The sequence below is a fragment of the Ruegeria sp. AK11 genome (genome assembly GCF_056541095.1).
Window position 1 is genome coordinate 281,127 of record NZ_JBQFXU010000001.1, and the last position, 109,878, is coordinate 391,004.

At 55.9% G+C, this 109,878-nt stretch carries 120 protein-coding genes, 1 tRNA gene and 4 pseudogenes (2 of these 125 running past the window's edge); 65 read left to right on the forward strand and 60 right to left on the reverse strand.

The features are described from left to right. The 3 genes in view from ACR0D9_RS01430 to ACR0D9_RS01440 are tightly spaced (at most 11 nt apart) and all read left to right on the forward strand, a layout consistent with a single transcriptional unit that may run on beyond the window. Window positions 1-373, forward strand: the 3' portion of a protein-coding gene (locus ACR0D9_RS01430) for a biotin--[acetyl-CoA-carboxylase] ligase (RefSeq protein ID WP_480486199.1). Its footprint begins 377 nt before the window's first position; only the last 373 of its 750 coding nucleotides appear in the window; its start codon lies off the left edge, out of view; the stop codon is at window positions 371-373. 11 nt (window positions 374-384) lie between these two features. Next, the gene (locus ACR0D9_RS01435) at window positions 385-1,164 is read left to right on the forward strand and encodes a type III pantothenate kinase (RefSeq protein ID WP_209504438.1); all 780 of its coding nucleotides are present in this window, start codon (window positions 385-387) and stop codon (window positions 1,162-1,164) included. Continuing rightward, a complete protein-coding gene (locus tag ACR0D9_RS01440; protein WP_480537454.1) occupies window positions 1,161-2,828 on the forward strand; it encodes a ribonuclease J in 1,668 nt (555 codons plus the stop codon). The genes ACR0D9_RS01435 and ACR0D9_RS01440 overlap by 4 nt, the downstream gene beginning before the upstream one ends. Window positions 2,829-2,838: 10 nt before the next feature. Here the strand turns inward: ACR0D9_RS01440 and ACR0D9_RS01445 are convergent, their stop codons facing one another. After that, window positions 2,839-3,540 carry an NUDIX hydrolase gene (locus tag ACR0D9_RS01445; protein ID WP_480476934.1) on the reverse strand — a complete coding sequence of 234 codons (702 nt, stop codon included), beginning with the start codon at window positions 3,538-3,540 and terminating at the stop codon, window positions 2,839-2,841. 25 nt (window positions 3,541-3,565) lie between these two features. Continuing rightward, entirely contained in the window at window positions 3,566-3,964 is a 399-nt protein-coding gene (locus ACR0D9_RS01450) for a DUF983 domain-containing protein (RefSeq protein WP_480476112.1), read from the reverse strand. Between the two features lie 219 nt (window positions 3,965-4,183). On the opposite strand from ACR0D9_RS01450, the gene ACR0D9_RS01455 reads away from it, so the two are divergent. Genes ACR0D9_RS01455 through ACR0D9_RS01470 form a run of 4 tightly spaced genes read left to right on the forward strand, consistent with a single transcriptional unit; the run spans window position 4,184 to window position 6,091 of the window. After that, window positions 4,184-4,654, forward strand: coding sequence for an EF-hand domain-containing protein (locus tag ACR0D9_RS01455; RefSeq protein ID WP_480537455.1), 471 nt, complete (start codon window positions 4,184-4,186; stop codon window positions 4,652-4,654). A 6-nt stretch (window positions 4,655-4,660) separates the two neighbouring features. Next, window positions 4,661-5,278 carry an RNA polymerase sigma factor gene (locus ACR0D9_RS01460; protein ID WP_480537456.1) on the forward strand — a complete coding sequence of 206 codons (618 nt, stop codon included), beginning with the start codon at window positions 4,661-4,663 and terminating at the stop codon, window positions 5,276-5,278. Continuing rightward, window positions 5,268-5,621 (forward strand): hypothetical protein, encoded by a 354-nt coding sequence (locus tag ACR0D9_RS01465; protein WP_267362789.1) that lies wholly within the window; start codon window positions 5,268-5,270, stop codon window positions 5,619-5,621. The genes ACR0D9_RS01460 and ACR0D9_RS01465 overlap by 11 nt, the downstream gene beginning before the upstream one ends. Next, window positions 5,618-6,091, forward strand: a complete 474-nt coding sequence (locus tag ACR0D9_RS01470; protein WP_480537457.1) for a periplasmic heavy metal sensor — start codon at window positions 5,618-5,620, stop codon at window positions 6,089-6,091. Before ACR0D9_RS01465 ends, ACR0D9_RS01470 begins: the two co-directional genes overlap by 4 nt. Before the next feature lie 5 nt (window positions 6,092-6,096). Here ACR0D9_RS01470 and ACR0D9_RS01475 read toward each other — a convergent pair whose 3' ends face one another. Further along, entirely contained in the window at window positions 6,097-7,497 is a 1,401-nt protein-coding gene (locus ACR0D9_RS01475) for a diguanylate cyclase domain-containing protein (protein WP_480537458.1), read from the reverse strand. An 89-nt stretch (window positions 7,498-7,586) separates the two neighbouring features. Between ACR0D9_RS01475 and ACR0D9_RS01480 the strand changes: the two genes are divergently transcribed. From ACR0D9_RS01480 to ACR0D9_RS01500, 5 genes are all read left to right on the forward strand, one after another. Beyond that, entirely contained in the window at window positions 7,587-7,871 is a 285-nt protein-coding gene (locus ACR0D9_RS01480) for a DUF3572 domain-containing protein (RefSeq protein ID WP_267362783.1), read from the forward strand. Between the two features lie 24 nt (window positions 7,872-7,895). Further along, on the forward strand, window positions 7,896-8,588 hold the full coding sequence (locus ACR0D9_RS01485; protein WP_480486187.1) for an HAD family hydrolase: 693 nt from the start codon (window positions 7,896-7,898) through the stop codon (window positions 8,586-8,588). A gap of 118 nt (window positions 8,589-8,706) precedes the next feature. Further along, window positions 8,707-10,266 (forward strand): trimethylamine methyltransferase family protein, encoded by a 1,560-nt coding sequence (locus ACR0D9_RS01490; RefSeq protein WP_480481769.1) that lies wholly within the window; start codon window positions 8,707-8,709, stop codon window positions 10,264-10,266. Window positions 10,267-10,384: 118 nt separating this feature from the next. Continuing rightward, entirely contained in the window at window positions 10,385-10,972 is a 588-nt protein-coding gene (locus ACR0D9_RS01495; protein WP_480481768.1) for a heme NO-binding domain-containing protein, read from the forward strand. Then, window positions 10,969-11,961, forward strand: coding sequence for a diguanylate cyclase domain-containing protein (locus ACR0D9_RS01500; protein ID WP_480537459.1), 993 nt, complete (start codon window positions 10,969-10,971; stop codon window positions 11,959-11,961). The genes ACR0D9_RS01495 and ACR0D9_RS01500 overlap by 4 nt, the downstream gene beginning before the upstream one ends. A gap of 38 nt (window positions 11,962-11,999) precedes the next feature. On the opposite strand, the gene ACR0D9_RS01505 is transcribed toward ACR0D9_RS01500, so the two are convergent. From ACR0D9_RS01505 to ACR0D9_RS01540, 8 genes are all read right to left on the reverse strand, one after another. Continuing rightward, the gene (locus ACR0D9_RS01505; protein WP_480486183.1) at window positions 12,000-12,698 is read right to left on the reverse strand and encodes a CbiX/SirB N-terminal domain-containing protein; all 699 of its coding nucleotides are present in this window, start codon (window positions 12,696-12,698) and stop codon (window positions 12,000-12,002) included. Window positions 12,699-12,759: 61 nt separating this feature from the next. Continuing rightward, window positions 12,760-13,692 carry an AEC family transporter gene (locus tag ACR0D9_RS01510; protein WP_480537460.1) on the reverse strand — a complete coding sequence of 311 codons (933 nt, stop codon included), beginning with the start codon at window positions 13,690-13,692 and terminating at the stop codon, window positions 12,760-12,762. Window positions 13,693-13,725: 33 nt separating this feature from the next. Continuing rightward, a complete protein-coding gene (locus ACR0D9_RS01515; protein ID WP_209504422.1) occupies window positions 13,726-14,544 on the reverse strand; it encodes an MBL fold metallo-hydrolase in 819 nt (272 codons plus the stop codon). Continuing rightward, window positions 14,541-15,347, reverse strand: a complete 807-nt coding sequence (locus ACR0D9_RS01520) for a TatD family hydrolase (RefSeq protein WP_480537461.1) — start codon at window positions 15,345-15,347, stop codon at window positions 14,541-14,543. The genes ACR0D9_RS01515 and ACR0D9_RS01520 overlap by 4 nt, the downstream gene beginning before the upstream one ends. Beyond that, window positions 15,344-16,465: a DNA polymerase III subunit delta' gene (locus ACR0D9_RS01525; protein ID WP_480481763.1), complete on the reverse strand. Its 1,122-nt coding sequence runs from the start codon at window positions 16,463-16,465 to the stop codon at window positions 15,344-15,346. Before ACR0D9_RS01525 ends, ACR0D9_RS01520 begins: the two co-directional genes overlap by 4 nt. Window positions 16,466-16,468: 3 nt before the next feature. Further along, on the reverse strand, window positions 16,469-17,095 hold the full coding sequence (tmk, locus tag ACR0D9_RS01530; RefSeq protein ID WP_480486178.1) for a dTMP kinase: 627 nt from the start codon (window positions 17,093-17,095) through the stop codon (window positions 16,469-16,471). Continuing rightward, a complete protein-coding gene (locus ACR0D9_RS01535; RefSeq protein WP_480486176.1) occupies window positions 17,092-18,258 on the reverse strand; it encodes a D-alanyl-D-alanine carboxypeptidase family protein in 1,167 nt (388 codons plus the stop codon). The genes tmk and ACR0D9_RS01535 overlap by 4 nt, the downstream gene beginning before the upstream one ends. A 16-nt stretch (window positions 18,259-18,274) precedes the next feature. After that, on the reverse strand, window positions 18,275-19,555 hold the full coding sequence (locus ACR0D9_RS01540; protein WP_480537462.1) for an SPOR domain-containing protein: 1,281 nt from the start codon (window positions 19,553-19,555) through the stop codon (window positions 18,275-18,277). A 202-nt stretch (window positions 19,556-19,757) separates the two neighbouring features. On the opposite strand from ACR0D9_RS01540, the gene ACR0D9_RS01545 reads away from it, so the two are divergent. Further along, window positions 19,758-19,847, forward strand: a tRNA-Ser gene (locus tag ACR0D9_RS01545). A 372-nt stretch (window positions 19,848-20,219) separates the two neighbouring features. Here the strand turns inward: ACR0D9_RS01545 and ACR0D9_RS01550 are convergent. The 3 genes from ACR0D9_RS01550 to ACR0D9_RS01560 are packed head-to-tail and all read right to left on the reverse strand — an operon-like array spanning window position 20,220 to window position 22,542. After that, window positions 20,220-21,902: a recombinase family protein gene (locus tag ACR0D9_RS01550; protein WP_480537463.1), complete on the reverse strand. Its 1,683-nt coding sequence runs from the start codon at window positions 21,900-21,902 to the stop codon at window positions 20,220-20,222. After that, complete coding sequence (locus ACR0D9_RS01555) at window positions 21,899-22,315, reverse strand: DUF2924 domain-containing protein (protein WP_480537464.1); 417 nt, start codon at window positions 22,313-22,315, stop codon at window positions 21,899-21,901. Before ACR0D9_RS01555 ends, ACR0D9_RS01550 begins: the two co-directional genes overlap by 4 nt. After that, window positions 22,312-22,542: a DUF3489 domain-containing protein gene (locus tag ACR0D9_RS01560; protein ID WP_480537465.1), complete on the reverse strand. Its 231-nt coding sequence runs from the start codon at window positions 22,540-22,542 to the stop codon at window positions 22,312-22,314. Before ACR0D9_RS01560 ends, ACR0D9_RS01555 begins: the two co-directional genes overlap by 4 nt. A gap of 463 nt (window positions 22,543-23,005) precedes the next feature. Here ACR0D9_RS01560 and ACR0D9_RS01565 point away from each other — a divergent pair, with 463 nt between their 5' ends. From ACR0D9_RS01565 to ACR0D9_RS01580, 4 genes and pseudogenes are all read left to right on the forward strand, one after another. Next, complete coding sequence (locus ACR0D9_RS01565; RefSeq protein ID WP_480537466.1) at window positions 23,006-24,400, forward strand: site-specific DNA-methyltransferase; 1,395 nt, start codon at window positions 23,006-23,008, stop codon at window positions 24,398-24,400. Continuing rightward, complete coding sequence (locus ACR0D9_RS01570; protein WP_480506340.1) at window positions 24,393-24,827, forward strand: DUF5681 domain-containing protein; 435 nt, start codon at window positions 24,393-24,395, stop codon at window positions 24,825-24,827. Before ACR0D9_RS01565 ends, ACR0D9_RS01570 begins: the two co-directional genes overlap by 8 nt. Then, window positions 24,814-26,292 (forward strand): phage terminase large subunit, encoded by a 1,479-nt coding sequence (terL, locus tag ACR0D9_RS01575; protein ID WP_480537467.1) that lies wholly within the window; start codon window positions 24,814-24,816, stop codon window positions 26,290-26,292. Before ACR0D9_RS01570 ends, terL begins: the two co-directional genes overlap by 14 nt. A 153-nt stretch (window positions 26,293-26,445) precedes the next feature. Continuing rightward, a pseudogene (locus tag ACR0D9_RS01580) lies at window positions 26,446-27,831 on the forward strand (IS1182 family transposase). A 421-nt stretch (window positions 27,832-28,252) separates the two neighbouring features. Here the strand turns inward: ACR0D9_RS01580 and ACR0D9_RS01585 are convergent. Both ACR0D9_RS01585 and ACR0D9_RS01590 read right to left on the reverse strand, forming a co-directional pair. Next, window positions 28,253-29,692 carry an NCS1 family nucleobase:cation symporter-1 gene (locus tag ACR0D9_RS01585; RefSeq protein WP_480537468.1) on the reverse strand — a complete coding sequence of 480 codons (1,440 nt, stop codon included), beginning with the start codon at window positions 29,690-29,692 and terminating at the stop codon, window positions 28,253-28,255. A 216-nt stretch (window positions 29,693-29,908) separates the two neighbouring features. Continuing rightward, on the reverse strand, window positions 29,909-31,366 hold the full coding sequence (locus ACR0D9_RS01590) for an NCS1 family nucleobase:cation symporter-1 (RefSeq protein ID WP_480537469.1): 1,458 nt from the start codon (window positions 31,364-31,366) through the stop codon (window positions 29,909-29,911). A 110-nt stretch (window positions 31,367-31,476) separates the two neighbouring features. On the opposite strand from ACR0D9_RS01590, the gene ACR0D9_RS01595 reads away from it, so the two are divergent. The 3 genes and pseudogenes from ACR0D9_RS01595 to ACR0D9_RS01605 all read left to right on the forward strand — a co-directional run. Next, window positions 31,477-32,043, forward strand: a complete 567-nt coding sequence (locus ACR0D9_RS01595) for a recombinase family protein (RefSeq protein ID WP_480537470.1) — start codon at window positions 31,477-31,479, stop codon at window positions 32,041-32,043. 192 nt (window positions 32,044-32,235) lie between these two features. Next, entirely contained in the window at window positions 32,236-32,652 is a 417-nt protein-coding gene (gene tnpA / locus ACR0D9_RS01600) for an IS200/IS605 family transposase (RefSeq protein ID WP_480537471.1), read from the forward strand. A gap of 278 nt (window positions 32,653-32,930) precedes the next feature. Beyond that, a pseudogene (locus ACR0D9_RS01605) lies at window positions 32,931-33,065 on the forward strand (IS110 family transposase); the annotation flags it as partial. 399 nt (window positions 33,066-33,464) lie between these two features. Here ACR0D9_RS01605 and ACR0D9_RS01610 read toward each other — a convergent pair. Next, on the reverse strand, window positions 33,465-35,726 hold the full coding sequence (locus ACR0D9_RS01610) for a S8/S53 family peptidase (RefSeq protein ID WP_480537472.1): 2,262 nt from the start codon (window positions 35,724-35,726) through the stop codon (window positions 33,465-33,467). Beyond that, window positions 35,723-36,955, reverse strand: coding sequence for a phosphatase PAP2 family protein (locus ACR0D9_RS01615; RefSeq protein WP_480537473.1), 1,233 nt, complete (start codon window positions 36,953-36,955; stop codon window positions 35,723-35,725). The genes ACR0D9_RS01610 and ACR0D9_RS01615 overlap by 4 nt, the downstream gene beginning before the upstream one ends. A 157-nt stretch (window positions 36,956-37,112) precedes the next feature. Between ACR0D9_RS01615 and ACR0D9_RS01620 the strand changes: the two genes are divergently transcribed. The 9 genes and pseudogenes from ACR0D9_RS01620 (at window position 37,113) to ACR0D9_RS01660 (ending at window position 46,283) form a co-directional block, all read left to right on the forward strand. Further along, complete coding sequence (locus ACR0D9_RS01620; RefSeq protein WP_480537474.1) at window positions 37,113-38,678, forward strand: AfsR/SARP family transcriptional regulator; 1,566 nt, start codon at window positions 37,113-37,115, stop codon at window positions 38,676-38,678. A 40-nt stretch (window positions 38,679-38,718) separates the two neighbouring features. After that, the gene (locus ACR0D9_RS01625; protein ID WP_480537475.1) at window positions 38,719-39,510 is read left to right on the forward strand and encodes an extensin family protein; all 792 of its coding nucleotides are present in this window, start codon (window positions 38,719-38,721) and stop codon (window positions 39,508-39,510) included. After that, a complete protein-coding gene (locus ACR0D9_RS01630) occupies window positions 39,507-40,412 on the forward strand; it encodes a hypothetical protein (protein WP_480537476.1) in 906 nt (301 codons plus the stop codon). Before ACR0D9_RS01625 ends, ACR0D9_RS01630 begins: the two co-directional genes overlap by 4 nt. 1 nt (window position 40,413) lies before the next feature. Continuing rightward, window positions 40,414-40,779: a hypothetical protein gene (locus ACR0D9_RS01635; protein WP_480537477.1), complete on the forward strand. Its 366-nt coding sequence runs from the start codon at window positions 40,414-40,416 to the stop codon at window positions 40,777-40,779. A gap of 318 nt (window positions 40,780-41,097) precedes the next feature. Continuing rightward, window positions 41,098-43,323: a hypothetical protein gene (locus tag ACR0D9_RS01640; RefSeq protein WP_480537478.1), complete on the forward strand. Its 2,226-nt coding sequence runs from the start codon at window positions 41,098-41,100 to the stop codon at window positions 43,321-43,323. Window positions 43,324-43,604: 281 nt separating this feature from the next. After that, a complete protein-coding gene (locus ACR0D9_RS01645) occupies window positions 43,605-44,204 on the forward strand; it encodes a hypothetical protein (protein WP_480537479.1) in 600 nt (199 codons plus the stop codon). Beyond that, on the forward strand, window positions 44,201-44,644 hold the full coding sequence (locus ACR0D9_RS01650) for a hypothetical protein (RefSeq protein WP_480537480.1): 444 nt from the start codon (window positions 44,201-44,203) through the stop codon (window positions 44,642-44,644). The genes ACR0D9_RS01645 and ACR0D9_RS01650 overlap by 4 nt, the downstream gene beginning before the upstream one ends. Before the next feature lie 370 nt (window positions 44,645-45,014). Next, a pseudogene (locus ACR0D9_RS01655) lies at window positions 45,015-45,215 on the forward strand (transposase); the annotation flags it as partial. Window positions 45,216-45,917: 702 nt separating this feature from the next. Next, window positions 45,918-46,283: a VOC family protein gene (locus ACR0D9_RS01660; RefSeq protein WP_480537481.1), complete on the forward strand. Its 366-nt coding sequence runs from the start codon at window positions 45,918-45,920 to the stop codon at window positions 46,281-46,283. A gap of 88 nt (window positions 46,284-46,371) precedes the next feature. On the opposite strand, the gene ACR0D9_RS01665 is transcribed toward ACR0D9_RS01660, so the two are convergent. After that, window positions 46,372-46,968, reverse strand: coding sequence for an NUDIX domain-containing protein (locus tag ACR0D9_RS01665; RefSeq protein ID WP_480537482.1), 597 nt, complete (start codon window positions 46,966-46,968; stop codon window positions 46,372-46,374). Window positions 46,969-46,985: 17 nt separating this feature from the next. After that, the gene (locus tag ACR0D9_RS01670; RefSeq protein ID WP_480506361.1) at window positions 46,986-47,813 is read right to left on the reverse strand and encodes a GNAT family N-acetyltransferase; all 828 of its coding nucleotides are present in this window, start codon (window positions 47,811-47,813) and stop codon (window positions 46,986-46,988) included. Window positions 47,814-48,142: 329 nt separating this feature from the next. Here ACR0D9_RS01670 and ACR0D9_RS01675 point away from each other — a divergent pair, with 329 nt between their 5' ends. Further along, window positions 48,143-49,042, forward strand: a complete 900-nt coding sequence (locus tag ACR0D9_RS01675) for a LysR substrate-binding domain-containing protein (protein WP_480506362.1) — start codon at window positions 48,143-48,145, stop codon at window positions 49,040-49,042. Window positions 49,043-49,064: 22 nt separating this feature from the next. On the opposite strand, the gene ACR0D9_RS01680 is transcribed toward ACR0D9_RS01675, so the two are convergent. Continuing rightward, a complete protein-coding gene (locus tag ACR0D9_RS01680) occupies window positions 49,065-49,517 on the reverse strand; it encodes an Lrp/AsnC family transcriptional regulator (RefSeq protein WP_480506363.1) in 453 nt (150 codons plus the stop codon). Between the two features lie 123 nt (window positions 49,518-49,640). Here ACR0D9_RS01680 and ACR0D9_RS01685 point away from each other — a divergent pair, with 123 nt between their 5' ends. The 5 genes from ACR0D9_RS01685 (at window position 49,641) to ACR0D9_RS01705 (ending at window position 52,632) form a co-directional block, all read left to right on the forward strand. Continuing rightward, complete coding sequence (locus ACR0D9_RS01685) at window positions 49,641-50,480, forward strand: PhzF family phenazine biosynthesis protein (RefSeq protein ID WP_480506364.1); 840 nt, start codon at window positions 49,641-49,643, stop codon at window positions 50,478-50,480. Continuing rightward, on the forward strand, window positions 50,477-50,854 hold the full coding sequence (locus ACR0D9_RS01690; protein ID WP_480506365.1) for a nuclear transport factor 2 family protein: 378 nt from the start codon (window positions 50,477-50,479) through the stop codon (window positions 50,852-50,854). The genes ACR0D9_RS01685 and ACR0D9_RS01690 overlap by 4 nt, the downstream gene beginning before the upstream one ends. A 107-nt stretch (window positions 50,855-50,961) precedes the next feature. Beyond that, on the forward strand, window positions 50,962-51,360 hold the full coding sequence (locus ACR0D9_RS01695) for a RidA family protein (protein WP_480537483.1): 399 nt from the start codon (window positions 50,962-50,964) through the stop codon (window positions 51,358-51,360). Window positions 51,361-51,372: 12 nt separating this feature from the next. Further along, a complete protein-coding gene (locus tag ACR0D9_RS01700; RefSeq protein ID WP_480506367.1) occupies window positions 51,373-51,969 on the forward strand; it encodes a LysE family translocator in 597 nt (198 codons plus the stop codon). Between the two features lie 126 nt (window positions 51,970-52,095). Then, on the forward strand, window positions 52,096-52,632 hold the full coding sequence (locus ACR0D9_RS01705) for an AAA family ATPase (RefSeq protein WP_480506368.1): 537 nt from the start codon (window positions 52,096-52,098) through the stop codon (window positions 52,630-52,632). A 182-nt stretch (window positions 52,633-52,814) separates the two neighbouring features. Here ACR0D9_RS01705 and ACR0D9_RS01710 read toward each other — a convergent pair whose 3' ends face one another. Beyond that, a complete protein-coding gene (locus ACR0D9_RS01710; RefSeq protein WP_170733120.1) occupies window positions 52,815-53,408 on the reverse strand; it encodes a TetR/AcrR family transcriptional regulator in 594 nt (197 codons plus the stop codon). A gap of 103 nt (window positions 53,409-53,511) precedes the next feature. Between ACR0D9_RS01710 and ACR0D9_RS01715 the strand changes: the two genes are divergently transcribed. After that, complete coding sequence (locus ACR0D9_RS01715; RefSeq protein WP_170565567.1) at window positions 53,512-53,937, forward strand: VOC family protein; 426 nt, start codon at window positions 53,512-53,514, stop codon at window positions 53,935-53,937. Between the two features lie 383 nt (window positions 53,938-54,320). Further along, window positions 54,321-55,091 (forward strand): VOC family protein, encoded by a 771-nt coding sequence (locus tag ACR0D9_RS01720; RefSeq protein ID WP_480537484.1) that lies wholly within the window; start codon window positions 54,321-54,323, stop codon window positions 55,089-55,091. 249 nt (window positions 55,092-55,340) lie between these two features. On the opposite strand, the gene ACR0D9_RS01725 is transcribed toward ACR0D9_RS01720, so the two are convergent. Together ACR0D9_RS01725 and ACR0D9_RS01730 are read right to left on the reverse strand one after the other, a co-directional pair. Continuing rightward, on the reverse strand, window positions 55,341-55,571 hold the full coding sequence (locus ACR0D9_RS01725; RefSeq protein WP_480489035.1) for a hypothetical protein: 231 nt from the start codon (window positions 55,569-55,571) through the stop codon (window positions 55,341-55,343). 97 nt (window positions 55,572-55,668) lie between these two features. Next, the gene (locus ACR0D9_RS01730) at window positions 55,669-57,261 is read right to left on the reverse strand and encodes a tetratricopeptide repeat protein (RefSeq protein ID WP_170683955.1); all 1,593 of its coding nucleotides are present in this window, start codon (window positions 57,259-57,261) and stop codon (window positions 55,669-55,671) included. A gap of 163 nt (window positions 57,262-57,424) precedes the next feature. Here ACR0D9_RS01730 and ACR0D9_RS01735 point away from each other — a divergent pair, with 163 nt between their 5' ends. Both ACR0D9_RS01735 and ACR0D9_RS01740 read left to right on the forward strand, forming a co-directional pair. After that, window positions 57,425-57,736 carry a hypothetical protein gene (locus ACR0D9_RS01735; protein WP_170451072.1) on the forward strand — a complete coding sequence of 104 codons (312 nt, stop codon included), beginning with the start codon at window positions 57,425-57,427 and terminating at the stop codon, window positions 57,734-57,736. 20 nt (window positions 57,737-57,756) lie between these two features. After that, window positions 57,757-58,356, forward strand: coding sequence for an HdeD family acid-resistance protein (locus ACR0D9_RS01740; protein WP_480506369.1), 600 nt, complete (start codon window positions 57,757-57,759; stop codon window positions 58,354-58,356). Between the two features lie 67 nt (window positions 58,357-58,423). Here ACR0D9_RS01740 and ACR0D9_RS01745 read toward each other — a convergent pair whose 3' ends face one another. The 4 genes from ACR0D9_RS01745 to ACR0D9_RS01760 form a co-directional block, all read right to left on the reverse strand. Beyond that, window positions 58,424-58,921 (reverse strand): DUF6653 family protein, encoded by a 498-nt coding sequence (locus ACR0D9_RS01745; RefSeq protein ID WP_480537485.1) that lies wholly within the window; start codon window positions 58,919-58,921, stop codon window positions 58,424-58,426. Between the two features lie 93 nt (window positions 58,922-59,014). Further along, on the reverse strand, window positions 59,015-59,392 hold the full coding sequence (locus ACR0D9_RS01750; RefSeq protein WP_480506371.1) for a nuclear transport factor 2 family protein: 378 nt from the start codon (window positions 59,390-59,392) through the stop codon (window positions 59,015-59,017). Window positions 59,393-59,431: 39 nt separating this feature from the next. Continuing rightward, window positions 59,432-60,361 carry a DMT family transporter gene (locus ACR0D9_RS01755; protein WP_480506372.1) on the reverse strand — a complete coding sequence of 310 codons (930 nt, stop codon included), beginning with the start codon at window positions 60,359-60,361 and terminating at the stop codon, window positions 59,432-59,434. Continuing rightward, the gene (locus ACR0D9_RS01760) at window positions 60,361-61,311 is read right to left on the reverse strand and encodes a glutathione S-transferase family protein (RefSeq protein WP_480537486.1); all 951 of its coding nucleotides are present in this window, start codon (window positions 61,309-61,311) and stop codon (window positions 60,361-60,363) included. Before ACR0D9_RS01760 ends, ACR0D9_RS01755 begins: the two co-directional genes overlap by 1 nt. A 115-nt stretch (window positions 61,312-61,426) precedes the next feature. Between ACR0D9_RS01760 and ACR0D9_RS01765 the strand changes: the two genes are divergently transcribed. Continuing rightward, the gene (locus ACR0D9_RS01765) at window positions 61,427-62,347 is read left to right on the forward strand and encodes a LysR family transcriptional regulator (RefSeq protein ID WP_480489043.1); all 921 of its coding nucleotides are present in this window, start codon (window positions 61,427-61,429) and stop codon (window positions 62,345-62,347) included. Window positions 62,348-62,553: 206 nt separating this feature from the next. Here the strand turns inward: ACR0D9_RS01765 and ACR0D9_RS01770 are convergent, their stop codons facing one another. Continuing rightward, entirely contained in the window at window positions 62,554-63,885 is a 1,332-nt protein-coding gene (locus ACR0D9_RS01770; protein WP_480537487.1) for a GH1 family beta-glucosidase, read from the reverse strand. A 2-nt stretch (window positions 63,886-63,887) separates the two neighbouring features. Then, entirely contained in the window at window positions 63,888-64,919 is a 1,032-nt protein-coding gene (locus ACR0D9_RS01775; protein ID WP_480537488.1) for a LacI family DNA-binding transcriptional regulator, read from the reverse strand. Window positions 64,920-65,129: 210 nt separating this feature from the next. Between ACR0D9_RS01775 and ACR0D9_RS01780 the strand changes: the two genes are divergently transcribed. From ACR0D9_RS01780 to ACR0D9_RS01800, 5 genes are all read left to right on the forward strand, one after another. Beyond that, a complete protein-coding gene (locus ACR0D9_RS01780; protein WP_480537489.1) occupies window positions 65,130-66,398 on the forward strand; it encodes an ABC transporter substrate-binding protein in 1,269 nt (422 codons plus the stop codon). 66 nt (window positions 66,399-66,464) lie between these two features. After that, on the forward strand, window positions 66,465-67,472 hold the full coding sequence (locus ACR0D9_RS01785; RefSeq protein WP_480509106.1) for a carbohydrate ABC transporter permease: 1,008 nt from the start codon (window positions 66,465-66,467) through the stop codon (window positions 67,470-67,472). Window positions 67,473-67,475: 3 nt separating this feature from the next. Next, window positions 67,476-68,624: a carbohydrate ABC transporter permease gene (locus ACR0D9_RS01790; protein WP_480489052.1), complete on the forward strand. Its 1,149-nt coding sequence runs from the start codon at window positions 67,476-67,478 to the stop codon at window positions 68,622-68,624. A 9-nt stretch (window positions 68,625-68,633) separates the two neighbouring features. Next, window positions 68,634-70,289, forward strand: coding sequence for an alpha-amylase family glycosyl hydrolase (locus ACR0D9_RS01795; protein WP_480495820.1), 1,656 nt, complete (start codon window positions 68,634-68,636; stop codon window positions 70,287-70,289). Window positions 70,290-70,292: 3 nt separating this feature from the next. After that, window positions 70,293-71,375 carry an ABC transporter ATP-binding protein gene (locus ACR0D9_RS01800; RefSeq protein ID WP_480509102.1) on the forward strand — a complete coding sequence of 361 codons (1,083 nt, stop codon included), beginning with the start codon at window positions 70,293-70,295 and terminating at the stop codon, window positions 71,373-71,375. A 443-nt stretch (window positions 71,376-71,818) separates the two neighbouring features. On the opposite strand, the gene ACR0D9_RS01805 is transcribed toward ACR0D9_RS01800, so the two are convergent. From ACR0D9_RS01805 to ACR0D9_RS01815, 3 genes are all read right to left on the reverse strand, one after another. Further along, window positions 71,819-72,451 carry a tyrosine-type recombinase/integrase gene (locus tag ACR0D9_RS01805; protein ID WP_480537490.1) on the reverse strand — a complete coding sequence of 211 codons (633 nt, stop codon included), beginning with the start codon at window positions 72,449-72,451 and terminating at the stop codon, window positions 71,819-71,821. 150 nt (window positions 72,452-72,601) lie between these two features. Further along, window positions 72,602-72,853, reverse strand: coding sequence for a DUF6552 family protein (locus ACR0D9_RS01810; protein WP_480508603.1), 252 nt, complete (start codon window positions 72,851-72,853; stop codon window positions 72,602-72,604). Continuing rightward, a complete protein-coding gene (locus tag ACR0D9_RS01815; protein ID WP_480537491.1) occupies window positions 72,843-73,547 on the reverse strand; it encodes an SDR family oxidoreductase in 705 nt (234 codons plus the stop codon). The genes ACR0D9_RS01810 and ACR0D9_RS01815 overlap by 11 nt, the downstream gene beginning before the upstream one ends. 98 nt (window positions 73,548-73,645) lie before the next feature. Here ACR0D9_RS01815 and ACR0D9_RS01820 point away from each other — a divergent pair, with 98 nt between their 5' ends. Next, complete coding sequence (locus ACR0D9_RS01820) at window positions 73,646-74,524, forward strand: LysR substrate-binding domain-containing protein (RefSeq protein WP_480537492.1); 879 nt, start codon at window positions 73,646-73,648, stop codon at window positions 74,522-74,524. Window positions 74,525-74,720: 196 nt separating this feature from the next. On the opposite strand, the gene ACR0D9_RS01825 is transcribed toward ACR0D9_RS01820, so the two are convergent. After that, window positions 74,721-75,485, reverse strand: a complete 765-nt coding sequence (locus tag ACR0D9_RS01825; RefSeq protein ID WP_480473210.1) for an AraC family transcriptional regulator — start codon at window positions 75,483-75,485, stop codon at window positions 74,721-74,723. A 119-nt stretch (window positions 75,486-75,604) separates the two neighbouring features. Between ACR0D9_RS01825 and ACR0D9_RS01830 the strand changes: the two genes are divergently transcribed. From ACR0D9_RS01830 to ACR0D9_RS01850, 5 genes are all read left to right on the forward strand, one after another. Next, window positions 75,605-76,855 carry an MFS transporter gene (locus ACR0D9_RS01830; RefSeq protein WP_480537493.1) on the forward strand — a complete coding sequence of 417 codons (1,251 nt, stop codon included), beginning with the start codon at window positions 75,605-75,607 and terminating at the stop codon, window positions 76,853-76,855. Between the two features lie 71 nt (window positions 76,856-76,926). Next, a complete protein-coding gene (locus ACR0D9_RS01835; RefSeq protein WP_480508611.1) occupies window positions 76,927-77,343 on the forward strand; it encodes a VOC family protein in 417 nt (138 codons plus the stop codon). Window positions 77,344-77,571: 228 nt separating this feature from the next. After that, window positions 77,572-78,141 carry a DUF2087 domain-containing protein gene (locus tag ACR0D9_RS01840; RefSeq protein ID WP_480537494.1) on the forward strand — a complete coding sequence of 190 codons (570 nt, stop codon included), beginning with the start codon at window positions 77,572-77,574 and terminating at the stop codon, window positions 78,139-78,141. Beyond that, window positions 78,134-78,514 (forward strand): GFA family protein, encoded by a 381-nt coding sequence (locus ACR0D9_RS01845; RefSeq protein WP_480508607.1) that lies wholly within the window; start codon window positions 78,134-78,136, stop codon window positions 78,512-78,514. Before ACR0D9_RS01840 ends, ACR0D9_RS01845 begins: the two co-directional genes overlap by 8 nt. 31 nt (window positions 78,515-78,545) lie before the next feature. After that, window positions 78,546-79,082, forward strand: a complete 537-nt coding sequence (locus ACR0D9_RS01850) for an AAA family ATPase (RefSeq protein WP_480537495.1) — start codon at window positions 78,546-78,548, stop codon at window positions 79,080-79,082. Window positions 79,083-79,267: 185 nt separating this feature from the next. Here ACR0D9_RS01850 and ACR0D9_RS01855 read toward each other — a convergent pair whose 3' ends face one another. Continuing rightward, the gene (locus ACR0D9_RS01855) at window positions 79,268-80,197 is read right to left on the reverse strand and encodes a LysR family transcriptional regulator (protein WP_170367323.1); all 930 of its coding nucleotides are present in this window, start codon (window positions 80,195-80,197) and stop codon (window positions 79,268-79,270) included. A gap of 90 nt (window positions 80,198-80,287) precedes the next feature. On the opposite strand from ACR0D9_RS01855, the gene ACR0D9_RS01860 reads away from it, so the two are divergent. Continuing rightward, entirely contained in the window at window positions 80,288-81,016 is a 729-nt protein-coding gene (locus tag ACR0D9_RS01860) for a pirin family protein (RefSeq protein WP_480537496.1), read from the forward strand. 18 nt (window positions 81,017-81,034) lie between these two features. After that, window positions 81,035-81,625 (forward strand): isochorismatase family protein, encoded by a 591-nt coding sequence (locus ACR0D9_RS01865; protein WP_480537497.1) that lies wholly within the window; start codon window positions 81,035-81,037, stop codon window positions 81,623-81,625. A gap of 256 nt (window positions 81,626-81,881) precedes the next feature. On the opposite strand, the gene ACR0D9_RS01870 is transcribed toward ACR0D9_RS01865, so the two are convergent. The 4 genes from ACR0D9_RS01870 to ACR0D9_RS01885 form a co-directional block, all read right to left on the reverse strand. After that, complete coding sequence (locus ACR0D9_RS01870; RefSeq protein ID WP_480537498.1) at window positions 81,882-83,306, reverse strand: pyridoxal phosphate-dependent decarboxylase family protein; 1,425 nt, start codon at window positions 83,304-83,306, stop codon at window positions 81,882-81,884. Between the two features lie 392 nt (window positions 83,307-83,698). Then, a complete protein-coding gene (locus ACR0D9_RS01875) occupies window positions 83,699-84,574 on the reverse strand; it encodes a penicillin-binding transpeptidase domain-containing protein (RefSeq protein ID WP_480537499.1) in 876 nt (291 codons plus the stop codon). A 7-nt stretch (window positions 84,575-84,581) separates the two neighbouring features. Next, window positions 84,582-85,040, reverse strand: coding sequence for an SRPBCC family protein (locus ACR0D9_RS01880; protein WP_170797358.1), 459 nt, complete (start codon window positions 85,038-85,040; stop codon window positions 84,582-84,584). Window positions 85,041-85,051: 11 nt separating this feature from the next. Beyond that, on the reverse strand, window positions 85,052-85,720 hold the full coding sequence (locus tag ACR0D9_RS01885; protein ID WP_480537500.1) for a glutathione S-transferase family protein: 669 nt from the start codon (window positions 85,718-85,720) through the stop codon (window positions 85,052-85,054). 116 nt (window positions 85,721-85,836) lie between these two features. Here ACR0D9_RS01885 and ACR0D9_RS01890 point away from each other — a divergent pair, with 116 nt between their 5' ends. Then, window positions 85,837-86,190: a winged helix-turn-helix transcriptional regulator gene (locus ACR0D9_RS01890; protein WP_170797354.1), complete on the forward strand. Its 354-nt coding sequence runs from the start codon at window positions 85,837-85,839 to the stop codon at window positions 86,188-86,190. Here ACR0D9_RS01890 and ACR0D9_RS01895 read toward each other — a convergent pair. Further along, on the reverse strand, window positions 86,176-86,613 hold the full coding sequence (locus ACR0D9_RS01895; protein WP_170797352.1) for a winged helix-turn-helix transcriptional regulator: 438 nt from the start codon (window positions 86,611-86,613) through the stop codon (window positions 86,176-86,178). The genes ACR0D9_RS01890 and ACR0D9_RS01895 overlap by 15 nt on opposite strands. A gap of 87 nt (window positions 86,614-86,700) precedes the next feature. Here ACR0D9_RS01895 and ACR0D9_RS01900 point away from each other — a divergent pair, with 87 nt between their 5' ends. Then, window positions 86,701-87,051, forward strand: coding sequence for a VOC family protein (locus tag ACR0D9_RS01900; protein ID WP_480495805.1), 351 nt, complete (start codon window positions 86,701-86,703; stop codon window positions 87,049-87,051). Between the two features lie 8 nt (window positions 87,052-87,059). Beyond that, on the forward strand, window positions 87,060-87,482 hold the full coding sequence (locus ACR0D9_RS01905) for a hypothetical protein (RefSeq protein ID WP_480495806.1): 423 nt from the start codon (window positions 87,060-87,062) through the stop codon (window positions 87,480-87,482). Here the strand turns inward: ACR0D9_RS01905 and ACR0D9_RS01910 are convergent. The 5 genes from ACR0D9_RS01910 to ACR0D9_RS01930 all read right to left on the reverse strand — a co-directional run bounded on the left by ACR0D9_RS01910 (window position 87,469) and on the right by ACR0D9_RS01930 (window position 89,889). Then, complete coding sequence (locus ACR0D9_RS01910) at window positions 87,469-88,047, reverse strand: dihydrofolate reductase family protein (protein ID WP_480495808.1); 579 nt, start codon at window positions 88,045-88,047, stop codon at window positions 87,469-87,471. The two genes, ACR0D9_RS01905 and ACR0D9_RS01910, sit on opposite strands and share 14 nt — an antisense overlap. Before the next feature lies 1 nt (window position 88,048). Next, window positions 88,049-88,546 carry an SRPBCC family protein gene (locus ACR0D9_RS01915; protein WP_480495810.1) on the reverse strand — a complete coding sequence of 166 codons (498 nt, stop codon included), beginning with the start codon at window positions 88,544-88,546 and terminating at the stop codon, window positions 88,049-88,051. Next, entirely contained in the window at window positions 88,543-88,878 is a 336-nt protein-coding gene (locus tag ACR0D9_RS01920) for a metalloregulator ArsR/SmtB family transcription factor (RefSeq protein ID WP_170797342.1), read from the reverse strand. Before ACR0D9_RS01920 ends, ACR0D9_RS01915 begins: the two co-directional genes overlap by 4 nt. 464 nt (window positions 88,879-89,342) lie before the next feature. Beyond that, complete coding sequence (locus ACR0D9_RS01925; protein WP_237217120.1) at window positions 89,343-89,561, reverse strand: GDCCVxC domain-containing (seleno)protein; 219 nt, start codon at window positions 89,559-89,561, stop codon at window positions 89,343-89,345. 4 nt (window positions 89,562-89,565) lie between these two features. Beyond that, window positions 89,566-89,889, reverse strand: a complete 324-nt coding sequence (locus ACR0D9_RS01930; RefSeq protein ID WP_170499188.1) for a hypothetical protein — start codon at window positions 89,887-89,889, stop codon at window positions 89,566-89,568. A gap of 98 nt (window positions 89,890-89,987) precedes the next feature. Between ACR0D9_RS01930 and ACR0D9_RS01935 the strand changes: the two genes are divergently transcribed. The 3 genes from ACR0D9_RS01935 (at window position 89,988) to ACR0D9_RS01945 (ending at window position 92,174) form a co-directional block, all read left to right on the forward strand. Next, complete coding sequence (locus ACR0D9_RS01935) at window positions 89,988-90,377, forward strand: MerR family transcriptional regulator (RefSeq protein WP_480485574.1); 390 nt, start codon at window positions 89,988-89,990, stop codon at window positions 90,375-90,377. A gap of 504 nt (window positions 90,378-90,881) precedes the next feature. Then, a complete protein-coding gene (locus ACR0D9_RS01940) occupies window positions 90,882-91,088 on the forward strand; it encodes a cold-shock protein (RefSeq protein WP_170430361.1) in 207 nt (68 codons plus the stop codon). Window positions 91,089-91,160: 72 nt separating this feature from the next. Then, window positions 91,161-92,174 (forward strand): fatty acid desaturase, encoded by a 1,014-nt coding sequence (locus tag ACR0D9_RS01945; RefSeq protein ID WP_480485576.1) that lies wholly within the window; start codon window positions 91,161-91,163, stop codon window positions 92,172-92,174. On the opposite strand, the gene ACR0D9_RS01950 is transcribed toward ACR0D9_RS01945, so the two are convergent. The 6 genes from ACR0D9_RS01950 to ACR0D9_RS01975 all read right to left on the reverse strand — a co-directional run bounded on the left by ACR0D9_RS01950 (window position 92,166) and on the right by ACR0D9_RS01975 (window position 96,661). Beyond that, window positions 92,166-92,414 carry a ParB N-terminal domain-containing protein gene (locus ACR0D9_RS01950; RefSeq protein WP_480484944.1) on the reverse strand — a complete coding sequence of 83 codons (249 nt, stop codon included), beginning with the start codon at window positions 92,412-92,414 and terminating at the stop codon, window positions 92,166-92,168. The genes ACR0D9_RS01945 and ACR0D9_RS01950 overlap by 9 nt on opposite strands. Before the next feature lie 73 nt (window positions 92,415-92,487). Then, window positions 92,488-93,177 (reverse strand): hypothetical protein, encoded by a 690-nt coding sequence (locus tag ACR0D9_RS01955; RefSeq protein ID WP_480537501.1) that lies wholly within the window; start codon window positions 93,175-93,177, stop codon window positions 92,488-92,490. Window positions 93,178-93,360: 183 nt separating this feature from the next. Beyond that, window positions 93,361-94,149, reverse strand: a complete 789-nt coding sequence (locus ACR0D9_RS01960) for a hypothetical protein (protein WP_480537502.1) — start codon at window positions 94,147-94,149, stop codon at window positions 93,361-93,363. A 693-nt stretch (window positions 94,150-94,842) separates the two neighbouring features. Further along, window positions 94,843-95,151, reverse strand: a complete 309-nt coding sequence (locus tag ACR0D9_RS01965) for a hypothetical protein (RefSeq protein WP_480537503.1) — start codon at window positions 95,149-95,151, stop codon at window positions 94,843-94,845. A gap of 3 nt (window positions 95,152-95,154) precedes the next feature. After that, a complete protein-coding gene (locus ACR0D9_RS01970; RefSeq protein WP_170329073.1) occupies window positions 95,155-95,463 on the reverse strand; it encodes a hypothetical protein in 309 nt (102 codons plus the stop codon). A 445-nt stretch (window positions 95,464-95,908) separates the two neighbouring features. Continuing rightward, entirely contained in the window at window positions 95,909-96,661 is a 753-nt protein-coding gene (locus ACR0D9_RS01975; RefSeq protein WP_170403708.1) for a Crp/Fnr family transcriptional regulator, read from the reverse strand. Between the two features lie 135 nt (window positions 96,662-96,796). Between ACR0D9_RS01975 and ACR0D9_RS01980 the strand changes: the two genes are divergently transcribed. Further along, window positions 96,797-97,030: a hypothetical protein gene (locus tag ACR0D9_RS01980; protein WP_010442296.1), complete on the forward strand. Its 234-nt coding sequence runs from the start codon at window positions 96,797-96,799 to the stop codon at window positions 97,028-97,030. A 1,014-nt stretch (window positions 97,031-98,044) separates the two neighbouring features. Here the strand turns inward: ACR0D9_RS01980 and ureG are convergent. Genes ureG through ACR0D9_RS02020 form a run of 8 tightly spaced genes read right to left on the reverse strand, consistent with a single transcriptional unit; the run spans window position 98,045 to window position 103,216 of the window. Next, a complete protein-coding gene (ureG, locus tag ACR0D9_RS01985; RefSeq protein WP_480520392.1) occupies window positions 98,045-98,695 on the reverse strand; it encodes an urease accessory protein UreG in 651 nt (216 codons plus the stop codon). Beyond that, on the reverse strand, window positions 98,692-99,363 hold the full coding sequence (locus ACR0D9_RS01990; RefSeq protein ID WP_480537504.1) for an urease accessory protein UreF: 672 nt from the start codon (window positions 99,361-99,363) through the stop codon (window positions 98,692-98,694). The genes ureG and ACR0D9_RS01990 overlap by 4 nt, the downstream gene beginning before the upstream one ends. After that, window positions 99,329-99,781 (reverse strand): urease accessory protein UreE, encoded by a 453-nt coding sequence (gene ureE / locus ACR0D9_RS01995; RefSeq protein WP_209504410.1) that lies wholly within the window; start codon window positions 99,779-99,781, stop codon window positions 99,329-99,331. The genes ACR0D9_RS01990 and ureE overlap by 35 nt, the downstream gene beginning before the upstream one ends. An 18-nt stretch (window positions 99,782-99,799) precedes the next feature. Continuing rightward, entirely contained in the window at window positions 99,800-101,509 is a 1,710-nt protein-coding gene (gene ureC, locus ACR0D9_RS02000) for an urease subunit alpha (RefSeq protein ID WP_480537505.1), read from the reverse strand. Then, a complete protein-coding gene (locus ACR0D9_RS02005) occupies window positions 101,509-101,814 on the reverse strand; it encodes an urease subunit beta (RefSeq protein ID WP_209597619.1) in 306 nt (101 codons plus the stop codon). The genes ureC and ACR0D9_RS02005 overlap by 1 nt, the downstream gene beginning before the upstream one ends. Continuing rightward, window positions 101,811-101,972, reverse strand: a complete 162-nt coding sequence (locus ACR0D9_RS02010; RefSeq protein ID WP_209504407.1) for a peptidase M23 — start codon at window positions 101,970-101,972, stop codon at window positions 101,811-101,813. The genes ACR0D9_RS02005 and ACR0D9_RS02010 overlap by 4 nt, the downstream gene beginning before the upstream one ends. Before the next feature lie 16 nt (window positions 101,973-101,988). Further along, window positions 101,989-102,291, reverse strand: a complete 303-nt coding sequence (locus tag ACR0D9_RS02015) for an urease subunit gamma (RefSeq protein WP_209504406.1) — start codon at window positions 102,289-102,291, stop codon at window positions 101,989-101,991. Window position 102,292: 1 nt separating this feature from the next. Beyond that, the gene (locus ACR0D9_RS02020) at window positions 102,293-103,216 is read right to left on the reverse strand and encodes an urease accessory protein UreD (protein ID WP_245222547.1); all 924 of its coding nucleotides are present in this window, start codon (window positions 103,214-103,216) and stop codon (window positions 102,293-102,295) included. Window positions 103,217-103,509: 293 nt separating this feature from the next. Here ACR0D9_RS02020 and urtA point away from each other — a divergent pair, with 293 nt between their 5' ends. The 5 genes from urtA to urtE are packed head-to-tail and all read left to right on the forward strand — an operon-like array spanning window position 103,510 to window position 109,472. Beyond that, window positions 103,510-104,790, forward strand: coding sequence for an urea ABC transporter substrate-binding protein (gene urtA, locus ACR0D9_RS02025; RefSeq protein ID WP_209504405.1), 1,281 nt, complete (start codon window positions 103,510-103,512; stop codon window positions 104,788-104,790). A 60-nt stretch (window positions 104,791-104,850) separates the two neighbouring features. After that, window positions 104,851-106,803: an urea ABC transporter permease subunit UrtB gene (gene urtB / locus ACR0D9_RS02030; RefSeq protein WP_480537506.1), complete on the forward strand. Its 1,953-nt coding sequence runs from the start codon at window positions 104,851-104,853 to the stop codon at window positions 106,801-106,803. Window positions 106,804-106,806: 3 nt separating this feature from the next. After that, window positions 106,807-108,036, forward strand: coding sequence for an urea ABC transporter permease subunit UrtC (urtC, locus tag ACR0D9_RS02035; RefSeq protein WP_209504403.1), 1,230 nt, complete (start codon window positions 106,807-106,809; stop codon window positions 108,034-108,036). Next, entirely contained in the window at window positions 108,033-108,773 is a 741-nt protein-coding gene (urtD, locus tag ACR0D9_RS02040) for an urea ABC transporter ATP-binding protein UrtD (RefSeq protein WP_209504402.1), read from the forward strand. The genes urtC and urtD overlap by 4 nt, the downstream gene beginning before the upstream one ends. Window positions 108,774-108,776: 3 nt before the next feature. Next, a complete protein-coding gene (urtE, locus tag ACR0D9_RS02045; RefSeq protein WP_480481745.1) occupies window positions 108,777-109,472 on the forward strand; it encodes an urea ABC transporter ATP-binding subunit UrtE in 696 nt (231 codons plus the stop codon). Between the two features lie 129 nt (window positions 109,473-109,601). Here urtE and ACR0D9_RS02050 read toward each other — a convergent pair. Next, window positions 109,602-109,878 (reverse strand): annotated as a pseudogene (locus tag ACR0D9_RS02050) (IS5 family transposase); it runs 659 nt beyond the window's last position.

The following is a 109,878-nucleotide window of genomic DNA, read 5'->3' on the forward strand; positions in this document are numbered from 1 at the left end:
CGGTGTAGCGCATCTGTCGATCGGTATTGGCGTGAATTTGGCCAACGCCCCAGACGCCGACGTGGTAGAACCGGGCGCGATCCGTCCCGTCTCGCTGTTGTCGGAAACCGGTGCAAACGTCACGCCCGAGGATTTTCTGACCGAGCTTGCCTCGGCCTATGCCAAATATGAAACTCAGTTTGTTACCTACGGGTTCGAACCCATTCGCACTGCGTGGCTGTCCCGTGCTGCCCGGCTGGGCGAGGTTATCACGGCCCGTACCGGCACGTCTGAGACGGTTGGGACCTTCGAAACGGTGGACGCAGCCGGTAACCTTGTCTTAAACACCGCCAAAGGTCGCGTGAGCATTCCTGCGGCGGATGTCTATTTCTGAAAGGGGCACAGATGCTTCTGGCCATTGATTGCGGCAATACCAACACAGTCTTCTCGATCTGGGATGGTCAGGAATTTCTGTGCACCCTGCGCACCTCGACCCATCACGCACGCACGGCGGACGCCTATTTCACCTGGTATTCGACGCTGGTGAAACATTACGGGATCGAGGCGAATATCTCGGATGTCATCATTGCCTCGACCGTGCCGCGCGTCGTGTTCAACCTGCGCATCTTTGCTGATCGCTTTTTTGGGTGCAGGCCGCTGGTGGTGGGAAGGCCGGATTGCCTGCTGCCCGTGCCGCCGCGTGTGGATCAAGGAACTGTGCCGGGCCCGGATCGACTGGCCAACGCAGTTGGCGCATTTGACCGTCATGGCGGCAATGTCGTCGTGGTGGACTTTGGTACCGCAACAAATTTCGACGTTGTCGCCGCGGACGGTGCCTATGTGGGGGGCGTCATCGCTCCGGGTGTGAACCTCAGCCTTGAGGCTTTGCATCAGGGCGCAGCCGCACTGCCGCATATCGACATCACGCGTCCCGAGAAGGTGATCGGTACAAATACGGTTGGTTGTATCCAGTCGGGCGTGTATTGGGGATATTCCGGCCTGATCGAAGGGCTGATCGCGCGGATCAAGGCCGAATATGGAATGCCGATGAAAGTCGTGGGAACCGGAGGGTTGGCCCCCTTGTTCGATCAGGCCGACGTGGGGTTCGACGTAATCGAAGATGATTTGACGATGCACGGCTTGACCGTGATTCATCGCTACAACAAGGAAAATGGCTCGATATGAGCAGTGAAAGATTGATCTACCTGCCGCTGGGTGGCGCGGGCGAAATTGGCATGAATGCCTATGTGTACGGATATGGTCAGCCCGGGCAGGAACGCCTGATCCTGGTGGATCTGGGCGTCACCTTTCCCGATATGGACACAACTCCGGGCGTCGACCTGATCTATGCGGATATTTCATGGTTGAAAGAACGGGCCGACCGGCTGGATGGCGTTTTCATCACCCATGCGCATGAAGATCATGTCGGCGCGGTGGCTCATTGCTATGAGGCTCTGGGAGCTCCGATCTATGCCCGGGCTTTCACGGCCAATATCGCGCGTCGCAAGATGGAAGAATATGCGCACCCGACCGATGCGGTGACAACCGTGTCCGCTTGGCCTGAAACGGTTTCAGTCGGACCGTTTACGGTGGGTTTCCTTCCGGTTTCACACTCGATCCCGGAAAGTGCTGCGTTGGTCATCGACACGCCCGCAGGGCGCGTGGTGCATTCGGGTGATTTCAAGCTGGATGCAAACCCGGTCGTGGGCGAAGCCTTTGACCCCGATCTATGGGCCGAGATTTCCAAGCCGGGTGTCAAGGCGTTGGTTTGCGACAGCACGAATGTTTTCTCGGCGCATCCGGGCCGTTCGGAATCCGAGGTTGGGCCAGAGATTACAAAGCTAGTCGAAAACGCCGAGGGTATGGTTGTGGCTACCACCTTCGCGTCGAACGTGGCACGGGTTAAAACATTGGCCGAGGCGGGCGCACGCGCGGGGCGTTCAGTTGTGTTGCTGGGGCGCGCAATGCGGCGGATGATCGAGGCCGCGACTGAAACCGGTATCCTGTCGGACTTCCCCAAGGTGATCAGCGCGGAAGAGGCGCTGGACCTGCCGCGCCAGAACCTGATGCTGATCGTGACCGGCAGCCAGGGCGAGCGCCGTGCGGCAAGCGCGCAACTGGCCCGCGGCAAGTACCGTGGTCTGGAACTGTCCGAAGGCGACCTGTTCCTGTTCTCGTCAAAAACCATTCCCGGAAATGAACGTGGCGTGATTTTCATCATGAACCAGCTCAGTGAAAAGGGCGTGGATGTGGTGGATGACAGCTCGGGCCTCTATCATGTCTCTGGCCATGCGAACCGGCCCGATCTTGAGAAGGTGCACGCGCTGATCGATCCGCAAGTTGTGATCCCAATGCATGGAGAGCACCGGCACCTGCGCGAACATGTCAAACTGGCTGAGCAGGGTGGCAGAACGGGTGTGCTGGCCGTGAACGGCACCATGCTGGATCTCAGCGGCAATGCACCCGTGGTGATCGACTATGTCGAAACCGGGCGTACCTATCTGGACGGTACAGTGAAAATCGGTGCGATGGACGGTGTGGTACGGGACCGTATTCGCATGGCGCTGAACGGCCACGTAACTGTGACAGTCGTTCTGGACGAAGAAGACGAGCCGCTGGGCGAACCGTGGTGCGATACGATGGGTCTGCCCGAGGTTGGAACGTCCCGGGCCGGATTGGTCGAGGTGTTGGAAGAAGACCTGAACCAGTTCCTGATGCGGGCGGCAGCCAAGACCCTACGGGATGACGACAAGCTGGAAGACGAAATGCGCCGGATTGTGCGTCAGACGGCAAAAGCGGAAATCGGCAAAAAACCCGAAGTGACGGTGGTTGTCAGCCGGATGCGGTGAAACTGATCGGTCAGTCGTGCTCGGGCATCGGATAGCCTCTGAGCCGCAGGAACAGATTGGCTTCTTCGTTGTTCTGATAGAACGGAACCGATACTGGCGGCTCGGGTGAGGTCACCCGGGCCGCGACCTCGGCCAGAACAACCTCGGTGATAAACGGCAGATCCAGGTCGCGCGCCCGATCCAGTTCCACCCATTGCAGATGCGACAGCTCGTCCGAGGCATGGCTGAAATCATCCAGATCGCCCTGCAGCGCATCGGCATCGACCAGAAAAAACCGCGCATCGAACCGGCGGGGGCGACCGGGCGGTGTGACTGCGCGAAAAACAAATTGTAGCGCAGCTGCCGACGGCACGTAACCCATGGCGGAAAAGCTCTGCCAGTCGTCGGGAATGCTGCCCGGCCAGTGTCCTGTCTGGCCAAGGACAAGTCCTGTCTCTTCCCAAAGCTCGCGAATTGCTGCGGCGGCAAGGGCGTGTTGTTTTCCGGATTCCGCCTGTTCCGCCAACCGCTCAGAACACAGGTCAGGCAGTGCGGTCGCAAGCGGTACATCCGCATCCGCCGGATCGACCGCTCCACCGGGGAACACGAATTTGTTGGGCATGAACACAGCCTTGGACCCACGTTGACCCATCAGGATCGACGGATTGGTCCACCTGTTCCGCAAAACGATGACGGTTGCGGCGTCGCGGATGGCGGTCTTGTCGGTCATCATGCCCAGAACAATCGCTTCTTCCGGCTCATGAATCGTTGCCAAAACCGTGCATACGACGCGCCCACTGATAGGCGACCACAGCGCCTTTCAAACGGGGGAGCAAAAACAGCGACAATGCAATGCAAGCAATGGAAAACCCGATGGCCATTACCCATGGGTCCGGGCGCCAGTTCACATACGAGACGTGCAGGGCCGGGGCCAACAAATGCCCGACCAGCAGGATCGTCAGATAGGCGGGCCCATCATCGGCGCGATGATGAAACAGTTCCTGTCCACAGTTCGAGCAGGTGTCATTCACTTTCAGGTAGCTGTGCAACAGCTTGCCTTCGCCGCAACTAGGGCACTTGCACCGAAACCCTTTGACCAAAGCGGGCCAGGTTTCACGCTCGCTCTGGGTTGTGGTGTCGATCGTCTGATCCGTCATAATATAACTCGCGCAGTAATCTTTGGCGGATAATGCGCCTGAACGGGTGGTTTTTAAAGGGGGGTGCGTCGCTTTGCAACGCACCTAAGGTGAACCACGTCGTGAAATACCGAGATGGTTCAAAAAAAGTTGCCGGCATTGCGACGGAATTCCCTGCCTCGCGCGTTTGAATGGATATGAGCAGCGGCACTCAGGCCGCGTCAACAAGGGAAAACCGAAATGAAAAACGCAAAGTTCATCACGGCGATTGTCCTGTCGGGTGTTGCAATCACCGGCACGTCTGTTCTGGCGGCTGGCCCGGGTGGTCGTGAGCCAGTGTCCTTTCAGGAATTGGATGCCAATGGCGACGGTCAAGTGACTCAGCAGGAAATGGAAGCACATCGCACCGAGCGTTTCTCGGCCGCGGATACTGATGGGGACGGCCAGCTCAGCCTTGAGGAGATGCAGGCCGCCGCTCAGAAAAAAGCAAACGACCGCGTCACCAAAATGTTCGAAAACAACGATGCGAACAAAGACGGGTTCCTAAGCCAGGACGAGTTGTCGAAACCGCGCCGGGGTGACAAGATGTTTGACCGGATGGATACAGATAACAGTGGTGGAATATCGGAACAGGAATTTGCCGATGCCAAAGACCGGATGGGACGGCACCATAAGAAAAAGCACCACAAGTCGGGTGCAATCGACAACTGATGCAGGGTGGAGGACCTGACCTCCCACCTACACGATGTTCGCGGTGCGGGTTGCACCGCGAGCTCTCTCAGCGACGATGTGTTGCTGGGCCAATTTGCTGAGGGTGACGCACAGGCTGCGCGGGTTTTAACCGATCGTCTCGGGCCGCTTTGTTATTCCGTCGCGTTGCGTTTGTTGGGCAATCGGGCCGAGGCAGAAGACGTAACGCAGGAGGCGATGATGCGGTTGTGGCAGATGGCGCCGGATTGGGTGCCGGGTCAGGCCAAAGTGTCGACATGGCTGTATCGCGTGACGTTGAATCTGTGTGTGGACATTCGGCGCAGGAAGTCCCCCGGCAGGTTGTCGGATATTCCTGAGCCAGAAGATGGCAAAGCCAGCGTAGCCGACCGACTGCAGGATGAGGCCCGCGTGGATGCGTTGCAGCTTGCCCTGTCTCAGCTGCCCGAAAGGCAGAGGCAGGCAGTGATTCTGCGCCACATCGAAGAGTTGCCCAACCCTGAAATTGCCGGGATCATGGGAATTTCAGTAGAAGCGGTCGAAAGCTTGACCGCGCGGGGCAAACGAAGTCTGACCGCGATACTGGCCGGGCGACGTGAAGAACTGGGGTATGACGATGACGGATGAAAACCTGGAACTGGATCATTTGTTTGCGCAGGCTCGGCAAAACCGACCGGCGCTGCCCGACGATCTGGCCGTGCGCATTCAGACAGATGCTGAAAAACTCCGCCTCAGTCGCCTAAGGCCCGAACCGCGTCCTCAATCTTCGATCTGGCATCGAATGATGGACAACGTAGGTGGCTGGCAGGGGTTGGGCGGCTTGATCGCCGCAAGTGCGGCGGGGCTCTGGATCGGCTTTTCCGCGCCGGGGTTCCTGCCTGATCCCGCCAATCTGCTGGCATCGCAGGAGACGGTCCTTTTTGTGGCGGACCTTGGGTATGACACGAGTTTTCTGGAGAGCACTGAATGAATGCTGCCCCTAAACCGAAACGCCGGTGGATGACGGTTTTGCTGGTTTCGTCATTGGCACTGAACCTGTTAGTTGTCGGTGTTGCAGTCGGAACCGTGCTGCGCCTGAAGGATGGAGATCACACCGAGGCACCGCCGGGGTTCGGTCCTGCGCTGTATCGCGCTTTGCCGAAAGATGACCGCAAAGCGATGCGAGGGGAACTGTCTGCGCTACGCGAAAAAGACCTAAGAGGGCGCAGACAGGACTTTGAAGCCCTGAGCCTGGCACTGCGCACAGTGCCCTTCGATCCGGCCACCGTTGAAGTGTTGTTGCAGAAACAGTCGCAGGCAACGGCAGAACTGCAATTAGCCTTGCAGACACAATGGCTGGCTCGCGTCACCGCCATGAGCGACGCAGAGCGGCAGTCTTATGCGGACAGGTTGCAAAAGATCGTCGAACGTGGGCCGCATGGGCACAAGAAAAAGGACTGACAGGTTCAGGCTGCGCTTTGCCTGATACTCACCTGATTGCGCCCCGCTTTTTTTGCCGCGTAAAGGGCTTTGTCGGCGGCTTTCAGGATATCTTCAACAGGAACGGGTGTGCGTTCTTTTCCCGGCGTACCCGATTGCGGCATCTCCAGCCCAATGCTGATCGTGACGTTAACCCGCAAACCTTGGTCCGATAGTCGAAACGGGGCGCGACAAATGCTGTCGCAGATGGTCTCAGCCAGTTTTCTGGCTTGCTTTTGTGACACATCAGGCACCGCAAACATGAACTCTTCACCGCCGATACGGGCGACAAAACCTTTGGATCCAAGCGCGCTTTGCATGCGTTTTGCGGCCTGCGTCAGAACACAATCACCGGCGCCATGGCCATGGCAGTCATTGATGGTCTTGAAGTGGTCCAGATCCGCCAGCATGACGGCAAAGCCACGTCCGGTACGGGCAGACTGGCGCGCGATCTGATCCAATGCCCGCATGGCGTAACGACGATTGTGCAGCCCGGTCAGCGGGTCAATCCAGGACTCGGCGATCCCTTTTCTCAGTGATACGCGCAAGTGATCAAGCCGTGCCTTGCGCGCAATCTGATTGTTCAGCCGCAACAGGATCTCTTGCGCGCAGAACCCCCCCAGGCACACGGCGTCCGCTCCTCTGTCCAGCGCTTCCGAGGCCTGCACGGCGTCGTTGTCCTGCAGGATGCCAATCAGGACAGTGTTCCGGGTTGCTGCGCGTGACCTGAGATCCGCAAGGATATTCAGCGCGGACGGGGGTGAGCCCAGTTCGACCACAATCGCGTCCGGTATCGGCCCGGACAAAACGCCTTGCAGGTTCGATTGAAGATGCCAGGACAGATCGAAATGGTGGTGGCCTTGCAAGGCCTTGTGCCAAAGGGCACCAGTTCGGACAGTATCGGTCAAGATATCAACCCGGGCCGCGTTTGGTGGGCTGATCATGACAGGGGCGGGTTCCCCAAACCCAATAGGTTGCGATCCGTTGCTGACCTGCAAATCTTGAGTAGCTGCGCGCGCGCGCAAAAGGCTGCGAATGCGTGCCAGTAGCAACGTATCTTTGAAAGGGTGCGTCAACACATCGTCCAGCCCGTCTTTCAGGGCACGCAGGCGCGCGTTTTTGTCATTCTGTGCTGCCAGTACGACAACGGGCACGTCATCAAGGCCTGATACTTCGGCGAGGGCTTTCTTGACATCTGCGGCTGTTCCATCGGGCAATGTTTGGGCCGTCAGAACAAGGTCTGGCTGCACGCGACGGGCAAGGGCTTGTAGCCCTTCAAGTTTTCCACCCTGCACCACGTGGTACCAGGCAGCAGTCAGTTGAACCTTCAGCATTATGCGGTTGGTTGATACCCCGTCGAGGACAAGGATGGTGCCTTGCACAGACATAGTCGTTCACCGTTGATTGCATGCGTGAACAAATTGTTTATGAGTCTGGTTAACAAACTCTTTCCAACACCATTCTCTGAGCGCGGTTTATGCCCCTATCGCCCGATTTAGCCGAGACTCTTGCTCTGACAGCCCTGGGGTGGCTGGTCAGCAATGACGAGCTTTTGCCTGTATTTCTTGGCTCGACAGGCGCTTCGATCGGGGATGTTCGCAATCGGGCCGGTGATAGGGACTTTCTGGCTTCGGTTCTCGATTTTCTGGTGCTTGACGATTCGTGGGTCATGGCGTTTTGTGACGCCAACTCGATCGCCTATGATCACCCGGCCCAAGCGCGGGCCGTTCTGTCAGGCGGTGGCGATGTACACTGGACCTGAACACCTTTTCCGCAGGAGCACGCGATGCCAATAGAAGCAATCGTCTTCGACAAGGATGGCACTTTGTTCGATTTTGCCAAAACCTGGGGAACCTTCGGGCGCTCGTTGCTGATGCGTCTGACAAAGGGGGATGTAGACCGGGCGGTGGAACTCGGGAGCGTCATCGGGTTTGACTACGAGCAAGAGCGGTATGTCACAGATAGCATTGTGATCGCCGCAACGGTCGAAGAAATCGCCGAGGTGCTTATTGCGCATGTTGACGATGTGACATTGCAGGAAGTTGTGGACATGATGAATGCCGAGGCCGCAGCCGCTCCTCAATCCCCTGCCGTGCCGTTGGGCCCATTCCTGAAAGGGTTGCAGCAATCCGGGATCAAACTGGGCGTTGCGACAAATGACAGTGAGCACCCGGCATTGCAGCATCTGGAATCTGCTGGAATACGCGAACACTTCGATTTTATCGCCGGGTATGACAGTGGTCATGGGTTCAAACCGGGGCCCGGTCAGTTGCTGGCCTTTGCCGCACAGGTCGGGGTCGAGCCGTCGCGCATTGCAATGGTGGGTGACAGTGTTCATGACCTGCAAGCGGGGCGCGCAGCCGGGATGATCACCATTGGCGTTTTGACCGGATTGGCAGAAGCAGATGCGCTGGCACCGATGGCGGATGTGGTCTTGCCGGATATCGGTCACATTCCTGCATGGCTGGCCGAAAAATGATGCGTTGATCCGGAAAATCGACGCTCAATTATAGAAAACCGACAAGCTCTGTCGCAGATGGAGCGGCCAGAAATGCGTCTTCGGGTCTTGCTTGTATCAAGCCAGAACGGAGGCAACCATGGCCGAGACCAACACACGCAAACGCCGCGGCGGAGGACGCGCAGGTGCGGCAGCACGCAGGGGCAGCGCGGTGATTGACCAGATGCCGTGGGACCCACCCATCAATATAGATCGCCCGACTGAACCGCTGGATCAGGCCGGGATCGAAGCGATCCATGAAGGGGCCATGCGAATTCTGGAAGAAATCGGGATCGAATTCTACAACGAAGAGGCAATCGGCATCCTGCGCGAGGCGGGGTGCACGATCGATGGTGACAACGTCCGCATGGGGCGCGATTTCGTCATGGAGATGATCGCCAAGGCGCCCAGCCAGTTTTCCATCACGCCCCGCAATGTTGACCACAGGATCGAGATCGGTGGAAAGAACATCCTGTTCGGCAACGTTTCGTCGCCGCCTAATTACTGGGACATGGAGATTGGAAAGAAAGTGCCCGGCAATCGCGAGATGTGCCAGAATCTTCTGAAACTGACGCAGTACTTCAACTGTATTCACTTCGCAGGCGGATATCCTGTAGAACCCGTCGATATTCATGCCAGCGTCCGGCATCTGGATGTGCTGTATGACAAGCTGACCCTGACCGACAAGGCGATGCACGCCTATTCGTTGGGTAAGGAACGTGTCGAAGATGTGATGGAAATGGTGCGCATCGCGGGCGGTCTCAGCCATGAGGAATTCGAGGCCTCGCCACGGATGTACACCAACATCAACTCGACCTCGCCGCTGAAGCATGACCATCCGATGATTGATGGCTGCCTGAGATTGGCGCGGCGCGGGCAGGCGATTGTCGTAACCCCCTTTACGCTGGCGGGGGCAATGGCACCGGTAACGATGGCGGGGGCGGTTGCCCAGTCCCTGGCCGAAGCCTTATGCGCTATCGCTTTGTTCCAATATGTGCGCCCCGGTATTCCCTGCGTAATCGGAACGTTCACGTCGAACGTGGACATGAAATCAGGCGCGCCCGCTTTCGGGACGCCGGAATACATGCGCTCGACCCAGATGACCGGGCAGATGGCGCGATATTATGGGCTGCCGCTGCGTTCATCCGGTGTGTGTGCGGCCAATGTGCCAGACGGGCAATCCGTGTGGGAAACCTCGAATTCGCTCTGGGCGGCCGTGCAGTCGGGCACCAACATGGTGTACCACGCCGCCGGTTGGTTGGAAGGCGGCCTGATCGCAAGCCCGGAAAAATTCATTATGGATTGCGAGGTTTTGCAGCAAATTCAGCGTTATATGAACCCTGATCTAACCGCGACCGGACCGGATGAGATTGCTTTGGATGCCATCCGCGCGGTTGGCAATGACGGTCACTTTTTTGGAATCCAACACACACAGGATCGCTACACCACGGCCTTCTACCAGCCCTTCCTGAGCGACTGGAAGAACTATGAGGGCTGGGAGGCCGCCGGAGGCATCTGGACGGCTGAGCGTGCGCATCACATGTTCAAAGAGATCATCTCGAGCTTTGAGGCACCTCCGATGGACGATGGTATCCGCGAGGAACTGGCCGAGTTCGTTGAACGCCGCAAGGCTGAAGGCGGCGCGCCGACGGACTTCTGACTGGGCGGGTAGTGTCGACTTGATACTCCGTTGCTTTCACAGCAACTCGGGGCGAATTTTGGCTATTTGTTAAGGTTTCTCAGACCACAGTGCCAAGGACACCAAACTGAGGCATCCGATGCATGGTCTGATCAATCGGGCGATACAGTCCTTTGTCGGCGCGACCTACGGGCAATCCTGCTGGGTTCGCGTGACCGAAGGTGCGCGGCTAGGGTTTGTCGAATTTGAAGCCATGCTCATCTATGATGATGACATGACGACCCGGTTGCTTGAGGCCCTGAGTATTGACCTCAATCGACCACAGGCGGAAATCCTCGAAGATCTGGGAACATATCTGGTGTCCCATCCGAACATGGAAGGGCTGCGCCGACTGCTTAGGTTTGGGGGTGTCACCTATGTTGAGTTCCTTCATTCCCTCGATGATCTTGCGGATCGTGTAAGACTGGCTGTCTCTGATCTGAATTTGCCTGCGCTTGAGTTGAGAGAGCTTTCAGCCACGGAATACCAGTTGTGCTGCCTTCCGGACTTACCGGGATTCTCCAGTGTTATGGTCGGGGTCCTGCGCGCGATGGCCGATGATTATGGTGCGCTGGTGATGCTGTCGCATGAGGGTCGTCAAGAGTGTTGTGAAATCATTTCAATCATTTTGGTCGAAAGCGCCTTTGCCGAGGGGCGCCATTTTGATCTGGGGGCTCGGAACAGATGAAACATACTCAGGAACTGGCAGATCTTCTGGAAACGCTTTGCCCGATGTTCCTGTTGGTGGACCGAAGCGGACGCATTCAACAAGCGGGTCCGACACTGCAAAAGCTGCGGCCCGAATTGCCTTTGGTCGGGCTGGGTGTTCTGGACGTGTTCGAGCTGATCCGCCCCAGAACAGTCACCACCCTTCCCGCGTTGATGTCGATGGCCGGTGCCAAACTGCATCTGAGATTTCGCGATGAACCGCGTACGACCCTGAAAGGCCTGGTCGCGCCCTTGCCCGACTCGGGCGGTGCAGTCATCAATCTGTCATTCGGTATTTCGATTTTGGATGCGGTTCGGGATTACGCCCTGACAAGCGCTGATTTTTCCGGCACTGACCTGGCGATCGAGCTGTTGTATCTGGTCGAAGCCAAATCCGCCGCGATGGAAGCGTCTCGTTCACTTAATCTCAGGCTTCAGGGGGCAATGCTAGCCGCGGAAGAGCAGGCATATACCGATACATTGACAGGATTGAAGAACCGCCGCGCGATGGATCATTTGTTGGGGCATCTGATCCTGGCAAATTCTACATTTGCCCTTATGCATCTGGATTTAGACTTCTTTAAATCCGTGAATGATCGGCTGGGCCATGCCGCCGGGGATTACGTTCTGCAACAGGCGGCCCGCATCATGCTTGAAGAGACGCGTGGAGACGATACGGTTGCCCGGGTTGGTGGGGATGAGTTTGTCATAATTTTCAAGGGCCTGACGCGGGAAGAAACTCTGGAGTCCATCGCCGGCCGTCTGATCGCAAGGTTGAATGAACCCATGATGTTTCAGGACCAACCGTGCTGTATCTCTGCAAGTATCGGAACGGCCTTGTCCACCCAGTTCAAGGTTCCCAAAGCCGCCGACATCCTTCACGCCGCCGACGTCGCCCTTTATCAGGCCAAGCGAGACGGCCGGTCCTGCCACCGCCTGTATTCCACGCTGATCAAAGCGCAAACCTGAGTTTTCCTGCTTCCGGGTCAAAGATTTCAGGCGAATTTTCAAGCGAGCTGAACGGCCTTTGTTAACTGCTTGGCAATCTGGTGCCGGATGGGTGGCAGTTCCCCTACCACTGGCAGCAGAACGCCTTTGAACCCTGCTTGGCTCAATCCGGCGGGCACGTCGTCCACTGCGTGCCCCCCGGTGCAGGCAAAGAACGGAAGGCACAGCGCCTGAGCCCCCGTGCCGGTTGCGGCTTCGGAAATGTATGGCGGTTCTTCAACAAACCCAACGCGGACAGATTTGAAAGCCAGCATTTCTTGAAGTTGCGATGCGAAGTTCAGAGCCACGACCGAGGGGTTTCGGCTACGCCCTGACCCATGTGCTGCAATGACCAGGTCGGTCGACGCAGCTGCCCAATTCCTTTCGGACAATTCGGATTGCAGGGCGCGTGCGGTCAATTCCGGTAGCTCTGGGTCAACACCCAACGGGTCTAGAATGCGCGCTTTGTGATCCCCTAATCGTTTGGGCAAAGCGCTGGTGACAAACCATCCATTTGCCATGAAAAGCGGATAAATGACCGTGTTTTCCGGCAAGCTGCTCAGCTTAGCCTCGAACGCGCCGGGCGCGGCCAGAGTTGCGGCATGCACCGTTACATGCTCGGTCAGGGCGTCGACCGTAGCCGCGAACGCAGCCAAAGCAGCCTCGGCCGGTTCTGGATCGGACGGCTGACCATGTGCGACGATGATGGCATGTGGCATTTGGATCTCCTGACACGAAATGCGTTAGGTGCCTCTGTGCGAACCGAAGTCAACACTACTGTTAGCCCAGAACCGTTAGCCAAAGCCAGACAGTCAGGATGGATGTGGCTGTCCCAATGAGAACAGCCGAAGCTGCCACCCGCTTGGCGCGGCCATACATGTTAGCAAAGATATAGGCGTTGAACCCCGGCGCCATGGCTGCGTTCAACACGCCCGAGCGGAACAGATCCTGTGGCAGCCCTGTGGATTTGCCGAATATCCACACAAGGCTGGGATGCAGCATCAGCGAGATACAGCAAACAAAAGCGATGGTGCGCAGATCACCTTCGGGTTTGTATTTGACTAGTACCCCGCCCAGTGCAAACAGGGCGCCGGGCAGGGCGGCCCGCGTGATCAGACCAAGGGCTTCGTCCACCACAGCCGGGATGGCCAACCCGGACAGATTAACCACGAATCCCAGTGCAATACCAAGGATCAGCGCGTTCTTGAACATTGCGGACAGAACGGAACGCGCCATGCGTACGCCACCGTTTCCGCGATTGCGGACAACCTCCATCACCGTGATCCCCACGCCGTAACAAAAGGGGGAATGGAAGGCGATAATCGCATAATTACCTGTCAGGTTCTCGGGACCATAAGCGCGTTCAGTAATCGGCAATCCCAGCAGAACCGAGTTAGAGAACAGGCAACAAAACCCGATTGCCACGCAGTCTTCCCATTCGCGGCCGAAAAGGATGCGCGCACCAAAAAGGCCAGTGATGAAACACAGGGCGGCGGCAGAATAGAAACTTGCCAAAAGCCGGGGATCGAAACTGGCGCTGAGGTCCAGATGCGCGATGGCAAGAAACAACAGGCATGGGATCGCGAACCCTTGAGTAAATCTCATCAGCCCGTCGACATGGTATTCTTTGAAATATCCTGTTCGTGTTGCCGTGTAACCGGCGCCGATCACAAGAAAGACAGGAAGAATGACGTCAATCAGGCTTTGCAGCATTTGGCCCCCGTGCAACGGCCATGTTGCGATATCTTATGCAAAAGAAACAGGGGTCTGAAACGCGTGATGTATCACCATTCCGTCATAGGCGGGGGTGATATTGTCCGGCGTTTCCGCATCGACAGTCGCATAGTCAAGATCGATATGCATGTTGGTCAGTATCGCCTGATTTGGTTGCAGCTTCTCAATCCACTCAAGCGTTTTTTCCAGATGTGCATGTGTGGGATGTGGGCTTCGGCGTAGGGCGTCGATGATGAGATATTCCAACCCTTCCATTTCAGGCCATGCCTCATCGTAAATTTCGGCAACATCCGGCAAATAGGCGAGCTGCCCCATTCGAAAGCCCAGAGAATCTATCGAGCCGTGATTGACCTTGAATGGACGAAACGGAATCGGTCCTCCGGGCCCTTCGATTTCGAACGGCCCGTCAATGGACTTGAGGTCGAGGATCGGAGGATAAGGTGACCCTTCGGGTTGTATGAAGGCGTATCCAAACCGCCCCAGCAGAGCGTTCTGGGTATCACCATCAGCCCAGACCGGAACGCGGGTTTTCATGTTGAACACGATCATGCGCAGGTCGTCGATCCCATGGACATGATCCGCGTGAGAGTGGGTATAGACCACACCATCAAGCCGCCCGGTGCCCGTGTCCAGCAACTGGCTGCGCATATCCGGGGTTGTGTCAATCAACACGGAGGTTCTGCCGCCGGGGCCGTCACGCTCGACAAGCAGGGAACAGCGCCGGCGAATGTTCCTGGGGTTAGCAGGATCGCAAGCACCCCAGTGGCCACCCAACCGGGGTACGCCGCCTGACGATCCGCAGCCCAGAATGGTAAATCGCAATTCGGTCATGCAGCGGCCCTGTTCGTTGCCGCCTTGCTGAACAGCCGGTCAAAGTTCGCCTGAGTTTGGGCGGCAAAAGCCGGATACTCCAGACCGAACACTTCAGCCCCTTTTCGGGCTGTATGTGCGGTATAGGCCGGTTCGTTTCGCTTGCCACGATAAGGGGGCGGCGCAAGATAGGGCGCATCGGTTTCCACCAGAATGCGATCCACCGGCGCGCTTGCGAAAATGTCGCGCAACTCCTGGCTTTTGGGAAAGGCCGCAATGCCGGACATGGACAGATAAAACCCAAGATTCAGCGCGGCTTTGGCCAACTCGGCCGAGGACGAGAAACAGTGCATCACGCAGGAATAGGGCGCATTGCGATACTCTTCGGCCAGAATTTGGGCCATATCGTCGTCTGCCGCGCGGGCATGAATGATCAAAGGCAACCCTGTGCGCTGGGCTGCTTCGATATGAATGCGCAGGGATTGCTTCTGAAGCTCAGCGCTGTCGGCGGTATAGTGGTAATCCAGACCTGATTCACCGATGCCCACAAATTTGGGATGTTGTGCCAGCGCAACCAATTCATCGACCGAGACCATAGGCTCGTCAGCGGCGCTCATCGGATGGGTGCCTGCGGCGTAGAATACCGGTGCATGGGCTTCGGCAATTGCACGGACTGCGGGTTCATTGCGCAGTTTGGTGCAAATCGTCACCATCCGGGTCACGCCAGCCTCGGCCGCGCGCGAGATGATGTCGTCCAACTGACCGTCAAAATCCGGGAAGTCCAGATGGCAGTGACTGTCGGTGATCTGGGGGGTGTCGCTCATCTGACCTGGCCGGCGGTTTCCTGTATCTTGAACACCGTATCTAGGACCAGAGCGGCAGGGTCAAGGTTCACCGCCTGACCATGTCGCGCGCGGGCTGTGATTGTCGCTGCGACTTCGGCCCAGCGACGGGCCTGATCCGAAGAATCCGACAGTCTGGCCAGCGTTTCAGCTTCGTTCGGGGCGGCCTCAGAGGTCGGCGGTGCTCCGGTTGCCCCGGTCAGGGCCAGCCGAGACAAGGCGATATCGATCAGTGTCAGCAGCAGATCAAAGCGCTCGGCCGCGCCGCGTTGTGCCGCGGCCTCGGCCAGGGCCAGCGCGCGCTGCCGGTCCAGGCGGGGCAGGGTGCCCAGAATGGCAATCAGTTCGGCATAGATTTCAAGTCCGCCCAGATTGATCAGGCGAACGGCCTCCCCGACCGAGCCAGCGGCCAATGCGGCGAGATATTCGGGATGCGTCGGTAAGGTCGTCCCGGTTTGCGACAGCGCGTCCTGCATATCCCCGGCACTCAGGGACCCAAGACGCAAGGTCCGGCACCGAGAGCGGATGGTCGGCAACAAGCGCGAGGGTTGGTGCGATACCAGCAAAAGAGTTGTACGCGCCGGAGGCTCTTCCAGCATCTTCAGCAAAGCATTGGCGGCGCTGACATTCATCTCATCCGCCGAATCCACGATTACAATCCGGCGCCCACCATCGGCAGAGGACAGGCCAAAGAACTTTCCCAGCTTTCGGATGTCGTCCACAACGATTTCGTTGCGCAGCCGCCCCTGATCATTCAGCGACCGGGCTATCGCGGCCAATCCCGGCTCGGCCCCGGCCAGAATGCGACGTGACACCGGGTGGTCGCGATCAATGTCGAGCGTCTCTGGCGGTGGCGGCGCGCCAAACAGCCCACCGTCGTTTGCCAAAGGTGTTGCCAGCAAGAACCGCGCAATCCGCCAGGCCAACGTTGCCTTGCCGACGCCACGCGGCCCGGTCAGCAACCAGCCGTGGTGCAGCCGGTCCGAGTTGTAGGCGGTCAGAAACGCCTGTTCCGCCGCATCCTGACCAAAAAGCCGGACGGTCTCGCGGGGATGCGGCGCACCGGGCACCTGATCCGGAGAGGGGATTTCGTCATTCATCGTCTATCGCAAAGCAGCCTGGACGATTTCTGTCACATCCTGCGCAACGCTGTCCATGTCCCGGTTACCGTCCACCACGCGGAAACGGTCGGAAAACTCATGGGCCAGTGCCAGAAAGCCAGCCCGCATTTTCCTTTGTAGGTCCGGGCCGAAATCTTCGAACCGTTCTTCCGCGCCTTGCCGCCCTTTGGCGCGGGACAGGCCGGTATCGGGGTCCATGTCGATCAGCAGCGTCAAGTTCGGCTCGCGCTTGATCATCAGGCTGTGCAGCTGATCAACAAGGCCGCGCAGATCGCCCCGCGACAGGCCCTGATACATACGTGTGCTGTCGGCAAAGCGGTCGCAGATCACCACTTGCCCTGCGGCAAGTGCGGGTTCGATCGTACGTTCCAGATGGTCGCGGCGGGCGGCCGTGAAAAGCAGGATTTCCGTTTCGGCCGACCAGCGGTCGGGATCACCTTCCAATACCAGGCTGCGGATTTCCTCCGCGCCGGGTGAGCCGCCCGGTTCACGCGTCAAAACGACCTCATGACCCTGCGCCCGCAGTTGATCCGCCAGCATCCGCGCCTGAGTTGACTTGCCTGATCCGTCAATGCCTTCGAAAGTCAGAAATAACCCCGCCTTGGTCACATCGACTCCAGTGGGTTATTGATCACGTCTTTCAGAACTATGCCGCCAACGGTCAGCATACGGACGACAAATCCACCAATTGCAACGTCTTCCGCTGCCACCAGTGGACGTCGAATTTCCGGCAATCCTTCAGGCTTGATGACAAGTTCGGCCAGTTGCTGGCCTTTCTTGACCGGCGCATTGATAGGACCCTGATAGACAACTTCAGCCTTGACGTTTTGTGTGCCCAGAACCGGAAACAGAACCGTCAGATCGCCGTCAGGTACAAGACCAACAGTCTTTTTCTCGCCCATCCACAGCTTGGCTTCGGCTATCGGCGTTTCCGCGTTGGCAACTGTCCTCTCGACAAAATTTCGAAACGACCAGTTAACCACGGCCTCAGCCTCCTCTGCCCGTTGACCGGTGCTGTCCAGCCCGCTGAGGACAAAGATGACACGGCGATCGCCTTGTTTGGCAGACCCGACCAGGCCGTATCCGGCCTCCTGCGTGTGGCCGGTTTTCAGGCCATCCGCGCCAATGCTCAGTTTCAGCAATGGATTGCGGTTACGGGCATTCGACGGCGCACGGCCATCGAATTCGAATACCTCTTCTGAAAACAGGGGGTAGTATTCGGGAAAGTCGGTAATCAGCCTGTCGGCCAGAACCGCAAGATCATGAACCGACATCATATGTCCGGCGGCAGGCCAACCGTTCGAGTTCGCGAAATTCGAGTTGTTCATACCGATCTGCTTTGCGCGCTGGGTCATATAGCGGGCAAACCCGGCCTCTGTCCCGTCAGGGCTTAGCGCCTCGGCGAGGACCACGCAGGCGTCGTTGCCTGACAGAACGATGATGCCGCGCAGCAGGTCCTCGACCCGAACCCGGTCCTGCGTGTTCAGAAACATGGTCGAGCCGCCATAGCTCATCGCGTGTTCGGACACGGGCAGGGTTTCGTCCAGCGTCAGTCTTCCGTCACGCAGCGCTTCGAAAGCAACATACAGCGTCATGAGCTTGGACATGGATGCAGGAGGCAAGGGCTGATCGGCGTCTTTTGCCAAAAGCACCGTACCGGTGGTCTGATCGATCACATAAGCCGCGCGGGCGGATGTATCAAAAGCCTGAGCCGGGATTGCCAGTACAGCAAGCCCAATGGCCAGAACAGAAGTTCGCAATGAGGATAGCATGTTACGCCTCCTTGTATCAGTCGGACACGGTGAACGCATCTTTGAAACCAAGGTCCTTTACATCTTTTTGAATGGCCTTGCGTTCGGCCCGGGTTGCGGCAGGGCCAACCAGGACCCGCCATACTGTTTTGTTTTCGGTTTTCAGTTCCCGCACAACAGTCGACATGCCATTCCGGCGCACTTTCTCGGCGGCGGCATTCGCATTTGCTTCGACGCTGAACGTGCCGATCTGCACAAATGGTTTGCTCAGCGGAGACGCAGCGCCTGTTGCCGCCGCTGCGGCAGGAACCGCTTCGGTCGCGTCAATCGCGGATGCAGCGCCTTCGATGGGATCCAGTGGCGTTTCGGTGATCTCAGTGGGGTCTTTCTTTTGCCACCACTTCCGTTTTGCAGGCTTTTCAGCGGGGGCTTCGACCGGCGCGTCCGACAACGCCGGTGCAGCTGCGGCTGCCGCAACATCTGCGGCCACATCAGCACCGCCTGTTGCTGCACCCGCCGCAGCCACGGTGGCTCCCGCCGCTGCCGCTGCTGGCTCTTTTTTCTGCCACCACTTCCGCTTGGCGGGTTTTTCTTCAGCGGGCTCTGTTGGGTCCTCAGTGGCTGATGCCGCAGCTGTGGTCGTGTCCGTACCTTCGGTCGCTGCGTTGGCAGAACTTGCCGCATCCGCCGCAACCGCTGCCGAACCGGCTGCTGCCGCTGGCGCCTTCTTTTGCCACCATTTCGGCTTGGCCGGTTTTTCGGTATCTGCCGCGGATGGATCGCCGGTGGCCGCGGTGTCCGACACCGCAGCCGTATCTGCCGCCTCGTCTTCCGGTGTGGGCGCGTCCTCTGGTGGTGATTCCTTTACAGCTTCACGGCGCAAAGCGACCACACTGACCTTTGTCGGCGCGCCCGCCAGCATTCCGAGCTGTTCCGCAGCAGCAGATGACACCTGAAGCGCCGGGCCGGGCAGGTTGCGTTCACGTCGGAACAGGGCCCCTGTTACAGACTTGTTGTTTGCGGTGTTCGTAATTACGACACGCTCGGGCTGGGATACTTCCGGGTAGGCAACCCAGATCCCGCCCAGCGAGGGCCTGCCATCCCAAAGCCCCGCTTCGGTGACCTGAAAAACCTCGGGAGCTTCGACGTCACGCTGCGAGCCCGAGGCTACCTCGGGAAGGAGTTCGGTTTTGTTTGAGTTTTCTTCAGGTTTTTCAGCCTCTTGAAGAATATCTTCACACCCGCTTAAAACTGTCAAAGTCAACGCCAGATACGCCAACCGTTTCGGTCCCGGGCGTGTCATGATCGCTCGCTTCATCTGCTTATCCCTTGCCTGAAGGGGTCTCGTCCTCGGAACCCCGCTGCCGGTCTGCTGGTTCTGCTTGCCAGCCTGTTTCGGTCTATTTCGGGGATCATAACGCGGCTGAAGAGTCATGGAAAGACCGCTGCGCGGGCTTCGGCAAGAAATCCCGATTTCGACTTGCCTCTGGCCGAACTTGCGCTTAGACCCTGCCTTCGACGGGGAGGTGGCAGAGTGGTCGAATGCGGCGGTCTTGAAAACCGTTGGGCGTGAGAGCGTCCCCAGGGTTCGAATCCCTGTCTCCCCGCCACCCATACCCGTCTCACTTCAGTTGTGTTTTCTGACCCGGAATTGTGCCGCAATTTCCGCGAGTTGGCGCGTGCGCTTTCAATCAGAGACGGAGCAGACTGTACATTCAGAGCGCAATTCCGGCCGCAGTCTCAGTGCCGCATTTTGGCGGGGTCGCTTTGGGCTGGATTTCCCTGATAACCTGCAATTTACAGGGAATTTTCGCGAAACAGGTCTGAGTTCCGTTATTTCACCTGTCGGAACTGTATGTTTTTCAGAGGTTTATGTTGCAAATTCCCTAAAAAGTGGAACAGGGAACTTCCTCGCGGGAACAGAGAATTGTTCCACCGGATCAGGTAGGGCAAACCCTGTATCAGGGACGCAGGATTTGAAGCTATAAAAAGCCGAACTGGCGTTCCTGTTCGGTCCAGTCAACTGGGTGGGTCACGCTGACCAGACGCTTGAGTGTGAGTTCGGGCGGCTGAGTGCCGTCGAGAATCGCGGCTTGAATCTTCGGTGAGAGAAACGCGAGCTGGGAACGGGTACGGATGAAGGCGCAGGGAACGCTCTCGCGGCGTGCAATCTCCATCAGTTGAACTCCGGATTTCAGATCTCGGGCCCAGCCATGGGCGCGGATCAGCATGGACCGGAGGTGGGGATCAGGTTGGGGTGCCATATCTCCGGCGATGACCTTGGCCTCGACGCCGCGGCGGCGCAGATCGAAAGATGCGGTGACGTGGGTGAGATCCGGGTGCAGATGGTCCGCAGCAATACCAACTGCGCTTGCCAGAGTCTTGGGGTTTAACTCGAGTTCAAAGTGTCCTCGTGCAATTTCGCCGCTGGCCAGAAGAGCAGCGCCCACATAACCGCCTTGGCGTTGAAGCCGAGTCACCAAATCGGCAATTGACGTCTGGATCACCGCGGCTGACCCAGCCTCGGGCTGCGCCAGTACTTGGTGCGCGGCGGCGGCCTCTTGAAGATGTCTGGCGATGACATCAATGACTGCGTTTTCCAGCGCCGGGCCGGGCAGTCGCCAGCCGGAGGTATCCTTGCCGCCCGAGATCAGTCGATTGGAGACGTAATAGCGCAACCGTCGGCCTTTGCGCGTGGTGTGGGTTGGCGTCAACCGATCACCAGTTTCGTCCTGCAGCAGACCAGTGAGCCAGGCGCCGGGGTCATTGGTGCGTTGGCGCGCATCAGGTGAAGGGTCTGCACGGGATCGCTGCGACGCTTCGCGCATTTTCTCCTGCACCCGGTCCCAGATGTCCTGGTCGATGATCGCCGGATGTTGCCCGTCCCAGATCTTATCCTTGTGCCGGATTTTTCCGAGGTAAACCGGGTTGCGCAGCAGATAATAGATCTGGCCGCGTGACAGCGGGCAATTCCCCTTCACGCTTCCATCCGCCCGAACAGCCCGTTTTGATCGCAGGTCTTCTGCCGTTGCCCGCTCTTCTACTTTGCGCAGGCAACCCAGCTCATCATAGAGCCCAAAGAGATGCCGGACCGTTCTGGCCTCATCCTCATTCACGACCAGCGTTCTTGCTTTTGGGTCGGGGTGGCGGTCATAGCCGAGCGGCAGGTTGCCGCCCATCCAAAGCCCCTTTTTCTTAGACGCTGCAATCTTGTCGCGAATACGTTCCGCGGTGACTTCCCGTTCAAACTGAGCAAAGGACAAGAGTACATTCAGGGTCAACCGACCCATGGATGAGGAGGTGTTGAATGCTTGTGTGACGGACACAAAAGAACAGTTCGCTTGTTCCAGCCGTTCGACCAGCTTGGAGAAGTCGGCGAGCGATCGGGTCAGCCGGTCGATCTTGTAGACCACAACCATGTCGATGCGCCCGACATCTATCTCTTCAAGAAGGCGCTGAACGGCAGGGCGCTCTAGGGTGCCGCCCGACAGGCCACCGTCATCGTAGCGGTCTGGCAAAAGGGTCCAACCTTCGTGCCGCTGGCTGGCGACATAGGCCGCGCAGGCCTCATACTGAGCGTCCAGCGAATTAAAGTCCTGGTCCAGTCCATCTTCTGAGGACTTGCGCGTATAGATCGCGCATCGGATTTTACGGCGCGGGCTCATTTGGCGATCTTTCGGGTGCGTCCGAAAAAACGCGGCCCTGACCAATGCGCGCCGGTAATCTCTCGGGCTATGGCTGAGAGCGAGCGATAGGACCGACCGTTCCAAGTGAAGCCGTCCCCTGTCACATCGACCATATGGGTCACGCCATTCCACTCGCGCAGCAGGCGCCCGCCGGGTTTAAGAGCAGGGCAGGCTGGCCGGGGTTTTTTCTCGGAACCCTTTTCCAGCGTGGCTTTGACCTGCCGGGGTAGCCCGCCATGACAGCGGGACTGCATCTCAAAGGCGATAAAACGGCGCAGGAAGGGTTGGCTGAGCATGGCGGGCGCGGGTTGATCAAACAGTTGCTGCCAAAGCGTGACCAGATCCGATCGACTCATGGCGGCCAGATCGGCGACGTCGCTGGTCTTGGTCATGACTCTTCTCCTGTTCCCGCCGTCAGGTGATACGTGGATGATCCATTTTGTTTGTCGGATGTCCGCCGTTCAATCGTCGCGCCTTTCTTCCGTAACCCACTCAATGCCGCTCGGACCGAATGAGGCTGCCACCCCGTTGCTTTGCAGAGCGCCTCAAGGCTGGCACCGTTCGGGTGACGCAACAAAGCTTGCACCTTGTCAATTTTGGTTGGTTTGGATTTGGACATGTATTGTCTCCTCTGATCTGGGGCTGGCGGAATGCCGAACCCCCGTACCGAGGAGCGCCCGAATGGCTCGGGCGTGGGTTCAGTGATGCGTGGTTCGCAGCAACAGTCCAGCTCTTTCTGGGGCAATCCGAAGAGGGCTGTGTTATGTCGGGTGTTGCTGCTGTACCCCCGATTATTCGTCAACAATCTTAATTGGTTACTTTTTGCTTGGGGGTTGCAATTGCAAAAGCCCGCGCATAGATTCTAGCCAGCCCTGCAAGGGACAAGGTCCCACGGGGAGGTGAATACATCTCCCAGGCAGCATTCGGCGCCGCATTTTTCGAAGCGGATAAGACCGAGAGCATTCGAAGGGGCAACGAACCGGATCGATTGGTCCGGAGAGTTGCTATTCGTGCTCTCTCCGAATTCCCAACACGATCCTTTCTTGTCGACGCTAACGAGCGTCAAACGAAAGGAGGCGGCAATGCCTACTAAGAAAACACAGAGCGACGCCAAGGCGTCCAAAACGCCGATCTGGATGGCGGACAAAGTCATTCAATCCCAGATCAGCCAGATCAAGCTCTACGACAATAACAACCGCGTGCATACGGTCAAGAACATCGACAAGCTGAAGGCGTCGGTGGCCAAGTTTGGCTTTGTCACCCCGATCCTGTTGGATGGTTCGGGCACAATCATAGCGGGTCACGGCCGCTATGAAGCCGCCAAGGCTCTGGGGTTGATGTCGGTGCCGACTGTTGTCGCGGATCACTTGTCAGACGCGGAAGTGCGCGCTCTGCGCATTGCGGATAACAAGCTGGCGGAGTTGTCCGACTGGAACGAAGCTGCTCTGCAGATTGAATTTGCCGAGCTGATGGATCTCAGCCTTGATGGCGAGCTGGACTTTGATCTGGACATCACCGGGTTCGAAACACCGGAGATCGACATTATCATCGACGGCACGGGCGAGGCCACGGAGACCGAAGCAGAATCTGTTGAGACGCCGAACCCTGCGGCACCCGTAGTCACGGAGCCGGGCGACCTTTGGGTTCTCGGAGATCATCGCATCTTCTGTGGGGATTCCTTGCAAGCCCAGAGCTACGACACTCTGCTAAAGAGCGAACGCCCGCAGATGGTGTTCACAGATCCTCCTTATAATGTAGCGGTCAATGGGCATGTTCGCTGTGGCACCGGTGGCGATCATCGCGAGTTTGCCATGGCGTCAGGAGAAATGTCGGCCAGCGAATTCCGTAGCTTTCTCTCGGACGTGAACAACCGGCTGATTGACTGCCTGCCGGACGGAGGCATCGCGATGATCTGCATGGACTGGCGTCACATTGAAGAACTGATTGCGGCCGGCAAGGCAGGCGGCTTTGATCTCATCAATCTTTGCGTCTGGAACAAGACGAACGGCGGGATGGGCAGCCTTTATCGTTCCAAGCACGAGCTGGTCGCGATCTTCAAGAAACCAGGTGCGGCGCATATCAACAATGTCGAACTGGGAAAACACGGGCGCAACCGGACCAATGTCTGGGATTATGCCGGTGTGAACAGCTTTGGGGCAGGGCGTGAAGCGGATCTCGCTGATCATCCCACGGTGAAGCCGACAGCCTTGGTTGCAGATGCCATCATGGATGTGAGCCACCGCGGTGATGTTGTGCTGGATACCTTTGGCGGATCCGGCGCGACGTTGTTGGCAGCTGAGAAAACTGGGCGCCGGGCGCGGCTGATTGAGCTCGATCCGGCTTATGTCGATGTCGCCATCCGCCGTTGGCAGGAGATGACCGGTGAGAGCGCCGTGCACGCGGTAACAGGCCAGACGTTCGATGCGCATTCTGCGGCAACTGATGCCACCTCAGAGCTGGAGGTGGGTCATGTCTGACAATACGAAAGAGTATGAGGTCGGCTACGGCAAGCCGCCCAAAGCAACCCGGTTCCAAAAAGGGCGATCCGGAAATCCGAAAGGACGACCGAAAGCTGCCAAAGGCGTGAATGCCAGCCTGAAACGCGAACTGGAAACCAAGATCACAGTCCGCGAAGGCAACCACGAAACCCGAATTTCCAAGGCGGAGGCAATTGCAAAGCGGCTCATGGCAGGTGCTTTGAAGGGCGACACGAAATTGCTGATGGCGCTTCTTAAGGTCGACTCTGATCTGTTTGGCGGTTCAGATGATGGGAGCGGACAGGCCAGCGCTGCTTTGGAAGGGCCGGATAAGGTCGACTACGACATCCTCCGGGATTTCTTTTCCAGCCAATTGGACGGTGACGGCGGTGCGGAAGATGAGGAGGCGGAAGATGACGGCTCCTGATCCAAAAATGGTCCTGCAAGCCGCGCGCGAGGTTTGCCGGGACAATTTCTTTCCCTTTGTTTGGCGTGTGTTTGACACGCTGCACCAAGGAACTGACCACAGCTTTGATCCGGCTTGGCATGTGCGGGCCATGTGCCATGAGTTGGACAACGTTCGCGTCGGCGAGAACAAGCGGTTGATTATCAACATTCCGCCCCGGTGCCTGAAATCGGTCACCGTGGCCGTTGCCTATGTCGCTTATCTTCTCGGTCATAACCCCAGCGCCAAGATTATTGTTGCCAGCTACGGGCTGGATCTGGCACGCAAACATTCCGAGGATTGTCGTCGGATCATGTCTGCGCGCTGGTACCGGGGAATGTTCCCTGAAACGGTCTTGGCTAAAAAGGGCAACACCTCAGAAGAAATCCGCACCACAAAGGGAGGCAGCCGTAAGGCTGTCTCCATCGGAAGTTCTGTGACTGGACATGGCGCTGACTACATCATCATCGATGACCTGCTGAAAGCCGGCGATGCGGGCTCCGAAGCTGAACTGGTCAAGGCACAGGAGTTCATTGAGGGGACCTTGCTGTCGCGCTTTGACAACCCGTCCGAAGGGCGTGTGGTTATGGTTGCACAGCGGTTGCACGAGATGGATCCGCCGGGTTATCTGCTGGACCGCGGTACCTATCGGCACCTAAACCTGCCTGCCATCGCCGAAGACCATGAGACAGTGCCTCTTGGGCGTGGAAGGGTCATGTGCCGCAAACCGGGTGATCTCCTTTGCCCGTCCCGTTTGGATCAGGACACGCTGGATACCAAGCGTCGTGAAATGGGCGCAGCCGTGTTCAATTGCCAGTATCAGCAGAACCCCATTGCTCCCGACGGGTCACCCCTGCGCTGGGAGTGGTTTGGTACCTACAAGACTATCCAAGATCGCCGCTGGTATCAGCTTGTCGTTCAAAGCTGGGATACGGGGATGTCTGCGGATCCCCGGTCCGACTTCTCGGTCTGTACAACCTGGGGGTTCCGAGAAAATGCGTGGTACCTTCTCGACGTCTGGCGTGGGCAGGTGGACTACCCAGACCTGAAAGCCAAGGCACTGCAGCTTGTCAGTCGCTGGGATCCGGATCGAGTTCTGATCGAGGATGCCGCTTCTGGCAAACCGCTTTTGGACGAATTGTTTCGTGATGACCGTCGGCGCTATGAACGCATTAGACCTGACAAGGACAAGGAAACCCGGTTCCAGTCCGCGTGCGGTCCTGTCGAAGAGGGCAAGGTGTACCTGCCTGCAGACGCGCCCTGGCTGGCGACGTTCAAACGCGAATTGCAGTCCTTTCCACGCGGTCGCAATGACGATCAGGTCGACAGCTTTGCCCACTTTGTGAACTGGTCCAAGGGACCGGGCTTCTACCGGGCGCTAGGCCATGATCATCAGATAAACATCGAACGTCGCGAGCGCCGTCGCGAGCGGATCAGACGGCGGTAGAACAGGAATCAAAGTTCGAGGCCGGTAGTCGGCCTTGAACCGCCCAGCGAAACCTTGGCCATTGGGCCCGAAAGGGCGTATTTTGTTGAAAAACTCGGGCTTGATCGGTTGGTAAGTTGCTGATTCAATTCTTCCTAAAGGGAGGGATCAGCCATGATGGGACCGAGACAGGAAGCGCAAGCGTCGCTGTTTTACGAGTTCTCGCTGGAGGATCATGTCCCGCAAGACCACCTTTTGCGCTCGATTGATCGGTTCGTCGATCTGGGCAGCATTCGCGCGCACCTTACGGATTTCTAAAGCCACACGGGCCGGCCCTCCGTCGATCCCGAACTGCTGATCCGCATGCTGTTGGTTGGCTATTGCTTCGGTATTCGATCCGAGCGACGGCTCTGCGAAGAGGTGCATTTGAACCTGGCATACCGCTGGTTCTGCCGTCTCGACTTGAACGACCGGGTGCCAGACCATTCCACGTTTTCCAAGAACCGGCACGGCCGTTTCCGGGAAAGCGAACTGTTGCGTCGTCTGTTTGAGACAACTGTGGCACGCTGCATTGAGGAAGGTCTCGTCAGCGGCCAGCGCATGGCGATTGATGCCAGCCTGATCGAAGCCGATGCTAACAAACGGAACTCAACACCGAAGGAAGACTGGGACGCGGCAAGCATTGACCCGGCAGATGCGTCCCGCGCGGTCCGCGAGTATCTCGACACGCTGGACGAGGCGGCATTCGGCGCGGCCAGCGAGGTACAGCCCAAGTTCACCTCACATTCTGACCCCGCCAGCCAATGGACTGCAGCCCGCAAAGGCCCTGCATTCTTCAGCTATTCCGACAATTATCTGATTGATACGGATCACGGTGTAATCGTCGATGTCGAAGCCACCAGATCAATCCGACAGGCAGAAGTCGGTTCAACAAAGACGATGTTGAACCGGGTCAAAGACAAGTTCGACCTGCACCCAGAACGGTTAATCGCAGATACCGCTTACGGTTCCGGCCCCATGCTGGACTGGCTGGTGAAGCGCAAGATCGCGCCGCACATTCCCGTTATCGACAAAGCTGGCCGGACAGATGGCACATGGTCCCGTGCAGACTTTGAATGGGATCCCGAGAACAACCAATACATCTGCCCTGAGGGCGAAGCGCTCAAGCAGTTTCGTCGCAACTACTCTGATCCGAACCGTGGCCCGACGGGCAAGGGCGTGGCCAAGTATCAGGCCCTCAAACACACCTGCCTGGCGTGCCAGTCGAAGATGAAGTGCTGCCCAAACGCCGATGCTCGCAAAATCACCCGCGAAGAACATGAAGACGCACGCGATGTGGCACGCGCCATTCGCAAAACGCCCCAATACAAAGTCTCGGCAAAGCTCCGAAAGAAGGTTGAGATGCTGTTTGCCCACCTCAAACGCATTCTCGGGCTGGGACGACTCCGATTACGTGGCCCTTGTGGTGCAACCGACGAATTCCTCCTCGCCGCCACCGCCCAGAACCTCCGAAAACTGGCCAAGATCTTTCCCGCACCGCAGCAAACGAGCAAAGCCTGACAAGAAAGGCACTCGCGCTCAGTTCGGTACGCCTCTCTCTGCGCCAGCAACACGTTGTTTTTCAACAATATGGGCGGGAAATGTGAATTCGCTGCAACCGCGAAAGCATCCATCAGAAAGCTCAAATCGGATGAGGTGGGTGGCTCCTTTCCTAGCAGTCGTTGATAACTGCACTTTGGCACATTCGATGCCGGTGGAGCAGGAGCCACCCACCTCATCCGCTATGGGCCGTCTCCATCCTGGTCAACTCTCTAAAGACCGATGGCGATATTACTAGAACTCCCGCGACGGCATAGATCCTGAGTCGTCAACCATCTCAGGTTGCAAGGCTGGCGAACATATGGCGGTATTCAGTCTATTGTTGCAAACTTTGTGTCTGCAATTTGGTGACGAACGATGATCCACCCGCCACCATGCTTTCTCAAGAGGCGGCGTTCTTCTTGGCCATGGCATTATAGATAATACCGCCGAGAATCGCCCCGATAATCCAGGCATAGCCCGACAGGACGCCAAGTGCCGGGACCCATACGGTGGACACCGAGAACACCGAAGCAACGACAAACGCAATCAACGCTGCGTCATTCCAGCCGTTACCATAATAGTAGGCCCCGCCCTCCATATTGTAGAGGTCATCCACACTCAGCTCTTCCTTGCGGATTTTGTAGTAGTCCACGATCATGATCCCGAAGATCGGCGCCAGCGTTGCACCCAGCGTGTTCACAAACCCGGCGATGCCGATGTTTGAGATAACAGCTGTCCAAAGGCCACCGATCACCAGCGCAAAGACCGAAGTCGCCAGACCCGCCTGTCGAAAGGTGATCTTGCCGGGCGAAAGGTTGGCGATACCGTTCACCGCAGGGATGAAGTTTGCAACCAGGTTGATACCTACGGTCGCAGCGAAAAAAGTGATCGCGGCGATGATGCCCAACAATACACTGTCGGTTTTCTCGACAATCTCGGTCGGATTAATGATCTCTTCGCCAAAGACAACGGCAGCACCGCCGGTTGTCAAAAGGGCCAGCGCCGAGAACAGGATCATATTCAGCGGCAGACCAGCAAGGTTGCCTGTCTTCATGGACGCCTTGTCGCGGGAATAGCGCGAGAAATCCGAAAAGTTGATCATCACCGCCGAGAAGTAGGCGACCATCGTTCCGAAGATTGCGATAAAGCCCTTAACTTCGGATCCGAATGTGCCTTCGGGATTGGCAAAGATCGTTGCAGTCGCGCTCAGCAACTGCCCGTCTGAACGCTGCCACAGAACGATGACAAGACCGATCATCACCGCGTAAACGAACGGCCCGGCAAAGTTCAGGAACTTTTCAACCCAACCCATGCCGCGCCAGAAGATCACGATATGAAACACCCAGACGACGAAGAATGCGAACCAGTCGACGCCGGTCAGTCCCAACAATTCCGCACCACCGCTTGCGCCGGTGATCGAACGGATCAGCAACGATAGCGCGGTCGAGGCAAAATAGACCTGTACCCCATACCAAAAGACGGCCACCGTGGCCCGTAACACCGCTGGTAGTTTTGATCCCGTAGTGCCCATGCTGGCACGTGCGAGCACGGGATAGGGGATGCCGTATTTCTCGCCCGGCGCGCCTGACAGGTTCACCATCCACATGACGAACAACCCGGCAACGATCAGCGCCAGAAATGCTGTCCAGCCGCCAACGCCATATGAGATGAAGAGCGACGCAACCAGCGAATAGCCAAACAGCGACTGAACATCATTGGCCCAGATGTTGAAGATCGCAAACGCGCCCCAGCTTTTCTCGTCGGGCGTGACCGGATTGAGCGTGTCACCGTCCGGATCTGTTGTGCTTGCGTGTTCAGCGCTTGTTGTAGCGTTTACCATAATAGTCCTCCCGTTTTGTTGCGGGGTGAGCCCCCAGAATTGCGGCAATAGCCGCCCGTCGGTTCAAACCCGCGGTTTGAACCGTTGCTACCGCTTGAGTGCGGTTGTTCATTCACCCGTTGACCGGAAAAAGGGACAAACCTGTCCGTTCGGGTGCAAGTGAATGCATCCGTTTCATCCGCCTCAAGATGATGAAAAAGTTAAGGTTTTAGCGTTTTAACGCTTTGCGATTGCCCAGTAGAAGACACCTCCAAATCCTGCGCCGATCACCCATGCAAAGCCCGAAAGCGTGTTCAGCAGGGGGACCCAGACTGTGAGTACCGAAAATGTGGCCGGAAGGATGAACGACACGATCGCCGCCATGTTCCAGCCATTGCTGTAGAAATAAGGTCCATCGCGCGCGGCCGAAAACAACTGATCAACGTCCAGCTTGCCGGATTTGACCAGATAGAAATCCGCGATGATGATGCCGTAAACAGGGGCGAGAATGGCCCCCAATGTGTTCACAAAACCCAAGATGCCGATCTGGCTGATCGTCGAAACCCAAAGTCCCCCGATCACCAGTGCATAGGCCGAGGTTATGATACCAGCGACCCGAAAATTGATACGGCTAGGCATCAGATTGGCCAGATCATAGGCGGGCGGGATGAAATTTGCGACAAGATTGATCCCAATCGTTGCCGCAAAAAAGGTCACCGCCGCCAGGATCGTCAGAGGCAGGGAGTCGATACGTGCAATAATGGCCGTGGGATTGGTGTAGGCCTCGCCCCAAATCGCGACAGTACCAGCGGTGACGATCAAGGCGATCAGCGAAAAGAAGGCGATATTGATCGGTAGCCCCAACAAGTTTCCTTTGCGCATCTCATGCTCGGACCGAACGAACCGCGAGAAATCCCCGAAATTGATCACAACGGCCGAAAAATAGGCAATCATCGTACCCACCACGGCCACAAAAGCCCCCAGCGAACTGCCCTGATAACTGCCGGTGCCGCGAAAGATCGTGCCGACTTCGCGCCACAGATCATTCCCGACCTCGATCCAGATCACGATGGCAAGGGTCACCATCACCACATAGACAAATGGACCGGCAAAGTTGAGAAACCCAACGATGGGCTCGATCCCGTTCCAAAACAGCGCGATCTGAAAGGCCCAGACGGCCAGAAAGGCAACCCACTCGATTGTACTGAGGCCCAGAAAGACCGGTGGGCCATTCGCGCCAATCAGCGCGACCATGGCCAGCGCCAGTGCGGTAGAGGCGAAATAGGTCTGCACCCCAAACCAGAAAATGGCAACAACCGCGCGGATCAAGGCGGGAAAGTTCGCGCCTCGCACGCCCATGCTGGCCCGGGCCATCACCGGAAACGGAATACCGTATCTGACGCTGGGCTTGCCGACCAGATTAACCAGCCCCATGACGATAAATCCGGCCAACACAATGCCTGCGAATACTGCCCAGCCGTTCAGCCCATAGGTCAAGAAAAGCGACGCGGCCAATGTATAGCCAAACAGTGACTGCACATCATTGGCCCAGACGTTGAATAGCTCAAACCAACCCCAGTCGCGTTTGTCGACAGGAACAGGTGCCAGGTCCTCATTGTAAAGGCTGGCATCTCTTGGAACCTCTGGAAAAGAACTCTGCATTGCGTCCCAGTAACCCATCAAGGCGATTGTCATTGCGCAGGTTCAACGCTATGGTCGTGCATAACTGCGTGCAAATAGACGGTCATAATAGCGTGCAAAAGTCAAGAACTACTACGAGCCTTATTCTACGAGACTGATTTGGAATGGTAAAAATCGGATATGCGCGGGTATCATCGAAATGGTACCGAAGTGAAGTTCAGCTAAGTGAACTCAAGCACCAGGGATGTGATCGCATCTGGAGCGAAACTGCGCAGGATGGAAACGATAGGAGTGCAACGCTTGAGGATTTTCTGGCGGATGTATCCACCGGGGATGTGATCGTAGTGTCGCGCCTATCTGCAATCGCTGACTCGATTGCCGAACTGGTCAACCTGCTACGTAAGATTCATGAGAAAGGCGCTGCTTTCCGGTCAATGTCCGAGCCGTGGATCAATACCGAGGACGGCCGGGCCGATACCGTTTTGGAAGTATTGTCTGGTGTCATCGACTACGAACTTGGACTTGCTGATTTGGAAAGCCGGGCCGTTGAAGACCGACCTAAATCTTTCGGAATAAGCAAAGGGCGACCAAAAAAACTAACAGCTACTGAGCGTGAAGAGGCTATTTCGTTGCTGTCTATGGGAAAGACGGCGGCAGAAATTGGCCGGATGCTGGGTGTAAGCAGGTCGACGATTTCTCGGCTCAAAACATTGCGGACAGAAACTGGTTAATTCGATTGTCAACTCCCCATTAGAGTTTACAAAAATGGGGCGATGTGTGGGGCAGTTTAGTATCCACGCTTTGGAGGAAACCCTCCGACTTCCAGTCGGACCAGCTTCAGTGTGAAGAATCGTGTTATGACCTTACCCTCGGGAAAATGAGCCGCAGCCGGTCGGAAGGCTCATTTTCCCGAGGGTAAGGTCATGCAGTATGACACCGGCAAACACTGCGTTTTCTATCACCGCTATCACATCGTCTGGTCGACGAAATATCGCTACAAAGTTCTAACCGGAGGGGTGCGCCTGCGGGTGCGTGACATCATTCGCCAGGTCTGCCGCGAGAACGAGGTCGACATCTTGCGCGGGGTGTTGTCGAGCGACCATGTCCACATGTTCGTGTCGGTGCCGCCGAAGATCGCCATTTCTGATCTGGTGCGCAAGATGAAGGGCCGTTCGTCACACAAGGTGCAACGGGAATTCCCTGCGCTGCGCAGGCGCTATTGGGGGCGCCGGTTCTGGGGCAGGGGTTATTTCTCGACCACTAACGGAGCCATTACCGAGGACATCGTCCTGAAATACCTCGAAAACCATATCGCCGATCCTACCGACGCCAGTCGGTAGTGGTTCAGTTCGATAGTCCGCAGATTTCACGCGTGCGGCGAATGACCGGAAAGCAAGCTGCGACTGCAGCATTTTGAGAGCAGGGCGGAGGTCCGGAATGGGCCGACTTCATCGTCGTAATCTGGGCCCTCCAATGAAATGCTGCGGTTGTTCTGATGACGGCAACGAGCCCATCCTGTGAATTCGATTTTCTCGCTGCAAGCGCAAGCAGTACAGATTTTGCCGCATGCGCATCATCTTGAGCACGGCAATGCAGCATAAGGAGTGGCCATTCGTGCTGGGCGCAGCTCGCACAACGCCGCGGCCGAAAAATTGCGATGGTTGCTCCGGCGCGCCGTATCGAAGTCATTCTCCATCGGATTTGGGTTGATGGGACAGTGTTCCAAGCGGATGCTGCGCCGAAAATAACCTGATACAGTCTTTACTCCACCCGTTGCCTGCTTAATCGCGGGCTTTCGAGATCCCGCAAGGACGTGGTTCCGATGATGCCGTGGTCAGGACAGTCGCTGACTTCAATCAAGCACGCCTATGAGATGGGCACACCGGAATTACATCGAACCAGCATCATGTTGGCAGCCGCCGCGCTGACCACGAACCGAAGCATGTAACCGAAGGATCTCACCCATAGGCCGTGACGGAAAGCAAGGCGGGCACTAATAAGGAAAAGCTACACCGCCTTGGCGGAACGATTATTATGCGCAAAACAGCTTGACTGGGACGGCTCCGTTACCGAAGTACTGAGCCTAGTGCAATTGCCGATGTTGCGCGCAGGCGATCCAAAGACAACTCCGTCTCACTCTGATGTCAAAGCGCTAGGTTCGTTTTACCCTTGTTCTTGGTGTCATTTCCAAACGGCCAGCGCCCACTTTTTCTGGATCGGCGAATTTATTGTATCTGCGTGGTGACAGTTCATTCTTTTCGGCTATTTCAAAAAGTTCATTTCGGAGCTCGAAGTTTCGGTCCTGCTGTGCCTGATCACGCAAGAGGATTTCGGCCATCAACCGGGTTAGTTGCGCTACCGAAAAGCTTGTCCCCTGCATGCTTCGGATCGAACCGTCAGACGACCCTGCAGCCAAACGACCTGTGTGGGCATGTCCGTCATCCGATGGGAATGCGACAAGGGGGGCACCCACTCCGCGCCCGCCTTCATAAACACGACGGCCAATTCCGGTACTTGAATATGGAGCGGGCTTGCCGTCTGATAATCTGTATCCCCCGGCTATGGAAGAACCCGGATGGTATTGGCCGTCCTTATCAAAAGTTGTTCGAAAATTCCCGATTGAATTCATTGTGCCATGTCGCTGAACCTTTGAAGGTGAGGGCTGACTGCTGCTTGTGTATGGCGGTAACTTTCGATCATAGTCCTTACGCTTTCTGGACGGAGGGAAACGGCCTGATCCATTATGGTCAGGATAGTTGTAGGCATCCCGCAGCTGCCCCGTCTCGGGATGAAAACGATGATAGTCCGGGTCATCGAAACGTGCGGTGCGGCTTTGCGTGCTGCCGGGTTGTTCAGATTGGTCGGTCTGAATGTTCGCAGTTACATAAACAGGATTGCGGGACCGGTTCTTAAAGGTCAGCTTCCAAATCCCAGACGGCGCTTCTGGTGTTTCAACACGATGCAGCTTTGTCGGCAATACGCAAACAACATATCGCTTCAACGGCGATTCACCGTCTTCAACCAGTGGTTCGCGGGTTTCGTAGTAGATGCGTGCAATATGAGTACGGCGGTTTCCCGGATCGCCCAGACTGGTCTTGCGCCCCGCAGCCAAACCTCGCAATTCGCTTTGGTTTCCATGAGGGTCGGTCAGTTGTACCGTGACTTCGGGCGGGGCATTCAAATCATCGGATTCAAACCAGAACTCAACATAGTTTGATGATTGATCTTCAGGAGAAATACGCAGCTCAAGAACCCGCTCAGGTTGATGATTTGACGTCGCACTTGGCATCAGGATCGAGGCATTGCCCTGCTCTAGGTTGTCGTTGCCCGCGGGCAGAGACAGGTAGACAGGATGCAGGTTGTTTTTTGCCCGGAATTTATTCAAAGCGATCAGCACGCGGCTGACGTCGTCACTCCCATCACGGGCACCTGCCTGCTTTGCAAAAGACAAATTAATAACCATGGGATACCCGTTGGGCTCATCTTCTGTTGCCCCATCGCCATGCGCCGCAAACCAATAGCTGTCCGCAACATAGGTCATCCACAAAATTCCAAGAATTGTGAAGTAAGACAGGTTGCGGCTGGATAATCCAACCGTCCCTCGGCCAGGTAGGTTGACGACCAAAGGCCGCACACATTCGCGAAATTGGACATCATTCGGATCTTTTCCGTCAGCAAACACACCGGTTGCCGCATCCAGAACATGCGTGCCGTGCGCAACGGCGCGGCTGAGTTCACGGTGGCCCAAAGGATGTTCAAAATCACGCTGGCCGACAGCTTGATTGAAAACATCAGCGTCGATATCTGGCTTCGTCCGGTCTAGTTTGGACTCGTCTAGCGCCTTGTCGATGTCTGGGTTTAATAGGGCCAGACCAAATGGGGGTTGCGTCGTTTCAGTTCCCAATTCATCTGCTAGGTCCTGATCCGCGATCTGTTGCCAGGCCCCCAACAGTCGTGTTCTGCCTTCCAAAAACCGCTGACTGCGATGATGCAACGCAATGGCTCGATCTATGACCCCAACAACAACAGATCCTTTTGGCGGGGCATGATCCGGACTGACGTCCGGCAGCCAATCCTCTCCGTCTTTATAGTTCTTGCCCGCCCAAATCGGAATTTTGGGTCGCAGGCGGGTGGAGCGGGCAAAGTTCCGCACCAAGTCAGCAAAGTCACTTCTGTGAGACCTTCTGTCGACGGCAACTTCATTTCCTTGTTCAGCGACCACACCTCCGTCAATCAAAGCTCTCGCTTTCTCCGCGTATTTTTCCAGAAGGTCGTCGAGGTCAGGTACGGACAAATCCTTGCCAAAGCGCCCCATCGAGAACTCGCTTTCGCCTTGTAAATCATTGAAGAAATCGCTGTACGGGTCTACTTTCTGATATTCCCAGGGCTCCCAGTCGCTCCAAATTCGGGTCATTCCATTTCATCCGCATCTACGGCAGGCCACTCGCTTTGCAGCTCGGTCCAGTAAGTTCTGAGAATCGGCAAGTTCGGCACTTCGATTTCGGTCCTTTCAACGTTCTCAACGTCAATTGATTTCAGCCAGGACGTCTCGAAGTCATCGGTGTCTTTGAATTTTAGATCGATATGGGTTGGCCGTGTTTCCGCATCATCAGTGACGTATTTCGCTTCTTTGTCAGATGTACGGGGAACGTTAAACTTCCAAGGAATTACAGAAGTTTGGTACGGACAGTCCGCAGCCGTTCGAATTGCTGTCGCAAGGGCGTGAATGCCATTACTGACTGACATACCAAGTACCGCCCCGGCCGCAGAATCCACGGGGAAGTGAACGCCTGCCACTGTTCGGTTGACAGCGATGCGATGACCCAGCCTGAACGGCATCGACCATTGTTTAAGACCTGAAAACAAATCTTCACCCGGGTACAGACACTGATTCAGAGCGGTTGCGAGGGCAAAGCTTTCGGCCGCATGCCCACTTGGAAATGTCGAATGATCTGGAGTTTGAATCATCGGCATGACATAGGGTGACAAGTCAATTGGCCGCGGGCACCAGCAGGCATGTTTGACACGCATTTCGATGTCGTAGGTGATTTTTTGAACGACGGTCATGAACTCAAGCGTGAAGCTCTTCTGGCTCGCGTCTAGGCGTCCCAGACCGCCGAAAAAGGATAAAATGTCATAAATTTGTTGATTAATCTCAGCCAGACGATCCAACCTCAGGTCAGCGTAGTTTCGAACAAACACCATTTGTTTGCGCAAGTAGTCCGTGTCCGGTTTACCGTTGAAGGTACAAATCGGTGTTCCAGCCATAGTGATTTGAGCGGTACCGTTTGTGGGCGTTGGAAACTGAACGTTAAACTGCGAAGCCAGTTCGCCGTATAAAAGAGACATGCGTCGATTGGCGTTCAGATAGCGGAGACTGTCATAGTCCCTCGGCGTTGCACGTGGATGCACCCAAGTGTCCTCATCCTCGGGATCCCAATAACCAGTGGTCCCGTCATGAGACATAACCAAACCATAGTTCAACTGAGGTGATGAACCGCCACCGGAATGACCAGCACCGCCGCCTGCGCCACCTCCGGCACCGCCACCTGCACCGCCACCTGCGCCGCCTCCGGCACCGCCACCTGCGCCGCCTCCGGCACCACCACCTGCGCCGCCTCCGGCACCACCACCAGCTTCCATTGTTTGCTCCTGAAAATTGATTTCCTTACACGCTCGCAACCAATTCACGATCAGTCAATCTGAGCAGGCTAGTTTTGGCGGAAATTTAACGTTATAATGCATGAGGTTATTCATCTGATTTTGCATGCCATATTTTTTGGGGAGGAATTAAGCTGGGATGAAACCCGTGCTGCAAGCGCGTCTGTTTGGGCGTTTTCGCATCTCTGCCGTCGACAACCAGGACTTGACACCAAAAAGTTCTAAGGGTCAGGGATTGTTGGCTTTACTGCTGGTCAGCCCTGATCTGGAAAGAGGAAGATTATGGCTGCAAGACAAGCTGTGGAGCGATCGCGGATCAGAACAAGGCGCGCGAAGTCTTCGGCAAGAATTGTCGCAACTTAAAAAATCACTTGGCCCGTATAGCGCAGTCCTAATCGCAGACCGGAAATCAGTTGCCTTGAACAAGGACATGATTGAGGTCGAAGATGGCGCCACTTCGTTGAACGCACAGTTCCTGGAAGGTCTCGACATTCGAGATCCCGAATTCAATTCCTGGCTGGTTTCGCAACGCACCAAACAAGGTTATGAGAATTTACCCGTTGACGCAAAAGGCCAATCCGTTGCGCTGGTGGGGCTTTCAGCACAAAGTGCGGCCTGCAAGGTTTTTGAAGCTCAAATGCTGGAAACCTGCCAAAAATCTCTTTCGGATTTGTGTGATGTGACAACCTTTCGGAAACTTCCAAATGCGCTCGCGTCGTTTACTTTTCTTGTAGGCGTGCAGGTTTTTGAAGTGCCGGGTCATGACCTGAGCGTTCGCTTGACCATAGAAAGGGTGACGGACGCGGCCACGGTTTGGAGCGAAACTCTCAGTGGTATCAAGATGTCCGAGTATTCCGGTCTTGATCTCCCATGCCTGCAATTGATCAATCGTTTGTTCGAACAAAGTTGCCGCGTATTCGTACGGCAGGATGCAATTGCGAGAACACCCAATGCCCTAGCGTCTTTGGCCATAACAAAGACTTTTGCAATTGAAGACGTACAATTGCGCGAAGCGGCGCAGTTGTTCGCTCGCGCTTTTGAAATGGAGCCGCGTGGAAGTTACCTTGCCTGGCAAGCGCAAATTATCATCATTCAAACGGTTGAGCGTTTTGGACATGATCCTCTCGCGCTGCGAGAGGAAGGAGAACGATTGTGTGCCGAAGCTTTGCGCCTCGACCCAACCAATTCGAATGTCCTCGCAGCGGCGTCAAATTTCCGAACGATCGTGGAACGGAATGTTGCAGCGGGATTGGAACTTGCACGACTCGCCGTACGCGCTAATTCGGCAAATCCATTGAGTTGGTGGGCGCTGTCGAATGCCGTTCAATACACCGGCGATGAAAAACAAGCTTATCTTGCAGCGGTCCGTGCGAGCCAACTGGCGGTGGGTACCAAATTAGAGTTCTGGACTGCGTTCCAAAGGTCTCTGGCCGCGATGTTGATGCAGAAACCAGCTGAGGCGCGGCAGTTCGGAGAGCTGTCAAGTGCCTTGTCCCCCGACTTCAAACCGCCTCTTCGATATCTCGGTGCTTTATATGCCGCCAATGACGACACCGAGAATACGCAACGTGTGTTCGGCTGCTTGTCAAAAAAGGAAAGTGACTTTTCGATTGAGCGGTTTGCCCACGATCCGGAATATCCAGTACGCCTGATGCGTACGTCGGGGCTGCTGGATGTGGAAAAGATCAATAAGTTGATCACCTAAAGTAAGTCACATTCGCTTTTAACGGCCCTTTGACGTCACAATGACGTTTGTTTTTCGCGCGCCTCCTAATCTGTTCCCAGACGAATGCTTTCAAGGCTTGCCGCTGTATTCGTCACAAAAACAGTTGCAGGAGAGAAAGATGCCTATTGCGAGATTTTCGGAACTGGGAAATGTGGCGCTTTTGTACGACAGAAATCCCGCTTACAATTACGGAGTTACGGGGACACCGTTTTCTCCTTACATCGATGTGAGTTTCGCCAGACAGTCGGATGCGGCCTTTCACCAACTATTCAAAAGCTTGGAAGACCTCGGTGTTGGAAAAGCAAAAGCCATTCTGTCCGCAGGTGTTGGCCGCAGCGGGGCAGGAACCAGTTACCATCATCAGAACCGCGCATTCGATCTTGACGGTATCGTTTTTTCTGAGGGGCCAAATTGGGTTGCGGATACCTTCCCGGATGCTTCTCCTATCTATTTGGGCATCGAAGCTATTCTGCGCCAGCACTTTGGGACAGTTCTCACATTCGACTACAATGCAGCGCATCGTGATCACATCCATTTCGACAATGGTCGCGATGCTGGTTTCCGCCGGGATGCCAAAAGTCACGTCCTCTTTCTGCAAAACTCGTTCTTCCATTTGTTCGACGAACGCCTCGGAATTGATGGCGTCTACGGACCTGAAACAGCCAGTGTCGAACGCAGAATTCGCAACGAATTGAATTTGGGCGGTTTCAGCAATAGGCAAAACTGGTTGGCGTATCTTGGCGACTGCGTCGACCTCGCCTTTTCCCGAACAAAGGAAATGCGCTCTCTGCAAGGAGTGGCGGCAAAATGAGACTGACTACCACACTAGCCGGGCTTGTTCTGTGTGCTGCATGTACGTCCCCGGATGTGACGGTTGAGCTTGATGCAACCGGCGCACTGCTACAGGACACGCGAACAAAACTAGAGCCAGGCCTGAAACGTCAGGCGGCACTAGAATTCGCCCAAGCCGAAGCTGTCGTAATTGCCGAAGGAAACCCAACGACGCGCCTAGAGGGTTGCGAGGACACCGACGGCTTTCTTCTGGTCCGTGAATGCCGCGTCGTGTCGACGGTCACGCAACCTTTGGTCGGACCGGTAAATGCAACCCAGATCCTTGTGTTGCTCGACGCTTTCGGCACCTATCTGAATGGCGTAAAACTGATTGCAACCAGCGCGGATACGGACCGGGTCACGCAATCCAGCAAGGCATTGCTGGACACGTTGAAAAAGGTCCCGAGCGATGGGCCAGAGGTTCTTCTGCCCCTTTCGAAAGCGTTCGAAGGCAAAGAGGATGCGATTGCTCAGGCAACCGGATTCTTGACAGAACGAGCCCGCATCAACAGTTTGCGTCGCATAGTTGGGCAAGCCGACCGGACCCTCGGCGAGGATTTGGCGATTGCCGCCAGTTATTATCCCAGTGGTGAAAAGCTCGACAATGCGCGGCTGGCATTGCTGGAGGCCGACGCTGAAGCCAAAGAACTGGTCCGGGCAGGTGACGTTGTAGCCTATCGCCAGGCGCGCGCCTTGGTCGAGCAACGCCACAAAACTCTTATAGAGATGCAAACGCAATCACCCGGTTATGCCCTTAGCCTATTGCGCGAAGCGCATGGTGAAATGAAGGCGAAACTGGATGGTCGGGCCAACCTTGAGGAAGTTTTGGTGACCTTGCAGGAAATCGAGCAAATCATTCCTGGATTCAGAGGAGAGCAATGATATGGCATTGAATCCTGAACAAAAAGCGGCGTTGGAAGACTTAGAACAGATAGAAGCCGCGATCGTAGCTACACGGCGCAAACTCGACCGGGAAAGCGATAGAGCATGGGAAGTTGGAAACGCCAACAAAGCGTCTGACCTGTTGGATGAGCGGCGTAGGCTGTTGCCCGAGCTGGCCAGAATACAGGCCGCAAAACGCAGTGTGTTGCGTGGTGCTTCACTCAGTGCCGGAATAGCCAGCTTGAACGGTCTGGCGCGGCGCGCACAGCGCGTAAAACGGCGGCTTGATTCCCTGTCCGATGCACTGGATGCCTTGAGAATTCTGATTGAAATCGGGCGCGTGCTCGGTGGAATTATTCCAGCCTAAACACATATGATAGGACGTATCAGAGTTAATGCACCGGCGACATTTCGTGGTTTGTTTCTACTTCGGAGGTCCAAAGCCTCAAGAGCAACTCAAAAAATTGCGCCGGTGACATACTTCTAAAGAAGTTTAAGAAGCAGCGTTCATCTGGTCGTGTTTTTTCATTTCGGTGATTTCCCCGCAGATGAAGCAGAACCTCTAGCAAAATAGGCCGAAATGACGATCTGTTGACGCCGATTTTGCGTTGGCCTGACGCGCCTCAATTAACCTCTTTCGGGACAGGAATTTTCTGAAGGCCGGGTGCCAGCAAAGGAGGATACCGTGACCAAGGATAAAACAGATACTTCAATAATTGGAAAATGTATTGCCCTCGACGGAGCGATTTGCCGTCAACCCCTACACAAGGATGGTGGCGGAATACTCTGCAAAAAACACCTGTCTAGACTGAAATTGGGCGAAGACATTTCGATCAGCAAACAGGCTGGAACGGCCGCAGCTGCAATTCTGGCTAAATTGAACTCGGAATTGAAAGGTGCCGAGCACCTTGTAAGAAACAATGACGAGTCAAGTGATACCCAGCCCGCCGAAGACAATGGGAAAACAGATGCGGCCTCTCAAGACGGACCCAAAAAAAGCGAAAAGAACTCAGGGGACGCGCAAAGCAACCTTATGCCCTTTGCTGTGTTCTCGGTCATAGTCGCCGTCTATGCCGCGCTGGTCCTGTATTTTCAGGCGCCGCATATCCAATTGCCGCTCGGCATGACGCTGTCGGGATTTAACTCCACTGTCGCAGCGCTGCAGGCTTTGCCGCACGGGCTGACGGTTGTTTTGCTATCTGCGTGCTTAACCATCCTTTTGTGCCTGGCAGTCTCGGTCATCCTGTGCGCGATAGTGCTGATGTTCTTACTGTTCCAATTGCTATTGCTAATACCATTGGAGATTTTGGCTCGCTTGTTGAATTGGGTCGCGATCGGAAAACGGCTTGTCGATATCCTTCGGCTGCGTCGTGGCGAGGTCTCAAAACCCGGTACGATCGAACGGCTATTGCAGCGATGCACTGACGTTGTTCCCGGTTTGGAGGAGCGTCGGAAGCGGATAAGCAGCCGCATTCCATCGGTCTTCGGTTTCCCATTTCGGGCGATTTACCTCGGCAACGGAAATTCCGGTCGCGTTTGGACCTCGCGGTTGGCATTTGCAGCCCTGGTTCTTGTGCTGGGGATTCCTTTGGCAATCTGGAGTGCCCAAGACCGCGAACGCCATGTCCTCAGGCAGATTGCAACCAGCGAAATGTGCCAAGGTGAGAACGCCGCAACGGATTGCCCGGTGATACAGCCACACTCGGTACTGGATTGGGCCGATCGCATTTCCGCCAATGCCCAACAGATACCACAGCCCGCCGCGTTGCCTTGGGAAGACGGAGTGCAAAGCGTCGCTTGGGCATGGACAACTGAAAACCTGCCATATTATGTCAATCAGACGCCATTTTGGATACGCGAACTGCTGCGGCCTGATGTGGTTGTCGGCACCTTTGTCTATTCATCCCGGGACGTCGCACCAGTTGCCAGCCATGTTATGGCTCATGACGAGACACAGCAGAGAACTTCATTCCGGACGGAAGAGCTTATCCATATCGGCGACTACGGCCAATGGATTTTCGTTGCCAAAGCATCTCCCCCGGATCGTCGTATGTTGATCCGGCGATCCGCAATGATGGAGTTCTCGACGAGCCCCGACATCGGAGTTGTGAACCCAAGGCCACCAGGACCTCTGATCAATCAACCCGACACCGACGCGGTCATCGCGCACTTGAGACGGCAGAACACAGACCTTGCGGCGCAAGTGTCCGAGTTGCAGGGGCACCTCGCGAAGATGGGCGCCGAGGCAATGGCCGTTGTCAAAGTCTCGACAATTCAGCGGTTCGAATGGCTTGCGGTTAAACCGATATTGCAAACGATCCTACTAAGCGGCGGCGGAAATTCGCAATGGTTGGATCTTGGCACATTGGTTTCCAACGGCGTGTCATCACGCGTTCCCGGTATTTTTGATGATCTGATCCGGCGTCATGGCCATGAAATTGTCGAACGATGCCGTGCAAATCACACGGCACTCACGCCCATTCCCTTTAAAGAAAATCTGGCAAATTGGTCACGTCAAAGCGCACCTGACGCGTACAAACGCGCGCTCGGGCACCTGAAAGTTCTTCGCAAAGAGTACAGAAATGACTCAATGCAGAGACTGGTCATTTTGCAGGGTGGCGCAAGCTTTACAGGGAAATCCGCATCGAACATGCTTCTATCCGAAGCCCGGGCCAAATGGGTTCAGTCGCAATTGCTTGCCGACCTCTTTGCAGATTACACAGCCAACGCAGCTGATCTGGCAGCGAGAGCGTCTGCTGATTTGGGGCTTCACTTTGTCGCCTTCGGAATGGGTGAGCGCATGACAAGCACTGCAACCTCTGGCAGGGCAGTCGAGATTTTTGCCTGCACCTATGAGGCTAAGCCCAAACCTGATCAGGTAACCGCAAAAGACATTGCGCAAAACAACTGAACAATACCAAAGCGAAAGATCCATATGAATCAAAAGCCCTGAGATCCGGACTATCAATCTGCTAGTCTCCACAAAAGCTTTTAAATCACGGGATTGAAATCATGACAGAGACAGACATTACTTCAAGTGTGGGCTCTCCACTATCAGGAGGCGAAGCGAGTGAGAAATCCAGATATCTTGGCCCGGTTAGAACGCAAACCGCACTGAACAGCATTTGGCGCCGCCTTTCACAGTTTTTCGGGCTGGGCGATCCTTTGCGCGGTCGCAGCTCTCGGCAATACATGCTGGCGTTGGAATCCACATACCTGGCGCTACCCGAAAATGAAGAGGCACCCGAAGACAGGGTGCCAACTGAAAGGCTCCGCTATCAGATCGAGCGTATATTAAGCGACTATATCGGAGCGAACGCGGATTGGCGGTCACCAACTGCCTGGGATGATGCATATCGGTGTGAGCGGCTGATCATAGAATTGATCGATGCATCACGCCTTGATGTTGAGTTGGATCGTCGGATTTTGGAGATGGAGAAACACGACAAAAGCCTGTCGGATTTCTATGGAAGTCGAAAAAAGTCCATTTCCGATGCAGATCCCGATGTGGCGGCTGCTTTGCCAAAAGAAACTCAATTGATCCGAAAAAGAGCGCTTCTTGCGCGCGTCACTCGAGACCTTCAGTGGCACTATAACATGTTGGATCTCAAACGCAGATATGCACACCACGCGCAGCTGCGCGTGTCCACAACGTTTCTCGTTGCGCTTGCAACCTTCGGATTGGTGATCCTCACCGCATTCCAGCTGCAAACCGTTCCCGGCAAAGATCTTGGAACACAAGCCGCAGGGATCGCTCCGAAAGCACAGATCAACGCAGGAGAAGATCAATGAACTGGATTTCGTTCAGTGAACCCTTGCCTTTCGGTTTGATCACCGCCGCCGCATCCGGCTTTTTGGGGGCGTCGTTTTTTATGCTCATACAATTGCAAAGGCGCCTGTCAGAGGGATCACTTGCGGACATTCGCGACATGTGGACATGGCGATTGCTTATCTTGCGCTGTATCGTTGGTGTAGGGGCTGCCTCAATTATATATTTTTTCTTCGAAAGTGGCCTTTTGGAAGGCAGCCTTTGGCCTGAATTGGAAGGGCTTGGTTTCGCAGATGTTGTTCAACCGTCTGAAGACGGGGGCACGACACAATACCGCATTCCCGTTAACAGGGTCGTACCAAACAGCAATTTTGCGCTTCTGGTCGTGTGGAGCTTTGTTGCCGGTTACTCGCAAACTCTTGTTCCGAATTTGCTCTTAAGTACGGAGGGTCGGCAATCCTGAACGGGCGCATACGCGATTGGGTGTTTCACAAACAGTTACGCCTTTCGCGATTCACATCTAGCTGTTAGTCGCTCAACATACGATCCACATATCGACACCGCCCTTGCCACTGCCAGTTACAGGAACGACCAAGACATTGACTTGCGAGACACAAGTCAATGGCATCGCGGTCAAACACTTCCCCTGTGCGTTGCACTGTTATCAGGTTGGAACGAACGTTGCAGAAGGTCGTGCCCCGTAATAATGCAAATTGAGCATCCAGCGAGGTAATTTATAAAAAATGTACTCGTTGCAGTGGCTCTGACACTAGGTCGTGTTGACAAAAGGGATTCACATCAGGCTTTGAGCATGATTCAAGCGCGTGCCTGCGATGGAGACCAGCTTGGCACGAGATTTGATGTCGGACGAGGAGTGGGTTTTTTTTGAACAGTTCATTCTTTCCGTTCGCGCCCCGAATGGACGAAAACCCACCAATTACCACCTTGTTCTTGACGGTGTTTTCTGGATAGCACGTACCGGCGCGCCGTGGCGGGTCCTTCCTGAAGAGTTCGGGAAATGGTCGAGTGTCTACGCTACTCAGGTAGGAGACACCTATCAATGGACGGACAAGATGAGCCTGTTTATGCGGCAGTGGTACATCTGGTCCGAATCCGATTTTTTCCGTGCTGATAAAGCGCAAGCTCGCTACGATGCGAAGTCAGATTGCATGGCGTCGACAATGCCAGAAATCCTCAAAAAAGAGTGAGGGCAAAGTTGGCCTCAGGCAGTGTTCTGCGCGCGATTTCGGTGATCAAGAAACACTGGGATGGTGAGCGTTGGTTGGAGTTTGCAAACCACGCCCAAGGAAAAGGCATATCAAATTCAGGCCTCGATTTGGGAGCCGCGAAGGCGCTCCTGCAAAAGCTGGAACGCCAAAGCGAACCTGACTAACAGCGGTCATGGGTTAGTTCGCAGCTAAAGAACGGTTTCAAAGTAAGCGAAAACGCGGCATGTAAATGACCGGTCTGGCGACACCGGCTGCGATGCAGCGAAGAGTGTACCGCATCTGCGATGCGAATGCTGCAATAGCAACATAGCCAAGCTGCAATGTCGGCAAATCCCGCAGACTGTGAGTTCGTGCACCCTGAAAATTTGCGCCTGCAGCGAACGACCGGTTCGACGGGCCGCACCGCAGCGGCGACATGTGTCGATGAACGTCCGCTTCGGGCCGCTAATCAAGTCTCACGGTGTGTAGTAGTGTGCTCCGAGGGCATGATCGGGTTTGAATTCGACGATGGAAAAAGTATTAGGATTTGGAGGATTTTTCTTTCGGGCAGAAGACCCTGCCACCTTGGCCGTTTGGTATCGTGACAATTTGGGAATTGATCTCGTTCCCAATGATTATGAAACGCCGTGTTGGACGCAAGAAGCAGGCGAGACAGTGTTTGCCCCGTTCGAAAAAGTAACAGAGTATTTCGGGAATCAGGAAAAGGCATTTATGCTGAATTTTCGTGTTAGTGACATCGATGGAATGATCGCACAGCTCGAATCTAAGGGTGTGGAAGTCCGCCGAGATCCAAATTCACCTTATCCGAATGGCAAATTCGCATGGCTCAATGATCCGGAAGGAAATCCTATAGAGCTCTGGGAGCCAGCTTAGCCTCCAGGGCGAGCAATCATAAAACTTCGCAATGCTCGAATTTTCCGTCTTAGGACCTGGGGTTTGGATTAAGAACAGGGGATTCTTCTCAGCTGCCGCCAGTCCTCGTCAGCTTTTCGATCATCAGTTGCTGTAGAAGAATGATGGTCTTTGCATCCCGAATTTCGCCCTCGGTAATCATCTGCATCGCGTCCATTAGTGGAATGTGCATAACTTCAATGTCCTCTCCTTCGTCGAAAGAACCACCCCCTTGCCCCTTTTTATCAGAGCGTGAATACGTACCTTTGAAGAAAGACAGAAACTCCGTGACTGAGCCTGGGCTCATGTAGACGTCAAACAAGTGGATGAGTTTGTCGATCTGATAACCGGTTTCTTCTTCAAGCTCTTTACGCATTCGCTCATCGGCCTGAGCGCCGCCAAGCAACCCAGCGGGGGTTTCGATCAGCCCATCAATCCCTCCATTGAGGAAAACTGGCAATCGGAACTGACGCGTGAGCAATACTTGATCTGTATCCGGGTTGTGCAACAGGCAAGTCGCCCCGTTGCCGCGATCATAGGCTTCTCGTGTTTGGCGCTGCCATTGGCCATTCTGGCGACGAAATTCAAACTCGTATTTGGTTAGAACGCCCCAATCATTTGCCAGAATTTGCTCTGAAACCGGGCGAAAAATCTGGCTTTCGGGCATTTTCCCGCTCCGATTCGTCATAGGTTCATGCTCAATTCAAATTGGCGGACTGTCGGTACAGCTACGACACTTCCAAGAAACGACTGGAACTCTGTTGATGTGACGTCGATGTTGAGTAGGCGAAGCGTGCCGCCAGCCTGACATGTGTGGAGCAATGAGCTGGCGATCCCTTCGCGTCTTCGGTCTTGGCGAACGCAAATTTGGGCAAGGGTATTGTTTGTTGGCAAAATGACCGCATAGGCCGCCAGACCAAGGTTATCGGATATGGCCCAGCATTGTGCTTCATATGCTACGGCGCTGACGGACGCGATGTCGTTTTGCCAGGAGGGTTCCAATTCGATCATTGCGGTGGCGTCGCTCTGAATCTCCCTCCAGGGTACCTTTCGCACCATACCAGGAGCATCGGTACTCGGCAGCGGTGGAACGTCATAACACTGCAGAGTCCGGGCAGCTTTCATTCCCAGAGAAGCGTACAACTCATATGCCTTGCTGTTATCGGCCATTACCTCGGTCTGGAAACTTTCCGTGTCTTGTTGTCGAAGGTGCACAAGGCAATCATCCGCCAATCTTCGTGCCAATCTCAACCGTCGGAACGCAGGAACTGTGCCGCTTGCAACCAGATAGCCGCGGCGACCGCGCAAAGACACCAACCAAATGGCAGCGATTTGCCTTTCAACAATCGCAAGCCGCGAGGCTTGGCGATCATATCCCCTCTGCTTCAACATGAATGCAAATGACTGCCGGGTCAGTTGCATTGGGACTGTGTAGTCCGAAAACGCGCTGTTCATTACCAGGCGCAAATCCTCAAGTGAGACGTGTTCAGCCGATACGATCTTTGCGTCCATAAATTGTCCAATTTAATAGGTTGAAACAACCACTCTAACTTAACAACGCTTTCGCACTACCAGGATGATCGTTGAAAGTAACACCTTTCAGGGAGCGCTGGATAATCCATGCCAATGTCCCTTTTCATGTGGCCTGACCAGTGTTGAAACTCGCCTGGGTGAACAGTTTTGTCCCGGTAGGTTGCATTAACCAGAGTCAAAAAGTTTTGAAAATACGTGAGCAGTCTCATATGGTCCCCACATTCATTGAATTGATGGCTGTCATACGTTTGACCGGTTGAATGGGCTTAAAACAAACAAAACAGAGCCAAAGAGCATAAGGAGATTGAATGGCTTCCCGAGGTGATCTTCCGCCACTGGCTGCAATTCGGGTTTTTGAGGAGGCCGCGAGGAGCAAGAACTTCACGGTTGCCGCAGACAAGCTTGGGATGACCCAGGCTGCTGTCAGCTATCAGATCAAGATCCTTGAGGAGCGGGTTGGCGCACCACTCTTCCATCGAGAGGCACGTGGAGTTTCCCTGACAGATATTGGGGCAGGTTTCGCAGAAAAGGCGACCGACGCGCTCAACGTTCTGAGTGACGCATTTGCCGAGGCCAAAGGCGTTTCTCAGGAAACGCTTGCAATCAGCGTCATTCCAACATTTGCCACCAATTTTCTGGCACAGCACTTGGGGGGATTTCAGGTGGAAAATCCCAATATTGCGGTGCGGGTGGAAGTGAGTGAAACCCTGACAGATTTTGTCTCCAGCGGTTTCGACGTCGCCATTCGCGGTGGCAAAGGCAACTGGCGTGGACTTTCGAGCCATTTACTAATCCAAACCCGTTTTACCCCAATGCTGAGCAAGGATCTGGCTGAAAGCATAGGCGGCGTTCATGATCCCAAGGACCTAATGCGTCTTCACATTCTGTCGCCGTCTGATCCCTGGTGGAACCGTTGGCTTGCAGAGGCGGGATTGGAGAGGCCGGAACTGTCAGACGAAATCCGCCAACATTTCGGCCCGCAGGTATTGGAAGCCAACGCCGCCATGTCAGGTCAGGGTGTCGCAATGCTAACACCTGCGTTTTTCAAGGATGAGCTTGCAAGCGGGCGGTTGACCCAACCTTTCGATCTGACTTGTGAAGATGGATCAGGCTATTGGCTTGTCTACCCCGAGAGCCACCGCAATTCGCAGAAGATACGGCGGTTCAGGAAATGGCTGGAAGCAAAGACCAAGGACTGGCGATCCTAGGTGCCAAAAGCCGTTCCGAGATCTAGGGCTGGTCGAGGGGCGGCAACCTGTGCTCGAAGATTGAAGACTTTATGATCGATGTATTGGTCTCGGCCCGGTCGTGGAAGGGCAGAAGGATATCGTCGAGTTCGCTGATCTCTTTCAAAAGTAGCCGTGCGACATAACAATCGTCGCCAGTGACCCTGTCACATGACATAAAGCGAGGCTGCTCCTCGATCATCTTCTCTACAATGTGAAGCTGCCCACTTCTTGGTTTGATCCTGACAAGAGCCTGGATTGTATAGCCAAAACGTTTCAAATCGATCCGGGCACCAAAGCCCGTGACGTATCCGCTTTCCTGAAGGTGGCGCAGGCGTTCTCCGACGGCAGGGCCGGAGAGATCTACGTTCTTTCCAATGTTTGCGAGGCTGGTACGGCCATAAGAATCGAGAAGCTCTACGATTCGGCAGTCTGTTTGGTCCAGTTCTTTCGACATGAAGGAAGTTTAGAGAATCGGACAATGATGTGAAAGAAGATTTTCAATTTGCCCTTCATCAGTGCTGGGACAGAACCCAGTTCCTTCCGATAGTTTGCCGCAAGCAGAATTAAGGAGACAAACATGGATATCCAACGTATAGCGGCATTTAGCCAAGGATCGGAAGGCGGCAATCCGGCAGGTGTTGTGTTGTTGGAAAGTGAAGCCAGTGCCGAGGAAATGGCCCGGGTCGCAGCTGAGGTCGGGTATTCAGAGACTGCGTTTGCCGTCGCGCAGGATGACGGAGGAAAGAATTGGCGCGTTCGTTATTTCTCCCCTGAATCTGAGGTTCCATTTTGTGGCCATGCGACAATTGCATTGGGCGCCGCGCTCGGGCGACATAGTGGGGCCGGCACCTATTCCCTGACCCTGAATGACGCCACGATCACGGTGGATACGGACACGACACCCGACGGCGTGGTGGCCACCCTGTCATCACCACCGACCAAAAGCCGCGCACTGACAGACGCAGAAACGCGCGATATCCTGGCGCTCTTTGATCTGACGGTGGATGACCTTGATCCACGCCTAGCCCCGGCTCATATCCATGGCGGCGCCGATCATGTCGTGCTGCCACTAAAAAGTCGAACCCGATTGGCTTCAATGACATATGATCTCGATAAGGGACGGCAGGTGATGCGCGATCATGATCTGGTCACAGTGATGCTTGTCTTCATAGAGACCGATCAGACATTCGTTGCGCGCAATGCATTCGCTTCGGGGGGTGTTCTGGAAGACCCGGCAACGGGCGCAGCGGCGGCGGCCTTTGCAGGGTATCTGCGTGATAGCAACTGGCCACATGGGGGTGAATTCACGATCCGCCAGGGTGAAGACATGGGAAGTCCTTCACTAATCAAAGTGTCGTTGGATGACGTCAGAGGAAACTCGGTGCGGGTATCCGGTACTGCGCGAGACATAATATGAGCGACCTTCCCGACGCAATTGCAGCCTACATCGAGGCCTACAACCAGATGGATGTGGCTGGTATGATCGCATGCCTTTCTGATGACGTGGTGTTTCGAAACATCGTCGACGCAGATGTAACGATCGAAACGTCAGGGAAACAGGCCTTTTCCGAGTTGGCCGCTGCAGGTGTGCAAGCGTTCAAAACCCGTCAGCAAACGGTAACAAACATGATTTCGGTCGGGACCGTCACCTTGGTCGAGATCGACTACACGGCAGTGGTTTCGGCCGATCTTCCCAACGGGTGGAAAGCAGGGCAGCAGCTGCGATTCCGAGGCGCATCTGCGTTTCGCGTCGAAGACGGTCGGATCGTCAGTGTTACCGATCAGAGCTGAGCGAGCCAAAAAATCCATTGATGTCATGCACTGACGTTTTGTTGGCGCAGATGTTCGTCTTGCCCCAAGTTTTGGTGACAACACTGTGAACACGCAAAGGAACTCAGATGATCAAACGTTTGGCTCCGGCCTCGCTGCGCGTTGTACCGGAACAGTATCAAGGTATCTATGTGCACGGCACCCAGATCACTGCTCCGCGGTCGTTTTTGTTTTTGTCAGGACAAATCGGGGTCTCTCCGGATGGCAAAACTCATACGGGATTCGAGCAGCAATGCCATCAGGCAATGGACAATGTTGAGGCACTTCTCAAAGACGGCGATCTGGACACGTCCAACATTCTGCGCGTTGTTTACTATGTCACCGACGCGGTTTTCCTGCCCGAGCTTTCCAAATTGCGTCAGGCCCGTTGGAACCGAGGGCACCCGCCGGCGGTGACTACGCTGGTCGTTGCTGCCCTCGCAGCCCCAGATCTTCTCGTTGAAATCGAAGTTACTGCGGCCCGTTGACCTGGATGACACATGCCGGATCAGATTTGGGCTCTTATACTCTTTGCGCTAATTGCCACCGGCTCTCCCGGCGGGGCAACAGCGCTTGCAACAGCGTCTGGCGCGCGGTTTGGCTATCGGCAAAGCCTGCCTTTGATTTTGGGGATCGCCATTGCACTCGCGCTGCTGGTGGCCGTGTCCGGAACCGGTCTTGCGGCCACGCTGCAATCTACGCCTTTTCTGAGTTCTGCTATCAAAGCAATCGGGTCAGCGTACCTTGTTTGGCTGGCACTGAAAATTGGGTTGGCCGGATCACCTTCGGCCACGCGCTTAAGCGAGGCACAACCCATGAGTTTCCTCGTCGGGGCGGCGCTGTTGCTTGTCAATCCAAAGGCTTGGGCGATGGCGGTGGGAGTCGCTTCATCTTTCTCCAACTTGGTCTCAGATCCCTTTTTGCTTGGCAGCATTCTTGCCGCTGTGTTTCTGGCGTGCGCTTGTGTTTCCCTGTCGCTTTGGGTTTTGGCAGGAGGGTTCATCGCAGATTTATTGCGTACTGACCGTCATTGGCACATCTTCAATGGAGCAATGGCGACACTCCTATTGGTTTCGATCCTACAGCTTTGGATTTAAGGGAAATGAGTTCACAGCTTTATCGGGCCGCACTGTCGTAGGTGGGACTAAAGCCTTATCATAGCCTGAAATATCACTGCGTTTTCAAACGTGATCATGAATTGAATAGATGACGAGGTTTGATCCTTGAGAAATGGGTTCATCTTGCTGACGGGTTGTTCAGGTGGTGGAAAATCCACGCTTCTCGATGCCTTGAGTGAGCGTGGTTTCGCGACCGTATCGGAACCGGGTCGGCGTATCGTAGAGGAAGAAATTGCTGGTGACGGCAAAGCCCTGCCTTGGAGAAACATGAAAGCCTTCGCCATGCGCGCCGTCGAAATCGCTCGATCTGACTTAGAAGCGGCTCGACAACATCAAGGTTCAGTGTTTTTTGACAGGGGGCTCATTGATGCGGCGGTTGCATTAGAATACTCGCGCGGACCATCGCTAGGTGAAACGATTGGAAAAGCCCGTGTTTACTCCGAGCCTGTATTCTTGTTTCCACCTTGGAAAGAGATTTTCGAAAGTGACGCTGAACGCAAACATGATTTTCAAGCTGCGGTAGAAGAGTATCATCGCATAGAATGTGCTTTGAATGACCTTGGTTACGAGGTTTTAGTTTTACCAAAGGTATCCGTGAACGAACGGGTTGAATTCGTGCTGGATGAAAGTGGAATTACTTAGTTCGGATGACTGCTTGGTGCGCGATTTGGTCATCAAAAAGCTCTGAGAATTTCGCGCGAGCGCCAATGTCCGCAATGCGGGCTGCGACCACAGCATGTGACCGGCCGGTGAATGACCTGTTTGGGCCGAGTAACTCACGGAAGAAAGGGTAGGGACCCATACTGCGGGGCTTCCGAGGTCTGCTAGTTGCCCTTGAGTACTTCACCAATCAAATGGTTCATAACCTCCTTGTAGACCTCCGGATCGCCCCCATAGGCGATCTCAAGAGCGGCGCGATCAAACGCGGCCGACAACAAATTAGTCAAAGCATCGATCTGTTTTGGTGAATGCTTAGGAAGAGCCCGCGAAAGCCCTTCACGAAGTTCCTCTGTTCCATTGGCCCGGGTCAACGCGACAGCGGTGCTGTGCCCTAATACCGCTGGGGCCTCTTCCATCAGGAGGCGCACCCGACCTGGAACCAACATCGCATCAAAAAAGGCATTCGATCCTGTCACCATGGCCTGTTCGGGATCGGCCACATTGCGCGTTTCCTGGTCAATATGGTGTGAGATTGCTTTGGCCTCCTCTTCTGCGACGGCGCGGAAAAGGTCAGCCTTGTCCTTGAAATGATGATACAGCGCGCCGCGGGTTACGCTGGCCCTACGCACGATGTCTGGGGTTGCAGTATCGGCAAATCCCGAATTCACAAACAGTTCTCGGGCAGCTTCTACGAGTTTGGCACGCGTTTCGGCGCGTCGGTCTGCCTGGCTGCGTCGGGCGGGTTTTTCTGTGGGCAAATCTAGCGGCTCCGAATATCACTACAAGCACCTTACATACATCTTGCATGTATTTGCAAATCTATGATACATACAAAGTGCATGTAAGTTAGGGAGATCAAAAATGCGTGTCACTCAATATTATCCGGTCATTCAGTCTGAAACGGTTTCTGAGACGGCAGAGTTCTACAAACGTCACTTTGGCTTCCGCTCGGCATTCGAGGCGGATTGGTATGTGCATCTACAAAGTGAAGTGGATTCGTCGGTCAACCTCGCGATCGTCCAGTCGGACCACGAGACGATCCCGGAGATTTCCCGCGGTGCGTCTACGGGCATGATCCTTAATTTTGAAGTCGAGGATGTCGACAAAGTGGATGAACGACTTCGGTCGGAAGGAGTTCCGGTGGCAAAGTCACTTGTGAGCGAGCCGTTTGGCCAACGCCATGCGATATATCGCGATCCAAACGGGGTACTGATTGATGTTATCACTCAGATCCCACCCTCAGAGGAATTCCTGTCTCAATATGCAGCCGACGCGGTACCGTCGTAATTCGTGGTGCCGGATGGCCAGGTTGGTTCGAAGCAGTTGGAACGATTTGCCCGCGTGTAAAGCGACCAATTCTGGACAGATCAGTGACCCTTGCCGAGTTAGCCACCTTTGATACTGGGGCGGCCTTGTTATCTGTGCCCTTGTTCGAACGCTACACCGAACACGGCCGCCTGATACAACCCTTCAGTGAAGCCGTTAACGCTGGTAAATACTGCTTCGCCTAGCCTTCGGATCGCCCCGCAACGGATGCTATGGGTAAATTTGCAGAATGGCTGACCGCCAACGGAGCCACTGAATTGAGTGACTTCACGGACCAGAACCGCGCAAATTGATCTGCATCAATATTTGGACCGCAAACGAGAGTTATGGCGAACGGAAACAGTTTGGATGAAGTCGCGGTGACAAAAGAAAAAGTTGGCCGAGTTGTCTGGCACGATCTTTTCACGCCTGATGTGGAAGCTTCCAGGTCATTTTACGAAAGCGTGGCAGGTTGGAGCTATATTGTCGAACACGCCACAGATTTCGCATGGGGCGGCGGCCATCGAGATTTTGTCCTCGCCACTCTCGATGGAGAGGCAGGGGCCGGGGTCGTTTCTCAAAATCAGGTGTCCTTTGAAGGCTGGATTCCTTATATTGAGGTCGAAGACGTAGATCAGGCTGCCAAGCTCGCCGCCCATCTCAAAGGATCGGTAGTGAAACCGCCCTTTGAAGTTCCAGGGGTTGGTCAGAACTGCCTCTTGCGTGATCCGCTTGGCGCGTTCTTCGGTATATCTGTTTCGCGTCACGACTATCCTGTCCCCGCTCGTCAGTTTACGCACGAACACTACCTATCTCGCGGCGGCGCATTCCCGGACAACTTCTACCACCAAATGTTCGGATGGAATCTCTCACCTGCTAGAAACGTACCTTCGTCACAGAGACTGATTAGTTTGAATAAGGACGTGTTGGCGATATGTGCAGCGGAACCTGCAGTTCCCAACAACAACGTTGCGTGGGCGCCGGGTGTTCGCGTCCAATTTCTCGAAAACGCGCTCAGCAAGATCAACTCAGGCTCAGGTTCCGTGCTTGCTCGTCATCAGAAAAATAAAAATACTTTTGAGAAGGGTCTGGTATGCGATGCAACTGGGGCATTGTGCTGTGTCGTCCAGAATTGATGCTCGGTCGCAAGGTTCGCAGTCTATTGTCTATAACGGCATCCTCAAGTGGGTCAAAAATCTCAAATCCGATCTTGGTGCTAGCTTTCGCAATCGCAGCGAATACAGGAAAGCGTGCCGCTACCGTCGTGTAAGAGAACTATGCTTAAGGTTCGGGTTGAGGCGATCGCACTTGATAGTTGTTGGAATTGCACACATACAACATCCTGATGAGAGTCGGCGTGGATTGGGTTTGTGAAGTAGGGCCGGCTAATCGAGAAATTCGTCGATGGTCGAGGCGACATCAACCGCGGTTTTTACATCGGACATGCTGGTGTTCTCAAAGGCGCTGCCGCTTTCAACACCTGGCCTGAGCCTCTCATAAATGGATAGGATTTCCTCTTCCAGTTTGGTCGGCTTTTCTTCGGACCAGCTGGCCTTGGTTTTTGCGATGTCCGTTGCGAGTTTCATAAGATCAAGGCGCTGAGGCAGAGTTAGCATTGGTTGGTTCCGGGTCTGTTTGCGATGTCAGGACCAGCCTACGCACAGTGGTCGAACGGGCAGAGTGAGTCACCGTTAAATTCCTGACGGCCGGACCTCAGTCCAGCGCCCCGGTTGCGCGCAGCGCCTCAGTCATTTTCTGTGAGATGTCAGATGGCACATGCCAGATCGCGTAGAGCGTCTGGATAAAACGGTCAACATCGGGAATGTTGGTCTTCAGGGCCAACAGGGTTGAATCCAGGTCGGCGTCCGGTTCCGTGTAAGGGATGCACATAAGCTCAAGCACTTCAGAACCATTCCACATGCCACCACCGACTTTGCGCGCCGCTGAACGCGCGCCGCTGTAATCATCTTTCATGAAACAGATCAGGAACGTGCTTGCGTGGTACCAGCCGGGCGGGTTGGGGCTCAGCTCGATCGCGCGGGCGCTCAGTCTCGCGGCCTGTTCAAGATCGCCGCGCAACGCAAAGCAGGCCGCCAGATCGGCCAACATGTCTGGATAATTCGGATTGGCCCGCAATGCTTTAGCGGCCGCTTCTTCAAAGCTTTCGAACTCTCCACGATGAAAATGGGTCAAAAACAACGCGTGCTGGCCGGTTGCGTTCAGCGGATCCAGAGCGACCGACCGCTGTGCGGCCTCCAGCGCGCGATCAAAGGGCGGGGGGGACTTGCGAAAATTGAACCCGCCGCGCAGTTCGTCGCCGTAGACAATCGCGAGCATCCCCCAGGCGCCGGCATATTCGGGATCAATCTCAACGGCGCGCTCCAGCAGGTCGCGGACCTTCTTGTGTTTTTTAACCGTGGGTTCACGCCAGTATTCGGTGGCCAGCAACCTGCACTGATAGGCATCCAGCGTGTGCGTCTGTGCCCTGCGCTGCACTGCACCTGTTCGATGGATCACTCCGTGGGGTTCCGCGATTTCCGTGGCGATCCGGGCGGCGATATCGTCCTGAATTTCAAATAGGCTGTCCGCGCTCAGGTCGCGGTCATAAGTGTCCGCGGAAACCTGTTGGCCGGTTTCCGCGTCAATAAGCTGGGCGGTGACGCGCAGCTTGTTGTCCCAATGTCGCACGCTGCCTTCGACCAGATATTGGACGTCGAGTTCGCTTCCGACCGCGCGCGGATCGCGGCCGCGGCCGCGAAAGCGAAAGGTGACGTGCCGGGACAGCACGCTCACCTCGCGAAACCGGGCGATGGCCGAGATGATTTCCTCGGTAAACCCATCGGCCAGATATTCCTGCGACGGGTCTCCGCTCAAGTTGTCAAAGGGCATCACGGCCACCGCGACCCGTCCGGTTGCCGCCGGGGGCGTTTCGGCATCGGTCCGGCGTTCGGGGTCAAACGCGATCTCAAAAACCGGGGCGTAGGACCCCTTGGGAATATGTATTCGAACCGGGTCCTCGCGCCCTTCCTGAGCGTAATAGAGATCCAGCCGGCTGCGCATTTTATTGGCCTGAACCCGAACGATCGTGTCGATGGTGGGGTCGAAATCCTCGGGCTTGTCGAAAACGTCAATGCCGATTGCATAGCCTTTCAGCGTCTCGGACCGACCCGCTAGCGCTTCGCCGACAATATGCGACAGAAAGCGGTTCAGGCGCGTGGTATCCGCGAAATGCGGACTGACGAGGACGCGCTTCAACTGTTCCTGAATAGCGCTTGGATCGATGGCAGAGCTTACTTCGGCAAGCATGTTTCCCTCCGTCGCTCAACTTTGTCCGATGACGAGCAGCGCCACAAGACAGCGCGACGGTTTAACCGTGACTCACTCGGATGCGGGCCGTGGATCTGCGAGGGTCTGGGCCATGGCGCTCAAAAGAGCCCAGCAAACATATGACCCATGAAAGGACTGAACCATGACAACATTTTCCGAATTCGTACAGAAAGCCAAAGACGACTATACCCGTGTCGAGGACGAGCTGAAATCGTTCGAACAGAAGGTCAAGGACGCGGGCGACGCGACCGACAAGTGGACCCAGGAGCAGGTGACAAAGCTGCAATCCGATCTGCAGGAAGCAAAAGACAAGGTCACTGACCTTGCCGATCGCATCCAGAAAGAAGGCGAAGACGCTGTGACGGACGCGCATGATCAGGCGAAGAACCATTGGGAAGCCTTGCACGCCGCCGTTGCCGCCTATCGCGATCATCTCGACAAGTCGGTCGCCTGACCCTAATCCTGGAGGTCGACATGACTGATTCAGTTAATGAAACCGTGCCGAAACCCGCGCTCATGGAAGAGGCCGCCGGTTGGCAGCCTCGACCGGTCTGGCTGATTGTGCTCGGCGTCGCCATGCTCTGTGTAGGGCTGTGCGCCGTAGCCTTCCCGCTGATGTCCACGCTGGCCGTCGAAGCCTTTGTCGGCGTGGTCCTGCTGGGCGGAGGCATCGTCACAGCGATTCAGGCATTTGCGGAAAAGGCCTGGAAAGGGTTCTTCTGGCTGTTGGCCATCGGTGTACTGAACGCGCTTGCGGGGCTTATTCTGTTGCTTGATCCGTTCGGCGGCGTTCTGGCACTGACCATTGCGCTTGGCGCGGTCTTTCTGGCCGAAGGCGTGTTGCGGATCGTAATTGCCATTCGGTCTCGTCAGGAGCGATCTATGGCGCTTATGATTGCGTCTGGCGCGATGGCCATTCTGCTTGGCGGCCTGATCCTGACCGGTTTCGTCAATGGCTCGTCCCTTGTTCTGCTGGGGGTTCTTGCTGGCTTGAACCTGATATTCGCCGGTGTGTCCCTGATGTCTTTGGGCCTGTCGCAGCGGTCCTTGGCGCATGGGCGCTCAGAAACTTAAGAGTGTCCCGGCGGACCCGGAATGGCAGGGGCATCTGATGCTCCTGCATTCTGATTTCACAGCGCCGCTATTTTCCTTGCCCGGTGCTCGCCGCTCGGGTGTCTTCAAACAGCCAGACCATGCGGTCCAGAAACCACAGTTTGCTACCCATAGTCAGCAGCAGCCCCAAGAGCGTTGGCCAGATTTGCAGTTGCCAAAGACCCCAGACCAAGGGGCCGATACCAACCGCACTACCAGCGGCCAGAATAAGAGGCACCCAGCGATGCCTTGCAGGGATTGGCGATTTCGCCCGCGCAAGCCAAATCCGTTCCCCAAGCACTCCCTTTGACATCCAGTTATCCGCGTTGCCCGTTTTGCTGAAGGCGCGCGGGTTCCACCATGTCCAGAAGACAACAATCCCGATTGGAACAAGGCACCACCAGCCCAGCCAAACCCGGCTCCAAAAGGCAAGAACGAACAGGGGAGGGATGCTCAGGCGGCTCCAGCCGCTCCACGGGTTTGTGTGCCGGTCCCAGACGTCGTCGGACATCGTCATGAGCTGTTCCAGAATGCTGCGATCGGTCATCGAACCCTCTTCCGAAGCTGGATCGCAATTATGGCCGTTTCTGTCTGTGTCGGCCAGAGCGGCAGGCAATGCGCGCCGCCCTAACCAGGGGCGTCAAAGACCCGAGATATCCACATACACTCGGTATTCCGCGATCCTATCCTCGCGAAAGTTGAACCTTGCAGCAAAGCGCACGTCGTGTGTGCTTTGATCCTTGCGCGTATAGTGTACGGTGCCGTCGCAGAACGCGGTATCGCCGCTGGACCAGATGCCGGTGATGGTATGTTGCATACCCTGGATCGTGGCAAAGAAATCCGCGTTCGCGGCTTGCACGGCTATGCACCCGTCAATCTGTTCAAAATTGCCAAGCTGGAATTGCACGTCTTCGGTGACATGCTCAACAACGCCCGCTTCGTCGAGCGCGTCAACCGCGGTATAAAGGGACGCGATCCGGGGCGCGTGGGCCGCTGTGGTGGGGGCAGTGATTTGCATGTTTTGGTTTCCTTTTCTGTTTGAAAGTTATCGGTGGGTCTAAGTCTGGTTGGCCTGTGACCCTCGATGCAGGACCGTTGGGAGTTTCAGGTGACCGTTGGTGACGGCTAGCCCAAGGAACAGGATTGCGAGGGACCCCAGCAGCCCAAGGCCAAGAGGTTCCCGAAAGACAATTGCCCCGATTGCGATGCCGGAAAGCGTGGCAAAATAGCCGACCTGGGCGAACCCAACGCCATCCGTGCGCCGCTGTACTTCGAAGGTCAGCGCATAGCTGAGCGCAGTGATGGATCCGATGCCGAAGATTGCGCCAAGCAGGGCAGGGGGCACCGAGACGTCGCTGATTGTGGTGCCGCGTCCCAGTATTAGGGCGGAAATCAGCAACAGCTGTGACAGAAGCGTTCCGGTCGCCAGCCCCAACGGATCGCCGCCGGGCGGGTAGGCATAGCTGCGAAAGACGTTGCCGCAGGCCAGAAACAAGGGCCCCAAAAGCGACAGGGCAATCCACGCCGGCTCGACTCCCGACAGGTCAAACCCACCCATGGTGGCAAGGCTGACCCCGGCAAGGCCGATCAGAATACCAACCAGGCGGTGCAACGGCAGCATCCTGCGCGCGATCAGTGCCGTTATCGCAAAGGTAAACAGCGGTGACAGCGTGACGAGGGCGGAATAGAACCCAAGGCTCACATGCTCCAGCACCAGAAACCCGATCACAGCGGGGCCGCTGACACCGAAAACTCCGGCGCCGACATAATAGGGAATGTGCCGCGCGTTGAGCGCCACGCGCTTCTGCGACAGCAAACACAACGCCAACAGCGCGATGCTGGCCAGCAAAACCTGCCAGAACAAAGCGGTCAGAGCTGATATTCCTGCCATCGAGACGAATTTGGACAAAGTGAAACTGACCCCCACCAGGACACCGATGGCCAAGATCAGCGCGGATACAGGGGATCTTCTGACAATATCAGGCATCACGCGGCCCCCATTTCCGGCACATCGGTTAAGCGCAGAGAAGCCGGGCCGATCGGGATAATTCCGCTGGGGTTGATGTGCCGATGGCTGAGGAAGTAGTGCTGACGGATATGGGCCATGTCCACAGTGTCAGCCACGCCCGGCAACCGCATGATGTCGGCCAGATAGCGGGACAGGGCAACATAGTCGCTGATGCGTTTGTAGTCGGTCTTGAAGTGGGTCACATAGACCGGGTCAAACCGCAGAAGTGTCGGAAACAGCTTCAGGTCAACCTCTGTCAGCACGTCTCCGGCTAGGAACCGGCGTTGGCCAAGCGTTTCTTCAATCGCGTCGAGGCAGGCAAAGAGCGCCGTTACGGCCTCGCCATACGCGATCTGGCTGGTTGCAAACCCGGCGCGATAGACGCCTTCGCGGATCGGTGACTGAATTTGTTCGGCGATCCGGTCGATTTCGTCGCAAAGATGGGACGGGCGAAGATCGGGTCCCGCAGCATCGAGAAATTCCGTCTGAAGCATGCGCATAATCTCGGCCGATTCGGTGCTGACGATCCGGCCCGTAACCTTGTCCAGTAGCACAGGCACGCTGATCGGACCCGTGTAATCCGGCTTGGCGTGCTGATAGACTTCGTAAAGGAAGCGGGTGCGTTCTACACCGCTTTGATCGTTGAACAGCGTCTGGTCGATGACCCAGCCGTTTTCCGACATGACCGGGTCCATCCATGTGATGCTGAACGCATTGCGTAAGCCTTTCAAAGTTAGAATCAGATCGATGCCATGACACCAGGGGCAGGCTTTGGACAGGTAAAGGTGGTACCGGCAGGGCGTGTTCGGAAACGCGGCGCCCGGTTGCACGCTGATGTGGCTCGTGAATGGGCTTTGCAGGCGGTGAAAACGACCGTCCGAGGCGAGCGGTCTGTCACGCAGAACTCCGTTGATAAGCATCATGGGCATGGCAGCCTCCGGCGTTAACAGGACATGCAGATACCTATTAGGCTTTCTATTTGATGATAATCGTGTGAATTTGAAACTTATAGGTGAGAAAAATTCGCCCAAAGGATCGCAAAACATGACTGAAATTAGCGCTATCCCCGTTTTTGTTGCTGTGGCGGACCATGGCGGGTTCGCAGCCGCCGCCCGGCATCTGGGTCTTACAAAATCAGCGGTCAGCAAGCGGATCGGCGTGCTGGAGGCCCATCTGGGAACGCAGCTCTTTCATCGGTCGACGCGGTCCATTTCCCTTACCGAGGCGGGCGAAATCTATCTGGCCCACGCGGCGCAGGCGCTTGACGCAGCGCAGGACGCCGAAGACGCAGTTGCGGCGTTGCAGGGGCAACCGGTTGGATTACTAAGGCTCAGTACACCCATGTCCTTTGGACAACTGCATGTTGCGCCTATGATTGCTGCATTCCTCAGGCAATATCCGGGGATCAGAATTGACCTGACGATGGATGACAAATTTGTCGATCTCGTCGAAGGGGGCATCGACGTGGCTTTACGCGCCGGAACGTTGCCGAACTCGGCCCTGATCGCACGCAAACTCGCCCCGATCCACAGCGTGATTGTCGCTGCGCCGGATTATCTTGCGCAGTCCGGAACGCCAGAGATACCCGAGGATCTTCTGTCACACACCTGCCTTCACTACGCCTATTCGCGCGACGCTTCGGAATGGCGCTTAGCCGGTCCCGCGGGCGACGTGCGCGTTCAGACATCCGGTGTTCTGCGCGTAAACAATAGTGAGGCCCTGTGCACCGCGCTGCTTGACGGGCTTGGCATAGGTCGCCTGCCGACCTTTATCGCCGGAGCCCACCTGTCTAGTGGCCGTCTGGTCAGGGTGCTGCCCGACTATCGTCTGCCTGAACAGGCGTTGTACGCCGTCTTTCCTGAACGAAAGCACATGCCAGCGAAAGTTCGCGCGTTTTTGGATTTCGTCGTGGAACGCATCGGGCACGACGCACCCTATTGGGATTTGGATGCAGGTCCGCTTTAGGGACAAGGGCCGATGATACTCTAACATTAAACCTGGACCGACCAAGAACACCCAAAGTGCGGGGCAGTCCGGCAATGTCTTCTTCGGGGAATGCTGTGGTGCAGAGTCGGATATTCTTGAACGGCTGGATTGGGCCGGGAATTTGTCCGTTTCGTCAATTTGCGGAATTGGCGACATAAGAAGAGGGTTCGGTACCAACTCTTCGTTCAGTAAGAAACTCTGCAACAGATCCGTGCAGCAAGCATGTCCTTCCATGCGAAGTAAGACGCTTTCGGAGTTCGCTTCATTGAACTGAAATCTACATCAACCAGGCCAAAGCGTTTTTCATACCCCAAGGCCCATTCGTAATTGTCCAATAGGGACCAGACAAAGTACCCCTTAACCGGAACCCCTTCGCCCAAGGCGACCTGGACTGCCGACAAGTGTTGATCCAGATAGTCGATACGGTCATCGTCTTGTTGACGCTCGGGGCTGGCCATACCGTTTTCGGTCACGAAGATCGGCAGGTCGCCGGTGTATTCACGTGCTGCTCGGATCAGGAACCTGCTCAGCGCGGTGGGGTCGATTTCCCAACCCATTTGGGTCTTCGGCAGAGGGCCGGGAACCTCAGCGAGACTTGGCCACGCTGTTTCTGCGGGCGCGATAAGTTTACGGGTGTAGTAGTTCAGTCCGCACCAGTCTACGGGTGCTCCGATGCTATCGAAATCATCTTGCCAGCCCGACGGAAGGTGGGGCTCCAGCCCCTCCAGAACATTCTCGGGATAGGCCTTGTTGAACACGCCGCCCAGAAAGAACCGGTTGTATATTCCGTCATACAGAGCGGCGGCCTGTTGTGCCTCGGCGCTGTCATCGGCGGGTTCGGCCCATTCCAGATTGAATACGCCGCCCAGGTTAGACATGCCCAACCCACGCATCGTCTGAATGGCCTGACCATGGGCCAGCAGAACGTGATGCATAGCGCGCGCCGTGGCTCGAATATCGCGCAGCCCGGGAGCGTGGTGCCCTTCGAAATGGCTCAACCAACTGACACACCACGGTTCATTGATGGGGGCGACGCTGTACATGCGGTCGCCAATCCGTCCCATGATGACCTCAGAGAAATCGGAAAACCAACCGGCAATATCCCGGTTGCGCCAACCGCCCAAGTCGGCCAGGGGCGACGGCAGTTCCCAGTGATACAGTGTCGCGCACGGACGGATGCCACGCTCCAAAAGCGCGTCGGTCAGGCGATCATAAAAATCCAATCCCGCCTGATTAACAGGTCCGCGCCCCTCGGGCATCACACGCGCCCAGCTGGTTGAGAAGCGATAGCAATCGAATCCCGCGTCGCGCACAAGATCAAGATCCTGTTCAAACCGGTTCAGGTGATCACAGGCCAGATCGCCGTTTTCTCCCCGCACTACATTTCCGGGTGTCGCTGCAAACGTATCCCAATGTGTCGAACCGGCGCCGCCTTGGGCATGGCCTTCGATCTGGTAAGCAGAGGTGGCGACTCCGAAATGGAAGTCATTGGGGAAATCGCTGCGCGTATGTTTCATTGTCAGATCCTGTTGGGTGCTGGGCCGGTTGATTTGCCAACAACCAGTTCCGCCTCAAGCAATCTGGTCTTGACCGGATCGTCAGGCGATTTGATCCTCTCAATCAACATCTCGGCGGCCAGCTCTCCTGCATGCCGTACTGAGGACCGCGTTGCTGTAAAGATGGGCACATCCTGTCCGTTTTTGAGATAAGAAAGGTCATCATCATGCGCGATGACCGAGACATCCCGGCCAATTCGCAGCCCTGCCTCGTCCAGCGCCCGCCTCACACCAATCGCCGAAATCATCGAGGATGCCAGAATGGCGGTTGGTGGATCGTCCAGTTGCAGCATATCGCGGGTTTCATGATGGCCGTAGACCTCGGTCATTTCGGCGCTGCGCATTAATTGTGGGTCCGGGATCAAGTCCGCCTGTTCCAGCGCTTGTAGGTATCCGGCACGACGGCGCTGTGCGAAATCCATATCCTCAAGCCCGTTAATCAGGGCAATCCGGCGGTGACCCAAGTCGATCAGGAACTGTGTTGCGCGCCGAAAGGAGCTTTTGTTGTTCACATCGATCCAGTCATACTCTGCATCTATCCCGGTCGAACGACCGTGTACGATAAATGGTACCGCCATCCGGTTTAGCAGATCGATGCGACGCTCGTTGACCTTGGGGCCTTGCAAAACGACGCCATCCACGGCTCCGCGCTGAAACAAGCTGCGATAGGCCCCTTCGATCGAAGTGTCTTCCGCGGTGGTGAACATCATGTCGTAGCCGTTCGCAGAGTATGTCCGCGCAGCGCCGGCGACAAAGTCGCCGAAGATCGGGTTCACCATCTCGTGCTGGGACGAACTGGGGATGACGTGCCCGATCACCATGGACTTGCCAGTCGCCAGACCTTTGGCGCGGCTGTTTGGCCGATAGCCATGCTTGTCTGCAGCGGCCTGCACGCGCACACGAGTCGCCTCGTTCACCTCTGGATAGCCGTTCAGCGCGCGACTGACCGTTGTCTGCGAAAGACCGAGAATCTCAGAGAGCTGCTTCAGGTTCATTGTGTTCAAAGCGCCTTCAAATGGATGCTCACTTGTTTTGTTGTGGTTTTTTGCTTCCGTCAACCCGTTTTGGCAATGAGGTCAAAATCGGCAATAATTGAGGGGTAGAAAACGATATGTTGACAGAATCTGATTGCCGGCAGATAAAGTGCAACATCCAAAGCGCTTTGAAAATCTTGCAATGCGCAGATATTACTGGGAGGAGATTTCATGAAACACGCGCTTTATGCAGGTGTGGCCACATTCGCCCTGATGGCGGGAACAGCTCAGGCTGATAAGGTTACCGTTTTCGGGCCATGGCTGGGCCCGGACCAGGAAAACGTCGAAGCGGTTCTGGATGGCTTTGCAGCCGCGACAGGCCACGACTACGCGTATGTTGGTTCAGATAGTTTCGAGCAGCAGATCAGGATTGATGCAGAGGCAGGCTCGGCGCCGAGTATAGCCGTTTTCCCGCAGCCTGGTCTGGCGGCGGATATGGCCAAGTCGGGTTTTCTGACACCGTTGGGCGATGGCACCGCTGATTGGGTTCGTGACAATTACGCAGCCGGACAATCTTGGGTAGATCTGGGCACTTTTCCGGGGCCCGAAGGGCAGGATCACCTTTATGGGCTTTTTTACAAGGTAGATGTGAAATCCCTTGTTTGGTACGTGCCTGAGAATTTCGAGGATGCCGGTTACGAAGTTCCGACCACGATGGAGGAACTGAAGGCTTTGACCGATCAGATCGTCGCAGACGGAGAGACGCCGTGGTGCATCGGTTTGGGTTCAGGTGGTGCGACCGGTTGGCCAGCGACCGATTGGGTCGAAGACATGATGCTGCGCACTCAATCGCCCGAGGACTATGACGCCTGGGTGTCCAATGAAATGAAGTTCAATGACCCGAAAGTGGTCGCTGCCATCGAAGAGTTCGGCGCGTTTGCACGCAATGATGACTATGTTGCGGGCGGGGCAGGTACGGTCGCAACGACCGATTTCCGTGACAGTCCAAAGGGCATGTTCAGTTCGCCACCACAATGTTACATGCACCGTCAGGCGTCGTTCATCCCGGCATTCTTTCCTGAAGGCACGGTTGTCGGTGAAGATGCTGATTTCTTCTACTTCCCCGCATATGAAAGCAAGGATCTGGGTAGCCCGGTTCTTGGCGCCGGCACGCTATGGGCGATAACCAATGACAGCCCGGCTGCACATGATCTGATCGCCTATCTGCAGACCCCCGAAGCACACGAGACATGGATGGCCCTGACCGGCTTCCTGACTCCGCATAAAGGTGTTGATACGTCGGTGTTCTCGGATCCGACACTCAAGAAGATGAACGACATTCTTCTGGGTGCGACAACGTTCCGGTTTGACGGCTCGGACCTGATGCCGGGCGGCGTAGGGGCCGGTACTTTTTGGACCGGTATGGTTGACTATGCTGGTGGAAAGCCCGCTCAGGAAGTTGCTGACGAGATCCAATCTTCCTGGGATGCGCTGGACTAAGCGCGTTAAAACCCGGGCGGTCTGCGCGACAGGCCGCCCGTTTTCCCCTTCGCAACGGAGAGCGTGATGCATCCGGCAATTCAGGGCCTGCTGACCATCGCCATAGGCGTGTCGGGTTGTGTGGGCTATTTCTTTCTGTCCAACCAGTTTCTGGACAAGGTTCTGTTCCCTGCGCGCGGGCCGAATGCCGGCCGCAACATCAACCGCGCGAATATGATCCGGCCTTGGCTGTTTTTGCTTCCGGCGCTTGTAGCGATTGGCTTGTATCTGGCCTATCCGGTAGTTGAAACGTTGCGCCTGTCGCTCACGGATCGCGTGGCCGGCGGTGGGTATAAGTGGGTTGGTCTCGATAACTACATCCAGATGGTGGCAGAACCGAAATTCTGGGAAGCCATGCGCAACAATATGTTCTGGCTGATCGTGGTCCCTGCAATGTCGACTGCATTTGGTCTGTTGGCAGCTCAGCTAACTGATCGGATCCGCTGGGGTAACATCGCAAAAGCCCTGATTTTCATGCCGATGGCAATCTCTTTCGTCGGGGCTTCGGTCATTTGGAAACTGATCTACGATGCGCGTCCGGCCGAGCAAGACCAGATCGGGATTCTGAATGCGCTTTATCTGTTCTTTGGCGGGGCCGAGCCGCAAACCTGGCTAACCATTCCGTTCTGGAACAATTTCTTCCTCATGGGGATCCTGATCTGGATTCAGACAGGCTTTGCCATGGTGATACTGTCTGCCGCTTTACGCGGCATCCCCGAAGAAACCGTCGAGGCGGCGGTTTTGGATGGGGCCAATCCCTTCCAGATATTCTTCAAAATCAAGGTGCCTCAAATCTGGAACACAATTCTGGTTGTTTGGACAACCATCACCATTCTCGTCCTGAAGGTCTTCGACATCGTTTTCGCGATGACCAATGGCCAATGGGAGACACAGGTTCTGGCCAACTACATGTACGACAAGATGTTCCGCGCCAATGATTGGGGCGTGGGTTCGGCATCGGCCATGGTGATCATGTTGCTGGTGACGCCGATCTTGGTCTGGAACATCCGCAACGCACGCCGGGAAATGGAGTAGGGGATGAGCGATATTGCAGGAACCAAACCCGCCCTTAGATGGATCGTCCAGGCCTCGGTCCTCTTTCTCGTGGTGCTTTGGGTAATACCGACACTGGGATTGTTGATCTCATCCTTTCGCACGGCTGACCAGATCGCGACCAGTGGCTGGTGGAAATCCCTGTTCCCGTCCGAACAAAACCTGACGCTACGCACGGCCGTGCCCAATACGCAAATTCTGAAAAACGGGACGTATGTGATTGAAGGGAACCTGTTCGACGAAGGGCAGAAAGCTACGATCTCAAAGTGGGGTGTCAGCTCCCGCGCGGTGGATGCGTATGAACCCGGTCAGACAGCGGAATTGCGTCGTGGCGGGACTATCACGGTCGATGCAAACGGGAACTACAAAGCGGAAAATGAAGAGGAGTTTACTGGCAGCCGCGGCCCGCGTGTTTTCGTAAGTGCAGAACTTCCACCCGAGTTCACGTTGGACAATTACCACAAGGTTCTCTTGGCCGAGAACAGCACCGACAGTATGGGTCGGGCGTTCTTTAATACTCTCACAGTGACCATTCCTGCCACGATCATCCCTATCCTGGTTGCGGCGTTCGCCGCTTATGCGTTGGCCTGGATGGAGTTCCCGGGCCGCGCGTTGCTGATCGCAGCTATTGTCGGGCTTTTGGTTGTTCCGCTTCAGCTCGCACTGATCCCTTTGCTGAAATTCCATCTTAATATTGGGATCGGCAAAGGGTATCTGGGTGTCTGGATGGCCCACACTGGCTTTGGAATGCCGCTGGCGATTTACCTTCTTCGCAGCTACATGGCCGGTCTGCCACGTGATTTGATCGAGAACGCGCGGGTCGACGGGGCGTCTGAGTTCCAGATATTTACGAAACTGATCCTTCCACTCAGCTTCCCGGCGCTGGCGTCTTTCGCGATCCTGCAGTTCCTGTGGACCTGGAACGACCTTCTGGTGGCCAAAGTCTTCCTGATTGATGCATCAGGTCAAACCACCGTCATGACCAATCGAATTGTCGAACTGCTGGGTACAAGAGGGGGCAACTGGGAAATCCTCGCCACCGCTGCGTTTGTTTCGATCATTGTTCCACTGATTGTTTTCTTCGCAATGCAAAAATACCTGGTCCGTGGCCTGCTGGCCGGATCCGTCAAATAGAGGCGTCTGATGAACGTGCAGAACACTGTAGAACTTTCCAAATCAACCAAAGCAAAGTCAGAGTGGTGGCGCGGTGGCGTGATCTATCAGATCTATCCGCGCAGCTTTCAGGACAGCAATGGTGATGGGATCGGTGACTTGAAAGGGATCACCCAACGTCTGGATTACATTGCGGATCTGGGGGTCGATGCGATCTGGATCTCGCCCTTCTTCAAATCTCCGATGAAGGATTTCGGCTACGACGTCAGCGATTATCGCGATGTGGATCCTATGTTCGGCTCGTTGGAAGATTTCCGCGAGTTACTCGATCAGGCCCATGACAAGGGTCTGAAAGTGATGATCGATTTGGTGCTGTCACACACATCTGATCAGCACCCTTGGTTCGGTGAGAGCCGCGCCGATTGGGACAACCCGAAATCCGACTGGTATGTTTGGGCCGACCCTAAACCGGACGGCACACCGCCCAATAACTGGTTGTCTATCTTTGGCGGTTCAGCGTGGCAGTGGGAGCCTCGTCGCCTGCAATATTTTCTGCATAACTTTCTGAGTTCGCAGCCAGACCTGAACTTTCACTGTAACGAAGTGCAAAACGCACTGCTGGATGTGGCTCGGTTCTGGCTGGACATGGGCGTGGATGGTTTTCGCCTGGACACGATCAACTTTTATTTCCACGACAAACATTTGCGGGACAATCCGGCCCTTCCGGTCGAAGAACGTAATGCATCAATTGCGCCTGCGGTGAACCCCTATAACCACCAGGATCACCTTTATTCCAAAAGTCAGCCCGAGAATATCGCCTTCCTCGAAAGGTTGCGCGCGCTGACCGACGAATATGAAGGCCGTGCCTGTTTGGGTGAAGTCGGTGATGCACAGCGCGGGCTGGAAATCATTGGTCAGTACACCTCGGGCGATCAACGAATGCATATGTGCTATGCCTTCGAGTTTCTGGAAAAGCGTGCGTTGACCGCGCCTTATGCAAAGCAGGTCTTTGATCAGCTCGAGGAAAAGGCAGGCGACGCATGGCCATGCTGGGCGTTCTCGAACCATGATGTTGAACGTCATGCCTCGCGCTGGGACCTAAACGATGCGGCCATTCGCCAGCACGCGGTTCTGATGATGTGTCTGCGCGGCTCTGCCTGTTTGTATCAGGGAGAGGAACTGGGCTTGCTCGAGGCAGATGTTCCGTTCGAGAAACTGCAAGACCCCTATGGCATCGAGTTCTGGCCCGAGTTCAAGGGTCGCGACGGATGTCGCACGCCAATGGTTTGGGCGACGCAGGACGAACATTCAGGCTTTAGCACCGGTGAGCCGTGGTTGCCTGTTAGTATGGCCCAAACGGAAAGAGCCGTTGACCGGCTCGAGGCGAACGACCAATCGATGCTGCACCATTATCGCCGCGCAATCGCCTTGCGCCGCGTCCACCCAGCACTAACTACGGGTGCGCAGTCCAACATGAAACAGGTTGGACCTGTGCTGACTTTCCAGCGTGAGGATGCGTCTGAAGCGGTGTTTTGTGCTTTCAACCTTGGAACGGAAGCTCAGCGGGTCGACTTGCCCTTGGGTGATTGGCGGGTCATCGGGCGGGAACTCGGCGGTAGCGACGGTGCAGGAAGCGTTACGCTGCACCCCGCACAGTTTTGTCTGATGGCTAAGGTTAAGGGGTAAACCATGTCAGAACTCAAACTTACGGATGTCGCGAAATCCTATGGTCCGGTCGATGTTCTGAAACATATCGATCTGGATATCGCAAAGGGCGAGTTGATCGTCTTTGTCGGTCCATCGGGTTGCGGAAAATCAACCTTGTTGCGAATGATTGCCGGGCTGGAAAAGATCACCGGCGGCACCTTGGAGATCGAAGGGCAGGTCATGAATGATGTGCCGCCCGCCCAAAGGGGCATTGCCATGGTGTTTCAGTCCTATGCGCTCTACCCACATTTGACCGTGCGCGAGAACATGGCATTTGCACTGAAGATCGCCAAGATGCCTGCTGCCGAGATCGATGCCGCCGTTGAACGCGCGGCCCAGACCCTTCAACTGGATCCGCTCTTGGATCGTCTGCCCAAGGCTCTGTCCGGAGGGCAACGCCAGCGCGTCGCTATCGGGCGCGCCATCGTGCGAGACCCCAAGGTCTATTTGTTCGACGAACCGCTTTCGAACCTCGATGCTGCGTTGCGCGTTGCAACCCGGATCGAGATTGCGCGCCTGAAAGAGGCGATGCCCGAAAGCACAATGATCTACGTGACCCACGATCAGGTTGAGGCGATGACGCTGGCCAGCCGGATCGTCGTTCTTGCCAACAAAGGCATCGCGCAGGTTGGTACGCCACTGGAACTGTACGAAACGCCGGATAACGAGTTTGTGGCGCAGTTCATCGGATCGCCCTCTATGAATCTGCTGTCTGGCAATATTTCCAAAACCGGGGATTTGACAGAGGTCACACTTGATGCGGGCGGAAAAGCCGTTTCATCCATTTCGACCACGCCCGAACAAATGGGTTTGCAGGTCAATATCGGCGTACGACCTGAGGATTTCGTTGCCGACGCCGCCGCTGGGTTTCTGGACGGCACTGTCGATTTTGTCGAAGCCCTGGGTGAAGTGACCTTGCTGTATTTTGCCAGCAGGCCGGGGGCTGAGAATATCGTCGCCAAGTTTCCTGGCGTTGAACGAAACCGACGTGGGAAAGCTGTCAAATTGAATGCGGACCCGAGCAAAGTGCATCTGTTTCACAATGGTTTGTCAATGCGGAAATGATGAGGGCTTTGTCGCGAACTTTTGGCTAGGAAGTCTTGGTGTTAATGGCGTTTCGGACTTTGATCGAGGCAGACAGTAACAATTTCATTCAAAGGCGCTCATTTCCCAAGGGACGTGATACTACACGCAGTGTTCTTCGATCTTCGTTACCCAGTGTCCTAGGATCTATTGCAAAGTTTCTTACTGAACGAAGAGTTGGTACCGAACCCTCTGCTTGTGCCGCCAATGCCGCAACTTGGCGAAACGGACAGATTCCGGGCGTAAGCTGACCTTTGCGGATCATGTGCGTCACTTCGCTGCTCACTTTGCCCGCAAGGCAGACGTCGGACAACTCGTCGATCTCGCAGATTAAGCGAATGGCCGGTTCGTTGAAGCTGCACCGCAGCGTGGCCAGAGGCGATGAATGACCAGTTTGGGCCGCCCGCGTAGGCGACCCAACTGCACTAGATTTCAATGGCTTCAGCGATGGCCAAGGCATCCTCGAGTTCGACACCGAGGTATCGGACCGTACTGTCCATCTTCGTGTGGCCCAGAAGGAGCTGAACCGCGCGAAGGTTTCCGGTCTTCTTGTAGATCTGAGTGACCTTGGTTCTACGCATCGAATGCGTGCCATAGGCGCTTGCCTCCAGACCAATCGACGTGACCCAGTCGCGGACGATTCGAGCATACTGACGGGTCGAGATGTGCAGCCGCTCATGGAAGCGGCCCGGCCAAAGGTACTCGGAGCCGATCATCACCTCGTCTTCAATCCACTTCTCGACCGAGGCGCGAGTCCCTTCGGATATCTCAAATCGCACAGGTTTCTGTGTTTTGCTCTGTAAGACCGACGCCCGTTCCTTGATCTGACCTGTCGCCATAACATCAACGACTTTCATCTTCACCAGGTCGCAACCGCGGAGCTTGCTATCGATCGCCATATTGAACAGTGCCAGATCGCGATGGTTCTCAGCGAGTTCGAGCCTAACCCGGATCGCCCAGACGTGTTTTGGCTTCAGGGGGCGCTTTTGACCAACAATACGTCCTTTGTTCCAGGCGGGACGAAGCGCACGAATGGCAGGTAAGTTTGGTGTTTCCATGACTGATCCTCCGATCCGCCATGCCCTCCCACAACGACAACCCGACGTTGACCGAGGCAACATATCACAGGATGCTGCGCCGCATTCGAGGTCTGGAACGAGCCCTCTTTGACCGATGCTGCAAGACGCACTAATGACCGCTCTTTTGTGTCAGCCGCTTGCCATACCTGCAATCATTGCGCCTAGCGCGACAAGGTGGACCAGCATGAGCGCCTTGTCATTCCATAGAGCGCCGACGGCGAACCAACCCACGACTCCGACAAGAAACAGGTAGAGGTTCCATGGTGTCCAGCCAAACCCGGTCGCGGTGTATCCCATGATCTGAACTGCGGATGCGCCCCACTTGACCGCGAAGACAAGGCGCTCGCGCGATGACGCGAGCGCCAAGGTATCAGACTGCACGTGTCAATCCTCCGTCGAGACGCAAGTTTTGTCCTGTCATGTAGCCACCATGATTCGAGGCGAGCCACGAAATGAGAGAAGACACCTCCGAAGCGAAACCGTAGCGCCCCATGGGAATACGCGCTTTGCGGTCATCGGTTTCGGGCAGACTGTCTATGAATCCCGGAAGGACGTTGTTCATGCGAATGTTCTCGGACGCATATTTATCCGAATAGAGTTTCGTGAATGCAGCAAGCCCGGCCCGGAAGACCCCCGACGTTGGGAAAAGAGGGTCAGGTTCAAATGCCGCAAAGGTTGAGATGTTGATGATCGCCCCGCCGCGCTGCGCCTGCATTGTGGGTGTGACAAGCCTTGTCGGACGGATCACGTTCATCAGGTAGACTTCCATCCCTTGATGCCAATCGTCGTCGCTGATTTCGAGAACCGGTCCTTTCGGTCCGTGGCCAGCAGAGTTCACCAAGACATCGATACGGCCCCAACGATCCTTCGCACCCTCGACCAGAGCGTTCAGCGCTTCTCCATCAAGGTTAGAGCCAGTCACGCCAAAGCCGCCGAGTTCTCCGCCGAGCGCCTCACCCTTGCCGGACGAGGACAGGATGCCGACTTTGAACCCATCTTCTGCCAATTTGCGGGCTGCATCCGCGCCCATGCCGCTGCCGCCAGCCGTGATCAAAGCTACTTTTTCTACTGTCATGTCGAGTATCCTTTCTTGATTGAACCATACATGGTTATTTTTTTGGTGAAATTCGATTCAGAATTGATGTTGCATGACAGTAGAATTACTATTGAAAAATGACCGAACTTCCCCCGCTCAACAGTTTGCGTGCGTTCGATGCAGCCGGTCGCCGCCTCAGCTTCCGCTCAGCCGCCGATGAATTGGGCGTTACGCAAGGGGCCGTTGCACAACAGGTACGCCAGCTCGAAGCGCATCTTGATGTGGTCTTGTTTGAAAGGGTGCCGAAAGGCTTGGCTTTTACGCCAGTCGGGCGCAGCTATCACAACCGCATTGCCGGAGTGTTCGTAGACCTTCGAGCCGCAACTGCCGAACTGAAACCAGAGCCGAATAAAGTTCTTATCAGTGTCACACCGACCTTTGCTGCGAAATGGCTGATCCCCAACCTACCGGACTTCACCGCAGCGCACCCGGATATCGATTTGCGGATTATGGCGACCGAAAGAGTTTCCAGCTTCCACAGCGACGGGATAGACCTTGCAGTGCGCCAGGGATCGCCGCCATTTGGCGCATCGCTGGACGTAACGCTCTTGTTCAAGCAGTCGCTAATCGCTGTCGCCGCGCCAAAGTTTGCGGCCAAAGGTGAGGCTCATCTTGACCCAGAAAACCTCGCCAACCAGCCGAAGGTCCATGATACCCATGACCTATGGCCCAGCTATCTTGCGCATTTAGGCGTACGGGACCAGTCTCCTCGTCACCTTCGTCTGAGCCAAACCTCCCTTGCGGTCGATGCAGCAATCGCCGGGCAAGGTTTGGCGTTGGTAAGCCGGTTTCTGGTGGCTAATGACCTTGAAGCCCGACGTTTGATCGAGGTTGGTGCAGCTTGGGACGCGAGCGGAAATGATTTCTATGTCCTCATGCCACGAACCGCCAAAACCAATGAATCGGTCGTCAATGTCGTGACATGGCTAACGGCGCGCTCAGCCGAAGATGCCTGACTACATTGGAACCATGAGCGGTCATTCAAATCATTGGGACGAATGGCAGTAAGGTCCCGCAATCTGTGAGTTCGACGAGGCCCGGAATTCGCGCTTGCGGCGAATGTCCGGAAAGCGGGCTGCAACCGCAGAATTCAGGACTAAGGTCGAACGGCAGGATTGGGCCGCAGAAAACATCTGACCCTTTTGGTACAACCTACCGGCTCCTTAAAACCTCCCTCGGACTAACGCCTAGAGTTTGTCGGAACATATAGCTGAACGCGCTCATAGATTCGTATCCCATATCGAAGGCAACCGAGGTTACGCTCTTACCCGCCGCGAGCAGTGATACGGCATGCAAGACCCGTGCATGGCGCAACCATTTCGACGGTGGCATGCCTGTTTCTGCGATGAACAGTCGTTCGACGGTCTTTCTGCTCGCGGAGACGCCTGACAACCAAGCTTCGACTGAGCGAATGCTGCCTGGGTCGTTGAGGGCATCACGCGCGACGCCGAGTAGCCGCGCATCTTTCGGCAAAACAAGTGAGAGCGACACGTCCTTCGCTGCGAGTAGCTCGTGTCGAAGCAAGGTCTGCAGCGCTGTGTTGTGCTTAACTGTTCGTGTACTTGTAGCTTCTGGCATCGCCGCAACAAACAATGCATCCAGAAGTGGTGTCATGGCCACGACCCGGCAATCTGGCCCAAGCCACTCTGCCTCTTCGCGATTGACATCGACATAGTGCATGACGTTGTTCGCCCCATAGCGCATCCAATGTTCTTTGTCCGGGGGAATCCAGATCGCCATAGCCGGGCTGAGCAGCAGGACCCGGTCCGGGGTTCCGACATACATCGACCCTGAGGCCGCGGAGATGAGTTGACCAAAATCGTGGGAATGCCAGTCGTAGCATTCGCCTGACGCTGGCTCAATCGTTTCCCCGAGATAGCGGGGTCGATCAGATGTTGTCAGCTTGCTGTCCTTCATTGACGAATCCTCGATAACAATCGTCTCCCTGTCGACAGACAGACATATCACCCTTCGCTAACAATCGCCAATCAGTCGGGCACCGTGCCTGAAGTTTCGCACTCAATGGGTTAGGCACTATGACAGAACGATCTCTGATGGCCTGGTTTGCCGCAGGACACTTCGCCATCGACTGGCCAATCGCAGCGCTATGGTTGATCGTGCCGGCCGCTGGCCTCCACATGGACCTTTCCCCCGCTGAGGTCGGTCTACTGTTCACGCTGCTCAGCGTTGGTGGTGCTTTGGCCTATCTGCCTGCGGGCCTCATCGCAGATCGGGTGTCGAGCCGGGGTCGTCTTCTTGTCGGTACCTTTTTCTGGGTCGTCGTGGGATATGCGCTCGCAGCAAAGGCGCTAGGATTTTGGAGCCTTGCGATCCTTCTGGCACTCGCTGGGATGGGCAACGCGGCCTGGCATCCGATTGCAACCGGAGTACTGACCGACGACAACAAGACAACGCGCGCCCGCGCTTTGGGAATACATGCGGTTGGAGGGTCTTTTGCGGAGGTGTTCGCGCCACTGTTGATCGGGTTGCTGTTATCGGTTGTGGATTGGCGCGTTGCTCTGGCGCTTTCGGTACTTCCAACCGCCTGTGTTGGCGTTTGTTTTTTGTGGATCGCGCGGGCGGTTCCCTTATCCGAAGCTTCGCGTATCAGTAGAAAGGAGCTATTGCTGCTTCTGAATACATGGCGCAGTCAAAGAGGGGTTCGCCTCGTTGCCATGGTCTCATTCAATAACATGGCACTGATTGGTCTGATGAGCATGATCCCGCTCTACTTGGCGACGGTTCACGCACTTACACCCGAAAAGATTGGGGTTATCTTTGCAGCTATGCTTGTGGCCGGGGCGCTCGCCCAGCCGTTGGTTGGATCAATTTCCGACAAGCTCGGCCGCTTTCCGGTACTCGCAACTGGAAACGGGTTTGCTGCCCTGGCTGTCGGTTTACTGGTGTTCGAGCCCCCGTTCTTGGTCATGATTGCAATCATGGCCTTTGGGGTTGCCTCGCTGGACGCAGTTCGAGCGACAATGCTGGCAGCCGCAGTTGATCACTCGGATCGCAACGAAAGTACGACGCTGGGTTTCGCGTTCACTTTGCTGGACGGGGTAGGCGCGTTTGGAGCGGTTTTGGCCGGGATCGTCGCTGGCATATCCTGGGGTGCCATGTTTGGCCTTTCTGCAGCGTTTGCCGGCGGTGCGGCCGTTCTTGCCATCGGCACTCTGCCCGCTTCAGCACGACCCAGTGATTTTCCATCAATTGATCCGCTTGGTAGAAATCGCATGACTATCGAAGAGGCTAAGGCCGAACATGCGCGGCGATACTGGTTTATATGATCAAATGCGCGAACCGCCGCGACTAAACGCGTCAAGCGACGAATGGGAACAAATCACAAGGATGCTTAACTATGATTGCCTACATCACAATAGGTGCCGATGACATGAAGAGCGCTGAACGCTTCTACTCCGCGTTTCTGCCAGATCTCGGATATCAGCTGGAACACTATCACGGTGACCTGAGCTATGCGCTTCCTACAAAGCCGGGGCAGGCGCCAAACCTCCCTGAGTTCTATGTCAAATCTCCTTTTGACGGGAAGCCCGCATCAACAGGAAATGGCACGATGGTCGCGTTCGAGGCGCGCAGCCAACAACAGGTTCGTGATCTTCATGCCGCTGCACTTGAGGCGGGTGGAAGAGACGATGGAGCGCCGGGCTTCAGAGAGGCCTACGGACCGAACTTTTTTGTCGGCTACCTGCGCGATCCTCAAGGCAACAAGATCGCGTTATTCTCCAGCGATCAGAGCGAACCAGGAAGAGACGGATGAAGGAAACTGTCTGGTTGGGCGGGCAATACAACGATGGCCTTGGCCTCGGTCGCATCATTTGCTATCTACTTTGCACGGTCGGCAGACACCGAGGCGTCGCTGCTCCTCTGGGAGAGCTAAACCTGCCAAACAGATCGAACGGCAAAGCAATCACTAACACAGTTGAGAGCGCCGCTTCGTTAAGCCAGCGACCGACGATCCAGCATTGGCGCTTGATGTGGAAGCCCCATGCCTAAAATCTCTCTGCCGTTACACGCGGACGACTTGACCGTGTTTGCGCGATCCCTCGCCAAGCAACTCGGTGACGTAAGCCCGCCGCACCTCGTGCTTATGAATATGGCTGCGCGTGCCGCAAATTTTCAAAATGTCCAACACATGCGTTCGGTCCACTCTGCTGGCCAAAGGCTTGCGCGCGCAACCAACGGGCAAACTGTTGATGCGAGAGCCGTAGAGCGCGCCTTGCATCAATTCGATTCCAATGGCTGTCTCGTTCGTTGGCCGTCCAAACGCAGTGTGCAAACGCTTGCTCTTTGGGCGCTCTGGGCAAGACTTCCGCCGGCACAGTCGATGATGGAGCAGGAAGTCAACGAGCGTCTGAATCTCGAACACGTGTTCAACGATCCAGCAACCCTGCGGCGAACAATGATTTCTGCCGGGCTTCTGACGCGCCGAAACGATGGCACCAACTACCGACGCGTCGAACAGGAGCCGCCAGCCGAAGCGAAAGCTCTCATTCAAGCACTGAATGTGCGGCGCCGGAACCGTGCGCCAAAAACAGAGGAGGTGGGCCATGCATAAAGGATCTTGTCTTTGTGGCGCCGTTAAGATCGTCGTCGAAGGTGACCTGCCTCGCCCCACGGCATGCCACTGCCAGCAATGTCGCAAGCATTCCGGTCATTTTGAGGCCTCCATCGACATTCCCCGGACGTCACTTCGGGTTGAAGGCGAGGATGCAGTGCGCTGGTACCAGTCTTCCAAAAAGGTGCGACGGGGCTTCTGCGGCACCTGTGGATCAACCCTGTTCTGGGATCCGATCCACCATGACTGGACGGCGGTGGCCATGGGCGTGTTCGATGGTCCAACGAATACGTCTCTGGCGATGCATATCTTTATGTCTGAGAAAGGGGACTACTACGAGATCGCAGACGGCCTTCCTCAGAACGAGCGGTAGCGCGACGCAGAATTGGTCTTGGGACAAAGTGATGGGACAAAAGCTGATTTTGCTGACAGGCTGTTCTGGTGGGGGAAAGTCAACTTTGCTTCAGGCCCTCGGCAAATGTGGGCACACTACGGTGCCAGAGCCTGGTCGACGGATCGTTGCAGATGAACTGGCCCGGGCGAGTCACGCTTTGCCGTGGGTGAACATGCACGCATTCGCCTTGCGAGCCGTTGAGGTTGCAAGGACAGACTTGCACGCAGCGTGTGAGTCAGAAGGTTGGGTCTTTTTTGATCGCGGCTTAGTTGATGCTGCGGTTGCCTTAGCGAGTTCTGGTGGACCGGACCTATCAGAAACACTCGGAACATCGCGGCAATACGCAAAGCATGTTTTCGTAGCCCCTCCATGGAAAGATCTTTTCACGCAGGACGCTGAACGCAGGCACGACTTCAGTGAAGCACTTCAGGAGCATCGCCGTATTGTGCGCGCATTAGATACCCTTGGCTACTTGAGAACGGAGCTGCCAAGAGTATCAGTGCAACAGCGCGTTGAATTCGTTCTGAGCATGTGTGCTGCAGCTTAAGCCAGTGGCCCGCTTCTAAGTCGTCATGCTCTCGACTTTGCACCCGCAGCGAACGGCGGCAGTACGGGCTGCGACCGCAGCATCGGAGCTGGGTGGTGAATGTCTCTTAAGGGCCGTTCCTATCGGCTGACTTGGAGGGAGGCAGGCCTAATCGTCACGGTGCCAAACCGAGCTTTGGTAAGCTGTTAGACTTTCTCGTATTGAAGCTCTGTCCCCAGGAAGCCGTTGTTGCCGCATGCATCCAGGATATGGCGCCGTACCGCCGCAACCTGGGGAGCAGCCAAACGTTCAGGACGGCAAAGCAAAGTCAGTGCCACTGGATCGGCAGACCAGTCAGGGATCAGGCGCACGAGATTGCCAGCTTGAATATGCACCTCTGTCAGTAAGGACGGGAGCAGTGCTGCTCCTTGCCCGGCAAGGACAGCTGCAAATGCAAGCTCCATCGAATTGACGCGCAGGCCGATCGTCGGCTCGATGATCTCCTGTTGCCCTTCCTTATTTCGAAACGCCCATTTGCCGGATTCTTGGGTGCGCAATACACAGGGCAACCTGGCCAAATCAGCAGGCCGAGAGAGACGGGGCATCCATTCTGCAAAGGCCGGGCTGGCAAGAGGCGCGCGCTGCGCGGACGGCAGGGCAGCCGAAATAAACCGCCTTTTATCTGCAGGGCCGGTTCTGAAGGACAGATCTATGTCCTCTGCCGCAAAATCCGATTTTGAATCATCGGCATGCAATTCAAGTTCGATAGCCGGGTAGCGGGACCGAAGGCCTGCCAGAAGCGGGACAAGCACGGTGCAAAGAAGACTGTTGGGTCCTGAGACTGACACCCGTCCTGCAATCTTCCCGCTTCGGACGAAGCCAAGCTGCGCCTCGGCCTCAAGCGCTACATCCACCGGGCCTGCGCAAATCTCGAAAATTCTGCGCCCTGCCGCGGTCGGGGCCACCGCCCGCCCAGACCGGTCCAGCAGGACCAGCCCCAATTCGGCTTCAAACAGCGCCAGCTTTTGGCTGATCGCCGACTTCGTGGTGTTCAGCTCCGCAGCTGCCGCGCTCATCGACCCGGCGCGCACAGTGGCCACCAGGGCCTTGGCGCAGGAATAGAATCTATCGTTCATAAATCCGAACAGTAGTTAACAAACAGATCATTTTCCAGAACGAATGAGTTCCCTAAATTCTATCTCAGCGAACAGGCCAGGAGATGAGAAATGCAGACGGAGATGGTCTATCACCCCGCCGCGACCCGTGAGTTCAAGGACTTCGGCTTCATGCAGGCGCATCTGTCGTTCAAGCCGCACCTTGCAGAAGGGCGCCGGCGGTTCGGCCCGCTGATCACAATTGACGACGGCACGCTTGCACCGGACGCCCAAGGCTTTGGCCTGCATCCGCACCGGGATGTCGAAGTCGTCACCTTCATGGTGAGCGGAGAGGTTTCGCATATCGATCCGGTGGTGCCCGTTCACAACGGTACTGTGAATTCGAAAGGTCTTCAGGTGATCACCGCCGGTACAGGCATCCTGCACAACGAGGTGAACAACTCGCGGACGAAGCCAATGCGTGCGCTGCAAATCTGGTTCGAGCCGCGGGCCAGAGGCCTGGCGCCGACTTATTCCAGCAAGGAGCTGGAAACCTCGGACCACAGCAACCGGTTCCAGCTGGTGCTGTCGCCAGACGGCGCCGAGGACTCACTTGTCGTGCAGCAGGAGGTGCGCCTTAGTTACGGCAACTTCGACCGCCGCAGCGTGCTGAACTTCAGCCCGTCCAGCCCTGACCGCAGCCTCTACATCTTTATGATCGAAGGCGAGGCAACTGCTGCCGGCCGCGCCCTCAGGAAAGGGGATGGGCTGGGACTGCTCCGTGCCGGGGACGTGGCGGTTGAGGCTGCAGCCGGCGCTGAGCTCCTGATCTTCGAACTGCCCGCATCCGAAATCTCTTAACCAGGAAAGGACATCAACATGACCTCCAAAAAAGTGACCCCCGAAAACGCAGCCATTGTTCTGATCGACCATCAGGTTGGCACCATGAACTGGGCAAAGTCCGTTGACCGCGATCTGATCGAAGCCAACACACGGGCCCTGGCGCGGACGGCGGCGGCGCTTGGCATGCCGCTGGTGCTGACTTCCAGCATGGAAGACAACATGCAGGGGCCGCTGATGCCCGCGCTGGAAGAGATTGCCCCGGATGCCTTCGCCGCGCGGATCAAGCGCCTTGGCGTGGTGAACTGCTGGGATGACAGCGCCTTTGCCGCTGCCTGCCGCAACACCGGGCGCAGGCATTTCATCATGGCAGGCATAACCACTGACGTGTGTCTTGCCCCGCCTGCGATCAGTGCCGCCGAAGAGGGCTTTGCCGTGACCGCAGTGGTTGATGCTTCCGGGTCTCCCACTGCGCTGACGGATGAGATGGCGTTCCGCAAAATGGAGCGAGGCGGTGTCGAGCTCACCACAACCAGCGCGCTGCTTGCGGAACTTTCGGTCAATTGGGCCAGCGAGGCCGGACAGAAAATCATGCAGATCCTCGGCGAGGAAATCCTAAGCCGCGGATAGGCTCTCTGCCTCATTGAAAGTAATGCGAGAGCGGCCGCCTCATTCATGGGGCGGCCATTGAACTTCGCAGGTGTTGCCAACTTCGAGAAAAAGCTCCCGATCAGGCAAAAAAAGGAGCTTGAAAACGGCTGCAATGGGCCGGCTGCGAAGGGGTGCCAGGCGGGTCGAAGGGTTGCTCGCAGTGACACCGAATGGCCCATTCGAGCCCATTGAAGCTCATTAATGCCTGACTGCAGCAATAAAATTTCTGGCCAAATCAGAGAACGCCAGCAGCACAAAGACGATAAGCTTCAATGATCTCGGATGACAGAAGATCAGCATCCTCTTCCCTCATATCGTATCCGATTACAGAGGCTCGAATGATCTTCCGACCCGCCCATTCGCCGTGGGTAGGGTATACCTTTCCATTGTCTTGAACGCGCTGCAGGACCCGCATGGTCAGATCGTTGCCATCCGGCCCCTCGCCGCAGCAGATTGCGACCTGATTGCTGTGGATCTGGTTCAGAACTGTCAGGCCGGGCTCGTTCGAAACCGTTCGGGCAATTCGCTCCGCCAGGTGGCAATGGCGTGCTACCAGTTCGCAAACTCCCGTCCGGCCAAGGTGCCGAAGTATCGCATAGCTCGGGACACCTCTTGCACGTCGGGAGAGTTCCGGCGTTGAATCACTTGGTTCCCAATGCTCTGTTGTTTCCGGGAGATAGGCGCCGCGGGCAGACATTGACGCAACGAGCGGCGCCCGGTCGCGCACGATAACCATGCCAGCATCGAATGGAGCATTAAGCCACTTGTGCAGGTCAATCGCCCAACTGTCCGCTTCAGCAACCCCCTCCAACCGGTTTGCCAGTTCGGGTACAGCAGCGAGCCAGAGCCCGAAAGCACCATCCACATGAACCCAGCCGTTCCGCTCGCGCACCATTGGGATGAGCTCGGCAAACGGGTCGAAGGCGCCGGTGTTTATTTGACCTGCCTGCAGGATGACAAGCGGCGGGCTGCTGCAGCTGTCCAGGGCAGCCCGGAACGCATCCGGCTTTATCCTCCCTTCGCCGTCCGCTGTGACGATGTTTGTCCGGCCCGCGCCAAAGCCAGCATAACGCAGGGCAGCGAATGGGGCGGAATGCGCATCCTGCCCGATCAAAACGGGAATCTCGGGTGCCGAAAACAGCCCGTCAGCTTCAACATTCCACCCCTGGGCAGCCAGCAGCGCATTGCGTGCGGCCATGACGCCAACCATGTTTGCCACTGTGCCGCCGGTCACAAGACCGGCTCCGCTTTCGGGCGCCAGTGACAGCAACTCTATTACCCAGTTGCAAACAGCGCGCTCCATTCCGGTTATTGCAGGCGTTTCAAAAGATGAGCCCGCGTTCTGCCCCCAGGCTGATACCAGAATGTCGGCGGCTACACCGACGGGATGCGACGCGCCGAGGACATAGCCGAAGAAGGTCGGCCCCGCCATTTTGTGCAGACCGCCTTCAGAAAGTTGCACGATGTCCCCGATTACCTCACTTTCCGGCACCCCCGTTTCAGGAAGAGGGCCCAAAAAGCGGCTGGCAGCTTCACCAAGTCCCAAGACAGGCCGGGCCGGCCCATTTGGCAGTTCCTCGCGGTAGGTTTTGGCTGCCTTGAAGGCCGCCTCTAAAGCTTGCGCCTGCCCTTCACTCAGACCTCGCCGCACTCGTCCCATCTCAAATACCCGCTACCAGAATACTATCCGTGGGAAGGTAGCATGGATTGCACCGGAATGCCTTTGTTTACATGTGGCCAAAGAGCGTTTCGCACCGGCCGAGGCATTGGTTGGATAGAAATGCTGCATCTGGTTGCTAATGGCCGCTTTGGCGACCGCTGCATGCGGCGGCGGGTTGTGACGAATGTCGGCTAGGCGTGTCTGGATTGCCGCTTGGCTTTGCAATGGAAATTGAGCGCGAAGTATTGATCGCGCCTTGAACTCGATAGGTCCACTTTGTCCGCGATCCGAGAGTTCGAACCAGGTCAAATTTTGCGGCTGCAGCGAATGGCGGCAATGCGGGCTGCCGATGCGGCATCCGAGCGGTGCCCTGGATGTCGGCTCTGGGCCGTTCATTCGCAGTCAAAGGCCCCGATGTCTTGGAGAACACGGTACGTGACTGCCTTTCGCTTTGAGAGATATGTTGTGTCTGGCATATCCATGTTCAGAGCAAAGACATAATTATCGCTCGCGCATTCCAGCCAGCCGACGAACCATCCGATGTCCATATCCGTTTTGCTGTACCACCAACCGGTCTTGGAACGCATGGTCCAATCTGGATGGAAATCGCTTACCATGATGCTCCTGGCCGCCGCATAGGTAGTTTTAGACAGTGGCAACCGTTCCAGGGCAAGTTTCGACAGGAACGCAACTTGTTCCTGCGCCGAGATTGAAAGTGTTCCGTCCAGCCAATAGGTGGTGAGCTGGTCGATGGTGCCGACATCTGCATTTCCGCACTGGAAGCTCTTCAACCCGTGCGCCATCACAGCCTGTCCCCCGGCTCGGGCAATCTCCTGATAGACCCAAACCACCGAGTATTGGAACGCGGATTCGAGTGAATGGTCCTGGTTCCATGCGCGGTTACTTCGTGGAACACTGTCCCACTGAAACACAGTTTCGGGCGTCGCCAATCCATTTTCCAGCGCAATCAAGCTGTGTGGGATCTTGGACGTGGAGGCTGGCGAAAATTGCTGTTGGGCGCGGACAGGATTTGCGACCCAAAGCTGGCCATCAGACAGGCGTTTGATCACAATCGTCGTGCTTTCAATCTCGCCGCCTCCGGCAGTTACATTGAGCTCGACATATACTGCATCGGCTGCGAGCGGCGACGACAGCGCAATGGCAAGCCATCCGGCGGCATAAAGGCCCAGAAAAATAGCGGCCTTCAATTGGACTTTCACGCTTCTGCGGCGATCTGAGGCGGCCAAACTTAGTCCTTTCCAATTCACGCCCGGATTATCCTTGGTGAGGCTTGCCTTGCCCTGTGTCGAGGTATTGTTTGAGGCTGCCCAGAAAAAACATATCCCAGCCCGCCTCACAAACATCATAGCATAGCAAGTCGGGGGTGAGCCCTTGGTGCCGCATCTCAATTCTAGAGCCACCTTCTTGTTCGGTGATTTGCCACAGCACCTTGGTGTTGAGCCACTCGGTTTCAATCTCTTTGGGTTGGCCCTCGTGGATGTGTAGGGCATCGACGCAGGTCCATTCGACATGTGTTGGTTGGTCAGTGCTGGTCAACTCGAACGTCCAATAGGACACGCCGGGTGGGAAGGTGAATTTAGCGCGGTCCCCGATGTTGTTCAGCGGCTGATCGGGTCGGGTCCACCAATGTGCGACACCCCTAGTTACCGCGTCGAATGCAGTGGAGGCGGATGCCTTGACGTCTATGGACTTTGTATAGCTTGGTGCGGTCATCTTGGTTGTCCTTAAGCAGCGTCGGCCCAATGGGGCGGAAAGGTTGCGGCGACATTTGGAAGGGTTTCGATCCGCCCAACCCAATCCGCGATATCAGGCGACACGGTCGCCAGGTCCGGCAAGTCAAGCGCTTGCATGATCATTGGCTTCGTCTCCATGGCCCGTTGGATCAGTCGCACATGGGGAAAGGCCACAGCGTCAGCCGCCCCCGGGCGTTCACCGGACAGAAATGGGGTTTCGGCCAAGATGTCGGCTAGGTTCGCAAGTTCGGACCGAAGCCTTTCGCTGGCGATTTTCAGGTCGTCGGTCGCTTGATCCGCGCCTTGGAAAAAGATGGGCGACAGCACACCGCTTGTGGCATCTGGCAGATAGTCGAAAATCTCCATGGTGCGCTGCCAGATCATCGCTGCGTCCAGCGGTGTTTCCCCAAACAAGGGTTTGGCCGGGTATTCCCGATCCAGCCAAGCCAGGATCGCAACGGATTGGCTTAGGGTCGTGTCGCCGTTTTTCACGGTCGGTACGGTGCCGCGTGGATTGATGGCAAGGTAGGCGTCTGACTTGTGCTCTTTTTGTGCGGCGGACAGCAGGTGGACGTCATAATCGAGGCCCTTGAAGGCCATTCCAAGGGTCGCACGCCAGGGGCTGGGGGCACCGCTTACGGTCCAGATTTCCAGGGACATACTCACATTCCTCCGTGGGTGGGTGTTTGCAGAGACATAGCCACCACGGTATGATCTGAAAAGTAGGCAGAATTTTTTGCTATACTATCGAAAATGATACTATTGAGGAAAACAAGATGTCCGAGGCCCTTGCTGATGCCGTTCAACCGGCTGTTCCCGACCAAAGCACATGCCCCGCGCCACGGGTGATCGGGATGATCGGCGGCAAATGGAAGCTGCTTATTCTGCAGATTCTGATCTTTCAGGGCACCAAGCGTTTTGGCGAATTGCGCAAATCCATCGACGGCATCACTCAGACGATGCTGACCAACCAGCTTCGCGCGTTGGAAGCTGACGGGCTGGTCACCAGAAAAGTCTATGCCGAGGTGCCGCCCCGGGTTGAATACTCTGCCAGCGCAGATGGACTGGCGCTGGCCCCCGTGTTCACATCGATGCACGACTGGTGGGTCAATCGGTCAGCTGGATCGTAACGCCTGATCGACGCGGTCAATTTCTGCTTCGTACCAAGCGATCGTTCCGGCAGGATCGTTGGAAAAGCTTTCCGCGAATGAGGCGGGCGCTTCGGTGACCTCGTCATACTGCGTCGCCCAAACCATCATCGACACCAAGGCGGGTAGAAAATCCTTGGATTTTTGTGTCGGAAAATAGCAAACGCTGCTGGCTTTGCGAGGGTCGGCTTCGCGGGTCAGCATGCCCAGCGTTTCAAGCTTGGATAGTCGGTTCGCAAGGATGTTGGTCGAGATGCCTTCGGGCGAGGCAAGGAACTCGCGGTAAGTGCGCTTGCCGTGCAGCAGGACATCCCTCAGCAAAAGAAAGCACCACTTGTCGCCGACGATGCCAGCGGCATAGCGGGTGGGGCATCCGTTCCATTGAGGTTTTTCGTTCGAGTTCATGATGCAGATATAGGCGACCGAAATGTACTTGCAATATGCAAGTGGCCGAAGTATTAAATTACTTGCAAAATGCAAGTGGAGAGAAAAATGCCTGCACCCTTCGTTTGGTACGACAACATGACGAACAAGCCGCTAGAAACGACCGTGTTCCTGCAATCGATGTTTGGATGGCAGCCCAAAGATATCGGCTCGATGACATTTCTGACCGAGCAAGGGGGCGACATGCCCTTCGCCGCCACTTGCAATGAGATGGACGGGATCACCGGCTGGGTGCCTTACTTTGAGGTTGATGATCTGGAGGCCGCGACAGGTCGCGCGCGCGAAAGCGGTGCCAGTATCATTGCCGAAAACGTCAAAGGCCCAGCAGGGGATGCAAGTTTCATCCGCGATCCCGGCGGCAGCCCAATGGCTCTTTGGAAGCGGGGCGAGGGGGCATGAGACCCGACATGTTGAAGCAACAGATCCTGGCTGCCGCTGCCTATCCTCTGATCGTTTTTCCCCTGGCCATCATTTGGCATTTGGTCCTGTTCAAAGACAGGTACATGAGCTTCGGATATTTCGAAGGCGAGCCGAACATCGCTGTCGGTCTGGCGTCGATGGGTATCCAGGGTGCCGTGTTGGCAGCCATTTACCCTATGTTTCGGTTCGGTCGCAGCGGTCTAAGGCGGGCAGTCACATTCGCAGCCTTGCTGGGGCTATTTTTCTGGACAAGCCATGTGCTGGCGCTGGTGGCCAAGCAAAACGTGCCGCAAGCAGGTACGTTCATCTTGATGGAGACACTCTATCTGTGTTTGCAGTTCGGCCTGTTCGCACTGGCCCTGGGCTTGATTTTTCGCGGGGCAGGGCGAACAACAGTCACGTCCGCCTGAGACACTGATGAGTTACCCCGTCTCCAAGAGATTCAGTCCGTATCATAGCGTAGGCGCGTGGCAAAGCGGTGCCTTCGAACAGCCGCTTTCCCGTGCCGACGACAACGGGAAACGTCCAGATCCGAAACTCGTCGATCAGATCATGGGCTTGCAGTGTTTGGATTAACGCAGAACTGCCATGGACTTGAAGCAGCGGCCCGTCTTGGTCCTTCAACTCTTGCACAGCTTCAGCCACGTCGCCGCTCAACGAGTGTGAGTTTTCCCAACTCAATGGTAGCGTCTGCGAGGTGGCCACATACTTTCGCGCCGCATTTAACCGATCGCCAAGATCAGAACGCGGCGCGTTTGGCCAGTGTCCGGCAAAGATGTCGTAGGTCTTGCGCCCAAAAAGGATGTCGTAAGGTTCCGACATGGCGACGCGTTCAACATGCGGCATCACACCTTCCCAATAGGGGGCTGCCCATCCGCCTTGCGTAAAGCCGCCAGAGGGGTCTTCCTCGGGCATGCTGGGCGACTGCATCACCCCGTCCAGAGTCACAAAGGTGATAACCGCAAGTTCGCGCATGTTATGACCGCTCATCGCCCAGCGACTGCGCAAAGGCTGCCAGCTTGTCGAAGGCCTGGTTCCAACCTCCAGCGCCAGCGGTGCCTTCGCCAACACCCACATGGACCATGACCATGCGCGTTTTGCCGTCCACCTCACTGAGCTCGACGATAACCTCAGTGATGTCCGGGAAGGACTCCGGCATCCCCATCGACTGCGGTGAAATAATGGTGCCGTCGGCGTCGCACATACTTTCTGTATAGACGAGGCGACCAGGCGCGCTGACCTCTTTGTAGACGCCGGTGAACCACATTTCCATTGATCGCTCTGGTGTTTGCATCGCCATGCCGACTTTGCGGGTTCCGCCTACTCTGACATCCATCTCGGCTGTCGGGACCGACATGCCGTTTGGGCCGTACCATTGTTTGAACAAGACCGGATCGGTCCACAGTTTCCACACAAGATCGATTGGCGCATCAAATACCCTCTCGATCCGAACCCAGGTGTTCTCTTCGCTCATGTTTCGTTTTCCTTCATGTCCGCCAAAAGAGTGTCCAACGTGTCAAAGCGTGCCTCCCAAATCGACCGATACCTCTCGGTCCAACTTGCGATTTCCTGAATTGGCGCCGTTTCGAGTTTGCATAGCCGAAACTGGGCGTCCTTCTGTCGCGAAATCAGGCCGGCGCGTTCCAGCACCCGAATGTGTTTCGACACAGCAGGCAAGGTCATATCAAACGGCTCTGCCAAGGCGTTCACGCTGGCTGATCCTTGCGCAAGCTGTGCCAGAATTGCCCGGCGGGCCGGATGCGCAAGGGCGGAAAACGCGGCGTCTAGTCGGTCATCTTTGGTCATAGGGTATTATTATACTAGTTAGTTAATTAAACAAGTGGTTTATTACGTTTCAATAGATGCGGCGACTGCCCGAACCTCCTTTCTAGAATTGTCAATTGACAGGAGATCTATGGCCAGCACGTCCAGGGGCAGGAGACGATCGCGTTTGACCCGACACTGGTTTATCAATGTCTGCTATGCGGGTTGCGACTGCAGCATCACGAACGTGTTTGGGATGTCCGCAAAGGGCCGACTTCATCGTCGTGATCTAGGCTCTCCAATGAGATGCTGCGGTTGTTCTGATGACGGCAGTGAGCCCAACCTGTACCCTGGATTTTATTGCTGCATGCGCTTGTAGCAGTAACAACATTGCAACTGCCGAATATCTTGTGCGGCCAAGCAGCGGAAAGAACTGTCATTCATGCAAATAGCAGCGATGCTCGCGGCGGCAGTTCACAGTTTGCTCAACAAAGCCGTCCTTCACTTCATCCGCAACAGCTATCGCCTAGCTGAATTGGTGGACACGGGACCGTCGCATATGAACAGTAAACACAACAGTCGCCTTCCAACGGCTTCAAAACTGTTTTGCACGACTTGCATTCATAGAACCACTGGCAAGCATCCGTTGGCATTTGCTCGGTTTCACTGTGGCCGCACTTCGGGCAAATCAGGGTGCTTTCTAGGACTACAGTTTGTTTTGTCATAGTCTCACATCTGCATGATCAGGTAATCGTTAATCCGTGCCTCGTTAAACACAACGACCCAAGCCACGCCGGTGATTAGAGTTGTTCCTGCAAGCCGCCATTTTAACGTCGGTAAGGAACCGCGCCGATAAGATACCAGCCACGATATCGCGACGAGTGCCGTTGAAATCGTCAGCACATAGTAACTCGCTGCCGCAACCTTCCCAAAGATTGCCAACCAACTGCCGCCCAGCCCCAGTAACATCATCATCATGGGCAAAACGCAGCAAGTCGCGACGCCAAGCGCTGATAGCGATCCCAAATAGCTGAGGCTAAGGTACTTCTGCATTCTGTTTCCCTGATGGACTACGTCGCGCGGAGTTGTAGAGACAACAACCACTCGTTTAACTTCTGTAGCCACTACAGGATCAAGACAGGAAATCTCACATGTTTGCGATTGGGGAGGCATCCCGGCAAAGCGGTGTCGGAATTGAAACTATCCGCTACTACGAACGCGAAGGGATCGTGCCGAAACCAGAAAGGGCATCGAATAATCGACGCATGTACTCTGCGCACGATGTGGGACGGCTTTGTTTTCTAAGGAAGTGCCGAGACTTGGGTTTTGCGCTTGCCGATGCAAAGGTGCTTCTCAACCTGTCCGAAGGTGATAGCGAGGATTGCCAATCCGTTCAGGAACTGGCCGAGCTTCATATCTCCAATGTGCGTATGAAGATAATCGAACTTAAGCGATTGGAGGCCGCCCTGAATGAACTTACGGCCAACTGTAACATCGGTAACGTTTCTTGCCCGATGCTTACGCAGATACGGACCTACTAATGGCACTTTGAGGCTCGCAGTCGCCCTATGCCAACGCAGCATGACCCAAGATTCGGGCCGCGCAGAATCTACCGTTCGTTAGAGAGGTCAACTCGTTGATTTAGTAATGTTTCAATCAATCAACGAACATTTGTGCCTGGCCACGGTGTTCTTGAAGCACGCGGCGATTTCGGACAGTGAGCCCTACCTGCCGTGCCTGAGCAATCAGTTTGCTGCATACGCATTCGGCAGGTTTTATCAGAAGCCGACCTCTGATTCCCGAAACGCAGAGCAATGCGTTCTGCTTATCTTTGTCCCAAATTGGGCTAGGCAGACTCAGATCTTCTGTTGCTTTCCATTGTATCAAGGCTTGTATCGTGTGTACTCAAAGTCCATATACACAAGGCTTACGTTTTTCTTTTTCGACCTGCTGTCTCCCAAACTCGGCGTTCAGTCTTTCGATTCAGACCGACCACGCCGAGTCGCCGCAATAATGCGGGCGGCAAGTATTAGGAGACTTCCACCATGGCAAATGGCACAGTAAAATGGTTCAACTCGACCAAAGGTTTTGGCTTTATCGAGCCTGAAGATGGTAAGCGCGATGTGTTCGTGCATATCTCAGCACTTGAACGTTCCGGCATCAGCGAATTGAAAGACGGCCAGAAGGTCACTTTTGACGTCGAAGCTGGCCGTGACGGACGCGACAGCGCCGCCAATCTGGCACTGGCCTGACCTTTTACGGGCACCCTTATGGGGTGCCCGTTTGCACAATGGGCTGCTAAAAGCCCTTGGAGAAAAAGTCAGTTGCAACCTAAAGACTGGACGCGGGTGCTCGCGCAATACCGTGTTGCCGATGCAAAGCGCAGTATTTATGAAATTGCGATCACCGTTGTCCCCTTATTCGCGCTATGGGCTCTAGCGTGGATGGCTTTATATTTTAGTGTCTGGATCGCATTTTTACTGGCCGTCCTGAATGCCGCATTTCTGGTCCGTATCTTCATCATTATGCATGATTGCGGTCATGGATCTTTCTTTAGAAGTCGCACTGTTTGCAATTGGACCGGCCGGGTTCTGGGTGTTCTTGCCCTGACACCCTATGACGTTTGGCGGCAAAGCCATGCGATTCACCACGCTTCAACCGGTAACCTTGATCGGCGTGGTATGGGTGACATTCCTACATTGACCATTGAGGAATACCTGAAACGGAATTGGTTCGGGCGTGCCGCTTACAGGTTAATCCGGAACCCCTTCTTCCTGTTCTGTATCGTACCGGTGTACACGTTCTTTTTTCAAAATCGCTTGCCCTTTGGTTTCATGCGGTCAGGCTGGCTGTATTGGGCAAGTGCGATGGGAACAAACGCTGCAATTGCAGGGGTATTGGCCCTAGTTTTTTGGGCCGGAGGCATTGAGGTTTTAGCGTATGTTTTCCTACCAACCATGATTGTCGCATCATCGATTGGTATTTGGCTTTTCTATATTCAACACCAGTTTGAACACACGACCTGGGAACGGGAAGAGGGGTGGAACCTTCAGAACGCCGCATTCTATGGAAGTTCTCACTATGCCCTGCCAGGCATCCTGCGGTGGTTCTCTGCCAATATCGGTGTACACCATGTTCACCACCTTGCCAGCCGCATACCGTTTTATCGGCTAAACGAGGTTTTGCGTGACCATTCCGAGTTGGAAAATTGCCAGCGTATTACTCTATATGAGAGCCTTCATTGCGCACGATTGCATCTTTGGGATGAAGAAAGTCAGCGCCTGCTGACGTTTTCTCAGGCTTTGTCGAACGCCAATCCCAACAAGAGTCTAGTGTAATCGGGCGCGCACCAAAAAGGCTTCAACCGTATCACCGCCGAGGGCGCGAATGGCCTCTAGTCGGTGAAGGCCTTCAATCAGCACGAACCGCTTGTTGTCCGCACGTATCTGGATCGGCGTCTTCTGGCCATTCTTCAGGATATCTTCGGCCAGTGCCAGAACCTTTTGTTGATCAAGTGTTTTGGCCCGTTTCACAGGTACATAGATCAGGTCGAGCGGATATGGTTTTTTCTCCAACATAAGCTACGCGTGCGCCTTTCGTGCATTTATTCCGGTTCGAAGTTCGCTTCAAAGGCTGGCGCTGGAACGTGCGTCATAGAACCGAACGAACAGCATCGCGCAGCTCCTGATGCATGATCCAAGTCGCTGGTTCATCGTCACTTTTGACGTGAGAAGATGCCAATACCTGAGCGGCGCCATCATTCTGTGCCGATCCGGCTTCGGGAAGCTCGAGTTCCAGATATTCTGCAATCAATAGCCCGATTTTCTTGAAGACCTTGACGGACGCCTCGCGCGATTTGTAACCAGCTGCCTTAGTTAACTGACCAATGCTCAGTCCTTCCTTGCCTGCGATTGTAAGTGCTTTGAGCATGGTGACCTGCGCAGTGGAGAGCCTGATCTGGCGCAATGCTTCGACATATTCTCCTTCACTGGGAATGAAGTTGCCGGAGTTCGCCTCCAAACGACGTCGAGCGCTGCGTTTCCTGTCTCGTTCTTCGAGAATTTCTTTTAAGGCTTCAATGGCCAATGACGGTGTTTCGCCAACTGCATCAGCAATCAAACCTTGCGTTTTCGCTGGTGGCTTGGGGAATGCGCGCGCAACGCTGTTACCGCTCAGAATGCCAGCCTTAATCAAGTACTTTCCAAATTCTACTTCGATCACTTCTGATACGTCAGCGTTCCGCGTCTTGCGAACACTGCGGTCCTGAAATGCTCTTTGTTCCATACCACGCACTGACATCTTTGAGTCAGAAAGGGTCACTTGAGGGGCATTTTTACGCATCAGAGAAACACCACTACAATTACCGCTGCAACAAACACTGCTAACGCTATAGATATCTTAATCCCGTGGGACCGGCGACGCGCCTTTTCGGCTTTGATCCTTTTGCCAAGATTTTCGTCAATCGAGTTATGGTTCACGGCTTGGTCCTTCCGGATTTGTCAGGCGATATTGATTTCCACGAACCTATTTTCGTGGAATATTTTCGGCGCACTTATCGTTCTGTCGTGTGAACGGCCGATTGCATTCCCAACCATCACCTCTTCGATTCAAATGAGCGTTTGAAGGAACAAGGATCGCATCGCACCTGTCCCGGTTTGCGCGAAAACCACGTTCGCATTTCCATCCAGAGTAGGAATCTGGTTCAAGATACGCATGCTGTGGAACAGCCACAGGCTCACAGCCGCTCTCCGCTGCGTTGTAACCTCTGAGGCATACCCAACCATCCGAGCTTTTTTTATCGCTCAGACGACCGTTTTTTGGGACTTCTATTGCAACACAATCCTGGTTCTCCTTACGAAATCCCCAGTTGCAGTGTATTTCCTGTGCGCCAAACCTGGTTTCGACGTATCCATTTTGAGGTGCAATCAGTTCTTCGCATTTTTCTTCGACACGCTGGAACAGCCGATTGCACTCCCACTGATCTCCGGTTGATGCAAGATAGGCATTTTCAGGAACTCTTATTTCCTCACAGAGATCTCCGACATTCTGAAAACCGTGATTGCATTCCCAGCCAATGCCATAGGAGCTACCTGTCAAATATGCGTTTTCTGGTAAGTCTGTTCTTTGGCACGATCCATTCTTGTTTTCGAAACCTTCGTCACAAACTGATCCATCGGCATTGCCTGCGACTTGGGCAGGAAGCTTTGTTCCTGAGAGCGACACCAAAAGTGCTGGGATCAAACAAAGAATGCAGCGCGTAAACACGATGAATGACTGATTGAAGCGGAGCCTGAGACCTGATCTATCGGCCATCAAGCACGCAATTTATGAGCCATGTGTTGTTCATACGGCGCTTTCTTTCATGGGTCACGCGATGGCTGGCGCATGTCAGGTGACAGTTGCGAATGCATGTGAGGAACGAGCTCATAGCGAAGACCCCAGCGAAACCCGTTCCTATGCTGGGGCACATGCTACAGTTATTCTGAAGGCCATTGGATCATCGAAGCCGGCAGCATCGCGGCGACGAGTAACTTTCACCAATGCACTTTTGTGGTCCTTAGCCAGAATAGAGTCAAGGAAGTTTCCCTTGTCGCAATGCAAGTACCGCCAGGGCAGGTAGTTTTTGAAACTGCCGGTGACCAAGATCCTTGGTGAACTACCGAAAGAAATTGTCTGGCCTGAGTGCGGCGAAAGAGGAGTATGTGATCAAGGCTTCCCCGTAACTAGGAATGACTGGCCTGATGACATTGGCTGCAACGCAGCGATTTTCGCGCCGCTTCTGCACAAGTGCTCGCGGCGTGATCAAATGGCCGCTCGGTCCCGCACCCTGTAAATTGCGCCTGAGCCGAGAAAACTGTGCTGCGAGCGTACGCAACAAGATTTTGACACTTCCGCTCAGGGCACGCTACGTCCCACTCCTGCGTAAAAGAACTAGAACCACTATGGATTGGCGACCGACAGCGCCGCTCGCCAAACTGTCTCAGATGTCTATGCGCTCTGCAATGCTTAGCGCGTCTTCCAATTCAACGCCCAGGTATCGCACGGTGTGTCCGTCATGACGGCATCCTTCTGCTTGAAAGAAGAAGCCTCTTTGATCGTCGTTATTTTTTCGGCGCGTTGGGCGTCAGTTCTCGCCATGTCGACGCAGACCGGAACCAACGCAGCGATTACATTATCGCGGGACATGGCGTTGGCCATCTTGTCCGCGCTACCGCCGGTCATCCATCCACCCCATGAAAATCCAACGACGCCTACGAAAACCCCGCCGATCAGAGCACCGTAGATTCCGGGTTTAAGCCATTCGGGCGTGTTCATAATCTATTCCTCCTGCGGGGAAAGCGCCGCATCGCTGTCATTGTTAGATGTGGCCAAGGTCTGGTCGTGCTTGAGCGCCAGTTCAAAATCTTCTGGGTCAATTGGGCGCATTTCCGTGCGGCCTGGCTTGCTGCCTTTGCCCCGAACTGTCAGGTAGGTTCCGGTTCTGCGATATGCTTCGAAACTCAGGCCCTGCAGTAGCTCTTCTTCGACAACTACTTCATACTCGCCTGCAGGAAGTACATCCGGGTAGCCGGACAAAGAGAACGGATTTGAAAACGTCACCAAAGAACTGGACGATCTTGTGCTCACCTTTGTCCTCCATTTAGTTTGTTGGATCTTCCCCGCGCAGTCTGCCGCGGTACACGCTCGTAAGCGCCGCGGTAGTACTGGCGTTGTAATTTAGAATAATGTGCAAATGGCAGGCGCGCGCTGATCGATGTTAGTCGGCGGCCAATGACCTGAGATTTTATTGGAATCTCAAATGCATTTGGTGTCCGAGGATCAGGTGACGCCGAAAACGAACTAACCTGCGTCAGTGCAACGATGTTTGGATTCCGGCAACGTGATGTGTGTTGGCGGGATATTTGCTAGCGTGTTCTTAACGAGTATTTAAGAAGCGCAGGAAATCCAGTACCGCAATCGGACTGTATTTATCTTGCGCTTCTTTTTCAGTGAAATCCCAAATCTGCCGAAGCGAATTCCGTCTCTAACAGGCAACGATCATCAAAATCCCGGCATCGCTGTAGGGGTGAACTTATTGCTTCAACAGTGGCCCGGCCTGATCCAGATAAGTGGGGTCAAAACCGGCCAACGTCACCAGTCCTTCATAATCATCAAATACCACTTGCCCGGATTGAAAAGTAACCAACCCCTTCTCCCGCAGTTGCCGTAGGACACGATTAACATGCACGGCACTCAGTCCCAGCGCATCGGCAAGGTGGTATTGTGTCAGGGGGCAAGTGTATCCCGTCTTGTTTGCCATCCCGACCTGAGTCAGCCTCACACCAAGTTCCAAAAGAAAATGCGCCATGCGCTCACCCGCATCGCGCCGTCCTATGTTGACCAGGTGCTCAACCACCATCGCTTCATCTCGGGAGACCGCCCAAAGAATTGCTGTCGCCAGCCGGGGCGTCTGCGCAAATGCTTCCAGGAGATCATCCACTACTACTTCAATGGCTTGGATTTCCATGATTGGTTCTATGCTGTGATCCGAGGTGTGCAGCAGAACGCTTCGCAAGCCCAGAAAGTCACCCGGTATTTGGAAATCGACGATCTGACGCGACCCGTCAGTCTGGGTTTTGTAGGAACAAACCCAGCCCGAGGCCAGAATGTAGGCAGCCTGCTCTGATTGCCCTTGATGCACAAGGTCACGTCCGGCTTCAAAGGTTCTGCGACGCTTGTGCAGGCGTGCCAATGCCGCAAGTTCAACCTCAGTCAGAGCGACGAAGTTTGAAAGCTTTCGGGTGAGTGGACTGTTTTTGATAGTGCGCAAGTGTTCTTCCTTCATCGATGAGCAGCCCGCGAAACTATCCGACGTCAAGACTGCTTTCGATCAGTTAAGTATACAGCAATCTATGCCAGTATGATGCAATTCATTGTGGCGCTTCCTTGCTTGGACGCCTGTTAAAAAAGGACGTCTACCATGGCTGACCGGCAAGACCACTCAGGAATGGCCGCACTCTCAATTTGTGAAGCGCTTTTGCTTGCAATTAAAGATCGTGAGCTTCTGCCCGAACATGAAATTGTGGGAGTTCTGCATGACGCAGCTGCTGTCCACGAAACAGCGGTCGGCAATAACGATGAAAAGGACATGCACCAGGCCGCCGCTGTTCTGATAAACAAGATCATTGCTTCCGGCTATCGCGTTCGGCAGTAACGTTAATTTCCTGTCAGAAAAACAAGAATACGCTCGTCAAAAAAGCATAACAACAAATAGAAGCACTATTGGTGCTTCGTTCCCGATCAATTCAAACACGAAGCAAGAACCAAAGATCCAATCTCTGCAATATCTCAACTTAATGAAAAATTCCACGACCGCGAATTACTCCCTCTTCCCCGCCACCTGCATGAGCCACAACGAGAATTTTCTTACTGGCTGAAGGCCCGCATGGCCTGTCCTGCTGCACTGCCTGCGACAACGCAAACGTTGGCTTTGTTCGGCGTCTAAGTTGCTGATCCTATGTGCCTCGAAACTACAGTTTGATAGTATCGCATCATCATAGCTTTGAATGACCGGTCTGGCGACAACAGCTGCAACGCAGCGATGAATGTGCTGCGACAGCAAATCAATGCCGCGTCAGCAATTGCCGCAATCGCACAAGTCCGGTTTGTCCGCAGACTGTGAGTTCGTGCACCCTGAAAATTTGCGCCTGCAGCGAACGGCCGGTTCGACGGGCCGCACCGCAGCGGCGACATGTGTCGATGAACGTCCGCTTCGGGCCGATTTCGCCCACAAGTTCGGACGTTCTGAGGACTCGGGTACTCAGACTTAGCTGCTTCAAATGACTAGGTTCCTTGGCCGCCCAAACGCGTCGCCTAGTGTCTAAAGTCCAATGCTCAGGCGGGTTCTATACTTTGGCCATATCCCATAAACTGATCAACATGGTCAGGTTACGCCAACAAATTTTGAAGTGGAAAACTGAGGCAAGGCGAAGACTGGTTGCAAGTACTGGTGGACCCTTCGAGCAACGAGACAAACGAGCTCTTTCGGAGACTTGCCGAAGATAACCCATTGATGACGATTGCGTTCATCCTCGGGGGGTGTCGGCACGACACCTTGCGGTGGAGCACTGTATCGGCGATCGGGCCGGTTCGCCGCGCCCAAGAACGATATTGTGAGCGGACTACGAGCTACATGGTTCGGTCGTCATTCCGCCGTCAAAGGCACACGTCAACCGCCAGAAGCCTCTGCAACACATCCATCTGCAATTTTCAGACCCCCAATCTGCGCTAACAAACTGACGATCGCGTCAACGCCCGTTCGGTGGCGTAGGGCCGAAAACACGAAAGGTCGGCCCTTTCGAATTTGCGTGGCGTCGCGCTCCATCACTTCGAGCGACGCGCCGACATGGGGGGCGAGATCTGTTTTGTTGATGATCAGAATGTCCGATTTCGTTATCGCAGGACCGCCCTTGCGCGGAATTTCCTCACCCGCTGCAACGTCGATCACGTAGAGTGTCAGGTCCGCCAGTTCCGGGCTGAATGTGGCCGACAAATTGTCGCCGCCGCTTTCGATCAGAACTATATCCAAGCCGGGGTGACGGGCCTGCATCTCTGCCACGGCGGCCAGATTGATCGAGGCATCCTCGCGGATCGCGGTATGCGGGCAACCGCCGGTTTCGACACCGATAATCCGGTCCCGGGGCAGAATCTGCATCCGCATCAACGCTTCGGCATCCTCTTGCGTATAAATGTCGTTGGTGATGACACCAATCGAAAAGGCCTCGCCCAGGGCCTCTGCCAAAGCGGCAGTCAGGGTCGTTTTACCAGCGCCAACCGGGCCGCCGATACCAACGCGCAGGGGGCCGTTCATACTGCTCATGTTCGGAATATCCTTGAATATTGAGTTTCATGTTTCATCGACAAGATATCGGACAGGAATGCGGTTGAACCCAGTTCATCAAGGCCCGTGTGTTGTGCTGTTTCCGCAATCGAAGTGCAGAGCGGGGTCAGATCACGGATCAGCCGCTGAGCATCGGTCTGTCCCAAAGGGACAAGGCGGGTTGCGCAGGCCACAAGATTGCTCATGAAGGCCTGAAGGAACATCTGCGACACCAGCGGGCGCGGCAGATTCTGCATCCGCGCGGCACGGCCCACCGCGACCGGGTAGGTGAGGCGCCGCAGGTCGAGCCCCCAGATATCTCCGGTCACGGATCCGAAAGCCTGACCCAGAAGGTCGGATTCCATCAGCCGTTCCGACCCGGCGCAAAAGGCGCGGACGGAGGCATCGATTCGGGCCAACGCGGCCCTGTCATCGGCGTTATACGCGGCCACAAGAAACAGCGCGTCATTCCAGCCCGAGCCATGTTGCAGTACCGTGGCGACCCAGTCGCCTGTCTGGTCTGCGCTGGCGACCCGGCCCAGTTCAATCGCTGCCTCCAGCCCGTGGGAATAGGCGAAGCCCCCAACCGGATAGGCGGGGGACAACCATTGGGTCAGTGTCAGGATGCCAGAGCTAGTGGGCGTGACCATGGGTCCTGCCGTGGCCATAGGCCCCGCCTTCGGGGGTGAAGGGTTCGACGACTTCGCGAATATCGGCACCCAGTTTCATCAGCATGTCGCGAATGACGTGATCGCGCTGGATCAGCAGCCTGTCAGATTCGATTTGGCAAGGTGTGTGCCGGTTGCCGATATGCCAGGCGAGGCGCAGCAGGTGGTCGCCCTTTACCTCCAGCAGCTCTTCGGGGGCCGCGACGATTTCAATCTCACGACCGTCTTCCAATACCAGAACCCCGCCATGATCCAGCGATTTGGTGTTGGAGAGATCAACCAGAAACGCCTCGCCATCATCCGTGGCCAGCATCTTGCGGCGCAGGAAGCGGCCATCATAGTCCAGCGAGACCTGCGCATGAGCGGGTGCATGCGCATGGTCGTGGTAGATACGAGCGGTTTTGATCGCGGTGGTCATCTTGGTGCTCCTTGTATCTCAGAACATAAAGTATCGCTGCGCCATCGGCAGCACCTCGGCAGGTTGGCAGGTCAGCAATTCACCATCGGCGCGGACCTCGTAGGTTTCCGGGTCTACTTCGACATGGGGCGTCGCATCGTTTAGCAGCAAATTGCGTTTGCCAATCTCGCGTGTGTTCCGCACGGCGACTGTTTTCTTGGCCAGGCCTAGAGTTTCACCGATCCCGTCCGCCTGCGCTGCTGCCGAGACAAAGGTAATCGCCGAGTGCTCCACCGACCGCCCATAAGCCCCGAACATCGGACGGCTGTAAACAGGTTGCGGTGTCGGGATCGAGGCATTTGGGTCGCCCATCTGCGCGCAGGCAATTGTACCGCCCAGCAGAACCATCTCGGGTTTCACGCCGAAAAAGGCCGGGTTCCACAGGACAAGATCGGCGCGCTTGCCTACCTCGATGCTGCCGATTTCATGGCTCAGACCGTGGGCAATCGCCGGGTTGATGGTGTACTTGGCGATGTAACGGCGGACCCGCAGGTTGTCGTTTTCACCAGTTTCCTCGGTCAGACGCCCTCGCTGTTTCTTCATCTTGTCGGCGGTTTGCCATGTGCGGATCAGCACCTCTCCGACCCGGCCCATGGCCTGGCTGTCAGACGCGATGATCGAGAACGCACCCATGTCGTGCAGGATATCCTCGGCCGCGATGGTCTCGCACCGGATGCGGCTTTCGGCAAAGGCTACGTCCTCGGGGATGGACTTGTCGAGGTGATGGCAGACCATCAGCATATCCAGATGTTCCTCGACCGTGTTTACAGTGAAAGGTCGCGTCGGGTTGGTCGAGGAGGGAAGAACGTGATTCTCGCCACAAATCTTGATGATGTCAGGGGCATGGCCGCCACCTGCGCCTTCGGTGTGGAAGGCGTGGATGGTGCGTCCTTTCATGGCGGCGACAGTGTTTTCGACGAAACCGGATTCGTTCAGAGTATCGGTGTGGATCATCACCTGTACATCCATCGAATCGGCCACCGACAGGCAGCAGTCGATGGCGGCAGGGGTCGTGCCCCAATCCTCATGCAGTTTCAGAGCGCAGGCCCCGGCATTGACCTGTTCCTCGAGCGCAGCTGGCAATGAGGCGTTGCCCTTGCCCGCAAAGGCGAGGTTCATCGGGAAGGCATCCGCCGCCTGCAACATCCGTCCGATATGCCAGGGGCCGGGGGTGCAGGTGGTGGCCAGCGTGCCATGGGCCGGACCCGTGCCGCCGCCTAACATGGTGGTCAGGCCGGAATGCAGCGCGTCTTCGATCTGCTGAGGGCAAATGAAGTGGACATGGCTGTCGAACCCGCCTGCGGTCAGGATGCGCCCCTCGCCCGCGATGGCTTCGGTGCCGGGGCCGATGATAATGTCGACACCTGGCTGCGTGTCGGGGTTCCCCGCCTTGCCGATCCTGGCGATACGCCCGTCTTTCAGACCGACATCCGCCTTGTAGACACCCGAATGATCTACGATCAGCGCATTGGTGATGACTGTATCCACCGCCCCCTTGTCCCGTGTGACCTGAGACTGCCCCATCCCGTCGCGGATCACTTTCCCGCCGCCGAACTTGACCTCTTCGCCATAGATGGTCAGATCGCGTTCGACCTCGATGATCAGGTCGGTATCGGCCAGCCGCATTTTATCGCCGGTGGTGGGGCCGAACATGGCGGCATAGTCGGAGCGTTTGATTTTTGCTGGCATCACAACGCCCCCATGACCTTTTGATTGAACCCATAGACCTTGCGTGCGCCGCCGATCGGGATCAGCGAAACCTCGCGTTCCTGTCCCGGTTCGAACCGCACGGCGGTGCCGGGGGCGATGTCCAGACGCAGGCCATGGGCGGCAGCGCGGTCGAACTCCAGCGCCGGGTTGGTCTCGGCAAAATGATAGTGCGAGCCGACCTGAATCGGGCGGTCGCCAGTATTGGCGACCATCAGCGTCAACGGCTCGGCGCCCAGGTTGAACGTGATTTCGCCTTCAGCGGGGAAATGCTCGCCGGGGATCATTTGTTTAGCTTCACCATCAAGGCAACAGCAGCCAACGCGACAATCGCGAGGCCCACGGCCAAAGCGGCATAGTCCGTGCCATGCGCGTGGATATGCGTGCCGTTATGCGCGGCGGCGGGACCAGCCAGGATCAGAACAGGGAAAAGCATGCGGGTCATATCAGTGTTCCTTTTTTTAGCGAATAGGGTTGTGAACGGTCACCAGCTTGGTGCCGTCGGGAAAGGTGGCCTCAACTTGAACCTCGTGAATCATCTCGGGGACGCCTTCCATGCATTGCGCGCGGGTGATCACCTCGGCCCCGGCTTGCATCATATCGGCGACCGACCGCCCGTCGCGTGCGCCTTCAACCACGGCGCTGGTGATAAGGGCAATCGCCTCGGGATGGTTCAGTTTGACACCACGGGCCAGTCGTTTGCGGGCAACTTCAGCGGCCATGGCGACCAGCAGTTTGTCTTTTTCACGGGGAGTCAGGTTCATGTCAGATTGTCCAGCATCTTGGAAGCGAGTCGTTGTTCAGTCGCCGAAGCACGGGCATCAGACTTCGGCGCAGGGCATACCCGTTCTTGGCCAGCAGTCGGACGACCAGCAGGTCAGGTTGAAACAGGCTGGCCCCGGCGGTATCGGGCAGCATCTGGCGGATTGCCTTCAGATGCCCTTCGGCCCTGGGCGAGGCAAATGCGACTAAGGCCATCGCGCCCGCGCCATCTGCAATGTGCTGACGGGCCAGATGCGCGCTAAGGTCGCCGGTGAACCGGGTGGCGTCCAGAAACACCATCCTTTCGTTGCGCCGAATCTCGATCCGATCGCTGAGGCGGATATCCGTCAGAGTTTCACCCATCGCGGTACGACCAAAGATCAAAGGTTCAACCATAAGGGCCGAGGCATCCTCGGCCAAATCAATACGCAAGCGCCGGTTTAATGCGCTGCCACTGTACAGGATCGTCTCTTGCGGAAGCCAGTTCAGCCTTGCCTGCGGACCGGCGGTTAAAGTGTTGACGATGCGTGCGGCCTGACCGGGTTGTGCTTTGTATGCCCGCTCACAAGCCTGCGTGGTCACTGTCAGTTCGGTGCCCCGGCCTGCGCGGCCTGAAAACCGGAAATCATCACCGCCAGTAACACCACCAGCCGTGTTCAAAAGCACGGCGTCCAATTGGCTGCCGTGTCCGCGTGGGAAGAGACATTTGAACGAACCCGCCGGCCGCAAGCGATCAATCACACTGCGCCCGTGGAACAGTTTGGCCGACAGCGTAATCCGGCCTTCAGCGCGTGGCGGTCTCGCATGTGACGCTGACGATATGGGCGTGAATTGAGTGATGGCAGCGGCTTTCGCGTCATGAACGTTTGGCGCTTTTTCACCTTTGGGATGTCGAAACTCTATCGACAGGTGCAGGTTTTCGACCAAGTCCCGTCCCGTAAGTGCAATTTTTAATCACGCATGCAGCATGTAGATCAAAAATCGGGCATATCAGTCCACTTTGCCAGAATGCTATGGGGCCAGATTTGCCTATTTCGCTGCAATGCAGAATCGATGTGGGGCCTACCGGGCTAACGACCACCGGGGGTGTGTGACGGCTGCGCGAATTGGACCTCGGACACAACCGCCACACGTAACGCAACATACAGTTGCGGGGATCAGGTAGTAGAAGACAGCGTGTCAACGCAAGGCTTCTGTGCCCGCCCCGCCAGGAGAATTACATGACATCTCTCAAATCCACGCTCTTCGGATCGGTTGTCTTTGCCGCCATGGCAACGGCCGCTCTGTCTGCTGAAGACACGATCAAAGTCGGCGTACTGCACTCGTTGTCAGGCACTATGGCGATTTCGGAAACCACGCTGAAAGACACGATGTTGATGCTGATCGACCAGCAGAACGCCAAAGGCGGCCTGCTGGGCAAGCAGCTTGAGGCAGTTGTGGTTGATCCTGCATCCGACTGGCCGCTGTTTGCGGAAAAAGCGCGTGAGCTACTGACCGTGCATGAGGTGGATGTGATCTTTGGCAATTGGACGTCCGTCAGCCGCAAATCGGTGCTGCCGGTGATTGAGGAACTGAACGGCCTTCTGTTTTATCCGGTGCAGTATGAGGGTGAAGAAAGCTCGAAAAACGTCTTCTATACCGGTGCCGCGCCGAACCAACAAGCGATCCCGGCGACCGACTATTTCCTCGACGAGCTTGGCGTTGAGAAATTCGCGCTGCTTGGCACAGACTATGTCTATCCCCGCACCACCAACAATATCCTCGAAAGCTATCTGAAGCAAAAGGGCATCGCGGACGGTGATATCTTCGTCAACTACACGCCCTTTGGCCATTCCGACTGGTCCAAGATCGTGGCGGATGTGGTTGCGCTGGGTGCGGATGGTAAGAAGGTCGGAGTGATCTCAACCATCAATGGCGACGCCAACATCGGCTTCTACAAGGAACTGGCTGCGGCTGGCGTCTCGGCGGATGACATTCCGGTCGTTGCGTTCTCGGTCGGAGAGGAAGAACTGTCGGGCCTGGATACAACCAACCTTGTGGGCCATCTGGCTGCTTGGAATTACTTTCAGTCGGCGGATACCGACGCCAACACTGAATTTGTTGAAACATGGAAAGCTACCATGGGCGAAGACCGGGTGACCAACGACCCGATGGAGGCACATTACATCGGTTTCAACATGTGGGTTAACGCCGCGACCGAGGCCGGTTCGACCGACGTAGATGCCGTGCGCGCCGCGATGTACGGGCAGGAATTCCCGAACCTGACCGGTGGAACCGCTGTCATGCTGCCGAACCACCATTTGGCCAAGCCGGTTCTGATCGGTGAGATTCAGGAAGACGGCCAGTTCGACATCATCAGCGAAACCGACGTTGTGCCGGGCGACGCCTGGACCGACTTCCTACCGGAATCGGCGGTGCTGGTATCGGACTGGAAAGAGCTGGGCTGCGGTATGTACAACACCGAGACCGAGACCTGCGTTCAGACCCTGTCGAACTACTAACCGACACGCAAGGTGGGTGTGATGCCCGCCTTGCCCCCAAAGACACTCGGGTTTCACCACATGTTACGACTTTTCCTTGCGGGCCTCGCAATTCTATGCGCCTACCTGACCGCCAACGCACAAGAGGCCGGTCTCCAACCGATCCTGCAAGAGCATCAGGAGATTATCGCCAAAAGCTCACGCAAGACAATCGGGCCCGCGATTGATGCGATTGCCAGCAGCGGGTTGCCGCAAGCGCAGGTGATGCTTGAGACATGGGCCGCCAAGGACGTGTGGATGCGCAAGTCGGACGGCCTGTTCTTTGCAGGCAAGAAGGTCGAAGGCCGGTCGTATGAGCTTACCGATTTCGATACTGGCGAGGTCGTTGGTATTTTCGAGAAATCCAACCTGAAGCAGTTGAAGCCCAATAGCGGCATCCGCGCGATGATTGGCACGGCTCTGGTGCAGTACCAGCTAACAGATCCGGACCGCGCTCGGCGGCTGGCCGCTTTGCAATCCATCCAACGTGACCCCGAACGTGCTTTGCTGGAGCCCCTACGCGCGTCGATTGCCGATGAAGCTGATGCTGATCTGAAAGCTCACAAACAACGGCTCGAACGATTGCTGACGATTGGATATGACGAAGATACCGCGGCGCGCGTGGCTGCGATTGAGCAGATGTCCGACGATTTGGGCGTGGACGTCCGTGGCGCATTAAATCCACTGATCGCGACGACGCGACAAGCAGCACCGGAACTGCCGTCTAATGTGAATATCGCTGCCGTTTTAGAACCGGGTTCGAGTGATTTGACGCGCGATGAGGCCTATGACTTGCTGGTCACTGGCAATCTGGCGCCCCCACGTTTGTCACGGGATGATATCCGGACAGCTCTTGCGGCCAATATTGACGGGGGTCGCGTTGGTGACATTCCGCTTGCGCAACTGAATACAGATGAAACGCGCGCTCGGGCATATGTAGCCTTGGCAGAGGCAAGGGTCGTTCCCGCCTTGGTAACCGAGGCCGACATAAACACGGCGCTGGCTGAACATGTGTTCATTGATACCTACACGGAACCCTCGCCCGAAGTGACCGCAGCTGCAGTGCAGGCACTTGAACAGATCGAGCTGAAGGTCGGCCTGAACCAGACGCTCGACCTGACACTGGACGCGATCTCATTGGCGTCGATCTATTTCTTGGCAGCCATCGGTCTGGCGATCACCTTCGGCGTGATGGGTGTGATCAACATGGCTCATGGTGAGTTCATCATGATGGGCGCCTATACCGGATACGTGGTGCAGCAGTTCATCCCCGACCACACGCTGTCGATAATCGTCGCCATCCCGATGGCCTTTGCCGTCACCTTCGCGATGGGCGTCGCGATGGAGCGGCTAGTTATCCGCTGGCTCTATGCCCGTCCGCTTGAGACGCTGCTGGCGACCTTTGGCATCTCAATCGCACTGCAACAGCTGGCCAAGAACATTTTTGGCACGCAGGCCCGCCCGCTGACCGCGCCCGGCTGGCTGGATGGGGCGTGGGTGCTGAACGATGTGGTTTCGATCAGTTATATCCGCATCGCGATCTTTGTGCTGGCGACGATCTTTTTGGGACTGTTCCTCTACATTATGAAGCGCACGCGGCTTGGGCTTGAGATGCGCGCGGTGACACAGAACCCACGCATGGCCGGGTCGATGGGTATCAATCCGGGGCGGGTGAATATGCTGACCTTCGGCTTGGGCTCGGGCATCGCCGGGATTGCCGGGGTTGCGATTGGTCTGTTCGCAAAGGTCACGTCCGATCTGGGCAGCGACTATATCGTGCAAAGCTTCATGACCGTGGTTGTTGGCGGCGTCGGAAACATCTGGGGCGCGCTGGCAGGTGCGGGCATGATCGGCTTCCTGCAAAAGGGGATCGAGTGGATGAACCCCTCGAACACCCTCGCCGCGCAAACATACATGATCATCTTCATCATCATTTTCATCCAGTTCCGGCCAAGGGGCATCATTGCCCTCAAAGGTCGTGCGGCGGGGGATTGAGCCATGGAACGCAGCTTTGTCGCCAAAAACCCATCGGTACTGGTCTTTCTGGCCATCCTCTCCCTGTTCACGTTGGGCGTCACCGTCCTGTCCGAAGGGTTCGGGATTGGCGTGATCTCGACCAGCTTTGTCAAAACGCTGGGCAAGACCCTGTGCCTTTGCCTGATCGCTGTGGCCATGGATTTGGTCTGGGGATTTACCGGCATCCTGTCCCTCGGCCATTTCGCGTTCTTCGGGCTGGGCGGCTACATGATCGGCATGTGGCTGATGTATGAACGTACCCGCCTGATCGTGGTGGAGTCGCTCTCCCAAGCCGACATTCCGCCAACATCGGCCGAGGTCGTGGATGCCATCGGCACGCAAATCTTCGGCGTCGTCGGATCGTCCGAATTCCCGCTGATCTGGGCCTTTTCGGACAGCCTGTTCCTGCAACTGGCGCTGGTCGTGCTGGTGCCGGGCCTTCTGGCACTGATCTTTGGTTGGCTGGCGTTCCGCAGCCGGGTCACGGGTGTCTACCTGTCGATCCTGACCCAAGCCATGACATTGGCACTGGCGCTGTACCTGTTCCAGAACGACAGCGGTATGCGTGGCAACAACGGCCTGTCGGGCCTGCAGAACCTGCCGGGCGTCACGGCCTCGCAGGACTTGGTGTCAATCTGGTTCCTCTGGGCCTCAGCGCTGGCCCTGGGGCTGGGCTACATGCTGGCGGCATGGATCGTGGCGGGCAAGTTCGGCTCGGTTATCCGCGGCATCCGCGATAATGAGGCGCGAGTGCGGTTCCTTGGCTATTCGGTCGAGAATTACAAGCTGGCTGTCTTCACATTGACCGCCTGCATCGCCGCCATCGCGGGCGCGCTGTATTATCCGCAGGCGGGGATCATCAACCCCGAGGAGATGGCCCCCATTGCCTCGATATATCTTGCCGTCTGGGTCGCCATCGGCGGGCGTGGTCGCCTGTATGGAGCGGTCATCGGCGCGGCGTTTGTCAGCCTGCTCAGCACATGGTTCACAGGTGGACAAGCGCCGGACATCCCACTTGGGTTCTACACGATCAAATGGGTCGACTGGTGGCAGGTGCTGCTGGGCGTCTCATTCGTGCTGGTAACCCTGTTCGCACCAAAGGGTATTGGAGGGCTATTCGACCTCTGGACCAACCACCGCGCGCCGCAACGCTACGGTGCCCCGCTTGGACCCGATGAAAGCGCATTGCGCGAAATGGAGGCCTTGGAATGAGCACTCTGCTGGAGGTCAGCGGCGTTTCAGTCACCTTCGACGGGTTCCGCGCCATCAACAACCTGTCCTTCCAGATTGGCAAGGCCGAGCTTCGCGCGGTTATCGGGCCGAACGGGGCAGGTAAAACGACCTTCATGGATATTGTCACCGGCAAGACCCGGCCTGACGAGGGCCGGGTAACCTGGGGTGAGAAATCCGTTTCCCTGCTGCGAATGAGCGAGGCCAAGATCGCGCAAGCCGGCATCGGGCGTAAGTTCCAGAAACCCACCGTGTTCGAGGACCAGACCGTGCAGGAAAACCTGCTGATGGCGTTGAAGAATAAACGGGGCTGGCTGGGTGTGCTGTTCTATCGCCCTTCGACGGATCATCTGGAGAAGGTCGAGGAACTGGCCGCTGAGATTGGCCTGTATGGCGAACTGCTCCGCAAATCCGGCGAACTAAGCCACGGACAAAAGCAATGGTTGGAAATCGGGATGCTACTGGCGCAGGAACCACGTCTGTTGCTAGTGGACGAACCCGCCGCCGGGATGACCTCGCAAGAACGCGAACACACAACCGACCTGCTGGTACAGGCCGCCAAGACCCGCGCCGTCGTGGTTGTGGAACATGACATGGAGTTCGTCCGCCGCCTGAATTGTCGGGTCACGGTTCTGCATGAAGGCTCGGTTCTGGCCGAAGGTTCGCTGGATCATGTCACATCAAATCAGGATGTCATCGACGTTTATCTGGGGCGCTAAACAATGCTGAAACTGACCGATCTGACCCTGCATTACGGGCACTCGCAAATCCTCAACTGTATCTCGTTGGAGGCCGCGCGAGGAGAGGTGACTTGCGTGATGGGCACCAATGGTGTGGGCAAGACCAGCCTGATCAAGGCGATCTCGGGCACGCATCCGCGCTCGGGCGGCGATCTGATGCTGAATGACGAGGCCCTGCCGCCTCTGCCAGCCCATCGCATGGCGTGGAAAGGCGTGGCCTATGTGCCGCAGGGGCGCGAGATTTTCCCGTTGCTGACTGTGCGCGAAAATCTGGAAACCGGTTTTGCCTGCCTGTCAGCAAGCGAACATTTCGTTCCGGACGAGATCTTCGATATGTTCCCGGTGCTGAAGAAAATGCAGAACCGGCGCGGGGGTGATCTGTCGGGTGGCCAGCAACAGCAACTTGCCATCGCCCGGGCGCTGATCGCCAAGCCTCAACTTTTGCTGCTGGACGAACCAACCGAAGGCATTCAGCCCAACATCATCCAGCAGATCGGCGAAGTAATTCGTCACCTCCGAACCAAAGGAGAGATGGCCATCGTTCTGGTCGAGCAGTATTTCGATTTCGCCTATGATCTTGCCGACAAGTTCATCGTCCTGCGGCGCGGCGCGGTCCTGATGCAAGGCACGCGGGACGAGCTATCGCGGGAACAGGTTCTGCAAGGCGTAACGGTTTGACATTCATAAAGGAACCAGCCTATTGAGCGGCGAGAAGCTTCAGGGTTTAAGGGGCGCAATTTAGCACTCCAGCTAGGCTTTGTTGCGCGAAGAGCCTGAAGCCCGGACTTCCCTTTTCCCCGGACGTACTTATCCTGTGGGCTCTGTGACCGGTATGCCGAGCGCGGTGTAGCTGTTCAGGACGGCTGCACGGATTGGGAGTTCGGCGACTGGACGCTCGAAGTCGCGCGCCATGAGGCTCTGCCCCAACAGCTTCACGCAGTGCATCTTCGTTTCGGCGCGACTGCGGCGGTGGTATCCGCTCCAATTTCGCCGGATGGCACGGCCAAGGTATTTCGAGGCGCACAGCGCCTCGTTACGGGCGATAGCGCCTGCTGTCGATGGCTTTCGCGGTTTTGCGTTCTTG

Coding starts and splice junctions, on each gene's coding strand:
- ACR0D9_RS01820 (WP_480537492.1), top strand. CDS start 73,646: ATGACCGAACTTCCCCCGCTCAACAGTTTGCGTGCGTTCGATGCAGCC.
- ACR0D9_RS01915 (WP_480495810.1), bottom strand. CDS start 88,546: ATGAGCGAAGAGAACACCTGGGTTCGGATCGAGAGGGTATTTGATGCG.
- ACR0D9_RS01735 (WP_170451072.1), top strand. CDS start 57,425: ATGACAACATTTTCCGAATTCGTACAGAAAGCCAAAGACGACTATACC.
- ACR0D9_RS01850 (WP_480537495.1), top strand. CDS start 78,546: ATGGGACAAAAGCTGATTTTGCTGACAGGCTGTTCTGGTGGGGGAAAG.
- urtD (WP_209504402.1), top strand. CDS start 108,033: ATGAGCACTCTGCTGGAGGTCAGCGGCGTTTCAGTCACCTTCGACGGG.
- ACR0D9_RS01665 (WP_480537482.1), bottom strand. CDS start 46,968: ATGCCCGAAAGCCAGATTTTTCGCCCGGTTTCAGAGCAAATTCTGGCA.
- ACR0D9_RS01450 (WP_480476112.1), bottom strand. CDS start 3,964: ATGACGGATCAGACGATCGACACCACAACCCAGAGCGAGCGTGAAACC.
- ACR0D9_RS01805 (WP_480537490.1), bottom strand. CDS start 72,451: ATGGAAACACCAAACTTACCTGCCATTCGTGCGCTTCGTCCCGCCTGG.
- ACR0D9_RS01475 (WP_480537458.1), bottom strand. CDS start 7,497: ATGTCTGTGCAAGGCACCATCCTTGTCCTCGACGGGGTATCAACCAAC.
- terL (WP_480537467.1), top strand. CDS start 24,814: ATGACGGCTCCTGATCCAAAAATGGTCCTGCAAGCCGCGCGCGAGGTT.
- ACR0D9_RS01535 (WP_480486176.1), bottom strand. CDS start 18,258: ATGCTATCCTCATTGCGAACTTCTGTTCTGGCCATTGGGCTTGCTGTA.
- ACR0D9_RS01830 (WP_480537493.1), top strand. CDS start 75,605: ATGACAGAACGATCTCTGATGGCCTGGTTTGCCGCAGGACACTTCGCC.
- urtA (WP_209504405.1), top strand. CDS start 103,510: ATGACATCTCTCAAATCCACGCTCTTCGGATCGGTTGTCTTTGCCGCC.
- ACR0D9_RS01910 (WP_480495808.1), bottom strand. CDS start 88,047: ATGCGCGAACTTGCGGTTATCACCTTTGTGACTCTGGACGGGGTGATG.
- ACR0D9_RS01785 (WP_480509106.1), top strand. CDS start 66,465: ATGCATCCGGCAATTCAGGGCCTGCTGACCATCGCCATAGGCGTGTCG.
- ACR0D9_RS01960 (WP_480537502.1), bottom strand. CDS start 94,149: ATGGCCGATAGATCAGGTCTCAGGCTCCGCTTCAATCAGTCATTCATC.
- ACR0D9_RS01775 (WP_480537488.1), bottom strand. CDS start 64,919: ATGAACCTGAAGCAGCTCTCTGAGATTCTCGGTCTTTCGCAGACAACG.
- ACR0D9_RS01515 (WP_209504422.1), bottom strand. CDS start 14,544: ATGACCGAATTGCGATTTACCATTCTGGGCTGCGGATCGTCAGGCGGC.
- ACR0D9_RS01975 (WP_170403708.1), bottom strand. CDS start 96,661: ATGAAGGAAGAACACTTGCGCACTATCAAAAACAGTCCACTCACCCGA.
- ACR0D9_RS01745 (WP_480537485.1), bottom strand. CDS start 58,921: ATGACCGATCGCAGCATTCTGGAACAGCTCATGACGATGTCCGACGAC.
- ACR0D9_RS01525 (WP_480481763.1), bottom strand. CDS start 16,465: ATGAATGACGAAATCCCCTCTCCGGATCAGGTGCCCGGTGCGCCGCAT.
- ACR0D9_RS01965 (WP_480537503.1), bottom strand. CDS start 95,151: ATGAACACGCCCGAATGGCTTAAACCCGGAATCTACGGTGCTCTGATC.
- ACR0D9_RS01800 (WP_480509102.1), top strand. CDS start 70,293: ATGTCAGAACTCAAACTTACGGATGTCGCGAAATCCTATGGTCCGGTC.
- ACR0D9_RS01725 (WP_480489035.1), bottom strand. CDS start 55,571: ATGCTAACTCTGCCTCAGCGCCTTGATCTTATGAAACTCGCAACGGAC.
- ACR0D9_RS01770 (WP_480537487.1), bottom strand. CDS start 63,885: ATGAAACATACGCGCAGCGATTTCCCCAATGACTTCCATTTCGGAGTC.
- ACR0D9_RS01990 (WP_480537504.1), bottom strand. CDS start 99,363: ATGGCCACGGCAGGACCCATGGTCACGCCCACTAGCTCTGGCATCCTG.
- ACR0D9_RS01790 (WP_480489052.1), top strand. CDS start 67,476: ATGAGCGATATTGCAGGAACCAAACCCGCCCTTAGATGGATCGTCCAG.
- ACR0D9_RS01905 (WP_480495806.1), top strand. CDS start 87,060: ATGTTGAAGCAACAGATCCTGGCTGCCGCTGCCTATCCTCTGATCGTT.
- ureG (WP_480520392.1), bottom strand. CDS start 98,695: ATGAGCAGTATGAACGGCCCCCTGCGCGTTGGTATCGGCGGCCCGGTT.
- ACR0D9_RS01865 (WP_480537497.1), top strand. CDS start 81,035: ATGACCTCCAAAAAAGTGACCCCCGAAAACGCAGCCATTGTTCTGATC.
- ACR0D9_RS01510 (WP_480537460.1), bottom strand. CDS start 13,692: ATGCTGCAAAGCCTGATTGACGTCATTCTTCCTGTCTTTCTTGTGATC.
- ACR0D9_RS01930 (WP_170499188.1), bottom strand. CDS start 89,889: ATGCAGAAGTACCTTAGCCTCAGCTATTTGGGATCGCTATCAGCGCTT.
- ACR0D9_RS01470 (WP_480537457.1), top strand. CDS start 5,618: ATGAATGCTGCCCCTAAACCGAAACGCCGGTGGATGACGGTTTTGCTG.
- ACR0D9_RS01610 (WP_480537472.1), bottom strand. CDS start 35,726: ATGACCCGAATTTGGAGCGACTGGGAGCCCTGGGAATATCAGAAAGTA.
- ACR0D9_RS01895 (WP_170797352.1), bottom strand. CDS start 86,613: ATGAACTCGAACGAAAAACCTCAATGGAACGGATGCCCCACCCGCTAT.
- ACR0D9_RS01920 (WP_170797342.1), bottom strand. CDS start 88,878: ATGACCAAAGATGACCGACTAGACGCCGCGTTTTCCGCCCTTGCGCAT.
- ACR0D9_RS01835 (WP_480508611.1), top strand. CDS start 76,927: ATGATTGCCTACATCACAATAGGTGCCGATGACATGAAGAGCGCTGAA.
- ACR0D9_RS01980 (WP_010442296.1), top strand. CDS start 96,797: ATGGCTGACCGGCAAGACCACTCAGGAATGGCCGCACTCTCAATTTGT.
- ACR0D9_RS01700 (WP_480506367.1), top strand. CDS start 51,373: ATGCCGGATCAGATTTGGGCTCTTATACTCTTTGCGCTAATTGCCACC.
- ACR0D9_RS01585 (WP_480537468.1), bottom strand. CDS start 29,692: ATGGTAAACGCTACAACAAGCGCTGAACACGCAAGCACAACAGATCCG.
- ureE (WP_209504410.1), bottom strand. CDS start 99,781: ATGACCACCGCGATCAAAACCGCTCGTATCTACCACGACCATGCGCAT.
- ACR0D9_RS02015 (WP_209504406.1), bottom strand. CDS start 102,291: ATGAACCTGACTCCCCGTGAAAAAGACAAACTGCTGGTCGCCATGGCC.
- ACR0D9_RS01925 (WP_237217120.1), bottom strand. CDS start 89,561: ATGACAAAACAAACTGTAGTCCTAGAAAGCACCCTGATTTGCCCGAAG.
- ACR0D9_RS01445 (WP_480476934.1), bottom strand. CDS start 3,540: ATGATGACCGACAAGACCGCCATCCGCGACGCCGCAACCGTCATCGTT.
- ACR0D9_RS01485 (WP_480486187.1), top strand. CDS start 7,896: ATGCCAATAGAAGCAATCGTCTTCGACAAGGATGGCACTTTGTTCGAT.
- ACR0D9_RS01670 (WP_480506361.1), bottom strand. CDS start 47,813: ATGGACGCAAAGATCGTATCGGCTGAACACGTCTCACTTGAGGATTTG.
- ACR0D9_RS01615 (WP_480537473.1), bottom strand. CDS start 36,955: ATGGAAGCTGGTGGTGGTGCCGGAGGCGGCGCAGGTGGTGGTGCCGGA.
- ACR0D9_RS01675 (WP_480506362.1), top strand. CDS start 48,143: ATGGCTTCCCGAGGTGATCTTCCGCCACTGGCTGCAATTCGGGTTTTT.
- ACR0D9_RS01650 (WP_480537480.1), top strand. CDS start 44,201: ATGAACTGGATTTCGTTCAGTGAACCCTTGCCTTTCGGTTTGATCACC.
- ACR0D9_RS01940 (WP_170430361.1), top strand. CDS start 90,882: ATGGCAAATGGCACAGTAAAATGGTTCAACTCGACCAAAGGTTTTGGC.
- ACR0D9_RS01755 (WP_480506372.1), bottom strand. CDS start 60,361: ATGCCTGATATTGTCAGAAGATCCCCTGTATCCGCGCTGATCTTGGCC.
- ACR0D9_RS01780 (WP_480537489.1), top strand. CDS start 65,130: ATGAAACACGCGCTTTATGCAGGTGTGGCCACATTCGCCCTGATGGCG.
- ACR0D9_RS01880 (WP_170797358.1), bottom strand. CDS start 85,040: ATGACCGCACCAAGCTATACAAAGTCCATAGACGTCAAGGCATCCGCC.
- ACR0D9_RS01825 (WP_480473210.1), bottom strand. CDS start 75,485: ATGAAGGACAGCAAGCTGACAACATCTGATCGACCCCGCTATCTCGGG.
- ACR0D9_RS01955 (WP_480537501.1), bottom strand. CDS start 93,177: ATGCGTAAAAATGCCCCTCAAGTGACCCTTTCTGACTCAAAGATGTCA.
- ACR0D9_RS01795 (WP_480495820.1), top strand. CDS start 68,634: ATGAACGTGCAGAACACTGTAGAACTTTCCAAATCAACCAAAGCAAAG.
- ureC (WP_480537505.1), bottom strand. CDS start 101,509: ATGCCAGCAAAAATCAAACGCTCCGACTATGCCGCCATGTTCGGCCCC.
- ACR0D9_RS01740 (WP_480506369.1), top strand. CDS start 57,757: ATGACTGATTCAGTTAATGAAACCGTGCCGAAACCCGCGCTCATGGAA.
- ACR0D9_RS01765 (WP_480489043.1), top strand. CDS start 61,427: ATGACTGAAATTAGCGCTATCCCCGTTTTTGTTGCTGTGGCGGACCAT.
- ACR0D9_RS01645 (WP_480537479.1), top strand. CDS start 43,605: ATGCTGGCGTTGGAATCCACATACCTGGCGCTACCCGAAAATGAAGAG.
- ACR0D9_RS01900 (WP_480495805.1), top strand. CDS start 86,701: ATGCCTGCACCCTTCGTTTGGTACGACAACATGACGAACAAGCCGCTA.
- ACR0D9_RS01870 (WP_480537498.1), bottom strand. CDS start 83,306: ATGGGACGAGTGCGGCGAGGTCTGAGTGAAGGGCAGGCGCAAGCTTTA.
- ACR0D9_RS01550 (WP_480537463.1), bottom strand. CDS start 21,902: ATGAGCCCGCGCCGTAAAATCCGATGCGCGATCTATACGCGCAAGTCC.
- tnpA (WP_480537471.1), top strand. CDS start 32,236: ATGCAGTATGACACCGGCAAACACTGCGTTTTCTATCACCGCTATCAC.
- ACR0D9_RS01885 (WP_480537500.1), bottom strand. CDS start 85,720: ATGTCCCTGGAAATCTGGACCGTAAGCGGTGCCCCCAGCCCCTGGCGT.
- ACR0D9_RS01560 (WP_480537465.1), bottom strand. CDS start 22,542: ATGTCCAAATCCAAACCAACCAAAATTGACAAGGTGCAAGCTTTGTTG.
- ACR0D9_RS02005 (WP_209597619.1), bottom strand. CDS start 101,814: ATGATCCCCGGCGAGCATTTCCCCGCTGAAGGCGAAATCACGTTCAAC.
- ACR0D9_RS01845 (WP_480508607.1), top strand. CDS start 78,134: ATGCATAAAGGATCTTGTCTTTGTGGCGCCGTTAAGATCGTCGTCGAA.
- ACR0D9_RS01625 (WP_480537475.1), top strand. CDS start 38,719: ATGACGTTTGTTTTTCGCGCGCCTCCTAATCTGTTCCCAGACGAATGC.
- ACR0D9_RS01730 (WP_170683955.1), bottom strand. CDS start 57,261: ATGCTTGCCGAAGTAAGCTCTGCCATCGATCCAAGCGCTATTCAGGAA.
- ACR0D9_RS01860 (WP_480537496.1), top strand. CDS start 80,288: ATGCAGACGGAGATGGTCTATCACCCCGCCGCGACCCGTGAGTTCAAG.
- ACR0D9_RS01540 (WP_480537462.1), bottom strand. CDS start 19,555: ATGAAGCGAGCGATCATGACACGCCCGGGACCGAAACGGTTGGCGTAT.
- ACR0D9_RS01715 (WP_170565567.1), top strand. CDS start 53,512: ATGCGTGTCACTCAATATTATCCGGTCATTCAGTCTGAAACGGTTTCT.
- ACR0D9_RS01490 (WP_480481769.1), top strand. CDS start 8,707: ATGGCCGAGACCAACACACGCAAACGCCGCGGCGGAGGACGCGCAGGT.
- ACR0D9_RS01660 (WP_480537481.1), top strand. CDS start 45,918: ATGGAAAAAGTATTAGGATTTGGAGGATTTTTCTTTCGGGCAGAAGAC.
- ACR0D9_RS01440 (WP_480537454.1), top strand. CDS start 1,161: ATGAGCAGTGAAAGATTGATCTACCTGCCGCTGGGTGGCGCGGGCGAA.
- ACR0D9_RS01890 (WP_170797354.1), top strand. CDS start 85,837: ATGTCCGAGGCCCTTGCTGATGCCGTTCAACCGGCTGTTCCCGACCAA.
- ACR0D9_RS01435 (WP_209504438.1), top strand. CDS start 385: ATGCTTCTGGCCATTGATTGCGGCAATACCAACACAGTCTTCTCGATC.
- ACR0D9_RS01855 (WP_170367323.1), bottom strand. CDS start 80,197: ATGAACGATAGATTCTATTCCTGCGCCAAGGCCCTGGTGGCCACTGTG.
- ACR0D9_RS01680 (WP_480506363.1), bottom strand. CDS start 49,517: ATGTCGAAAGAACTGGACCAAACAGACTGCCGAATCGTAGAGCTTCTC.
- urtC (WP_209504403.1), top strand. CDS start 106,807: ATGGAACGCAGCTTTGTCGCCAAAAACCCATCGGTACTGGTCTTTCTG.
- ACR0D9_RS01555 (WP_480537464.1), bottom strand. CDS start 22,315: ATGACCAAGACCAGCGACGTCGCCGATCTGGCCGCCATGAGTCGATCG.
- urtE (WP_480481745.1), top strand. CDS start 108,777: ATGCTGAAACTGACCGATCTGACCCTGCATTACGGGCACTCGCAAATC.
- ACR0D9_RS01635 (WP_480537477.1), top strand. CDS start 40,414: ATGGCATTGAATCCTGAACAAAAAGCGGCGTTGGAAGACTTAGAACAG.
- ACR0D9_RS01760 (WP_480537486.1), bottom strand. CDS start 61,311: ATGCCCATGATGCTTATCAACGGAGTTCTGCGTGACAGACCGCTCGCC.
- ACR0D9_RS01935 (WP_480485574.1), top strand. CDS start 89,988: ATGTTTGCGATTGGGGAGGCATCCCGGCAAAGCGGTGTCGGAATTGAA.
- ACR0D9_RS01455 (WP_480537455.1), top strand. CDS start 4,184: ATGAAAAACGCAAAGTTCATCACGGCGATTGTCCTGTCGGGTGTTGCA.
- ACR0D9_RS01520 (WP_480537461.1), bottom strand. CDS start 15,347: ATGAGCGACACCCCCCAGATCACCGACAGTCACTGCCATCTGGACTTC.
- ACR0D9_RS01500 (WP_480537459.1), top strand. CDS start 10,969: ATGAAACATACTCAGGAACTGGCAGATCTTCTGGAAACGCTTTGCCCG.
- ACR0D9_RS01950 (WP_480484944.1), bottom strand. CDS start 92,414: ATGTTGGAGAAAAAACCATATCCGCTCGACCTGATCTATGTACCTGTG.
- ACR0D9_RS01595 (WP_480537470.1), top strand. CDS start 31,477: ATGGTAAAAATCGGATATGCGCGGGTATCATCGAAATGGTACCGAAGT.
- ACR0D9_RS01505 (WP_480486183.1), bottom strand. CDS start 12,698: ATGCCACATGCCATCATCGTCGCACATGGTCAGCCGTCCGATCCAGAA.
- ACR0D9_RS01570 (WP_480506340.1), top strand. CDS start 24,393: ATGTCTGACAATACGAAAGAGTATGAGGTCGGCTACGGCAAGCCGCCC.
- ACR0D9_RS01840 (WP_480537494.1), top strand. CDS start 77,572: ATGCCTAAAATCTCTCTGCCGTTACACGCGGACGACTTGACCGTGTTT.
- urtB (WP_480537506.1), top strand. CDS start 104,851: ATGTTACGACTTTTCCTTGCGGGCCTCGCAATTCTATGCGCCTACCTG.
- ACR0D9_RS01590 (WP_480537469.1), bottom strand. CDS start 31,366: ATGACAATCGCCTTGATGGGTTACTGGGACGCAATGCAGAGTTCTTTT.
- ACR0D9_RS01630 (WP_480537476.1), top strand. CDS start 39,507: ATGAGACTGACTACCACACTAGCCGGGCTTGTTCTGTGTGCTGCATGT.
- ACR0D9_RS01750 (WP_480506371.1), bottom strand. CDS start 59,392: ATGCAAATCACTGCCCCCACCACAGCGGCCCACGCGCCCCGGATCGCG.
- ACR0D9_RS01480 (WP_267362783.1), top strand. CDS start 7,587: ATGCCCCTATCGCCCGATTTAGCCGAGACTCTTGCTCTGACAGCCCTG.
- ACR0D9_RS01565 (WP_480537466.1), top strand. CDS start 23,006: ATGCCTACTAAGAAAACACAGAGCGACGCCAAGGCGTCCAAAACGCCG.
- ACR0D9_RS01495 (WP_480481768.1), top strand. CDS start 10,385: ATGCATGGTCTGATCAATCGGGCGATACAGTCCTTTGTCGGCGCGACC.
- ACR0D9_RS01815 (WP_480537491.1), bottom strand. CDS start 73,547: ATGACAGTAGAAAAAGTAGCTTTGATCACGGCTGGCGGCAGCGGCATG.
- ACR0D9_RS01465 (WP_267362789.1), top strand. CDS start 5,268: ATGACGGATGAAAACCTGGAACTGGATCATTTGTTTGCGCAGGCTCGG.
- ACR0D9_RS01620 (WP_480537474.1), top strand. CDS start 37,113: ATGAAACCCGTGCTGCAAGCGCGTCTGTTTGGGCGTTTTCGCATCTCT.
- ACR0D9_RS01695 (WP_480537483.1), top strand. CDS start 50,962: ATGATCAAACGTTTGGCTCCGGCCTCGCTGCGCGTTGTACCGGAACAG.
- ACR0D9_RS01685 (WP_480506364.1), top strand. CDS start 49,641: ATGGATATCCAACGTATAGCGGCATTTAGCCAAGGATCGGAAGGCGGC.
- ACR0D9_RS02010 (WP_209504407.1), bottom strand. CDS start 101,972: ATGACCCGCATGCTTTTCCCTGTTCTGATCCTGGCTGGTCCCGCCGCC.
- ACR0D9_RS01690 (WP_480506365.1), top strand. CDS start 50,477: ATGAGCGACCTTCCCGACGCAATTGCAGCCTACATCGAGGCCTACAAC.